The 111578-nt window shown below is 60.6% G+C and carries 114 protein-coding genes, 1 tRNA gene and 1 pseudogene (2 of these 116 cut by a window edge); 59 read left to right on the top strand and 57 right to left on the bottom strand.

The window, feature by feature from the left end:
- The 3 genes in view from ACLB1Z_RS07440 to ACLB1Z_RS07430 are tightly spaced (at most 4 nt apart) and all read right to left on the bottom strand, a layout consistent with a single transcriptional unit that may run on beyond the window.
- Positions 1–352 carry the 5' portion of a hypothetical protein gene (locus ACLB1Z_RS07440; protein ID WP_409562733.1) on the bottom strand. The gene continues 215 nt to the left of window position 1, outside the view, so 352 of the gene's 567 nt are visible here — the first part of the coding sequence; it begins with the start codon at positions 350–352; the stop codon falls past the left edge of the window.
- A 4-nt stretch (positions 353–356) separates the two neighbouring features.
- On the bottom strand, positions 357–914 hold the full coding sequence (locus ACLB1Z_RS07435) for a hypothetical protein (RefSeq protein WP_409562732.1): 558 nt from the start codon (positions 912–914) through the stop codon (positions 357–359).
- On the bottom strand, positions 911–1765 hold the full coding sequence (locus ACLB1Z_RS07430; protein WP_409562731.1) for a hypothetical protein: 855 nt from the start codon (positions 1763–1765) through the stop codon (positions 911–913). Before ACLB1Z_RS07430 ends, ACLB1Z_RS07435 begins: the two co-directional genes overlap by 4 nt.
- A gap of 289 nt (positions 1766–2054) precedes the next feature.
- Between ACLB1Z_RS07430 and ACLB1Z_RS07425 the strand changes: the two genes are divergently transcribed.
- Positions 2055–2423: a helix-turn-helix domain-containing protein gene (locus ACLB1Z_RS07425; RefSeq protein ID WP_409562730.1), complete on the top strand. Its 369-nt coding sequence runs from the start codon at positions 2055–2057 to the stop codon at positions 2421–2423.
- 23 nt (positions 2424–2446) lie between these two features.
- Here the strand turns inward: ACLB1Z_RS07425 and yghU are convergent, their stop codons facing one another.
- The 9 genes from yghU to ACLB1Z_RS07380 form a co-directional block, all read right to left on the bottom strand.
- Positions 2447–3316, bottom strand: coding sequence for a glutathione-dependent disulfide-bond oxidoreductase (yghU, locus tag ACLB1Z_RS07420; protein ID WP_409562729.1), 870 nt, complete (start codon positions 3314–3316; stop codon positions 2447–2449).
- A gap of 232 nt (positions 3317–3548) precedes the next feature.
- Positions 3549–4739 (bottom strand): saccharopine dehydrogenase family protein, encoded by a 1191-nt coding sequence (locus ACLB1Z_RS07415; RefSeq protein WP_409562728.1) that lies wholly within the window; start codon positions 4737–4739, stop codon positions 3549–3551.
- A 50-nt stretch (positions 4740–4789) separates the two neighbouring features.
- Complete coding sequence (locus tag ACLB1Z_RS07410) at positions 4790–6301, bottom strand: aldehyde dehydrogenase family protein (protein ID WP_409562727.1); 1512 nt, start codon at positions 6299–6301, stop codon at positions 4790–4792.
- Positions 6298–7332 (bottom strand): aminoglycoside phosphotransferase family protein, encoded by a 1035-nt coding sequence (locus tag ACLB1Z_RS07405; protein ID WP_409562726.1) that lies wholly within the window; start codon positions 7330–7332, stop codon positions 6298–6300. Before ACLB1Z_RS07405 ends, ACLB1Z_RS07410 begins: the two co-directional genes overlap by 4 nt.
- 20 nt (positions 7333–7352) lie before the next feature.
- Positions 7353–7697 carry a cupin domain-containing protein gene (locus ACLB1Z_RS07400; protein WP_409562725.1) on the bottom strand — a complete coding sequence of 115 codons (345 nt, stop codon included), beginning with the start codon at positions 7695–7697 and terminating at the stop codon, positions 7353–7355.
- Positions 7698–7750: 53 nt separating this feature from the next.
- On the bottom strand, positions 7751–8113 hold the full coding sequence (locus tag ACLB1Z_RS07395; protein ID WP_409562724.1) for a cupin domain-containing protein: 363 nt from the start codon (positions 8111–8113) through the stop codon (positions 7751–7753).
- Entirely contained in the window at positions 8106–9404 is a 1299-nt protein-coding gene (locus ACLB1Z_RS07390) for a glycosyltransferase (protein ID WP_409562723.1), read from the bottom strand. Before ACLB1Z_RS07390 ends, ACLB1Z_RS07395 begins: the two co-directional genes overlap by 8 nt.
- A 165-nt stretch (positions 9405–9569) precedes the next feature.
- Positions 9570–9911: a DMT family transporter gene (locus tag ACLB1Z_RS07385; protein WP_409562722.1), complete on the bottom strand. Its 342-nt coding sequence runs from the start codon at positions 9909–9911 to the stop codon at positions 9570–9572.
- Between the two features lie 78 nt (positions 9912–9989).
- A complete protein-coding gene (locus ACLB1Z_RS07380) occupies positions 9990–10268 on the bottom strand; it encodes a LuxR C-terminal-related transcriptional regulator (RefSeq protein WP_409563239.1) in 279 nt (92 codons plus the stop codon).
- Between ACLB1Z_RS07380 and ACLB1Z_RS07375 the strand changes: the two genes are divergently transcribed.
- Positions 10200–10703, top strand: coding sequence for a hypothetical protein (locus tag ACLB1Z_RS07375; protein ID WP_409563329.1), 504 nt, complete (start codon positions 10200–10202; stop codon positions 10701–10703). The two genes, ACLB1Z_RS07380 and ACLB1Z_RS07375, sit on opposite strands and share 69 nt — an antisense overlap.
- 452 nt (positions 10704–11155) lie before the next feature.
- Here ACLB1Z_RS07375 and ACLB1Z_RS07370 read toward each other — a convergent pair whose 3' ends face one another.
- The 5 genes from ACLB1Z_RS07370 to ACLB1Z_RS07350 are packed head-to-tail and all read right to left on the bottom strand — an operon-like array spanning position 11156 to position 15597.
- Positions 11156–11992 carry an ABC transporter permease gene (locus ACLB1Z_RS07370; protein WP_409562721.1) on the bottom strand — a complete coding sequence of 279 codons (837 nt, stop codon included), beginning with the start codon at positions 11990–11992 and terminating at the stop codon, positions 11156–11158.
- Positions 11985–12896 carry an ABC transporter permease gene (locus tag ACLB1Z_RS07365; protein WP_409562720.1) on the bottom strand — a complete coding sequence of 304 codons (912 nt, stop codon included), beginning with the start codon at positions 12894–12896 and terminating at the stop codon, positions 11985–11987. Before ACLB1Z_RS07365 ends, ACLB1Z_RS07370 begins: the two co-directional genes overlap by 8 nt.
- Positions 12880–13938 (bottom strand): ABC transporter ATP-binding protein, encoded by a 1059-nt coding sequence (locus ACLB1Z_RS07360; protein WP_409562719.1) that lies wholly within the window; start codon positions 13936–13938, stop codon positions 12880–12882. The genes ACLB1Z_RS07365 and ACLB1Z_RS07360 overlap by 17 nt, the downstream gene beginning before the upstream one ends.
- Before the next feature lie 19 nt (positions 13939–13957).
- Positions 13958–15127 carry a PotD/PotF family extracellular solute-binding protein gene (locus ACLB1Z_RS07355; RefSeq protein WP_409562718.1) on the bottom strand — a complete coding sequence of 390 codons (1170 nt, stop codon included), beginning with the start codon at positions 15125–15127 and terminating at the stop codon, positions 13958–13960.
- A gap of 5 nt (positions 15128–15132) precedes the next feature.
- Positions 15133–15597, bottom strand: coding sequence for a GFA family protein (locus tag ACLB1Z_RS07350; RefSeq protein WP_409562717.1), 465 nt, complete (start codon positions 15595–15597; stop codon positions 15133–15135).
- A gap of 1333 nt (positions 15598–16930) precedes the next feature.
- Between ACLB1Z_RS07350 and ACLB1Z_RS07345 the strand changes: the two genes are divergently transcribed.
- From ACLB1Z_RS07345 to ACLB1Z_RS07325, 5 genes are all read left to right on the top strand, one after another.
- Positions 16931–18166, top strand: coding sequence for a nucleotidyltransferase (locus ACLB1Z_RS07345; RefSeq protein WP_409562716.1), 1236 nt, complete (start codon positions 16931–16933; stop codon positions 18164–18166).
- Between the two features lie 466 nt (positions 18167–18632).
- Positions 18633–19691 carry a CBASS cGAMP-activated phospholipase gene (locus ACLB1Z_RS07340; RefSeq protein WP_409562715.1) on the top strand — a complete coding sequence of 353 codons (1059 nt, stop codon included), beginning with the start codon at positions 18633–18635 and terminating at the stop codon, positions 19689–19691.
- A gap of 231 nt (positions 19692–19922) precedes the next feature.
- Complete coding sequence (locus tag ACLB1Z_RS07335) at positions 19923–21329, top strand: IS1182 family transposase (protein ID WP_409562714.1); 1407 nt, start codon at positions 19923–19925, stop codon at positions 21327–21329.
- A 289-nt stretch (positions 21330–21618) separates the two neighbouring features.
- The gene (locus ACLB1Z_RS07330; protein WP_409562713.1) at positions 21619–23061 is read left to right on the top strand and encodes an IS1182 family transposase; all 1443 of its coding nucleotides are present in this window, start codon (positions 21619–21621) and stop codon (positions 23059–23061) included.
- A 418-nt stretch (positions 23062–23479) separates the two neighbouring features.
- The gene (locus ACLB1Z_RS07325) at positions 23480–23842 is read left to right on the top strand and encodes an aldo/keto reductase (protein WP_409562712.1); all 363 of its coding nucleotides are present in this window, start codon (positions 23480–23482) and stop codon (positions 23840–23842) included.
- Here the strand turns inward: ACLB1Z_RS07325 and ACLB1Z_RS07320 are convergent.
- The 7 genes and pseudogenes from ACLB1Z_RS07320 to ACLB1Z_RS07290 all read right to left on the bottom strand — a co-directional run bounded on the left by ACLB1Z_RS07320 (position 23754) and on the right by ACLB1Z_RS07290 (position 30337).
- Complete coding sequence (locus tag ACLB1Z_RS07320; RefSeq protein WP_409562711.1) at positions 23754–24434, bottom strand: aquaporin; 681 nt, start codon at positions 24432–24434, stop codon at positions 23754–23756. The genes ACLB1Z_RS07325 and ACLB1Z_RS07320 overlap by 89 nt on opposite strands.
- Before the next feature lie 4 nt (positions 24435–24438).
- Entirely contained in the window at positions 24439–24963 is a 525-nt protein-coding gene (locus ACLB1Z_RS07315; RefSeq protein WP_409562710.1) for an arsenate reductase ArsC, read from the bottom strand.
- Positions 24960–25307 carry an ArsR/SmtB family transcription factor gene (locus ACLB1Z_RS07310; protein WP_409562709.1) on the bottom strand — a complete coding sequence of 116 codons (348 nt, stop codon included), beginning with the start codon at positions 25305–25307 and terminating at the stop codon, positions 24960–24962. Before ACLB1Z_RS07310 ends, ACLB1Z_RS07315 begins: the two co-directional genes overlap by 4 nt.
- 62 nt (positions 25308–25369) lie before the next feature.
- Positions 25370–25696: a hypothetical protein gene (locus ACLB1Z_RS07305; protein ID WP_409562708.1), complete on the bottom strand. Its 327-nt coding sequence runs from the start codon at positions 25694–25696 to the stop codon at positions 25370–25372.
- Positions 25697–25861: 165 nt separating this feature from the next.
- Positions 25862–27733 carry a PAS domain S-box protein gene (locus ACLB1Z_RS07300; RefSeq protein WP_409562707.1) on the bottom strand — a complete coding sequence of 624 codons (1872 nt, stop codon included), beginning with the start codon at positions 27731–27733 and terminating at the stop codon, positions 25862–25864.
- Positions 27734–28078: 345 nt separating this feature from the next.
- Positions 28079–28990: pseudogene (locus ACLB1Z_RS07295) on the bottom strand (ATP-binding cassette domain-containing protein); the annotation flags it as partial.
- A gap of 342 nt (positions 28991–29332) precedes the next feature.
- The gene (locus ACLB1Z_RS07290; protein ID WP_409562706.1) at positions 29333–30337 is read right to left on the bottom strand and encodes an alpha/beta hydrolase; all 1005 of its coding nucleotides are present in this window, start codon (positions 30335–30337) and stop codon (positions 29333–29335) included.
- Between the two features lie 468 nt (positions 30338–30805).
- Between ACLB1Z_RS07290 and ACLB1Z_RS07285 the strand changes: the two genes are divergently transcribed.
- Complete coding sequence (locus tag ACLB1Z_RS07285) at positions 30806–31537, top strand: helix-turn-helix domain-containing protein (RefSeq protein ID WP_409562705.1); 732 nt, start codon at positions 30806–30808, stop codon at positions 31535–31537.
- A 197-nt stretch (positions 31538–31734) separates the two neighbouring features.
- Here the strand turns inward: ACLB1Z_RS07285 and ACLB1Z_RS07280 are convergent, their stop codons facing one another.
- A complete protein-coding gene (locus ACLB1Z_RS07280) occupies positions 31735–32139 on the bottom strand; it encodes a hypothetical protein (RefSeq protein ID WP_409562704.1) in 405 nt (134 codons plus the stop codon).
- 360 nt (positions 32140–32499) lie between these two features.
- On the opposite strand from ACLB1Z_RS07280, the gene ACLB1Z_RS07275 reads away from it, so the two are divergent.
- The 8 genes from ACLB1Z_RS07275 to ACLB1Z_RS07240 all read left to right on the top strand — a co-directional run bounded on the left by ACLB1Z_RS07275 (position 32500) and on the right by ACLB1Z_RS07240 (position 38381).
- Positions 32500–32775, top strand: a complete 276-nt coding sequence (locus ACLB1Z_RS07275) for a hypothetical protein (RefSeq protein ID WP_409562703.1) — start codon at positions 32500–32502, stop codon at positions 32773–32775.
- 170 nt (positions 32776–32945) lie between these two features.
- Positions 32946–33248: a hypothetical protein gene (locus ACLB1Z_RS07270; RefSeq protein ID WP_409562702.1), complete on the top strand. Its 303-nt coding sequence runs from the start codon at positions 32946–32948 to the stop codon at positions 33246–33248.
- 132 nt (positions 33249–33380) lie between these two features.
- Entirely contained in the window at positions 33381–34499 is a 1119-nt protein-coding gene (locus ACLB1Z_RS07265) for a Fic family protein (RefSeq protein WP_409562701.1), read from the top strand.
- Positions 34496–35581, top strand: coding sequence for a DUF3800 domain-containing protein (locus ACLB1Z_RS07260; RefSeq protein WP_409563238.1), 1086 nt, complete (start codon positions 34496–34498; stop codon positions 35579–35581). The genes ACLB1Z_RS07265 and ACLB1Z_RS07260 overlap by 4 nt, the downstream gene beginning before the upstream one ends.
- 101 nt (positions 35582–35682) lie before the next feature.
- Positions 35683–36102 (top strand): DUF3085 domain-containing protein, encoded by a 420-nt coding sequence (locus ACLB1Z_RS07255; protein ID WP_409562700.1) that lies wholly within the window; start codon positions 35683–35685, stop codon positions 36100–36102.
- A 69-nt stretch (positions 36103–36171) separates the two neighbouring features.
- Positions 36172–36837 carry an AAA family ATPase gene (locus tag ACLB1Z_RS07250; RefSeq protein ID WP_409562699.1) on the top strand — a complete coding sequence of 222 codons (666 nt, stop codon included), beginning with the start codon at positions 36172–36174 and terminating at the stop codon, positions 36835–36837.
- On the top strand, positions 36834–37136 hold the full coding sequence (locus tag ACLB1Z_RS07245; RefSeq protein ID WP_409562698.1) for a hypothetical protein: 303 nt from the start codon (positions 36834–36836) through the stop codon (positions 37134–37136). The genes ACLB1Z_RS07250 and ACLB1Z_RS07245 overlap by 4 nt, the downstream gene beginning before the upstream one ends.
- Before the next feature lie 6 nt (positions 37137–37142).
- Positions 37143–38381 (top strand): primase-like DNA-binding domain-containing protein, encoded by a 1239-nt coding sequence (locus tag ACLB1Z_RS07240; RefSeq protein WP_409562697.1) that lies wholly within the window; start codon positions 37143–37145, stop codon positions 38379–38381.
- 559 nt (positions 38382–38940) lie between these two features.
- Here ACLB1Z_RS07240 and ACLB1Z_RS07235 read toward each other — a convergent pair.
- Positions 38941–39738: an MEDS domain-containing protein gene (locus tag ACLB1Z_RS07235; RefSeq protein ID WP_409562696.1), complete on the bottom strand. Its 798-nt coding sequence runs from the start codon at positions 39736–39738 to the stop codon at positions 38941–38943.
- Positions 39739–40109: 371 nt separating this feature from the next.
- Here ACLB1Z_RS07235 and ACLB1Z_RS07230 point away from each other — a divergent pair, with 371 nt between their 5' ends.
- Entirely contained in the window at positions 40110–40976 is an 867-nt protein-coding gene (locus ACLB1Z_RS07230) for a glutathione S-transferase family protein (protein ID WP_409562695.1), read from the top strand.
- 217 nt (positions 40977–41193) lie between these two features.
- Positions 41194–42291: a CmcJ/NvfI family oxidoreductase gene (locus ACLB1Z_RS07225; protein WP_409562694.1), complete on the top strand. Its 1098-nt coding sequence runs from the start codon at positions 41194–41196 to the stop codon at positions 42289–42291.
- A gap of 257 nt (positions 42292–42548) precedes the next feature.
- Here ACLB1Z_RS07225 and ACLB1Z_RS07220 read toward each other — a convergent pair whose 3' ends face one another.
- Positions 42549–43457 (bottom strand): carbon-nitrogen hydrolase family protein, encoded by a 909-nt coding sequence (locus ACLB1Z_RS07220; protein WP_409562693.1) that lies wholly within the window; start codon positions 43455–43457, stop codon positions 42549–42551.
- A 1023-nt stretch (positions 43458–44480) separates the two neighbouring features.
- Here ACLB1Z_RS07220 and ACLB1Z_RS07215 point away from each other — a divergent pair.
- Genes ACLB1Z_RS07215 through ACLB1Z_RS07205 form a run of 3 tightly spaced genes read left to right on the top strand, consistent with a single transcriptional unit; the run spans position 44481 to position 46236 of the window.
- Complete coding sequence (locus ACLB1Z_RS07215; protein ID WP_409562692.1) at positions 44481–45386, top strand: transporter; 906 nt, start codon at positions 44481–44483, stop codon at positions 45384–45386.
- Positions 45387–45409: 23 nt separating this feature from the next.
- Positions 45410–45913, top strand: coding sequence for an HPP family protein (locus ACLB1Z_RS07210; protein WP_409562691.1), 504 nt, complete (start codon positions 45410–45412; stop codon positions 45911–45913).
- A gap of 41 nt (positions 45914–45954) precedes the next feature.
- Entirely contained in the window at positions 45955–46236 is a 282-nt protein-coding gene (locus ACLB1Z_RS07205) for a hypothetical protein (RefSeq protein ID WP_409562690.1), read from the top strand.
- A 71-nt stretch (positions 46237–46307) separates the two neighbouring features.
- Here the strand turns inward: ACLB1Z_RS07205 and ACLB1Z_RS07200 are convergent, their stop codons facing one another.
- Both ACLB1Z_RS07200 and ACLB1Z_RS07195 read right to left on the bottom strand, forming a co-directional pair.
- The gene (locus ACLB1Z_RS07200) at positions 46308–46505 is read right to left on the bottom strand and encodes a hypothetical protein (RefSeq protein ID WP_409562689.1); all 198 of its coding nucleotides are present in this window, start codon (positions 46503–46505) and stop codon (positions 46308–46310) included.
- 14 nt (positions 46506–46519) lie between these two features.
- The gene (locus ACLB1Z_RS07195) at positions 46520–46849 is read right to left on the bottom strand and encodes a hypothetical protein (RefSeq protein WP_409562688.1); all 330 of its coding nucleotides are present in this window, start codon (positions 46847–46849) and stop codon (positions 46520–46522) included.
- Positions 46850–47754: 905 nt separating this feature from the next.
- On the opposite strand from ACLB1Z_RS07195, the gene ACLB1Z_RS07190 reads away from it, so the two are divergent.
- Positions 47755–48138, top strand: coding sequence for a hypothetical protein (locus ACLB1Z_RS07190; protein ID WP_409562687.1), 384 nt, complete (start codon positions 47755–47757; stop codon positions 48136–48138).
- 10 nt (positions 48139–48148) lie between these two features.
- Here ACLB1Z_RS07190 and ACLB1Z_RS07185 read toward each other — a convergent pair whose 3' ends face one another.
- Entirely contained in the window at positions 48149–48520 is a 372-nt protein-coding gene (locus ACLB1Z_RS07185) for a ribbon-helix-helix domain-containing protein (protein WP_409562686.1), read from the bottom strand.
- A 207-nt stretch (positions 48521–48727) separates the two neighbouring features.
- On the opposite strand from ACLB1Z_RS07185, the gene ACLB1Z_RS07180 reads away from it, so the two are divergent.
- The 11 genes from ACLB1Z_RS07180 (at position 48728) to ACLB1Z_RS07130 (ending at position 57192) form a co-directional block, all read left to right on the top strand.
- Positions 48728–49126: a hypothetical protein gene (locus ACLB1Z_RS07180; RefSeq protein ID WP_409562685.1), complete on the top strand. Its 399-nt coding sequence runs from the start codon at positions 48728–48730 to the stop codon at positions 49124–49126.
- Positions 49127–49281: 155 nt separating this feature from the next.
- Positions 49282–49641 carry a DUF6878 family protein gene (locus ACLB1Z_RS07175; RefSeq protein ID WP_409562684.1) on the top strand — a complete coding sequence of 120 codons (360 nt, stop codon included), beginning with the start codon at positions 49282–49284 and terminating at the stop codon, positions 49639–49641.
- A gap of 2 nt (positions 49642–49643) precedes the next feature.
- Positions 49644–49994 (top strand): DUF6915 family protein, encoded by a 351-nt coding sequence (locus tag ACLB1Z_RS07170; RefSeq protein WP_409562683.1) that lies wholly within the window; start codon positions 49644–49646, stop codon positions 49992–49994.
- Positions 49995–50061: 67 nt separating this feature from the next.
- Positions 50062–50337 (top strand): DUF4326 domain-containing protein, encoded by a 276-nt coding sequence (locus ACLB1Z_RS07165; RefSeq protein ID WP_409562682.1) that lies wholly within the window; start codon positions 50062–50064, stop codon positions 50335–50337.
- A 117-nt stretch (positions 50338–50454) separates the two neighbouring features.
- Positions 50455–50682 (top strand): hypothetical protein, encoded by a 228-nt coding sequence (locus ACLB1Z_RS07160; RefSeq protein ID WP_409562681.1) that lies wholly within the window; start codon positions 50455–50457, stop codon positions 50680–50682.
- A gap of 326 nt (positions 50683–51008) precedes the next feature.
- Positions 51009–51314, top strand: coding sequence for a hypothetical protein (locus tag ACLB1Z_RS07155; RefSeq protein ID WP_409562680.1), 306 nt, complete (start codon positions 51009–51011; stop codon positions 51312–51314).
- Positions 51315–51935: 621 nt separating this feature from the next.
- A complete protein-coding gene (locus tag ACLB1Z_RS07150) occupies positions 51936–52241 on the top strand; it encodes a hypothetical protein (protein WP_409562679.1) in 306 nt (101 codons plus the stop codon).
- A 31-nt stretch (positions 52242–52272) separates the two neighbouring features.
- Positions 52273–52422 carry a hypothetical protein gene (locus ACLB1Z_RS07145; RefSeq protein WP_409562678.1) on the top strand — a complete coding sequence of 50 codons (150 nt, stop codon included), beginning with the start codon at positions 52273–52275 and terminating at the stop codon, positions 52420–52422.
- Positions 52423–52767: 345 nt separating this feature from the next.
- Positions 52768–53028 (top strand): hypothetical protein, encoded by a 261-nt coding sequence (locus tag ACLB1Z_RS07140; protein ID WP_409562677.1) that lies wholly within the window; start codon positions 52768–52770, stop codon positions 53026–53028.
- A complete protein-coding gene (locus tag ACLB1Z_RS07135) occupies positions 53025–56345 on the top strand; it encodes a beta strand repeat-containing protein (protein WP_409562676.1) in 3321 nt (1106 codons plus the stop codon). The genes ACLB1Z_RS07140 and ACLB1Z_RS07135 overlap by 4 nt, the downstream gene beginning before the upstream one ends.
- Before the next feature lie 535 nt (positions 56346–56880).
- Positions 56881–57192, top strand: coding sequence for a hypothetical protein (locus ACLB1Z_RS07130; protein WP_409562675.1), 312 nt, complete (start codon positions 56881–56883; stop codon positions 57190–57192).
- An 84-nt stretch (positions 57193–57276) separates the two neighbouring features.
- On the opposite strand, the gene ACLB1Z_RS07125 is transcribed toward ACLB1Z_RS07130, so the two are convergent.
- A complete protein-coding gene (locus ACLB1Z_RS07125) occupies positions 57277–57927 on the bottom strand; it encodes a hypothetical protein (protein WP_409562674.1) in 651 nt (216 codons plus the stop codon).
- A gap of 44 nt (positions 57928–57971) precedes the next feature.
- Positions 57972–59507, bottom strand: a complete 1536-nt coding sequence (locus ACLB1Z_RS07120; protein ID WP_409562673.1) for a type IV secretory system conjugative DNA transfer family protein — start codon at positions 59505–59507, stop codon at positions 57972–57974.
- 464 nt (positions 59508–59971) lie between these two features.
- Between ACLB1Z_RS07120 and ACLB1Z_RS07115 the strand changes: the two genes are divergently transcribed.
- Complete coding sequence (locus ACLB1Z_RS07115) at positions 59972–60319, top strand: plasmid mobilization protein (protein ID WP_409562672.1); 348 nt, start codon at positions 59972–59974, stop codon at positions 60317–60319.
- Positions 60297–62072, top strand: a complete 1776-nt coding sequence (locus tag ACLB1Z_RS07110; RefSeq protein WP_409562671.1) for a relaxase/mobilization nuclease domain-containing protein — start codon at positions 60297–60299, stop codon at positions 62070–62072. The genes ACLB1Z_RS07115 and ACLB1Z_RS07110 overlap by 23 nt, the downstream gene beginning before the upstream one ends.
- Positions 62073–62118: 46 nt before the next feature.
- On the opposite strand, the gene ACLB1Z_RS07105 is transcribed toward ACLB1Z_RS07110, so the two are convergent.
- Positions 62119–62796, bottom strand: a complete 678-nt coding sequence (locus tag ACLB1Z_RS07105) for a hypothetical protein (RefSeq protein WP_409562670.1) — start codon at positions 62794–62796, stop codon at positions 62119–62121.
- A gap of 336 nt (positions 62797–63132) precedes the next feature.
- Between ACLB1Z_RS07105 and ACLB1Z_RS07100 the strand changes: the two genes are divergently transcribed.
- The 10 genes from ACLB1Z_RS07100 (at position 63133) to ACLB1Z_RS07055 (ending at position 75525) form a co-directional block, all read left to right on the top strand.
- The gene (locus tag ACLB1Z_RS07100; RefSeq protein WP_409562669.1) at positions 63133–64557 is read left to right on the top strand and encodes a hypothetical protein; all 1425 of its coding nucleotides are present in this window, start codon (positions 63133–63135) and stop codon (positions 64555–64557) included.
- 165 nt (positions 64558–64722) lie between these two features.
- Positions 64723–69024, top strand: coding sequence for a strawberry notch-like NTP hydrolase domain-containing protein (locus tag ACLB1Z_RS07095; RefSeq protein ID WP_409562668.1), 4302 nt, complete (start codon positions 64723–64725; stop codon positions 69022–69024).
- 209 nt (positions 69025–69233) lie between these two features.
- Entirely contained in the window at positions 69234–70160 is a 927-nt protein-coding gene (locus tag ACLB1Z_RS07090) for a DUF2493 domain-containing protein (RefSeq protein WP_409562667.1), read from the top strand.
- 118 nt (positions 70161–70278) lie between these two features.
- Complete coding sequence (locus ACLB1Z_RS07085) at positions 70279–70692, top strand: hypothetical protein (RefSeq protein ID WP_409562666.1); 414 nt, start codon at positions 70279–70281, stop codon at positions 70690–70692.
- On the top strand, positions 70689–70928 hold the full coding sequence (locus tag ACLB1Z_RS07080) for a hypothetical protein (RefSeq protein WP_409562665.1): 240 nt from the start codon (positions 70689–70691) through the stop codon (positions 70926–70928). The genes ACLB1Z_RS07085 and ACLB1Z_RS07080 overlap by 4 nt, the downstream gene beginning before the upstream one ends.
- A 78-nt stretch (positions 70929–71006) precedes the next feature.
- Positions 71007–71510, top strand: coding sequence for a GcrA family cell cycle regulator (locus ACLB1Z_RS07075; RefSeq protein ID WP_409562664.1), 504 nt, complete (start codon positions 71007–71009; stop codon positions 71508–71510).
- Positions 71488–71883, top strand: coding sequence for a hypothetical protein (locus ACLB1Z_RS07070; RefSeq protein WP_409562663.1), 396 nt, complete (start codon positions 71488–71490; stop codon positions 71881–71883). Before ACLB1Z_RS07075 ends, ACLB1Z_RS07070 begins: the two co-directional genes overlap by 23 nt.
- 35 nt (positions 71884–71918) lie before the next feature.
- Positions 71919–72377, top strand: coding sequence for a hypothetical protein (locus tag ACLB1Z_RS07065; RefSeq protein ID WP_409562662.1), 459 nt, complete (start codon positions 71919–71921; stop codon positions 72375–72377).
- Between the two features lie 106 nt (positions 72378–72483).
- Complete coding sequence (locus ACLB1Z_RS07060; protein WP_409562661.1) at positions 72484–74610, top strand: ParB/RepB/Spo0J family partition protein; 2127 nt, start codon at positions 72484–72486, stop codon at positions 74608–74610.
- A 153-nt stretch (positions 74611–74763) separates the two neighbouring features.
- Positions 74764–75525, top strand: a complete 762-nt coding sequence (locus ACLB1Z_RS07055) for a hypothetical protein (protein ID WP_409562660.1) — start codon at positions 74764–74766, stop codon at positions 75523–75525.
- Positions 75526–75530: 5 nt separating this feature from the next.
- Here the strand turns inward: ACLB1Z_RS07055 and ACLB1Z_RS07050 are convergent, their stop codons facing one another.
- Complete coding sequence (locus ACLB1Z_RS07050; protein WP_409562659.1) at positions 75531–75851, bottom strand: hypothetical protein; 321 nt, start codon at positions 75849–75851, stop codon at positions 75531–75533.
- A gap of 447 nt (positions 75852–76298) precedes the next feature.
- On the opposite strand from ACLB1Z_RS07050, the gene ACLB1Z_RS07045 reads away from it, so the two are divergent.
- On the top strand, positions 76299–77213 hold the full coding sequence (locus tag ACLB1Z_RS07045) for an ArdC family protein (protein ID WP_409562658.1): 915 nt from the start codon (positions 76299–76301) through the stop codon (positions 77211–77213).
- A gap of 610 nt (positions 77214–77823) precedes the next feature.
- Here the strand turns inward: ACLB1Z_RS07045 and ACLB1Z_RS07040 are convergent.
- Entirely contained in the window at positions 77824–78018 is a 195-nt protein-coding gene (locus ACLB1Z_RS07040) for a hypothetical protein (protein ID WP_409562657.1), read from the bottom strand.
- Positions 78019–78410: 392 nt separating this feature from the next.
- On the opposite strand from ACLB1Z_RS07040, the gene ACLB1Z_RS07035 reads away from it, so the two are divergent.
- Both ACLB1Z_RS07035 and ACLB1Z_RS07030 read left to right on the top strand, forming a co-directional pair.
- Positions 78411–78848 (top strand): hypothetical protein, encoded by a 438-nt coding sequence (locus ACLB1Z_RS07035; RefSeq protein ID WP_409562656.1) that lies wholly within the window; start codon positions 78411–78413, stop codon positions 78846–78848.
- Positions 78849–78996: 148 nt separating this feature from the next.
- Positions 78997–79470: a hypothetical protein gene (locus ACLB1Z_RS07030; protein ID WP_409562655.1), complete on the top strand. Its 474-nt coding sequence runs from the start codon at positions 78997–78999 to the stop codon at positions 79468–79470.
- Between the two features lie 13 nt (positions 79471–79483).
- Here the strand turns inward: ACLB1Z_RS07030 and ACLB1Z_RS07025 are convergent, their stop codons facing one another.
- Entirely contained in the window at positions 79484–79735 is a 252-nt protein-coding gene (locus ACLB1Z_RS07025) for a hypothetical protein (RefSeq protein WP_409562654.1), read from the bottom strand.
- Positions 79736–79911: 176 nt separating this feature from the next.
- On the opposite strand from ACLB1Z_RS07025, the gene ACLB1Z_RS07020 reads away from it, so the two are divergent.
- Positions 79912–80286 (top strand): DUF6876 family protein, encoded by a 375-nt coding sequence (locus ACLB1Z_RS07020; protein ID WP_409562653.1) that lies wholly within the window; start codon positions 79912–79914, stop codon positions 80284–80286.
- 89 nt (positions 80287–80375) lie between these two features.
- The gene (locus tag ACLB1Z_RS07015) at positions 80376–80678 is read left to right on the top strand and encodes a hypothetical protein (RefSeq protein WP_409562652.1); all 303 of its coding nucleotides are present in this window, start codon (positions 80376–80378) and stop codon (positions 80676–80678) included.
- A gap of 36 nt (positions 80679–80714) precedes the next feature.
- Here ACLB1Z_RS07015 and ACLB1Z_RS07010 read toward each other — a convergent pair whose 3' ends face one another.
- From ACLB1Z_RS07010 to ACLB1Z_RS06955, 12 genes are all read right to left on the bottom strand, one after another.
- On the bottom strand, positions 80715–81029 hold the full coding sequence (locus ACLB1Z_RS07010) for an ankyrin repeat domain-containing protein (RefSeq protein ID WP_409562651.1): 315 nt from the start codon (positions 81027–81029) through the stop codon (positions 80715–80717).
- Positions 81026–81796, bottom strand: a complete 771-nt coding sequence (locus tag ACLB1Z_RS07005) for a hypothetical protein (RefSeq protein WP_409562650.1) — start codon at positions 81794–81796, stop codon at positions 81026–81028. The genes ACLB1Z_RS07010 and ACLB1Z_RS07005 overlap by 4 nt, the downstream gene beginning before the upstream one ends.
- Positions 81797–81966: 170 nt before the next feature.
- Positions 81967–83718 carry a LamG-like jellyroll fold domain-containing protein gene (locus tag ACLB1Z_RS07000; protein ID WP_409562649.1) on the bottom strand — a complete coding sequence of 584 codons (1752 nt, stop codon included), beginning with the start codon at positions 83716–83718 and terminating at the stop codon, positions 81967–81969.
- Positions 83715–83999: a hypothetical protein gene (locus tag ACLB1Z_RS06995; RefSeq protein ID WP_409562648.1), complete on the bottom strand. Its 285-nt coding sequence runs from the start codon at positions 83997–83999 to the stop codon at positions 83715–83717. The genes ACLB1Z_RS07000 and ACLB1Z_RS06995 overlap by 4 nt, the downstream gene beginning before the upstream one ends.
- An 88-nt stretch (positions 84000–84087) precedes the next feature.
- A complete protein-coding gene (locus ACLB1Z_RS06990) occupies positions 84088–86031 on the bottom strand; it encodes a hypothetical protein (RefSeq protein WP_409562647.1) in 1944 nt (647 codons plus the stop codon).
- Entirely contained in the window at positions 86028–86318 is a 291-nt protein-coding gene (locus tag ACLB1Z_RS06985) for a hypothetical protein (RefSeq protein WP_409562646.1), read from the bottom strand. The genes ACLB1Z_RS06990 and ACLB1Z_RS06985 overlap by 4 nt, the downstream gene beginning before the upstream one ends.
- Before the next feature lie 187 nt (positions 86319–86505).
- Positions 86506–88722, bottom strand: coding sequence for a hypothetical protein (locus ACLB1Z_RS06980; protein WP_409562645.1), 2217 nt, complete (start codon positions 88720–88722; stop codon positions 86506–86508).
- Positions 88719–89000: a hypothetical protein gene (locus ACLB1Z_RS06975; RefSeq protein WP_409562644.1), complete on the bottom strand. Its 282-nt coding sequence runs from the start codon at positions 88998–89000 to the stop codon at positions 88719–88721. The genes ACLB1Z_RS06980 and ACLB1Z_RS06975 overlap by 4 nt, the downstream gene beginning before the upstream one ends.
- Positions 89001–89212: 212 nt before the next feature.
- Complete coding sequence (locus ACLB1Z_RS06970; RefSeq protein WP_409562643.1) at positions 89213–91462, bottom strand: hypothetical protein; 2250 nt, start codon at positions 91460–91462, stop codon at positions 89213–89215.
- Positions 91463–91555: 93 nt separating this feature from the next.
- The gene (locus tag ACLB1Z_RS06965; protein ID WP_409562642.1) at positions 91556–92920 is read right to left on the bottom strand and encodes a DUF1566 domain-containing protein; all 1365 of its coding nucleotides are present in this window, start codon (positions 92918–92920) and stop codon (positions 91556–91558) included.
- Between the two features lie 285 nt (positions 92921–93205).
- The gene (locus tag ACLB1Z_RS06960; RefSeq protein WP_409562641.1) at positions 93206–94750 is read right to left on the bottom strand and encodes a hypothetical protein; all 1545 of its coding nucleotides are present in this window, start codon (positions 94748–94750) and stop codon (positions 93206–93208) included.
- 159 nt (positions 94751–94909) lie between these two features.
- A complete protein-coding gene (locus ACLB1Z_RS06955; protein ID WP_409562640.1) occupies positions 94910–97420 on the bottom strand; it encodes an RCC1 domain-containing protein in 2511 nt (836 codons plus the stop codon).
- A 453-nt stretch (positions 97421–97873) separates the two neighbouring features.
- Here ACLB1Z_RS06955 and ACLB1Z_RS06950 point away from each other — a divergent pair, with 453 nt between their 5' ends.
- Together ACLB1Z_RS06950 and ACLB1Z_RS06945 are read left to right on the top strand one after the other, a co-directional pair.
- Positions 97874–98818, top strand: a complete 945-nt coding sequence (locus ACLB1Z_RS06950; protein ID WP_409562639.1) for a hypothetical protein — start codon at positions 97874–97876, stop codon at positions 98816–98818.
- Between the two features lie 566 nt (positions 98819–99384).
- Positions 99385–99696, top strand: coding sequence for a hypothetical protein (locus tag ACLB1Z_RS06945; RefSeq protein ID WP_409562638.1), 312 nt, complete (start codon positions 99385–99387; stop codon positions 99694–99696).
- Here ACLB1Z_RS06945 and ACLB1Z_RS06940 read toward each other — a convergent pair.
- Together ACLB1Z_RS06940 and ACLB1Z_RS06935 are read right to left on the bottom strand one after the other, a co-directional pair.
- Positions 99693–101024 carry a tyrosine-type recombinase/integrase gene (locus tag ACLB1Z_RS06940; RefSeq protein ID WP_409562637.1) on the bottom strand — a complete coding sequence of 444 codons (1332 nt, stop codon included), beginning with the start codon at positions 101022–101024 and terminating at the stop codon, positions 99693–99695. The genes ACLB1Z_RS06945 and ACLB1Z_RS06940 overlap by 4 nt on opposite strands.
- A gap of 133 nt (positions 101025–101157) precedes the next feature.
- A tRNA-Ser gene (locus tag ACLB1Z_RS06935) sits at positions 101158–101250 on the bottom strand.
- A 158-nt stretch (positions 101251–101408) separates the two neighbouring features.
- On the opposite strand from ACLB1Z_RS06935, the gene ACLB1Z_RS06930 reads away from it, so the two are divergent.
- Positions 101409–102047 carry a hypothetical protein gene (locus tag ACLB1Z_RS06930; protein WP_409562636.1) on the top strand — a complete coding sequence of 213 codons (639 nt, stop codon included), beginning with the start codon at positions 101409–101411 and terminating at the stop codon, positions 102045–102047.
- A 41-nt stretch (positions 102048–102088) separates the two neighbouring features.
- Here the strand turns inward: ACLB1Z_RS06930 and ACLB1Z_RS06925 are convergent, their stop codons facing one another.
- Positions 102089–102361 (bottom strand): sel1 repeat family protein, encoded by a 273-nt coding sequence (locus tag ACLB1Z_RS06925; RefSeq protein ID WP_013946786.1) that lies wholly within the window; start codon positions 102359–102361, stop codon positions 102089–102091.
- Between the two features lie 423 nt (positions 102362–102784).
- Between ACLB1Z_RS06925 and ACLB1Z_RS06920 the strand changes: the two genes are divergently transcribed.
- On the top strand, positions 102785–103057 hold the full coding sequence (locus ACLB1Z_RS06920) for a hypothetical protein (protein WP_409562635.1): 273 nt from the start codon (positions 102785–102787) through the stop codon (positions 103055–103057).
- A 37-nt stretch (positions 103058–103094) separates the two neighbouring features.
- Here ACLB1Z_RS06920 and ACLB1Z_RS06915 read toward each other — a convergent pair whose 3' ends face one another.
- Both ACLB1Z_RS06915 and ACLB1Z_RS06910 read right to left on the bottom strand, forming a co-directional pair.
- Positions 103095–103739, bottom strand: a complete 645-nt coding sequence (locus tag ACLB1Z_RS06915; protein ID WP_409562634.1) for a glutathione S-transferase N-terminal domain-containing protein — start codon at positions 103737–103739, stop codon at positions 103095–103097.
- A gap of 8 nt (positions 103740–103747) precedes the next feature.
- Positions 103748–104716: a quinone oxidoreductase family protein gene (locus tag ACLB1Z_RS06910; protein WP_409562633.1), complete on the bottom strand. Its 969-nt coding sequence runs from the start codon at positions 104714–104716 to the stop codon at positions 103748–103750.
- Positions 104717–104891: 175 nt separating this feature from the next.
- On the opposite strand from ACLB1Z_RS06910, the gene ACLB1Z_RS06905 reads away from it, so the two are divergent.
- From ACLB1Z_RS06905 to ACLB1Z_RS06885, 5 genes are all read left to right on the top strand, one after another.
- Entirely contained in the window at positions 104892–105332 is a 441-nt protein-coding gene (locus ACLB1Z_RS06905) for a hypothetical protein (RefSeq protein ID WP_409562632.1), read from the top strand.
- 96 nt (positions 105333–105428) lie between these two features.
- Complete coding sequence (locus ACLB1Z_RS06900) at positions 105429–105983, top strand: DedA family protein (RefSeq protein ID WP_409562631.1); 555 nt, start codon at positions 105429–105431, stop codon at positions 105981–105983.
- A gap of 111 nt (positions 105984–106094) precedes the next feature.
- The gene (locus tag ACLB1Z_RS06895) at positions 106095–106259 is read left to right on the top strand and encodes a hypothetical protein (RefSeq protein WP_013946780.1); all 165 of its coding nucleotides are present in this window, start codon (positions 106095–106097) and stop codon (positions 106257–106259) included.
- A 70-nt stretch (positions 106260–106329) separates the two neighbouring features.
- Positions 106330–107694: a cytochrome P450 gene (locus ACLB1Z_RS06890; RefSeq protein WP_409562630.1), complete on the top strand. Its 1365-nt coding sequence runs from the start codon at positions 106330–106332 to the stop codon at positions 107692–107694.
- A gap of 161 nt (positions 107695–107855) precedes the next feature.
- Positions 107856–108014, top strand: a complete 159-nt coding sequence (locus ACLB1Z_RS06885) for a hypothetical protein (protein ID WP_409562629.1) — start codon at positions 107856–107858, stop codon at positions 108012–108014.
- Here ACLB1Z_RS06885 and gatB read toward each other — a convergent pair.
- The 4 genes in view from gatB to gatA are tightly spaced (at most 4 nt apart) and all read right to left on the bottom strand, a layout consistent with a single transcriptional unit that may run on beyond the window.
- On the bottom strand, positions 108011–109492 hold the full coding sequence (gatB, locus tag ACLB1Z_RS06880; protein WP_409562628.1) for an Asp-tRNA(Asn)/Glu-tRNA(Gln) amidotransferase subunit GatB: 1482 nt from the start codon (positions 109490–109492) through the stop codon (positions 108011–108013). The two genes, ACLB1Z_RS06885 and gatB, sit on opposite strands and share 4 nt — an antisense overlap.
- Positions 109489–109800 (bottom strand): hypothetical protein, encoded by a 312-nt coding sequence (locus ACLB1Z_RS06875; RefSeq protein WP_409562627.1) that lies wholly within the window; start codon positions 109798–109800, stop codon positions 109489–109491. The genes gatB and ACLB1Z_RS06875 overlap by 4 nt, the downstream gene beginning before the upstream one ends.
- Positions 109790–110140: a chorismate mutase gene (locus ACLB1Z_RS06870; RefSeq protein WP_409562626.1), complete on the bottom strand. Its 351-nt coding sequence runs from the start codon at positions 110138–110140 to the stop codon at positions 109790–109792. Before ACLB1Z_RS06870 ends, ACLB1Z_RS06875 begins: the two co-directional genes overlap by 11 nt.
- A 4-nt stretch (positions 110141–110144) precedes the next feature.
- Positions 110145–111578, bottom strand: the 3' portion of a protein-coding gene (gene gatA / locus ACLB1Z_RS06865) for an Asp-tRNA(Asn)/Glu-tRNA(Gln) amidotransferase subunit GatA (protein ID WP_409562625.1). 66 nt of this gene lie beyond the right edge of the window; the window shows 1434 of its 1500 coding nt (coding positions 67–1500); the start codon falls outside the window, past its right edge — the gene reads right to left on this strand; its stop codon occupies positions 110145–110147.

Genomic DNA, 111578 nt, shown 5'->3' with positions numbered 1-111578 from the left:
GGAACGCCATCGGCACGCGCCGGTCATAGCTTTTGCGGAAGAGGCCGCGCCGGATCTCGACGCGCTCCGGCCATACCCTGATATCGACCAGCTTTCCGAGGACGTTCGTAATCGAGCCTTTCCACAGCACGCCGTAAAGAAGCGTCATCGCCACGCCCCAGACGAGGGCGGCAACCAGGTTCCCGGTTCCCGCGAGCACCATGAAGCTGAACGCCAGCACCAGCGCCCCGTACAGCAGCGGGGACAATGCCGCGAGCCACGGCTGGACGTAGCTGCCGCTGATCCGCGTCCCGCCGCCCGCGATGGTGCGGGTGCGCGGCCAGCTCGCTTTCGCGTTTTCATAATGCGTCATCGCATCATCTCCTTTGGCCGGGTTTGGGAAGGGCAGGGCCCGCAGGCGGGGCTTTAAGCGCCTTCACCCCGCGCCCCGGCGCCTCCGCCCAGACCTGTTTCGCGTCGACGAGGTACGCCGCCTCGCCGCAGCAATCGTGGCAGCGGAAATACTCCGCCCCGCCCGCAAGCTTGATCGTCCGGCCCGTGCAGATGTTATCGCCGCACCGGCATTTGACGACCCACGAGTCGACGCTGCAATAAGGGCAGCGCCAGCCGCTGTGATCGAAATCGCCCGACTGATAAGCCTGCTGCGCACAGGCGCCTTGCGATCCCGCATCCTGGCCTCGCGCCGCGTCGGTTTCGACGGCCGCGATACGGAACCGCTCCTCCGCCGCGCCGCGCTTGTACACGACCGCGAATTTTCGCCCCGTGACGGCGCAGGCAAAGCGCATCACGCGCCGCTCTTCCTTCGCAGCCGCCAGCTCCTTCCGCATGCCGTCGAGCTGCTTTGCCACCTCGCTCTTGCGCGAAACGGCGAGCGCGCGCTGCACGGCGTCCTGCAATTGCCTGTTCTCGCTCATGACCAACCCTTTCGTTTCCTGATCAGCATGCTTGCCGCATTCACCTCCGCCGCACGGTCGTTCGGACCCGCGACGTCCGGATGCAAATCCTTCATTAGCGCGCGATAGCGCGCCTTGAAGACCGCCTCGCTGAACGCACCGTCCGCCGGCAGGCCCATCGCTTCGCAGGCCGCCGCGAACGCCTCGCGCGGCGCAGGCGCGCTCTCCTGCGACCCCTGGTCGCCAGCGTACATCCGTGCCGCCAGCGCCGCCTTGAACTCACGGTAGCTCGCGAAAGCCTCGCGGAACTCAGCGCGGTAAACCCGCCAGAGAGTCCAGTCTTCGCGCCAGGCCCGCCACAGCGCCACCGCATACCGGGCCGCACCGGCCACCCGCCGCCACGCCCCGGCCACCGGCGAAAAATCAAGTTCCCGCGCCCATGCGATCGCCGCACGAACACCGCGCGTTATCCGCGACACCGGCGCCGCCAGCGGCAGCAGGGCCAGTCGCAATCCCATCCAATAAGGGGCCGCGATCCGCCCGATCACCGCCATCACCGGCATCATCATCGCCGCGATCGCGCGCCACGCGATCCCGGCGGCCGCCAGCGCGAAAGCCGCCAACCTCTTGCCCAGCCACGGAACCACAGCGCGAAGCAGGCGCGGCAGGCGCAGGCAAACCAGCAGCGCCGCGCCCCACAGCAAGGCGCTCACCGCAAGCCGTTGCCAGAACGGCAACCCCGCGATGAAATCCCGCACCACGCCGAGACCGGCCAGCTCCAGCGCCATCGCGATGGCCGCGATGGCGGCCAGCAGCCCGGCGGGCGGGGCGAGCCCAAGAACCGACTTCCCGATGGCGCTGATCTTGCTCATGGCCCGGACTATGAGGACGATCCGCCCCGATGTCTTGGCCACAAGCTGGCCACACGGGCGAAGAGGGGGCCGCCGCGTCCCACGCCATCATCCGCCTCAGCCCGCCCCGGCGCGCTGACGAGCTGGGGGGGGTTCGGCCTGTATCTCATCACATGGTTCGATCTCGGTGCGCGCTGGCTTGGCTCGGCCGGCGAAATATTCGGTGAGATCGCAGCGATCGACAGCGCGCCGCCCAAGCATCTAAGCGCGCGCGCACTGTTGCGTAACTTCGATGCCCGGGGCGACTTTTTTGCAGACGCTCGAATCAGAACCTCTCGTGGCGCTGCATGTCCTGAAACATTTGGCCGTCAAGATCCGGGAGCTGACGCAGCGCGCCTACGAATTCAGCAGTCTCGACGTCGCTAGCAGGACGCGTGCCGAGCTACTGCGGTTGGCACGGTTCTCACCGCGCCTCGGAAAGAGGGTCAGCATTGCACCTGTTCCGACCCATGCGGAAATCGCGAGCCGTATCAGTACACACCGCGAAGCGGTAACGCGCGAGATAAGCCGGCTTTCGAAGCTCGGCATAGTACAGTGCGAAGGCAGCGCGCTTGTTGGCAATCGCTTCGATTACGTCGCTGGTCATCTCCTCCCGGGTTGCGTGTGGCATCATCGCTAAACCGATGCGCTTACCATAGATCTTCATGCACGTTCCCCAGTGATTTGACGTTGTGTTTTAAAGTGGAAGTCACTGGCGTCGTGACGTTCGCGGAGCTGCTCGGAAGGGTCTCCGCTCGTGCGATTGACCATGCACCCCCGCTCAACGGCGGGGCGCGCGAGTATGGCGTCGGCCCAGCGTTGGACGTTCTTATAATCCTGCACGGACAGAAATTCGGCGGCGCCATAGTGCGCACCCTTGGCAAGGCTGCCGTACCAAGGAAAGATCGCAATATCGGCGATCGTGTAGTTGCCCCCGGCAATGTATTCGCGCTCGGCTAGGCAACGATCCAAAACGTCTAGCTGACGCTTCATCTCCATCGCGAAGCGGTTTATCGCGTATTCGATTTTGATTGGAGCATAGGCATAAAAATGGCCGAAGCCGCCGCCGAGATAAGGAGCGCTTCCCACCTGCCAGAAGAGCCAATTCAGTGTTTCCGTCCGACCCACGGCATCATTGGAAAGAAAGGCACCAAACTTCTCCGCTAGATACAGCAAGATCGAGCCGGATTCGAATATGCGAATCGCCTTCTGTTCGCTGCGATCCAACAAGGCTGGGATCTTCGAGTTCGGGTTCACCCCAACGAAGCCACTGCCGAATTGATCGCCGGCGCCGATGTCGATTAGCCATGCATCATACTCGGCTCCCCCATGGCCGAGCGCCAACAACTCCTCTAGCATGATGGTAATCTTCTGGCCGTTCGGGGTGCCCTGCGAGTAGAGCTGCAGTGGATGACGGCCGAACGGTAGTTCCTTCTCATGCGTCGGGCCAGCGATCGGCCGGTTGAGGCTGCCAGACGCGCCACTCGGCTTGGTCCATATTTTCGGGGGTATGTATGCAAGGGAACCCGTCATTTTCGTCTCCACAGCTGTTTGCGACCCGATTGCGCCACTTGAAAAAGACTGAACGTGGACAACGCGCCTTCGGTCTCTTCGTCGTTGGACTGTTTGAATGGATGGTCCTGCCGACGTCACGTGCGCCAATATTCGGTCGCGCATTGACTGTCTTGCAAAGTCCTTATTTTATTGCAGGGCGCCGATTACGATGACTTGGCCAAACCTCTCGGCGCAGGCTCCGAAACATCCCTCAACAACAAGCGGTTTTTGATACCAGGAACTCTCGCTTCTGGAGTTCGTTGAAGTATTTCGGAACATCGAAGTATTCCTCGGGCGCCCACACGCCGGGCTTCATGGGAGCCGAAAGAATGAGCTGGGCAGCGATGGATGCGTTCATCGATGTGCAGGCGTCAACGTAGGGAGCGTACATGGCGTTCGGCTTGACGACCACTTCCGCTTTCAGTGCTTTCTCAACGCCGTCCTTGCGCCCGGTGCCGATTGCAAAGTGGACGTCATAGCTGTTCCGCACTGGAATCCGATTGGCGTTTTTCTTGATGTTGCGATCGATGACCTTGTTCAAAACATCGAGGGGCCTAACTATCGCACCGTTGATCTCTACCGTGTCGTTGAAATCACCGAAGCCCGCCTTTACCAGGCCAACCCAAATCTCATGTTCCCGATGAGGCAAGTGCAGTTTCCACGAAAATTCCTTGATACCCTTCTCCTTAAAACCGTCCGCGAGCGGCACAGTGAGCTGTTCCGAGTGAGACGAGTGCATGAACTCGCATCGACCCCACGGTTCAGGCAGTTCAAGGATCTCGCGGCCGCTCATCGGTGCGCAGGTTACGTGCTGGCCATTGTAGAATTGCGTGCTCTCGTGTGCGTATTCAGCCAACACGGTCGATACACTATAGGGCGGTATTAGAACCGGAGATTCCTCGCCGAGAAATTCCGCGGCCCAATAGAGTTTGATCGAGTCGATTTCATCGAATTCGTCGGCCACGGCGCGGCAAAGGACATTCGACATCCCTGGATCAGCACCGACGCCGATGACCGCAGTGACGCCCGCAGCCTTAAAGCGCTCATGCTCTGCTAACTGCTTGACCGTGTAGGTTCCAAGGCCGCCGAGATCTATGTAAGGAACTTTAGCAGCAAGTGCAGCCTCGAATATGGTCATCTGAAAGCCGAGCAGCGTCGGCACACAATTTATGCACATGTCCGAACCCGAAATCGCCGCCTTTAGCCCTTCAGCATCGGCTGCATCGAGATCGACCAACGAAATGCGCACATCTTTGAGGTCGTCTGACAGTTGCTCCATTCGCTCACGCGCGGAATCGCAAATCCTAATAGCCGCGATATCTATGATCGCGCGATCCGAGAGCAAGTCGCGTACGATGCCGGCGCCCATCAATCCAGCGCCACCCAAAAGCGTGATAATCATTCGGACTGTCCTGTTTTGCTGCCTAACGGTCTGAGGCGCCTTGAATGCGCTCAAGCATGCTTTCGTCCGCCGGCGTCGTAGAACCAATCGTCGGGGTAGGGATACCACCAATCCTGGCGTACCGGCTCGTGATCGATAATCACCATTTTGGATCGACGGAATGCGTCGAGACCGAAGCGCGAGAGCTCACGGCCGATGCCGGATCTTTTCCAGCCGCCGAAAGGGAGCGCGTCATTGTCGATCAGAGGATTGTTGATCCAAACCATGCCCGCCTCAAGCATTTCAGCAGCTCGCATGGCTTCGTCCAGGGAAGTGGTGAAAACCGAAGCGCCAAGGCCGAACTCGCTATCGTTCGCCATGGTGATTGCCTCGTCGAAGTCCTTCACGCGGCGAACGGCGGCAACCGGACCAAAACATTCCTCCTGCATGACAGCCATTTCAAGCGTGCAGCGCGTAAGAATGGTTGGCTCATAGAACCAACCGACCGGCGTGCTATCGGGGATTTTGCCGCCTAGCACCGCGACCGCGCCTTTGGCTTTGGCATCCTCGACCAGGCGGATGACTTTGTCGCGCGCTGATTTTGAGACAAGCGGCCCGATCTCCGCCTTCGAGAGACCGGTTCCGATTCTGAGCTTTCTCGTCTCTGAGACGAACTGCTCGATGAAGCGATCATGGACGGAATCGACGACGAATATGCGCTCCGCCGAGGTGCAGACCTGTCCCGACATGTGAAAGGCCGCAGTTGCGGCGCCTGCGGCTGCCACCGAAATCGGAGCATGTTCCGAAATAATCATGGGATCGGAACCGCCAGCCTCGATGACCGCAGGCTTCATCTGGGCGGCCGCGGCGACGGCGACGGCTTTCCCGGCCTCAACGGATCCTGTGAAAGCCACCGCATGGGTTTTCGGCGACTGAATGAGCTCTCGCGCTGTAGCCGCTCCGCCCGGCAGACACGCGATCAATCCGTCAGGCAGGTCCGCAAAGACCTCCATGAAAATGAGCGTTGAAAGCGTCGTCTCGAGCGCTGGCTTGATGATGCAGCCGTTGCCGCTCGCGAGTGATGCCGCCACCGTCCAGCACATCAGAAGGATCGGAAAATTGAACGGCATGATATGGACGGAAACTCCAAGCGGCTCGTAGCGGACATACTGGAAGGAGCCGCGCTGCGTCGTCCCAGCCACCTTTCCTGCTTCATCCCGCGCCATTTCGGCAAAGTAGCGAAACGCCCCCGCGCAGTTGGCCAATTCGCCGATTGCTTCAGGATATGGTTTTCCCATCTCTCGCGACATGGTTTCGGCGCATCGGCGCATATCGGTCGTTTCGATGCGGCCTGCGATGCGATGAAGAATTTTCGATCGCGACTTTGCGTCGAGTTTCGCCCAGACTTTCTGCGCACTGATCGCCATGTCCAGCACGCTCTCTCGTTCCTGTGCCGTCGTCTCAGCAGCCGCGCCGACGTCTTGCAATGTGGCGGGATCAATGATTTTGCGGACTGCGCCGGCAGCGTCACGGTAGGCGCCGCCGGCGAAATACACCGGATGGTACATATCGAACTGTTTCATCTCGTGGCTTCTTTCCGAACATTCGCACTGCCCCCAAGCGGGCGCGGACGGTGCGTCGACCAACCAGGAAGATATTTGTCCATGAGGCTGCGGATTTCGCGAAGCTCTGCCTGATCGAGCGCATCGACGAGTTGGTGTTGAACTCGAGGGATATACGCGAGATATCCGTGCTTTCCGTCGCGCTTCGATAAACGTTCGAAGTTTCCGAGTATTTTCGTATGACGATGAGCGGCAAGCAGCCGGTAATCGGCCAGCCAATTTGCTCGATCGTGATTCGGCCGTTTGCTGAGGTAGCGATCGATCAAAGCGTCTTCGAGACCCGGTGCTAAGTCTCTTCGCGCGTCTTGCGTCAGCGACACGAGATCGTAGGCTGTAGAGCCGATGAGAGCGTCTTGGAAATCGAGTAGGCCGCACGCGGCAACGCCCGATCTGCCGTTTATCACCATCAGATTATCGACGTGAAAATCACGCAATACGAGCGTGTCGCGCCGGGCCGAGACCTGTTGCAATACCCGCCGCCATTCCGAGAGAAAAGCACACTCAAAGTCTTCGTTGTTGTCGATGTTTGTGTGACATTGCGGCGCATACCAGCGAGTGAACATCTGCAATTCTTCAGAAAGCGGCCCCCAATCGTAAGAGGGCAAATCCGGGCAGCGGGGATCTACACTTTCGTGCAAGTGCGCAAGGGCATCGACCGCAAGTGCGTAGAGCCGATCTTCGGCATGCCCTTCGGCAATAAGCCGCGTGAAAGTCTGAACGCCAAAATCCTCAACGAGCGCCAAACCATCGTCGAAGCTGCTTACCCGAACGTGCGGTGCCGAAAGACCGATTGCTCTCAGATAACAGCTAATTTCGGTGAACCGCTGGAGGTTGGGACTGCCTGGAACCTCTTCCATCAGCAGGAGCCCATGATCCGCCAGGCGCCAATAGCGTCGGCTCGAAGCGTCGCCGGCCAGAGGTCGCGCGACATCCGGGTTATAACTGTGCCTCAACAGAAAAGAGGTGCGCCGGTGAACCGTCGTGTCGGTCATGGAAGGATCGAACGACGCCATCAGCGGATCATGTAGACCTTGCGTACCGCCTCGTGGACGGTGCAGACGCCCTTCCAGTCCTGCGGGAAGAAAGCGGCCGTGTCCGGCTCGATCTCAATCACCTCGCCGGTCTCGTGCACGTAGGTGCAGCGCCCGGCCAGGAAGTGACAGAACTCGTCGCGGGTGACGTGGCACTCCCACATCCCCGGCGTGCAGGTCCAGATGCCGCATTCCGAGCGGCCTTCCGGGCCCTTGTGCAGCAGCTTGCCGGCTGTCCGCGACTCTCCCTCGATCATGGTCGGGATGACGCCCCAGTCGACGAGGCCGGTCACGTCGAGGGATTTGCGGATAACTGGAGTGGTCATTGCGTGTTGTCCTTTTTGTCTTCTTTGTCTTCTTTGTCTTCTTCGCTCTCCGGTCAGGAGAGCATGTAGACGTTGCGCATGGTTTCGAGGACAGTGCATTCGCCGGTCCATCCGGCCGGGAACAGCACCACGGTGCCGGGCTCGATCTGGATCGTCTCGCCGGCCTCGCTGAGGTAGGTCGCGCGACCGGCGACGAAGTGGCAAAGCTCGTCACGCGGGATCGAGAGCCGCCAGCGTCCCGGCGTGCACACCCAGATGCCGCATTCGGGCCGATTGTCCGGCCCCTTGTGAAAGAGCCGTCCGCTCGAACGCGATGTGCCTTCGAGCGCGTCCGGCTGGACACCCCAGTCGACGAGATCGGTGCGCGTCGACGCCTGGTAGAGGCGCGGCGCCGACTGCGAATTCGCCTCAGGCATCGTAACGGCCCTTCTCCAGTAAGGTGTTGAGGATGCCGGCGGCCTTCTCAGGCCCGTTGCGCGCCTGCATGTGCGCGCTGGTCGCCACGAGCTTCGCCTTGATCGCCGGATCGTTGATGCAGGCATCGAGCTTCGCCGCGAGATCGGAATCCGACCAGTCGTAGCGTGGCATCTTGAAGCCGTGCCCCGTCTCCTCGATGCGCGTCGCGTTGTCGTGCCCGTCCCACACGTAGGGCATGATGATCGCCGGCTTGCCGAAATAGAGGCACTCCGTGAACGAGTTATTGCCCCCGTGATGGATGACGGCATCGACCTGCGGAATGACCGAGGGTTGTGGGAACCACGGCTCGATGATGACGTTCGGCGGGGCGTCCGAATACTGCTCCTTGTAGCCGCCGACGTTGACGAGCGCCTTATAGGGCAGCTTCGCCACCGTCGCGATGATGCGCTTCAGGAGATCGGTGTCGCCGGCGCCAAGGCTGCCGAATGAGACGTAAAGCAGCGGCTTGTCGTTGTTGGCGGCGAACGTCGGCACCTCGTACGGTTTCTCTTTGCGCACGCACCCTTCGAGATACTGGAACAGGCTCGGTGAGAGCGGGTGGGCACGGTTGAACTTCGCCGGCTCTGGATAGAGCAGGAGGTTCATATAGGGCGAGGCCTCGAAGAACTGGCCGATCGGATAAGGCGCCTCGCCGGCTGTGGCGAGGAACGCATTGAAGTCGTCGTGAATCGGCTTGATCACTTCGTTGAAGCGGTCGCGGAAACGCGCATGACAGGCGGTGTCAATCTCCCCGCAGCCGGAGAGATGCGGCGGAATGGCCGAATCCTCGATCTCGTTCTCCGAGCACGAGATGATGCGTACCCAGGGCTTGCCGAGCTGCTTGATGGCCGGAAAGAGAATGACGTTATCGACGCAGATGAGATCGGGCTGAATCTTGCCAAGAACTACGGGCAGATCCTGTTGCGCCCACTTGGCGCTGTCCACGATCGCCGTCCAGCAATCTTTCACGTAGTTGTCGATCTGATCGTAGGGCGACTTCCTGAAGTTCGGGATGTGCCCGTTGATGAAGTCCTCCCAGAACTTAGCCATCTGCTCGGGCGGCATAGGCTGGGAAAGGTTCACCGGATGCGCCTCGAAGCCATACTCCTGGTAGACCTCGACGAAGCCGGGATCGGACAGAAACACGGCCTTGTGCCCGAGCGCCTCGACGGCCTGTGCGATGCCGACCGAGTTCAACGCGGGGCCGTAGGCCGCTTCAGGAAAGAAGGCTATCGTCTTCGACATTTCCATTCCCTCGTATCTTCGACCGCGCGTTGCTCTCAACGGTAGCGGTCATGCGCATGGAGCCGATGAGCGCCGCGAACGAGGCCTCCCAACAGCAGGGCGACCTCAGTTCCGCGCCACACTCCGGTTTGATCGCCTTTTTTGCGCGGCGCCTTGCGCGAATTCGGACATTCACTGCCCCGTGGAATTGGAAAAGACGTTCACCGTTATGACACCAGCTGCGATGAGAGCGATCCCGATCATCGCCGGAAAATCCAGGCGTTGACCAAACCAAAGCCAACCTATCGCGGATATCAAAACGACACCGATGCCGGCCCACAGTGCATATGCGATGCCGACCGGCACCGTACGCATCGTTACCGAGAGAAGATAGAATGCGATTGCGTAGCCAAAGAGCGAAATGACGCTTGGCAGCAACCGTGTCATCGAATTCGAAGCCTTCAACGCGGACGTTGCTACGACCTCGATTGCCACCGCAAGCAACAGCACAGCGTAAGTCTGCAAGGTAGACATGTTCATGCACTCTCACGACTGCCACGGCTGTCCCCCGCGGTGTCTCGCAAAAGGGGGACTGAGTTAGGCATCGCATCGTCACCGATCTTTTGAAGATCCTTGAGCGCCATCGGCGCTCCGCCTCCGGGCAACCCTCGGAGGGTACGGGACGACGTTTGACAAAGCACTTTCGGCTGTCTCACTCTGCCGAATGGCAATGTGGTCGGTGCTTTCAAGAAGCGATTCTAGAAACATCGTAAAAAGCTCGCGTTCGGTCGTAATGTCGAGCTTGAAGTAAAGCCTTTTTCGATGGTTTTTTACGGTCCCCGTACCGATGCCAAGCCGCTTTGCCACCGCCTCGTTGGTAAATCCAGCCATAATCAATTTGAAGATCTGCGACTCCCGTTTCGTCAGCCGACCCGCGCAGAATTTATCCACCGCGACATCGAACCTCTGGCGGACCGGATCGAGGCCTCCTTGCTCAATGGTAAAGAGCGTGCCTGCCGGCGCGAGCGGAAAGTCGACCGGAAGTATGTCCGCCTGAAGAATTGTCCCGGCGCCGAGCGAGACTTGCTGCCGTCGACCGCTCTCAATTTCGGCAAACGCATTCTTCAATTCGTGATGGCTCGTTTCGAACCGCTTCCAGGCTTCCGTTTCGTATACGCGCCGGCCGGAGCGATCGACCAACAGCAGACAGGGCGCGAGCTTAACGCGGTCGAGACCTCCGTCTTGCATCCCAAGCGAAGCAAACACCTGTGCGACGTGAGCTCGATGAAGGCCGGCCAACACGGGGTAGACCGATTGAATCACTGAGAGTTCCTTCTCGGTGAAGCGACCGCGCGCTCGTTCCACGAACAGAGCTATGGAAGAGCGGCCAACGGCGGGCAGAAAAACGGCGATTTCGTCTGCGATTCGCGCTTGCCGGAGGAAGAATTGCCAAAATGCACCGCTGCGTCGCGCGAAGGGATTGCAAGCTTCCAGAGTGCAGACGCCAACCTGTTCGCGCTCCCGCCAATAACCATAGAACGGGTCGAACCGGTAGTAACCGGAAAGCCAAAGTTCTATAACGGCGTCCGAGTAGTTGCGGTAGGTTAGGCACTGTGGGGCTGAGTAGCGCGAATACCGCACCACCATGCACTTGTCGTTAGAGACGACACCGGCGACGACGTCTAGCAGCCGCTCGTAAAACTGATCCGTGCCGACCGCCGAGGTCGCGCTACCGATATCATTGATCCATTGCGGATTCCCAAATCGATTTATTGCGCTCACGACGCCTGTCTCCTTTTAAGAACTTGACACAGCAACAGCACGAGAAGAGAAGCGATAACGCACGAGACCAGAACAATCGCAGCTACTGCGATGAGCGGCGTGCCCGCCGATCGAAGCGACAACCACATGAGCACCGGCAGAGTTTGTGTGTCACGCGTCGTCAGAAATAACGCCATGACGAATTCGTTGAGAGAAATCACGAATGCGAACACCGTGCTCGACGCGAGGCCGGTCGCTACCAATGGGAGAGTCATTTCGAAGAACGTTCTTATCGGCGAAGCGCCAAGATCGGCAGAAGCTTCTAAGATGCGCCGGTCCAACATCTGGAACACTGACTCCATAACCAAGAACACCAGTGGTGTGCCCCACAACGAGTGGGCCAGAATCAGCAAGAGCCGTGACCCGTGCAATCTGAACCCCAGAAGTTCAACCTGCCCGACACTGATGGCAATCCCCAGAGCTAGCACTACACCCGGCATGAACAGCGGCAGCAACAACAGCATGTACCAAATTCGCGCCGGCCTTATCAGCACGAAGGCATAGGCCACCAAGGTCCCTGAGATCGTCGATACGATCGCAGCCCCGCACGCAATCAGCAGGCTGTTGACGAGTGCCTGCGTCCAGGCCGGACTATCCAAGAATTCAGCAAACCACCGAACCGAAAACGCTTCGATCGGAAAGCTCAAAAAGTCTCCGTCGTTGAACCCCATGATGACGGTCAGAACGACTGGGATCGCAATGAAGATAACGACCGTCGCCACGACGGCAGCGTTCAGGCTGCCGAGCGGTTCAGCCTGCCATCTAGCGAAAGCCGTCCATTGAGTGTTACGCATGGTATTTTCCCTGCCGCGGGCCGGCCACGCGAAGCAGCAGCATGATTGCAGTAATCGAAGACGCCAGCAGGAATGTCAGGGCGGAAGCGAAAGGCCAGTTTTGCCATGAGTTCATCTGACGATATGTTTCGAGGCCGATAGTCCACAACCAATCCGGGCCAAGCGCGCTCGGCGTCGCGTAAGTCCCCATCGCCCAAATGAAGGCTTGCGCGAAGGCAACGAGGATGCCTCCCTTGGTAAGAGGCAACAATACTTCGCGAAATGTCATTGCAGGCGGGGCGCCGAGATCTGCACTGGCTTCGATGAGCCGCCGATCGAGACGGTCGAGCGTACTGACCAGGATCCAGATGGCAAATGGAAGAGTGATGTAGGTCACTCCGAGTACGGCGGCCGTGAAAGTGAACATCAAGCTGAATCGGCCTTGCGCGATGCCGAGGCCGCTCAAGAGGGCCGACAGAAAGCCGCTTCGGGGAAAGAATAGCTGCCAGCCGACAATTGTCGAGACTTCGGATATCAGTAGCGGCAGAAGCGCCAGGCCCATCAGCAATACGCGCCGCGTCGAGCCACTACGCCAAATACAAAGGCTGTATGGATAGGCCAGGACAACCGTAACGACTGCGACCGTGGCCGCAAGAACGCTCGTGTAAGCGATCGACGAGACGTAGAAGGGATCGGAGATCAGCCGGACGTAATTTGCAAGTGTCCAATCCGGAATATAGATCCGTCCGTCGGCGTGGCGATTGAAGCTCATACGCAGCATGACGAGCGCTGGCATAGCAAAGAATACACCTATGATGGACGCCGCCGGTGCCGCGAGCATGAGGGGCCCAATGTTTGGGGATTGGATCTTCAGCCGCGTGCGAACTTCGTCGGCACTTGAAGGTGAGCTAGTAGATTCGAGCATCTTCGCACCTCCAGCCGATAGTGACTTCGGCGCCGATGGGGTAATCGAAGTCGTCATGGACGTCTGCGAACAAGCGCTGTCCGGCGACATCGAGGTGCGCCCTGCGGTGCTCCCCTAAGAACTCGACCTCCGCCAGACGCCCTGCAATGCGGTTGCTACAGCACTGCCCATCCTCGCCGACGCGAAGCTTGCTGGGACGAAGGTAGATGCAGAAGGATTGCTTTCCTGGAGGCCTGGAAAGCTCGACCGCAACGGCCTGACCCTCGGGCCCGACGTAGCCGCCAGAATGCCCGTTCAGAGTCAAACAGCATGCTTCGCCCAGAGACCTGAAGACGAACGCGCTGGCGGGCGATCGAAATAGCGATTCGGGTGTATCGATCTGCTCGACAGCTCCTTTATTCAGAACCGCGATGCGATCCGACAAGGCCATCGCCTCGCTTTGATCGTGAGTGACAAAGACCGCTGTAAATCCGAGTTCTTTGTGCAGTCTCTTGATCTCGGTACGCAACTGCAGCCTGAGACTCAGATCCAGAGCGCTTAATGGTTCGTCGAACAGCAGCACCGCTGGTTCGATCACAAGCGCGCGGGCCAGCGCTATCCGCTGCTTTTGACCGCCTGAAAGTTCATGCGGATAGCGGTTTTGAAGGTTATCCAGGCTGACGAGCGAAAGAGCTTTAGCGATACGAGCTTCTATCTCGGACTTGGCAACACCTCGGACACGCATGCCATAGGCAAGATTTCCGGCTACGGTCTTGTGCGGAAATAATGCGCCGGTCTGAAAGACCGTAGCCGTATCGCGCATGTAAGCCGGTACAAGATTGACGACATGGCCATCGATCTTGATCAGGCCTCTCTCCGGTACTTCAAACCCTCCGATCAAGCGCTGGAGCGTGGTCTTACCCGAACCGCTTGGCCCGAGAAGCGTGAGGAACTCTCCCTTTTTTACGTCCAGCGTGACATTATCGACGGCGGTGAAACTCCCAAACCGCTTGGTCACATTGAGAAGTGAAAGGCAGGGAGGAGTATCTACGACCATTGCCATTGCCAGCACGCGTTTGGAATTACCGACTTTGGGATGTTCTAATCACCGTTTCCTTGAAACGCCGATCAAGGGCTTCCCAATTCGCCAAAAGCTTGTCCCATCCACCGATGGTCAGCAACTTGATCTTACGATTGAAATCGTCGGACGTGTGCGGATAGTCGTTCCAGTGCTGTGGAACAGTGACGTCTGGACGTGAGACAAACTGAAGGGATCCCTGAAGGAACCGGTTTTGCACTTCAACCGAGAGAATATAGTTCAAGAAGAGATCGGCGAGATCTGCGTGGTGCGTACCTCTGACCTTGAAGAACCAGTCAGTCCAGCCCGGAGCCCCCTCTTTCGCGGCCGTCAGCGAAAAGCGGTTTCCGGCTTTATTGACTAAAGCCAACGCATCCGTCGTGTAGACCATCGCCATGAGCGCCTCTTCCTCAAGCATGAGGTAGGTCTGCTCGGCGCCGTCTTTATACCACTTTGCCACTTTCAGGTGATCGAGGTCCTCAAACAGCGCTTCGGATTGCGTCGGATCGTACAATTCCTGCACGTCCGCGCGCTTGTCCGACACCATTGCAGCAATCGCCAGCGTGAACCACCAACCGGCCGAATCGAGGGTAATTTTCCGCTGCACCTCTGGCCGCCAGAAATCGCGCCAGCTCGCGGGCTCTAATCCAAGCGACTTATTCGTCAGAATGGCAAGGTTGCCCCCACCGAAGGGCACCCCAAACGGCTTCGCATGCGGAGTGCGCTGTTCGTAAAACCAGGGATGGACGCGTTCGAGATTGGGCAATTTCTCGTGGTGGGCTTCAAGGTAGATCTTCTCGGCTAACCCCTGTGCGGACAGCGCTTCCTCGGCGATGACGACGTCGAACGGAGGATTATCGGCTGGCGCCGCAACGATTTGCGAAACCGATTGATCCCAAATCCCCACCGTATCTAGCTTTGTCCCGTATTGCGCGTTGAAGGGTTTGATGATCGCTTCACGGAACAAGCGGTCGTAGTTGCCTGACCAGGTCGCCACGATCATGGATTCCCCGGTAAAGCTGGTTTGAGCCGTCGCTGGAGATGCAGCACCCATGATGCGAGGCATGACCGCTAAGGCCGCACCCCCGATGACGGCCTTTCCGGCGCCTTGCAGCACGCGGCGACGGTCTTGATTAGGACAAGCCTCCGATTTGTCGGCCTTCTTGCTGGTCATGAGGTTCATCCTTTCGCGCGTGAGGGCGGTTGATCAGCGAGCACCTGCGAGGCACAAACCTGCGGATCGGAAAATCGAAACCAAGACACGCGCGATTCGAGGAAGACGTGCCGTTCGACGCTTTCTGAATGACCTGGATGTCCCCCGTCCAATGTACCCACCGAGTACCAAGTAAACTGAGGGGTACGATCATCTTCAATCAGCAAGTGACTGCCGCAAGTACGGCAGAAGTAGCGGCGCACATCCCGCGAACTCGCAAATTCCGTCAGAAACTCGCGTCCGGCCGTTATGTCGACAGCATCCCGTGGCACAGATGCGAAGGACGCGAACACCGCGCCGTGGATGCGGCGGCAGATGGTGCAATGACAATGCAGGATTTCACGCGCCGGCATCGCAATGGAGTAGCGGATGCTGCCACAAGCGCAGCGTCCGTTGAGAGTGCAATCCATGAGATGAGAAGTAATCGTCATTCATAGAATGAAATCACGAGGCGCAGGTCTCGACAATGGTCCCTAAAGAGACCATTGCTCAGTCAGCAGATGTGCAGCTTTTTGTGGTCGGCCTTAGTGCACAAATCCGAGGTGCGCACGCTGAGCCAGGTGTCCGCCGTCAGGGTATGTGGGACAGTTGAGGGTTTAATCCAAGAGAGTTTTCGGCTCATCAGGTTGAAGGTTATGCTGCTGCGTTGAAGTGCTGTCGGCGTCTCTGTTTGATGGTGCGCCGCTTGATGTCGTCACGTCGTTTGAGGATGCGAGGTCCTCGTCCGAAGTAGACGTCAGTCGGGGTCAGATTGTCCGGTCGCGGATGTGCGTGTGGTTGCGGTGAGCGCGGGAAGAATTATTTTAGAAGGCGCACCCGCCCCGCGTTTCTACAATCCCTTGGGAACCATCCATGGGTGTGGCTCGCAGCGCTCCTCGACACCACAACGGCTTACGCCGTCCAGGCTCGTTGATGACGCATTTGGCACGTAGTCAACGTTGCCACGGAGGCGGGTTCGTCCCATTAGCTGCCGTATGGTTCTGATCGGGCGACACGTTGAGCGCCGCCGCCCACGTCCGATATCGGTGGTAGAGCGTCAGTCGCTCAGATATCGATCTTCTCAGCGATTTCGATCGCGTCGTCGGCCCGAGATACCTGACCGTGCTTTCAATCTTGGAATGCCCAAGCGGGAGTTGGACCGCACGGAGATTTCCTGTTCGCCGGTAGTTGAGCACGCCTTCGTTCGCCGCAGCGAATGCGGGCAAAATTTTGCCAGATCGAGACCAATGCTCGCGACCCCCTTCAGTACCAGCCGCGCGTACTGTCGCGTTGTCAGCCCGCCTCTGTCGCCACGCCCGGCGAAGAGGAACTCGCCCGGCTTGCCCTCCGTCAGACGCATATACTCGATAGTCTGTCGAGTCTGATCGGTCAGCTCGAAGCGAACTGGCCGCTCTGTCTTCCTCTGGCGGATGGTTGCTCGATCCATCGAGTAGGGAATAGGACCGCTTTTGGAGCATGCCGTCGATGATGGTGGTGATCTGAATACGCTCAACGGAATCCAGGCTTTATCAAGATTGAGATCTCGGCCGCTAAGGGGACGGCAAAAAGCTCAGATGTGCTCGTCCCTTGGAGGGACGACTCCTGCGGTAGTGAGGTCTCGCGGATCGATCATGCAAAAGAATATCGGGACCGCATGCGAATCTAACAAACGCGCGAATCAGATATTCTCCCTCGTCGCGATCACCACAAAAGTTATTCAAAAATTCAAAAAAACAATTTTTGCGTGCCACAACATTGTCTTGTGGACGCCAAAGGATGCTTGCAATGAATGCTCCTTTCACCGAGGAAATATCAAGATACAGCCCGCTCGATGTTCTACTGACGGACATTGCAGTTCGCGTGCAGCTGAGCCCAACAGAATATCTGACAGCCGTCGAGCATTACCGGGTCATGAGCGAGTGGATTGATCGGGTCGACAGTCCGTTGCACGGATATGTAGATGAGTTCTACCCGCAGGGCGGATTTTCAACCGGCTCGACTGTCGCAGGTCATTCTGGAAAGTCAGACTTCGATCTTGATGCAATGGCTTGTATCCGCTGGCCGCGATCCATAGATCCTGAAACAGCCCTTGCGACGTTACATAGGGCGATCGCGGGAGAGGACGGAAGCCGTTATCACGACAAATCCGAGCGCATGACCCGTTGTACTCAAATCACTTACGATGGCATGCACCTCGATGTGACGCCTTCCATCCGTCTCGCCGAATTCGGCCCCAAAACGAGTCTCATCTTCCATTCGAAGCCGAGCGATCCCTCGGTCGCGAAGAGAAGCCTGCTGGCCAATCCTCACGGTTTGGCGACGTGGTTCAATGGACGCGTCCAGTCCGACGATGCTTTCGGCCAGTTCTTCGAAAAGCGTTCGCTTGATTACGATAGAGGTCTGCCCCGTTTGAAAGCGGACTCGGCTCCGGTCCCTGAGCAGCTCCCGATATACCGAAAGTCAAGGCAGGTAATTTGCCTCCAACTCATCAAACGTTGGCGCAATGTTGCCTACGACAGACGACATAAGTCGTTACGTTTGCCGCCGTCGGTCTTGATGACTTTTTTTATTGGGCTTCACACAGGCCACCGCCGCAGCCTGACTGACGAACTCATTTATCAGATTGACGCCATTGTTTCGCGACTTGAAAATGTCGCCGCTGCGAAACAACTCATTCACGAAGTAAATCCAACGTGCGAGAACGACATTCTAACAGACCGATGGCCCGGCAATCTCGGAAATCAGCAAGTTTTCATTTACGAATTGCGGGAATTTGCTCGCGAACTCTCTCAGCTTAAATCTGGACTGCCATTGGCAGAAATGCGCGGTGTACTAGAGAAGCTGTTCGGCGAGAAACCAGCCAGTGACGCGATAACGGCATATGTGGACCGTTTCCGCCAGGACGGTCTCGAGAATAAGGCGTCTTACCTCCCCGGCACAGGCACAGTCCCAGCATTGGGCACTTTGGCGACACCGGCCATCGCACGAGCGATTCCCAAGAGCACGCCCTATGGGGACTGACCGTGGCCTATTTGAGCGTTAGGGACCAAGACGAGCGCATGAAGCTCGTCTTCCCTGCCTTTAGATTGATATTTGATCTGGGCTGGTGGGCGGTTTGGGAAGGGCCGCTTACGCCAATCTGCCAAACCTATCGCATCCGTATTCAACTGGTAACGCGCAAATACTTCGACAATTTTATGCTCGGACACCGCTACGATGAAATTACGGTCCAAAATCCGGCGATTGGTTCTGATCCGCGCGGAACGGGCGAGCCGCCTCAGCATGTATATCGTTGGGGGCATCCCGAAGCTTTTCCAAGGCTATGCGTATACGATCCGTTTCAAGATGAATGGACGCCCGAACTTTCGATCGCCGATGTCTTGATTCCGATGATCATCAAATGGCTCATCTATCATGAAGATTGGGTAGATGGAGGAATCTGGCGCGGCGGCGGCAGACATCCACAACCACCTGAGGGGGAGACCCAATGCAAACAGGTGAGCTCAAACCCGGAGGACCTCGCTCTGCAGGCTCGATCCCACAACGCCGCATTCCACAGCCTTGGCCGAGCACTCGGCGTTTTCGGATCTTATCTCTGGATGGCGGAGGGATTAGAGGCATTTTTCCCGCAACCATCTTGGCAGAGCTTGAGCGTCGCTTCGGACAGGGCTACCGATTGGCGCAATACTTCGACCTCATCGCCGGAACGTCAACCGGGGGAATCCTGGCGCTTGGGCTGGGCGCAGGGCTGTCCGCTGACGATCTTAGGCGGCTCTACGTCGAAAAAGGATCGGAGATTTTCCCAGCGCGAGATCAATCTCTGGCCGGCCGGATACGGTCTCTCGGACGCAGCACGCGTCACTGGTTTGCATATCTCTACGACAGAGAAGCACTAGAAAGTCTTTTGTCTGCACGGTTGGGGGAAAAGCTTTTTGGGGACTCCCAATCCCGTCTTTGCATCCCAGCGTTTGACGGAAAGCACAGCGAAGTCTTCGTATACAAGACACCCCATCATAGGGATTATAAGTATGATCGCTTCGAAAGGATGGTGGTCGTTGGTCTAGCGACTTCTGCCGCCCCGACCTATTTCCAGCCCTTTCGTCATGGTGGCTACCAGCTAGTGGACGGGGGAGTTTGGGCAAACAATCCAATCATGCTCGCCGTCATTGAAGTGCTGACATGCTTCACAGTCACCACCGAACAAATCGATGTGCTCAGTATCAGTTGCGGGGAAGACCCATACATCGTCTCCACACGCCATATTTTCGGTGGCAAGCTGGCGTGGGCAGATTCAATTTTTGCGGCGATGCGTCTTCAATCACTAGCCGCCACGAACCAAGCTCGATTGTTGCTTGGACCGCCGGCCGTAACTCGTCTGCAGCCAAGACAATATCAACCGCCAATTCCGCTGGACGACTTTTCCCGGGCCATATTCGAATTGCCTAAGGATGCCATCGAGGTTGTTGATTCACATGCAGATGCCGTGAGAGCTAAGTTCTTTGGCGAGATCGCCAACCCGTACGTGCCTGTACCCCTTGAGGCGTGAGGTCAGAAGCTCATCAGACACGGTACTAAACGATATGTTACCCATCAATGCGTCCTTGTAGGAGCGTCTTTCCATACGCGACAGCCCATACCTCATCGCGAACTCGCTTCTGCCTCAAAGGGCAAAGCACCAAGGTCCGTTTATCTTAGGAATGTGTTGCAGAACTCCCGTTGAGATCGCTGGCGAACCGTGATTCCGTTGTCCACTCAGCAGTATCGGCGGGGGCATGCGATGATGGGGCGAGGCAAGTCCGGGCAAGGCCAGTTCTTCTACGCGTTCAATCTCGACGGCGTGGTGCCGCCGGACCACCTCGTGCGCAAGATCGACGCCTTGCTCGACCTCGGCTGGATCCGTAAAGAACTGGCGCCGTATTACTCGCACACGGGTCGCCCATCGCTCGATCCCGAGCTGATGATGCGGATGCTCATCGTGGGCTACGTGTTCGCCATTCGGTCCGAGCGCATGCTCTGTCGCGAGGTGCAGGTGAACCTCGCCTACCGCTGGTATTGCAGGCTGGGCATCGAGGACAAGATACCCGATCATTCTGCCTTCTCACGCGCCAGGCATGAGCGCTTCCGCCAGAGCGATGCCCTGCGCCGCGTGTTCGAGCGGGTGGTGACGATCTGCATCGTGGCGGGCCTCGTCGGCGGCGAGGCGTTCTCGATCGACGCCAGCCTCATCAAGGCCGACGTCGACAAGCACAAGCGGCTTCCTGGAGACCAGCCGATCAACTGGCCGGCGCCGGAAGAAGCCTCCCGCGCGGTGCGTGCGTATCTGGCGGCCCTCGATGCTGCAAATAGCGATGATGAGGGGAATGGTGGAGATGGCGGCGGCTCGAGCGGTGGCAGCAGAGCCAAACTGCCGAAGGAAGTATCGCTGACTGATCCGCAGGCGGCATGGGTATCGCGCAAGGGCGTGGATCCGCTCTTCGCCTACGACGCGAACTATCTCATCGACAACAAGCTCGGCATCATCGTCGACGCCGAGGGAACTCGCGCCAACCGCTCGGACGAGATCGCCGTCACCGAGACCATGATCGATCGCGTCGAGCGCCGCTTCGGCCTGGTGCCTCGGCGACTCGCCGGCGACACCGCCTATGGCGCGGCAAAGCTTCTGAAGTGGCTTTGGGATCGCGGCATCGCTCCGCACGTGCCCGTCTGGGACAAGTCCAAGCAGACCGGCGGCCGCTTCACGAAGGAGGAGTTCGTGTTCGAACGCGAAAGGAATGTCTACATCTGTCCGGCCGGCGCCGAGCTGACGCATTCAGGCATCGTCGATCAAGGGCGCATTCTCCCCTACCGGGCGAGCAAGAACGATTGCTCCTTCTGTGAGCTCAAGCCCCAATGTACGACGGCTGTCGCCCGCAAGGTCTCTCGCGACATCGACGAGGATGTGCGCGACCAGGTCCGCGCGCTGGCCAACACCGAAGCCTTCGAGGTCTCGCGCCGGGAGCGCAAAAAGGTCGAGATGCGGTTCGCCCACATGAAGCGCATCCACCGGCTCGATCGGCTGCGTCTGCGGGGGCTGTCGGGTGCGAAGGACGAGGTGCTGCTCACGGCGACAGCACAGAACCTGAGGCGGCTCACGAAGCTGCTCTGCCGATCTCCGCCGCATGCCGCTGGAGCGTGTACAGCGTAGCGTCGGGTAGCGTCGGGTAGCGTCAGGGCGTCGGCGCCGCTGCGTTGAAGCTGCCCCCCGAAATGAGGGGCACACCAGAACGGTCGATCAAAAATCAACGTGCAGAGGTTGGGTCTAGGCCACGCGGGTTTTGCAACACATTCCTTAGAACTCCGGACGTGGTCGCCTGGCAAGTGAGCTAGCGTTTGAGTGGCCCTGCCGACTTCCGCTTTCTCGGGAGGCTGTGTGAAAACGCGCCTATTCTGACGAACCGATGTACGATTCTCGCGAGCTAGAGCGGGAGGGACGAATGGGGAGGTTCATTGAGGGTGCGGATCGCACGCAGGCGACGCTTCTGCCGGATACGATCGACGACTACGTCAACGAAGACAATCCAGTTCGCGTGGTCGACGCTTTCGTCGATGCGCTCGATCTCGCAGCACTCGGCTTCGATGGTATTGTTCCGGAAGAGACGGGCCGACCGAGCTACCATCCGGCGACGATCCTCAAGATCTATATATACGGCTACCTCAACCAGGTGCAGTCCTCACGCGGCCTCGAGCGCGAGTGCCGGAGGAACCTGGAGCTGATCTGGCTTACGGGTCGTCTGGCGCCCGATTTCAAGACCATCGCCGACTTCCGGCGCGACAATGGTCAAGCCATCCGCCAGGTATGCCAACAGTTCGTTGCCCTTTGCCGGGGCCTCGATCTTTTGGACGCCAGCATCGTCGCGATCGATGGGAGCAAGTTCAAAGCCGTCAATGCGAAAACCAGGAACTTCACGCGGGAAAAGCTCAGGCGGCGCCTTGGCGAGATAGACGTGCTCATCGACAGGTATCTCGTCGAACTCGACCGTGCCGACGAAGTGGCGAGCAAGACCGGAATGTCGATTCCCGAAGCTCGCCTCGCTCGCGCAGTCAAGAAGTTGGCTTACTGCCGGCGAGAGTCTAATGCCTTGAAGGCGATCGAACGGCGCATGGACGTCAGCGGCGAGACGCAGGTCTCGCTGACCGATTCCGATGCGCGTGCGATGGCGACTACGAGCAGAAAGCCCCGCGTGGTTGGCTACAATGTGCAAACTGCCGTCGAGACGAAGCATCACCTTATCGTCGCGCATGAAGTGACGAACCTCGGCTACGATCGCGACGCCCTGGCGATGATGGCACGGGCAGCGCGTGAACAGATGTCCAGCGATGAAATCGAAGCGATTGCAGACAAGGGCTATTACAAAGGTGAGGAGATCGTTGCGTGCGAAGAGGCCGGTATCCCGGTCACCGTACCCAAGCCGCACACCTCCAATGCCGCAGCCCATGGGCGCTTCGATCGTGCCGACTTCACTTACATGGCTCGCGAGAATGCCTATGTCTGCCCGGCCGGCGAGCGACTGACGTACCGATTCACGAACGCCGAGGCCGGAAAAACGCTGCACTCGTACTGGACTGATGCCTGCGGAAGCTGCCCCATCAAAGGCCGCTGCACCCCCAGCAAGGAACGCCGCGTCCGTCGCTGGGAGCACGAAGGCATCATCGAGCGCGTCCAACAGCGGCTCGACGATGATCCCAACAGAATGTCGTTACGGTGCCAGACCGTCGAGCACCCGTTCGGGACGATCAAGGCGTGGATGGGTGCCACACACTTCAAAATGAAGACACTGAAGCACGTTGCCACCGAGATGGCATTGCACGTCCTGGCATATAATCTGAAGCGGGTGATGGCGATTGTCGGTGTGCCGATGCTGCTCGATGAAATGTGAAACAGGTGACTGGGACGGACTTCTTATAAGATAGCTGGCCGCTTCTTCGTTCTCACACAGCCTCTCGGCCTAGCGGACCATCTGTACAATGACAACTTTAGTACAATCGGATGTTCATACGGCAATCCCTTGATGAAATCCCGCACCACGCCGAGACCGGACAGCTCCAGCGCCATCGCGCTGCCCGCCGTCGCGGCCAGCAGCCCGGCGAGTGGGGGCGAGCCCAAGAACCGATTTTCCCCGATTGCGCTGATCTTGTTCATGGCCCGGACTATGAGGACGATCCGCCCCCGATGTCCTGGCCACACGGGCGACCAGGGGGCCGCGGCGTCCCGCGCCATCATCCGCCTCAGCCCGCCCCGGCTCGCGACGGCGAGCTGACGAGCTGGGGGAGTTCGGCCTGTATACCTCTCATCACATGGTTCGATCTCGGTGCGCGCTGGCGTGGCTCCAGTCAAAGCCCGTTGCGACCTCGGTCATTGTCGGCGCCAAGCGTCTGAACCAACTCGCGGACAATATCTCGGCGATCGACGTCAGGCTGAGCGGGGAAGAGATTCGCAAACTCGATGAGGTCAGCGAACCGCCTCCGGAATATCCCGGCTCTATGCTCGCGACTCACAGCGCGACAGTTTGGGTCCTGTCTATCTGTGGAGTGACAATATCTTCTCGTCCTAATCCCACATCAAAAATGCCTAGCACGAAGGCGTTGCCGGCGCGCGCCGAAATAGGCCGGCGGCCACCAGCATCGCGAACGCCGCCCCGGAAAACTGCGCGACGATGAAAGGCGCGACATCCGCAGGGCGAATGCCCGCAAACGTGTCGGAGAACGCGCGCGCGATGGTGACGGCTGGATTTGCGAACGAGGTTGAGGCGGTGAACCAATAGGCAGCCGCGATGTAGAGCCCAACGTTCGCTGCTACGGCCGCAGGACTCACCTGCAGCGTACCGAGAATCGTCAGCAAAAGCCCGAACGTGGCGACGCCTTCCGCGAGCCATTGCCCGGTGCCGGACCTTACCTTGCTCCCCAGTTGTACTAACGGCATGTCGAACATCGCATGTGCGGCGACCACGCCAGCCAGGGCACCAAACAGTTGCGCGAAGACGTAGACTAGCGCGACGCGTGAGGCGATCTCTCCACGCAGCCAGAACACGCCGGATACTGCCGGATTGAGGTGCGCACCGGAAACAGGGCCAAAGACCATGATCAGCACCACGAGCATGGCGCCGGTCGACAGCGTGTTACCGAGCAGCGCCAGCGCCTCGTTTCCGGCCGAGAGCCTGGCGCCCATGATGCCGGACCCGATGACGGCGGCGAGCAGAAGCGCCGTGCCCAAGAATTCAGCCGCCACGCGTCGGGACGTCGAATAGGCCACCGGATCACGCCTTCTCGCGCGTGACATCGCTCCTTGACCGCCCGATGTCGTCGAGATGGGTTTGCAAGCTCAGCTTGTCCAACGACGAGAGCGGGAGGCTCGTGAAAGTGCTGATGCGGTTGTTGAGCATGCGATAAGTATCGGCGAAGGCAAGGGCTCTCTCGACTTCCGAGCCCTCGACTGCCACGGGGTCTGGCAGGCCCCAATGGGCGGTCATCGGCTGTCCCGGCCAGACCGGGCATGCCTCATTGGCAGCGTTGTCGCAAACCGTGAACACGAAATCCAACGCCGGCGCAGCGGGCGCGGCGAACTCTTCCCACGACTTCGAGCGCAGCGCGCTGGTGTCGTAGTTGAGCTTCTTCAGCAGGTTGATGGTCATCGGGTGGACGTCACCCTTCGGCATGCTGCCGGCGCTGTAGCCTTTGAAACTACCGGCGCCGACGCGATTTATGATGGCCTCGCCCATGATGGAGCGGGCGGAATTGCCGGTGCAGAGAAAGAGGACGTTGAAGAGGCGCTCTCCGGTCATTTTGTCTCTCCCTTACACAACTTTCGCGCTTTGGTAATTGTCGAGCCGCAAAGCTCCGGCCGCCCTCGACAGCAGTCTTCGGTGAGGAAGTTCAGCAGCTGCCGCATGCCCTCGAAATGCGCCGCATAGCGAATGTACCGTCCGGCTCGCGTGGCATGGATCAGTCCCGCGCGGTCCAATTCCTTGAGGTGGAAGGAAGCGCCTGTCGGCGTCGCACCGACCGCCTCGGCAATCTCGCCGGCGGGCAAGCCCGAAGGGCCTACGCGCACCAACAGTCGAAAGATGGCGAGGCGCTGATCATGCGCCAGCGCTGCAAGTCGGGTCACGGCATCTTTATTATTCATGCCGCGATACTACAATAATTCTTGTACTAATCAAGTGGAGCACGCTGGTCTTCTGGTAGGGGTCACTCTCTGGGTACTCCGTGCCGGTCGTGCTTGATGGAGTACGGCTCGGGCCAGACGTAGCAAATACGGTGCATGCACGTCGTGCAGCGCAGTTGCCGGGCAAGCGTCAGCAGCGGGGTTTCCATCGGCACACCGTGCTCGTGAGCATAGACGGCCGGCCAGACGACCTTCTCGCGCCGGCAGCCGTGGCAGGCGATGATCAGCCGGAGATCCTGTTCGAGAAGATGGGAAAGCGTCACCTGCTTCCAGGCGTCGTCTTTCGGCCGCCGATGGTAGAAGCGATCGATGTCGGCTTCGGTTTTGAAGTGCTCAGGAATGAACGGCATGGGCAGGCCTCTCGCAAGATGGCTGCCGTTCCCTTGTCCCCGGCGCCCCGTCTACACGAGGTGGCTGACCTGGTTCCAGTCACGAATGGTTTCGATCGGCACGGGCGCCGGCGACATGGTCCGGTTCCGGGGGCGCTTGTTGTGCGTCGCCGACGGTCGAAGATTTCAAGTTTCGGGGGCGAGAAAACTTAGTGCGATACGAACGCCATCAGTCTCGACATCGCGCGTGAATTGGCCTTTGAGTTGGGCGTCCACGACAAGGCCGATGAGGCGAGACCCAAACCCTCCGTCCTGCCCGGTGTTGGCAGGGGCAGTGGCGGCAATCTTCTCCTTCCAAACGACCTGAAATGTGTCATTCGATCGAAAGCAACGAACCTTTAGAATTCCATCGGGCGCACTTAGCGCACCGTATTTCGCGGCGTTCGTTGCCAGTTCATGGAACACCAAGGCAAAAGGCGTCACTTTGTCCGATTCGAGGAGAATATCGTCTCCCTCGACCACGATGCGTTCGGCCGCCGTGGCGTTGTCATAGGGAGCAACTAACTTCCTGATCAAATTTTGCAGCGAATGCCTGCCCGGCGTGCCGGCCACCTTATTAGCTGTCCGGACCAGGCCGTGCGACTCATGCAGGGCGGCCAGTCGGCCCCTCAGTCGATCGGCGAATGCCGCCACACTAAGGTTTTCGCGAGCGGTTATGGTGACGAGACTCTGGGCCAGTGCGAAAAAATTCTTGAGGCGATGATCGAGTTCTTGGGAAACTAGTTCGCGTTCGGCCTCCAACTGCTTGGCTTCATGGATATCGGTCAATGTGCCGATCCAAGACGTGAGGAGCCCATACGTGTTGTGTATCGGAACAGCGATGGCGCGCATCCATCGATAGTCGCCTGACCGGGATTGGACTCGGACGCTGGTGTCGAATTTTGCCTGCCTTACTATTGCATGGCGCAAATTTGCTAGTGCGATGGTTTTGTCATCCGGGTGAACATAGCCTTCCCAAGCCAAGGCGAGCGGATCATCCTCATCACGTCCTGTGATCTCGTACCACCTTTGATTCGCATACGTCGGGTTGCCTTCCCGGTCCCAGCTGAAAATGACATGGGGCAGGGTTTCCGCATATGCTCGGAACCGCTTCTCGCTAAGTGACAAAGCGGCTGCGGTTTCGATTTGCTCTGTCACGTCGACAGCGGTCCCGATAAAGGAACGGGCCGTGCCGTCGGTTTCATAGCGGAAGCGTCCTGAACAAATAATCCAGCGGATACCCTCGGGACCAACGACCCGATGCTGGCAACGGTATGTCCCGTCGATCATTCCCTGCTGAAAGGCGCTTTTCACGAAAGCGGCATCATCCGGGTGGATGCCCGCTGTGAAAAGTGCATCGTCGGCACCGCTCTTGGCGAGCTCTGGGTCCACCCCATGGAGCCGTGCAAAGCGCTCATCCGAATGGACGATGTCCGTCGCGAGGTCGAGGTCCCAGGCACCCACGATACCTCCGGACTCGAGCGCAAGCTCAAGCCTTTCTCGGGCGTTTCGTAGATCAATGAGGGCCTGGACACGTGCAGTGGTTTCTATGCTGACCAGCAGGACGCCGAGCACCTGCCGGTTAACGTCTACAATCGGCGTAAGGTCGAGATCGAACCAAGCTTTGTGCTGCTCGCCCCCTCGCTGAAGGTTAAGCGGAACGTCGTGAAAGCTCGACGAGCGACCGGCAAAGCTGCTTGCCAGTGCCTCTACGTAGAATCTGGCAGCTTGGGGAAGGGCTTCGACGACCGGCTTGCCCAGAGCAGATTCGAACGTATGTCCGAAAATCCCGCGCACCGCGTCGTTAAAAAGGCAAACGCCGTCGCGTCCCAACAGCACCGACATTGGTGTTGAAGAAAGCAAGACTGTGCGGCAGAGACTGCGCAATTCTTCCGGCCAGTTCTCGATGGCTCCGACAGATGTGGAAGCCCAGTCGAAGCTCACAACTCGTTGTAGCATTAAGTTGGTGGCCGCAACCATCTTACCATCGTCATCGCCGCGGAAAAGCTCGACTGGCATTGGGTCTTCCCGAATAAGGCAATCAGTAATTCTGCGTCCTTCCTGGCAATACAGGAAAGTCAGTAGGCTGCATATGTCACGAAACCTGATAGGGTTTATGGCGTCAACTCCGTCCGCTCGTCTTACCGCTCGTCGATTGACTTTGTTCCCTCCATGATGCGAGCACGTCATTTTAGCTCGAGCAGGAAGTGGCGATCGCCCGCGGACGCCCCCGGCGTTCATCTCGAGCGGCTACAAATTCTGCTTGGCCAGCACCACAGAAACACCAATAAAACTGCCGATGCTATGCAATTCCGACCCGTCGTTCCGCCTCGGAATGCACGCGGAACATCCCGAGCTTTGGTTCGCCGTAGCTCGCTGGCGCTCGGCCATTCTGGCGCCCGCGCCTCGGCTCGCTTGAGCCTCGCTCTTCCGGTTTCCCATGAGTATGCGGGGTAGATCGCCTCGCACTTTCTTTCGCGCTCCCGCCGCATCGCGACGGTCCTTCCGTTCTGCCGCCGTCTGCGCCTTACGTTGAACATCTGCAACGGTCTTCTCCGCGTGAGCCAGATCGTGCCGGGCCGCCTCCAACTCGACGGCTTTGCGCGCGCGATATGTGCTCCAATTGCCACCATAACGCGTAGCGCCGAGCGACGTCAGCTCCACGATGGCATCCATGTGCTCGAGGAGTTCGCGGTCATGGCTGACGACGACCGCGCCGGCGCGCCAATGGGAAAGGAGCTCAATTATCGCCTCGCGCCCGGCTCGATCGAGATTATTCGTGGGCTCGTCCAGCAATAGGAAATCCGGATTCGCGAAGGCCGCTGCTGCGAGGCGGGCGCGTGTACCTTGACCGCCGGAAAGCTCCACCAAGCGTGTCTCTGGCTGGGCGTCGAGGTCGACCCGCGCGAGCGCTGCCACGATACGCTCTTCGATCGCCCAGTCAGCATCAACGAGCTGCTCGGCCGTCGCCTCTCCCGCTTCCGCGCGGCGCAGGAGTGCCAGCGCGTCCGTAACACCGAATAAATCGGCGATCGTTTCGTTCGGCGTGACCAGGGGGTTCTGGCGCACGACACCGAGAGCGCCGCCGATTGCGATCGTGCCGGACTGCGGGGCAAGCTCGCCTGAGATCAGCCTCAGGAGTGTCGTCTTGCCGACACCGTTGCGGCCGATGAGCCCCGTACGCTCCGGCGCGAAGCTCAGGTCCAGGTTGGAAAGAAACGCACGACCGTCAGGCGCGGACAATCTGACATTGGACAGGACGATTGATGCAGGCATGATAACGGATCTCCCCGATGACAACGAAGACAGGTGTTGCTGTCGTTGAGAGATCCATGGCTGCGCACATTCCCGCTCGGATTGACGATTTCCCTATCTAAGCTCGCGCGACTGTTCGATCAAGCGGCAAGGGCGTGACAGACGATCATGGTGAGCGACGTCTTAGATGCGGGCTAAGCACTGGGTGGAGTTAGCTTAAAGTTGCCAATAGCCTTGCGGCGAAACTGAGGTCTGACGTGCAGGCCGTGGTTGATCGGTGGCGACGTCGACTATGGGACATTTGCCGACCAATGCTGCCAAGGCGACGAGGCGGCACGCACCGCCGCGTCACATTTTGCTCGTTCACATCGCCGCCGTACCGAGATGCCGGCGAAGCCCATGGTTGATCTGCTCCAGCGCCGCTTCGGTGGAGGGCACGCGGCGCAGGGCATTGAGCAGTACGAAATCATGAATCGTTCCATTGTACCGGACTGCCGCGACCTCCACGCCGGCCTCTTTCAGCTTCCGCGCATAGGCCTCGCCCTCGTCGCGCAGCGGATCGTTCTCGGCGGTGACAACGAGCGCCGGCGGAAGTCCCTTCAGCTCCTCACTGCTCGCCCGAAGCGGCGACACATAGGGGTTGTCACGCGTCTTCGCATCGGGAGCGTAAAGGTCCCAGCCATACTTCATGAAGGCGCGCGCTAGGAAACGGCCCGTTCCGAACTCGCGGTAGGATTCCGTATCGACGCTTGCATCGGTCGCCGGGATCATCAGCACTTGGTAACTGATCTTCGGTCCCTTGCGATCTTTTGCCATGAGCGTCAGCGCCGCCGTCATGTTGCCGCCGACTGAGTTGCCTGCGATCGCAATTCTGCTGCCGTCGGCGCCGAAGTCGCCAGCGTGCTCCGCCACCCACTTTAGCGCTGCATAGGACTCTTCTAGCTGCGTCGGAAATTTTGCAGCTGGCAAAGAAGTATATTCGACGAACACGCCGAGCTGCCCTGATCCGACGACTAGATCACGCAACAGGCGCTGATGGTTCTGGAAGTTGCCCACGATCCAGACGCCGCCGTGAATGAAAAGCAGCACACCCGGCTTTCCGCTCACGCGCTCGGGCTTCATGATGTACAGCTTTACGCTGTGCCCATCTTGCGTGATGGTCCGCTCGGTCGTCGTGACGCCTGACATGTCGACGTCGGTTTTTGACTGAAGCCCCGTGAGAATGTCCTGCGGTTTCGGCTGGGGCAGCTCCCAGAATGCGCTGCTGTCCTTGTTAATTTCAGCCAAAAACGACCGGACTTGAGGATCAATCCGAGGGTCGGTGGCGGCGCCTTCCGCCGCTGCTGCAATTTTGGGCATCTGAGTCATCAGGCTTGCTCCAATAATAATGAGGGTTACCAGTTTAAGGGGGAGTGTCATGGGGATGGTCCATCTCCTGGTTGCGAAATGAGCCTTGACCGCAGCCGACGGCAGCCGCGGACGCCGAAAGCCTTCCCTACCTTTCCATTGACAGCGGATGCCGTTCCGAACGACCGTACGTGTGCAGATCTTCCGATTTTAATGCGCGTTCGAACGCACCCTTAGTGTTCGCAACCGATCGGTGATCGAATGGCCGTGGTTGACCCCCCAGGCAAGTTAGCCCGACGCGCCCTGCCCGCGGGACGCTGCGTCCTTCACGGGGTCGAAGTCGTGCGCGAAGGGCGGGTCGAGCCATTCGTGCACGCGCACCCAACGCTAACGAGTGCTGCAGCGGATTGGGCGGGGCTTGCTTTGGAGGGTTATTCTATCCCGTCGTGCGTGATACCGCGGCACGAACATGTCGAGCACTTTGTTCATGTGGTACTGCACGGCTCGGTCAAATATGAAGTGCTGACCCGAGGCAAGACGCTTCAATTCACGGCAACCCCCGGCACGACATTCCTCCTGCCGCGGGGCACAATCGACGAGGTGAGATGGATGGGCGCGACGCACCGCGTCGCTGCGGCCATTCACCCGAGCCTGTTCGTCAATGCTCTCGATGAAACCTCTTGCGACACCGATATAGAACTAACCGAACACTGGAATTTGATGGATTCGCATATTTTGGCTGTGATGCGCGCCATGGCGACGGATTTGACCGAAGGCTCTCCTGCGGGGCGGCTCTATGGTGAGACGTTGGCAAACGCGCTGGCTATCTATCTGCTCAAAAGATTTGCGGTCCGGCGCCGCACACCGGTCGCCTACAAAGGAGGCCTCCCTGGGTATCGCCTCAGGAGCGTGCTCGACTATATCGGAGACAATTTAGCAGACGACCTCAGGCTCTCGGAGCTCGCCGGTGTCGCCGGCATGAGCCCACACTATTTCTGCGAGCTATTCCGGAAGAGTACGGGTCACTCCCCCCATCGTTACGTGCTGCTTCAGAGAATTGAGCACGCCAAGCAAAGCCTCTGCGAGCGCGAGACCAGCGTCATCGAAGCGGCGTTGGCCGCCGGTTTTGAGAACCCGAGTCATTTTGCCCGCGTCTTTCGAAAATTCGTAGGCACAAGCCCGTCAAGATTTCAGTCCGAGATGGCGCGCGGCAGGCGATGAAGCCGCCCTTATGATACTGAAGCCATCGCGCAGGACCCGCGCCCAGCACCGTCCAGCTCGTCCATGATCGCCTGGACGAATTTCGGGCGCAGGACCCGCGCCCAGCACCGTCCAGCTCGTCCATGATCGCCTGGACGAATTTCGCCTCATCTGTCGTCAAGAAATCCCAATAACCCAGCTCTGACTCCCTCATCCCGTCACCGGCGCTCCACGCCGAACATGCTGAGTTCATCGAGCATGCGCGCGAGAGACGCGTACTGCCACAGCAGCGAATCCGTATCGTCGTAGAACCTGTATTGCCCGGACCCGCAATCCCGCACGACGCGCTGCAAATCGTGATGCACATGGCCGACAACGTGACAGGGCTCCAGATTCGCCGCTTTCCGCTCCTTGATCGTCGCGCCTACCAGAGAGAATGCCTCCGCGCGCGAGCCCAACGGATAGAGCAGGAGCCGGTTGCACGACACGCCGTTCGCGCCCTTCAGCAGTACGGCATAATCCGAAGGCAACGCCGCGCAGCCATGCGCCGCCAGCTCCGCATTCGCGCGCTCGATTGCGCCGCCGCCTGGCGGTTTTGCCAACGCGCCGCCGCGCAGGATCAAATTCTTCAGAGCCAGCCGCAGTCCCGCATTCATCGCTAAACCCTTCCCAACCGCACCGCGGCTGTAGAATAGCCTACCATACCACACCGGCGGCCTTACGCGCCCGGCAGCCGTTGCTCCCATGGGGCCATGCCCCCATGCGAACATCGAAATCCCTGCGATACCTTGATAGCGCACAACTTAAAATTGACAGCATGCGGACGGATTCCGTAAAGTAAGTATAGGGAATTCAACAGGGGAACCGCCGGGTAAAGACCAAAGACACCCGAAGCACGCGCTTCCGAGCGTCTTGACCGCGTCCCGCCGCTCACAGACACTCACCACGCAAACTTCATTGCATTTCCGCATTGGAGACCAACCATGAAACTCATGCCCCTCACATGCTTCGCGCTTTTCGCCGCCATCGCTCCGGCCTGCGCCCAGGACCCCACGCCATCCGCCGAAGAGTGCGCGGCTCTTGCGGCCGCCCGCGTCCACAAAGATCCTAACGCCATCGCCGATCCCCGCGACAGCGCCTGCATGAAGGCGCGTCTCGATGCTGCCCGCCAAGCAGCCGCCGACAGGCTTGCCAAATCGCAGGCCGAACTCGAAGCCATGAAACAGAATGCCGCGCGGCTTCCTCCCGCCACGGATTAGCGCGAAGCTCCCGTCTCCAGAATTCATCGACGCTTGCGTGCCCACTCAACCGCGCGCAAGTGAACCGCGCCCCCGCTGACATCCCTGATAGCGCCTGCCCTCTGAAAAACGAAAGAATCTTTCGCCGCAATTTCTCGCATTCGTCAGCCTACGGATGTTATGAATTGCAGATGACAAGCAACACCGATGATACTTCACCGTTCCAAAGACGCTCGCGGGCCCAATCCGTAGCCGACAGGCACCGTCTCGCAAGCGATCCGGCCGCGCTTCTCGACCGCGCCGCCGCGCTCTATCAAGCTTTCGAGAACGCCCGCGACCAAGCCGCAAAATCCGCGACCAGATCCGACCGCGCCCGCGCCCGCAGCGCCCTCATGGAATTTCAGCAGTTCCGCCGCGACCTCACCGACGACATCCTCTTCCCGGAACTCTCCCGCCGCCACGCCAGCGGCAGGCCAGCGCCGGCAGCGAAGTAGGGCGGCCTCACTCTTTTCCCTGCCGCCGCAGCTTGCGGCGATTGACGGCCCTAATCTCCGCATTTCATGCGGCGAATATTCTTGCCTTTGCGGCGAATAACCGGCATAATCTCCGCAGGAGATGCGGAGATTATGCCCACTTACATCCATCAACTGCCCGGTTGGCCCAAATTCACCTGGGATCACAAGGCCCTAGAGGAGCCGCTCGCCGCCGTGCGTCACCGCCAGGGCCGCCTGTTCGGGCGCATGGAAGGGCTCGGCCTGCCGCTTCGCAGCGAAGCCGTGCTCCAGACCCTCACCGAGGACGTCATCAAGTCGAGCGAGATCGAAGGCGAGCGCCTCAACCGCGACCAGGTCCGCTCCTCGCTCGCCCGCCGCCTTGGCATGAACATCGGCGCGCTCGCACCCGCCGACCGCAACGTCGAGGGCGTCGTCGAGATGATGCTCGACGCCACCCAGACCTATAACGAACCGCTGACCGCCGAGCGCCTGTTCGGCTGGCACGCCGCCCTGTTTCCGACGGGGCACAGCGGCATCCACAAGGTCATCACCGTCGGCTGGCGCGACGACCGCGACGGCCCGATGCAGGTCGTCTCCGGCCCGGTCGGCCGGGAGCATGTGCATTTCGAGGCGGTGACGGCTGCGAAGATCGACGAGCACATGAAAGCGTTCCTCGCCTGGTTCAACTCCGCCCCCGACACCGATCCGGTGCTCAAGGCCGCCATCGCTCACCTGTGGTTCGTCACCATCCACCCGTTCGAGGATGGCAACGGCCGCATCGCACGCGCCATCGCCGACATGGCGCTCGCGCGTTCGGAAGGCAGCCCGCAGCGCTTCTACAGCATGTCGGCGCAGATCCGCCTCGAGCGCGGCGCCTACTACGACATCCTCGAAGCGACGCAGAAGGGCGATCTCGACATCACCGCCTGGCTGACCTGGTTCCTTGCCTGCCTCGGCCGCGCCTTCGGCGGCGCCGAAGATACCCTCTCCGGCGTGCTCAGAAGCGCGCGCTTCTGGGAGCAGCATGCCGGCGCCGCCTTCAACGAGCGCCAGCGCGACATGCTGAACCGCCTGCTCGGCAACTTCGACGGCAAGCTCACCTCATCCAAGTGGGCCAAGATCGAGAAGTGCTCGCCGGACACCGCCCTGCGCGATATCAGGGACCTCGTCGATCGCGGCATCCTGAAAAACGACGAAGGGGGCGGGCGCAGTACCAGCTACACGCTCGCCGCGCCGGACCAAAGCCCATGACCCCGCGCACCATCTACTTCGATGAGTCGGGTTTCACCGGCTCCAACCTGCTCGACCCGGCACAGCCGGTTTTCGCCATCGCGAGCGCGGCGATCGAAGAGCAGCGCGCCGCCGACATCCTTGCCGAGGCCTTCCCGAATTATCAGGGCCCTGAATACAAGTTCGCAAACATCTGGAACGGAACACAGCGCAGCGGACTGCTTCGCTTGGCTGCACACCTCTGCGCGTTCGAACATCTCGCCTTCATCTACGCCATCGACAAGCGCTTCGCCGTGCTCACAAAGATCGCCGACTTCCTGATCGAACCCTGCTTCACAGACGCCGGCTACGATTTCTACGACGAAGGATTCTGCTGGAAATATACCAACTACATCCACTTCGGGCTCACCACGTTCGCGCCACCCACACTGCTGACCACGCTGGTCGCGAACTATCAGCGCTTCAGCCGGAACCCTTCCGAACAGACGCTCGCGGCGCTCGCCGACCAGCTCGGGCTCATGCGGCGAAGCGTTGAAAAGGAGCTCACGATCTTCTTCGAGCAGATGGAGCTCGGTGCCCGCCTGTTCACCAAATACAACGACCTCGCCACATTCAAACAATCGAACGAGCTGCAAAGCACGACGATGGCCGCGATCATCGCGCACTGGCGCCAGCGTTTCTCTGAAGATTTCGCCGTCGTGCACGACGCGTCCTCCAACTTCCTGCGCGGCAAAGACATCTGGGACCGCATCACCAACAGCAATGTGCCAAAGCAGATGCACCGCCTCGGCGACGGCAGCTATGTTGAATTCCCGCTGCGCGTCGTCTCGACGACGCCGATGAATTCGCTCGACAGCCGCGCCGTCCAGTTCTGCGATATCCTTGCCGGCGTCGGCGCCAAATACTTCGACCCGCGCACCGCCGCGAACGATAGGGAGTTCATGAACAGCCTGATCGAGGCGGGCATCAGCAACATCCCGTACAACGGCATCCGCCCGCAGCCGGTCTTTCCCGACCGTATTCCGCCGAAGCGCCTGACGGGCCCCGATACCGTCGACCAAATGACCCGCATCATCTTCGGTCGCCACAACGACAAGCGCTGAACGAGTGCGTACGCCTAGGCCTCAGGGGTGGTCCTGATGTCGCGCACCTTCGCGCGTGCCCCGTCTCGCGGCGAGGGTCAACGCGACGAAGGAGGCAACCCATGGACCTGCATTTCAACTGGACCGCCCTGCAGCGCGCGTTCGAGGAACTCGACACCGCTCAAACCGCGCGCCCGCTTTACGACCGCGACACCGGCAAGGGCCTCTGGCTCGTCGGCGATCACGGCGTTTACCTGATGCCCAACACCGTCGACGGCTGCCACCATGCCTCGGCCGGCGGCCGCGTCGTCGTCTATGCCGACGAATGCAATCCGTCCGCGCTCGATTTCGATACCTGGTGGACAAACAAGCGCGCCAGCTTCGGCGGCGACGACGGCTGCGAATTCATCGACATCGCGCCCATCCGCGCGCTCGCGGCAAACCCGCCCAAGCCTCGCTTCGCCGTCGCTCACCTCATCATCGCGCTGAGCCCGGCCGATCTCGCGCTTTCCCTCGCATGGCACCCGCCCGCGCGGTCCTGACCGCATGCTGTCCTGGACACCGCCTGTGAGGCGCGCTAGCAACAGCTAGCAAGCGGCACAGGCAGCGCCATGCGGACCATCGTTCTTGCCGCCTCCAAAGGCGGCGTCGGCAAGACCACCCTCACGGCGGCGCTCGCCGCCGTCGCCGCCCAGAGCGAGAAGGTCGCCGTCATCGACCTCGACCCGCAGCAATCGCTCGCCCGCTGGATCGAGCTGCGCCAACACTATCCCGGCAAGGCCAAGTCGCCCGTCCTGTTCAAGGACTTCGAAGACCTCGCCGCCGCCGTCGAGAAAATCCGCGCCCAGGGTTACGACTGGCTTTTCATCGACACGCCGCCGGCGCTGATGACCCACATCCTTCCGGCGATCCGTACCGCCGACCTCGTCCTCATCCCCGCCACGCCGTCGCCGCTCGACGTCGAAGCCGTCGAGCCCATCATCGAGATGTGCCGCGACTACAAGAAAAACTTCGAATTCATCCTCAACATGGTGGCCGGGCAGGGCGCCGTTGCCGCCGGCGCGATCAAGTATCTGCGCCATGAAGGCAAGGTCCTCGCCGACCTCATCGCCAGCCGCCAGATTTATTCGACCGCGATGAGCAGGGGCCGCACCGCCCCCGAAGCCGACAGGACCGGAAAGGCCACCGACGAAATCAAGAAGCTGTGGAAGACGGTGAAGGCCGACGCGAGGCGCGCCAAAGACACCGTCCTCGCCAAGACGCGGAAACGGGCATGAAAGACGACGATTTCGACGAGGCCGACCTCGAGGCGCTGCGCTCCATCAAGCGCCAGGCCCGCGGCGCGTCCTACACCGAACGCATGGAAGACGAAAAGCGCGCCCTCGAGAAATTCGACGGCCGGCGGCTGCGGAGCGGGGCGCCCGGACAGCCGCCCCGCGCCTACCAGATGAACGTGCGCGTGCGTCAGGAAGTTAAGGAAATGGCGCACCAGATCGCGCGCAAGCACCGCTATACGATTACAGAAGTCATCGAGCTTTCCATCGAACAGTTCCACGCCAAAACCATGAAGGCGTGAGCCGCCGTGAAATACCTCGTCACCTTCATCGGCGTCCTCGTCGCCCTTGCCTTCATGGCGCTCTCCGCCGCCATCAACTGGCGCTACGGCTCCAGCATGGGCCGCGACCCGACCGACCAGCTCATCTATGCTTCCGTCAGCCTTGCCGCCGATCTCGCCAAAGCGATCACGCCGTTCTTTTTCTGGTTCGCCCTCAAACACCGCAACTGGGGCCCGGCCGTTGCGTCGGCCTTGTTCTGGCTCGCCTGCACCGGCTATTCGCTCGCCTCGGCCGCAGGCTTTGCGGAACTGAGCCGCTCCGCCCAGACCGGCACGCTCACCACCAAGAAGGCGAGCTATCACGATCTCAAGGCCGAACTCGAGCGCAAGCAAACCCAGCTCGCCGCCCTTGGCGCCTACCAGCCGCCGACCGTCATCGCCGGGCGCATCGACGCGCTCAAGCAAAATCCTCGTTACAGTTCCTCCCGCCAGTGCACCGACACCACCACCTCGCAGAGCAGGGCGCTGTGCGCCGACATCGCAACGCTGGAATCCGAACGCCAGAAAGGCCTCAACGCCGCGCGCCTTGAAACCGAGATCGACGCGCTCCGCACGCGTGTTCTCGAGCTTGCGCCTGCATCCGGCATCGAAGGCGGGGACCCGCGCGCCGGCTTCCTCACCCGCATTTTCGGTTGGGACATCCTCAAAGTGCAGACGGGTTTTGCCTTGCTCTTCATCGCCGTGCTCGAACTCGGCTCCGGCCTCGGGCTTTTCATCGCCCTCGCGCACGGCGAGCTCGCCAGCGCCATCAAGACCGGCCATCTGCCCGCCGAACAGCCCGCAGCCCCGCGCGCAAAATCAAAGCGCGAACCTTTCTGGAAGCGCGCGCCCAAAGCGCCCGCGCCGCCGCCCGAACCGATCGCGCGGCCGCCGCCGCAGCAAAGCGCAGCGCCCGCACCTGCAGAACCGTTCGCAGCACCAACCGCGCCCGTTCCCGCCGCGCCGGGCAGGGCTGCGCCTGACCCTCGCCCCGCCGGCAACATCGCGAAATTCGCCCGCGCGCGCCTGACCGCCGAAGACGGCGCGAAAGTCTCCTTCGCCGATCTTTATGCCGCCTACGAAACCTGGTGCGCCGCCGAGACCGTCCGGGCGCTACCGCGCCCCGACTTCGTCGCCGGCTTCACCAAACTGTGCGATCAGGTCGGCTTCCAGTACGAAGCCACCGGCTGCGACGGCCACTGCCTGCATGTCAAGATTGCAGCCTGAGCCGTCTATCCGCACACTGAGTGATAATGTTCATTACGGAAAACAAGCTGCCTCCCGCAGGCCGATTTCCTTGCTTCGTTCTCGCCCATTCAGAAAGCGTTATGCCCAATTGCCCGGGAGCAGCGCGCAAGCGTGTTCACGCATCTCCGCGAGTTCATCACGCCGCCTGCAACCACTGTTGATTGCTCTATAGGAACGCCGGAAGGCTTCGCCGGCTCGGTGCACAACGCGAGCATCACCGCCAGTTCGCTAGACAGCTCGATAGCGAAGCCGGCGGCGGACGGAGAAAGGATAGCTTTTTCAACGAGACTCCGCGCTATTTCGGAGGCTTCACGATGATTTCTTCCTGCTTGAAGGAGCCTTCAACCTCTTAGTTCTCCTCGAGGATAGAATCCATATTTCGAGTCGAACCACCTCAGCGGCAGTCGATCACAAGACAGTCTTCTCCGGCAGCTCGACTGTGCCAGGACGCCGCCACCAATAAGTGGGTCGCCTCTTCACACGGAGAGCGGCATCGGCCCTGTCTACCGATCCTTGGTTGGGATTTCCAAGCTTTAAACTAGAAACAGCAATCCCTCAGCTGATACTTGTAGGTATCTTCATGACTTTTGAGGGCATCAAGTATTCCCTTACTAGAAAATACTCTCACGTCATACTGGCAGAGACTCATTATTGGGAAACGATGACCAAGAGTGTTATTATATTCCAACTCGAACTCATATATTTGCTGTTCACTCCAGTCGACGGATAACGCCCATTCCATATCACCGACGAGCCGCAACTTGTTTTTACCAGAGTATGTCGACTTAAGAAACATATCTTCCAGTTGATCGAGCATTTCTGCCTTATTTCTTTTGAGCTCTGGAAAAACTAGCTGGCCCTCTTTAATAGCTTCGCTCACGCCGGGATAGACTTCGCGCAATACTTTAAGAATATGAACTTTGGAACGCTGGGTGGCATTCAGAAAGCATATGTCCCCCGCCATTAGACCCTCTCTGAACAGTGGCACAGAGAGCTTAAGCCGGCCGGCAGACCGGCCATAAATCGCACAAATATGATCGTGGTATTCTAGGTCCATTCCTGAGAGTCGAGTTTTCGTCGCGTTCTTAACAGAGTCCGGTCGATCCATGCCCGATGATGAGCTGGCGCCCTCCCGAGGCAAGCTGATGAAGGCGACAAGATCTTCGCGCCGAAACCGCCGCGCCCGCTGAGCCCCGACACGATAGCAAGGCAGCGTTCCCGAATCCGTCCACCGTCGAAGTGACGCCTCGCTTACGTTGAGAAGACTCGCGGACTGTTTGATGTCCAACAGCTCGCTTTCGTTAGGCTCGGTGGCAGGTAATTTTTCTTTGCTCATCCGCTTCTTCCTCGCAACCCCTTCTGGGCCCGACGCCGAGCCGTCGAGACTATTATATTTAGGTCATTCATCAGAATAGCGCAACGCTGCGCAACACCACCATGACAGAAGCGCGGCACACGGCGATCGCCGACGTGTGGAGTCAAAACGGTTGTTTTTGCTGCCCTGTTGAGGGGCAGGCCAGTCTACAGAAGAGACAATCCGATTCCCGTGAATGACAACTAATTAGTACCATACATATGCAAAGCTACAACAGCGCTTGACAGATATGAGTAGCTTTGTATAGAGGAATGGCCGCCGACATCTGGATCGCGACAATCCGTCAAGCCAAGTACCCGATGCGGTGAGCCAACTCAGTAAGGGAGGATTACATGAATCCGAATCCAACAAACATTCACATCGGGAAGACGTTACGCCTACTTTATCATCCTGGGTCCCAGCCATGCCGCGCGGCACATCAATTCATGTTTGAGCTTAATGTTCCTTTCGAGGAAGAGATCGTGGACATCTCCACGGATATTAATGAGAGGCAAGAGTTCAGGGATAAATACAACCCGACAGGGCAGGTCCCGATTCTCGTCGATGGTGAGTTCACCGTTTGGGAGAATGTAGCTATTGCGCGCTATGTGAACGAAAAGTTCGCCGGTACCGGAAACTGGTTCGGACGCGACGCGCAAGAGAGGGCACACATCAACCAGTTTCTGCAATGGTATGCTTATACTCTGCGCCTTGGAGGCGGGGCGTTCCACTGGAACATCTTCGGTTGTTTGATCTATGGCGAGAAGCCGTACAGCCCGAAATTTAGTGCGGAGCAAAATAAAGGGCGCGCCCTTTTGTACGAATCCATGGGGACGCTTGAGAATTACTGGCTGCGGGACCGCGAATATGTTTGCGGTGACGAAATCAGTTATGCGGATTTGGCCGCTTTCCATGAGTTCGTGTCGCATGACGCCGGCAAAATCATTCCGGACCAAGTCTGGCAGGGATTCCCTAAAATTGCGGCATGGTTCAAGAAACTATCTGCCCGGCCTCACGCGAAGACGGTGAGTGCGTGGCAGTACCAGAACGTCGCCAAAATAATTCGCGGTGAGCTAACGGCGAGCATGTTCAAGCGCAAGACGGCTGTGTTGAAGGGGACGGAGGTCTTCAGCGGACACAACCATGGAATTCCTTACAACAACGAGAAGATAGAGGATTACCTCAAGCAAGTTGAGAAAGAGGGCGCAAAAGTCGCGTAGCTCGGCTCCGTTTGCCCGTGTACGCGCTTTGCCCGTTTGCGCGCTTGCACTCCTGAGCGTCGGCAAGCGATCGGAGCAAAATCCGATCCTTGCCGGCGATCCGGAAATCAGAGTGCTTCTATGCGTTTTGGCATCGCATTCCTTCGATAAACCCGAGAAGGCCGGGTCACCTACTCCACGACCAGCTCGCCCTATCTTCGAAATCTGTAGACTGTAGATGCTGTTTCGCGACGGCAAGGTCTCTACTCGCCGTCATCATAGCGATAACAACGCGCGCATCGTGCTCAAGCTTGAACCCGCTCCAAAGGCCAAGTGGTATTGCAAAATGGCGTCGAATGGCTCGCCCAGCAGTGGGCAACTTACTTACCTTGCGACGTCCGTAGTGTCCTCGCTCTATCGCAACGGCAAGGTCTTTACGCGACGCGACCCCGCCGGCAACGATGATGGGTACCATGGGGCCGTAATGGAACATCGGCAGGTCGTCATCAATGACGCACGACAGCACGACCTCGATCAATCTAGGCAACAGCTCAATGTACGCGGTTTCGAACTGCTCTATCGGCCACTGCAGCGACCTGAAACTCCGTTCTTTGACAGCCGAAAGGTCGTTGAAGAGTACTACCCTGAGTGTGCGGACATTGTAAAGCAGACCACGAATGCGGCACAGGTATTCGCCTTTGATCACAATGTTCGCTTGGCCCAAGAAATAAAAGGCACGAAGCAAATTGCCGGTGGCCAGGGGATACAGAAACCGATCCACGTCGTGCATGGCGATTACACCCTCACGAGTGCATCGCAGCGCCTTCGTGATCTAGCCCGCCCGCCAGGCGTCAACGACACGCTGCGGGTCATGCTCGGTAAGGGTCAATCGCTGCTGAACCAGGAAATCGTGTCTCGCACTTTGGACGAGGGCAAGCGGTTTGCCTTGATCAACGTTTGGCGCAGCATTGATCTGTCGCCCGTCACGAGCGATCCCTTAGCGCTATGCGATGGGCGCAACGTTGATCCCAATGACCTGGTAGTTTTCGAAATTCTCTATCACGACCGCATCGGTGAGAATTATTTCGCGAAGTTCGGGCCGCAACATGACTGGTGGTATTATCCGCTCATGACCCGGGACGAAGTAATATTGATCAAACAATGGGATTCTGCTGGGAGATTTGCTCAATCAAATGGTTTGCACGCTGATTCCGATGCGGTCGATGGTGATGCCCCCTGCACGTTCAGTCTTCACTCGGCGTTCAGCGATCCCAGTACCCCGGCTGACGCGCCCAAAAGGCAAAGCATCGAAGTAAGGTGTGTGGCCTTTTTTTAACTGATGTCGAGATCGAGAATAGGCCCATGAGACTCAGAAGGTAACTCAACGGCAAACGCGCTTCATAATGCTAGGCGTAGCTGCTGCAGTCCTCTGTTCCTCCCCTGTCGCGGGTGGGTTGCTGCTTGGCCAATTCCTAGGGGATTGGGATGCGGAGGTTAGGTTATCGAGTCGAAAGGCTTGGTGTCGAACGATAGGCCCTTCGCCAAGCGCCACGAGCTTGCCGATCCACCCATAAGGCCGCTCGCGCTGATCGCTTAATTATATCGATCACGGTTGACTGTCAGACGAAGGACGTCGTTTCGGGCGTAGTGACCTGCAGGATCGAGCTTGAGGTGTTCGCCCATGACAATTTCCACGTCGACGTCAGCATACAAGATCTTTTCCTCTCCGATAACCGGTCCAGCGACTATCAAGCCGTCGGGTGCAACAATCATCGAGCCGCCGTCGTTTATTATGAGTCGATCTGCTACAATATGTTCCCTGAGTGGAAACGCCTCGGGTATGTCGGTAGCGCGCAGCAGGCCTGAGGCCGAGACTACATAGACTCGACCCTCCATTGCTATAAACTGCGAGATGTTTTGAACCACAGCTAGATCTCCAGGCCAGACAGCGACATGGAGTTGCTCGCCTTGGGCGTAGAAGGCTTGGCGCGCAAGTGGCAACCAGTTCTCGTAACAGTTTAGAGCGCCAGTCTTCAGTCCTTTGAAGTCGTGCACCTCGAGCCCACGACCATCGCCGTCGCTCCAGATCAAACGCTCATGGAATGTAGGTTTGAGTTTGCGGTGCACCCCAACAATTCCTTTGTCGGGGTGGATAGCAGCTAGGGAGGCGTATACCGAGCCGCCAGAGGCCGTCTTTTCAACGAAACCGATGTACACAAAGACACCGTGCTTTGCGGCCTCGCTCCAGATCGCCGCCAGCTCAGGTCCGTTAGCGGCGATGGCGCTGCGCAGATAGGCGATGTGGCCGACCTTCAGCAGCTCGTCATTCGTAGCGATCGCCGGGATCCGTAGCCAGAAAGGATATCCGGCAATGAACACCTCCGGAAAGGCGATCAACTCCGCACCGCCACGTGCAGCTTGATTCAAAAATTTCAAAACTTTGTCCGTCGTCGCGGCCGCGTCAAGAAACACTGGCGCCGCCTGGATTGCCGCAACTCTCATTCTGTTCCTCGCCTCTGCGTAAGTGATCTACCCTCGCCGCAAGAGACCCCTACTCGTTCATGGGTGACGACCAATCGAGATTGATCGGCGTCTGTCATCCTTAACGGCGGCCGATCGGTTTTGGGGCAAGGTGCGGGAGCGTTTGTTAAACAGTTAGGGGTGAGTGCTCGCGTTTACCGTCTTGGTAAAACTTGGCCTCGTAAAAAGATCGAGGACTGTGGTTCGCCCGTTTGGCCAGTACATTGGCCACTCTTTGATCCTGCCTTCCCCCCATGACCGGTTTCTTCAAGTGGGCCTGTCCTTCTCCGCAGATTAGCCTACCTAACTTGGCTAGCGTGCCGGACGAGGACCCAACGCCCATGCATAGGCGTTGACATCACAACGCTCCCGATATGTACAAATTTTTACAGCAATGTGAAGCGGTTTGAAGGCGATCGTCCGGATTTCGGTTTGCAACATTGTCCGTAGCCGCCGAAAGCTCCCGCGAGAGAAATCCGCTCTGCTGGTGACTTTCTTTGCCGCAATCAAAGTAGCTCTCACACATCCGCGAAGGCGCACGATTATCGAGAAGGCGATCTTTGTTCCAGCCGGAACGGTTCTCAACCTCAATCGCCACGAATTAATCCTCACAAAGGCTTTGAGTTTAATGGTCTGGCTCAGATGGGCCGGAGCTATCTCGCTATGTATCTCGACCTTCATGGAGGCTCGCGGGTCCCCGAACTGTCGCAAGACGGAACGTCATTCGGCCCGCCGAGGATTTCACTGTGACCAACTGAAAATGACTTGTGGGCCACACCCAAAAACATTTGCAAGTGCGGCGTGTTGACATTCTTTGTTGAGCTATGCCTAATGTTGATCATATAAGCATATCCAAATATAGATTTTGTTTTCAGCGTTCGAACAAACTTTATAACCGCGGGTGGTAGCCGCAGTCCGCCTGGCTGGCCCGGCTCCTCACCTAACGGGGACCCGGTCAGCTTGGGCTAGGTCAAACAACTCATAACAATATCGTGGGGGACGAAAATGTCAGGACAAATCAGTTTGCGAGGAGTTGAAAGTCGGGTCGCTTTGTCAGTGATTGGGGCGACGATGCTACTTGGAGCCGGCACAGGCGTTGCCGATCCTGTAAGCCCTGCCGGATGGACTTCGAATATTCAACTTGGATTTCCGCTGCCGGAGGGCGTGTACTTTATCGATACCGCCTATTACATGAAGCGATCAGGATCGACCCTTGCGCCAGGGCTAAAGGAGATTGACGGGATTGTGAATATTCCGACCGTCGCTTGGTCAACGCCCGCTACTGTTCTGGGAGGGCGGCTCGAGTTCATTGGCTTTGCTGCACAGGCTGGGGTCGGAATCAACCCAGGTTCAGTTGATGGATCTTCCAGCTGGCATAGAGATTTCTACAATCCGGCGCTGCTCGGAGGACTTGTTTGGGACTTGGGTGATGGTTGGAGTGTCGGAGAATTTGTAGGCGGCTTCGCACCGGTCGATACTGATATCGGAAACAACCTTGGCCTGGGTGGCAATTTCTGGACCTTCGCCAACGTTTTCGGCGTTGCCTACAATAAGGACGGGTGGAGCCTCAGTGCCAATCTTATTTATTTGAACAGTGGCGACGATCTCGATACCGGTGTGAACGTCCAGCCCGATACGGTCGACGTTGATTTTGCAGCCGTCAAACACATTAACAAGTCGGAAATCGGGTTAGTTGGTAGCGCGTCTGCAGACGTTAGCGACGCCCTTCGCAACAATTGGGGCGACAAGGAGTTCAGTCAGTTTTCGCTAGGCGGCTTGGTTGGGCACAGCTTCGGATCCGTGACCGCGGAAATTTTTGCGACCAGGAGTCTTGTGGCCAACAACCAGGTTGGTGGCGGGAAAGACACGCGGCTGTGGACCCGAATCCTCATTCCCCTGTCGGCCCAATAATAAGCTGAACCGCAATACCGGCGTTGCATATTGAAGTCTCAATGTTCCACTGGAGCCAACTTTTTGCAATTCTCGCCGGGGCGGCCGGCGGGGCGATCGCCATAGCGAGTATGGCAATGTTCGCGGCCAGCGCAGCATTCCCGTTGGCCGCGATTCCGTTTGCGACCTCGATCGTCGCGGTATTTGGCTCTCCTAAGTCAGACCCAGCGCAGCCGCGTGCGCTGGTCGGTGGCCATGTGGTGGCCACGCTCGTGGGCCTGGTAATTGTTAAGCTGTGCGGACCAACGGCCTGGGCCGCCGCAGTGGCGGTCGGTCTAGCGATGGTCGCAATGCATCTAACCAAGACGTTTCACCCACCCGCCGGAATTGATCCGTTGCTGGTCGTGGTCAATGATATGTCGTGGAGTTTTCTCATTGCACCAATCGCCGTCGGTTGCCTCTTGCTCGTAACGTTTGCATTTGCCTGGCATAATCTCGTCGCAAGGGGACCTAATCGAGGGGACACCTGGCCAGTGCGCTGGTGGTGAACGCAGCGCCGAACTGCTTCCAGTTTGGGTCATAAGCACAAATGTCTCGGCGGCTGCGCGTCCGCGATAAATTCACCTCCGGGGAAGAGCGCGAGAAAGACTTACCGATCAAGTTCGGCTACCTCGAATTCCGCAACAGGCTGGCGGCGGGCGATCCTGCGCTCGAAGCCAAAGCCACCCGCACCTCTCTCGAACATCTCTTTCAGCAAATTCCTGCGATCGTCCATTACCAGGATGCGTTCGCCGTCGAAACCAGCCTGACAGGCATAGCCTGCTCGACAACCCGCGCGCGGTCAGAACCGGGGAAATCCTCGTCGCGCTGACGGCGCGAGCCGCGCCAGGAACGCGCGATCATCTGCTGTTCCGCGCCAAAACTGTCGTCGACCGCAAACTATTAAGCACCGAACTCGCCAAACGCGAACAATCCGAAAGCCGCGAGCTGCCCGCGCGCGTCGACCGCGTCAGCGCATAGCTGCGCCAGGCGCGCTTTGCCAAGAAAATTGAAGCCGAAGAACACGGTAACCGCCGTACCAAGGACCACGACAAGAGCCGATAACCATACACCGAGGACCGGAGATCGCCGGCGCGCCATCTGTCCGGACCCAATCACCCCGGTCCGCCGGGATAAGGATTCGCCGGCACCGATTTCTCTTTTCTCCGCGCGCCAGTCTCGCGCCGCGGATAGCGCTCGAGCGCCTCGCGCAGCATCTTCAGGTCCGCGCTCGAATAGCCGCTCTCGACCGCCGCGACCGGATCGCTCAGCACCTTATAGATGTCCTCGCGCGTTAAAACCGTATCCGTCAATCGCCGCAGCTCCGTCTGCCCGTTCGCCCCCGGCCAGACCTGCGTGATCCGCGGCTTTGAAATCTCCATCCGGAGAAATGTTTCCGAGCCCCATTTCTCCCATCCTTTCGCTTCTTTAAAATAATCTTCCATCGCAATACCCCCCGATTTGCGAATACACAAACAATGACTATTGTTTGAGTTTTACACGCAACTCGTAAACGCGAAATGAAGACATACCCCCGCGCGATGGCGCGCTATCTCCAAGAAAAAAAGCTGGGGCACCCCGTAAGGCCGCCCCAGCTTTTCTTAGTGGCGCACCTTCCCACAGCAAGCTGCGCGCCGTTACTCCAACCGAAGACGACTCTTAAATAGAAAATCGCCTGAGCAATATCCCTGTTCTTGAAAGTCGATTTCGAAATCGAATGCCCAATTCGGGCCTCGAAATCGTTTTTCGATAATAATTCACACACCTCTCATAATGCCAGAATTAAAAATAGGATCATATTCCTTCAAGCGACTGCACCCGAAGCGCGCCCTGACCGCGCCCGCACAGCCGCGACGGCGCGCCCCGCGCCGATATCAAAGTGAAGAGTCTCCGCAGCCGCCTTACGGCGGCTGCGCCTCAGATCCGGGGCTGGACGCCGTCCGCGATCTCGCTCCCGGCCCTGGCGGATTCCTTCCGGTCCTTTTCAGTGCCTCGGCTGCCGGGCGAGGCGCTTCAAGGCCCGCTTTCGCGGCGCAGCCGCAAGGGTCCGCCGCCTGACCTGGCGTATGGGCACCGTCCGAGCACAGCTCTACCGGCTGCGCCGCCCGCGCCGCTGCGCGTCGCGCTTGGCACCCTCACTCAGATACACAGCAAAATCCAGATACACATTCGGGCGTCTCCGGCTTGCGCCGGCCGGGCTCTAGGCAAGCCCCGAGCTCCCTGCCGGGATCTCGTCCGCACGCGGTCACGATCCCTGACGCGGCAGGCGGCTGTCGCGCCCGCCACACCCACACGCGCTGGCTTTGCGCCGCGTGCAAGACTAAGCTTTCCAAGTTGGAGGTCTGCTCCCGTGAGTGAACATTGGACCGAAGAAGAACAGGCGATTTTCGATACCGTCGCCGCGTGGCCGCAAGTCGCCACCATCCTTCAGATCCTCGCCGACGAACACGGTTACGACCGGCAGGCCACCGAACAGGCAAAGCGCATCCTCGTCGCCTGCTTCGCAGGACTTCTCGCCGACCCCGAGCACGACGACGCAACACCTCACCCCAATACCATCCGCCATTACCTCTCCGATCTTACACCTGGCTATGGCTGCTGGCTCGATGAAATCCGCGCTGCGATCGACAACGCCGCCATCCCCGACGAAGAACGCGCCTTCTTGCAGGGTGCCCTCTACATGGCGGCCAAATTCGTCTACGCCCTGCACCGGGACAAAAACGGCTACGCTTAAAAAGTCCCGCTCAGCTCATGCGCGGCGTAAATTTTCTCGCCTCACCCGCCGCCACCTTCGCGTCCTCACGGTGCGCGCGCCGCACCATCCCCGCGAAACTCCCGTGTCCAGCCTTGGCGTGACCTTCTTCCGTCGCCGCCGCGCGGAAATACAAAATCACGAACACGCGGATCGCCGCCGTCAAAGCCATTTCCGGCTTTTTCTTTTCATCGACCAGCGAACAGATATCGTGGATCCCGCAGCCTTCGCGCTTCGCGATCTCCTTCAGGCTCCCCCACATCGCCGGCTCCAGCCGCACCGATGTCCTGCGCCCGCGCACCCTGACATTGCGATTGATCAGCGTGCTCCTGCTTCTTCCCGGCTCTTCTTCAACGTCACTCATGCTTCCTGATTGCACCCCCTCATACGCCAGCAACCCGTCCGTACGCGCATCATCATATAGCCGATGCCCGAATACAACTTTTAGGTGCGCGCCGCATACGCGCGCATGACCACGCCGGAAGCCGCCACGCCCGCGCGTGTTTTGGGCGCTTTTTTCTTCCCTTCGGCGACGCCGCCGTGAGACGATTCTAATTAGGAGGTATGCACCATGTCAGACGACGAACAGCCTAAACAGAACGCTTCAAGACGTACACGCTATCCCAGACCGAAAGGCGCGGGACCTGCAGGACGGCCCCAACGGACCGCTGCACCTCAGTCCGAACACGAGACCGAACGCCCGGCCAAACCGGATACGAGCGGCGGCATCAAGGTCAAGCTCCGCGGCGGAACCGAAGAAGGCGGCCTTCTCTCCGCAGCCGAACTCCGCCAGGAGCTCAACGAGCTTGCCGACAGGATCGACCAGTACCCGCAAGGTACGCTCTTCAAGTGGGCGACGTTCTACGCAACGCCCGTCGATCAGGCCGGCAACAGCATCAAGCTCGACGGCGTGCCCAAGAACCAGACGATCACGCCGTACAAATCAGCGGCCGACGAGTTCAAGTTCTAGACCGTCCACGCTCATCCCAAGCAACGCGCCCCCCGCACACAGGGGGCGCGTTTTCTTTTGCGCGCGCATTCCCTGAATGGCCGGCGCCGATCAGGGTTTTCCTTTCAAAGGGGTCCGGGTGCTCGCGCAACCCCTTTGAAAGGAGAAAACCCCCAATGACCAATCCAGCTACCGGCCCGGCCCAGAAAGCCGCCACCCGCAAAGCAACGCTGCTCGCCGCGCTCGCCGCCGCCGGCATCGCCCGCGCTGAAATCGACTATGACGGCGAAGGCGACGAAGGCCAGATCAACTGCATCACCGCTTTCGACGCGAACAACACCGCAGTCGTTATCACCGCCGCCCATCGCAACGTCATCGAAACCATCGCCTGGGATTTTCTTACCGACCTTCATGGCGGCTTTCAGGACAACGACGGCGCCTACGGCACGATCTACATCGATGTCGCCGCCGCGACGATCGCGCTCGACCACTACGCCCGCTTCACCGACGCCTTCCACACCCGCACGGAGATCTGATCATGGCGCACCCTTATCACCACGCGCTCTCGAGCGTCCGCAAATGGGGCGGCACGCCTGAAGACTATCTGCGCCTGCACGCCTGGTTCGATGAATCAAAGCAGATCATCGCCGACTACCGCCACCGCGCCCTGCGCCACCACGCCGAGGGCATCTTCATGCTCGAGACGATCTTCGGCCCCACCATCACGCTCTCGACCGGCCGCATTATCCCGACAAGATGGGTCGGCGAGCAGCACGTGCGCGAAGATCTCGGCCGTATCCCGTCATTCGCCGACTGGGTGCGCGCCATCCGCCCCGAGCCGTGGATGGGCCGCGCCGAAAAGCTGAGCCTCGAAGACCCGCCGCCGTGAGCTGCCGCACCGCATCGCCTCCTCCTTCAAAGGGCTACGTTCTGCAAACCCTTTGAAGGAGGAAACAATGCCAAAAGTGCTCAATCAGCAGCTCCACGGCCGGCCCCGCGGCGCCGTTTATATCGGACGGCCGAGCAAATGGGGCAATCCGTTCGTGATCGGCCGCGACGGCACGCGCGCGCAGGTGATCGCGAAATACCGCGCTCACCTTCTGGCAAGCCCCACGCTGATGGCGGCGCTGCCCGAACTGAGCGGCAGGAATCTCGTGTGCTGGTGCGCGCCGTGCCCCTGCCACGGCGACGTTCTCGTCGCGCTCGCCAATGACCAAACCGTCCGCGCATAATGCACTGCGCGCTCCGCGCCCGGTCGCGCGTTTTTTGATAATCATATTTTATAGTATAATACATCAACACGCACTGCTCCGAGCGATTCTCTCGCCTTAGCAAACAGGATGGCCCGCATGACCGCATTCAAGCTAAAAAGCTTCTCCGCCCCCTCGCTCCAAGGCGCGTGCGAAAAGGCCTTGGCATTCACGATCGCGAACAACATCGATTTCCTTGACGGCACCGCTTTCATTGTCCAGGTCCGTCACCCGACCAAAACGCGCACCGCCGCCATCACGATCTGCTACCACACCGCGCTTGCCGCCGCCGCGCCCTCCGACCAAGCACTGCTCAAAATCTCCTGATCCCGCCTCCTTTCAATCGGGTCCGAGACTTCGCGAAACCCGATTGAAAGGAGTCTCCTATGCCCGACACGACCTCATGCCCTGCCGCCGAACGCCAGCGCCGCCGCGCGTCAAATGACGGCGCCGGCGCAACACGCCCGCACCCTCGCTAAATATTCCGTATACGGATCGCCGCAACACCCTTTTTCCGGACTTTCATCGTGCGTCCGCAGCCGCGCGTCCTTCCAGCCCGTTTCTCCATGCCCGCCGCGCCGTCGGCGCACGACACTTCCTTCTCAAAAACGGGTCCGACCGGGCGAAACCCGTTTTTGAGAAGGAAGCCATAAATGCCCTGCTACACCACACGCGCCCGCGCCAGCTACACCTACGAGATCGCGGACGGCGTTCTCGCGCTCACCGACTGCAACGGCCCGCGCAGCCTGACCAACGACGTCGAAAACGTCCTCGCCGACCTTCGCGACACGCTCGGCCTCCCGCTGCCCGCCACCATCGTTTACCGCGACACTCAGGGCGCCTGGGACGGCATAGCCCATGTCGACGGTATATTTAGCGGCTTCTATTTCCTCGGCACACGCGACCGCGATACCGCCATCGCTAAAGCAAAATCACCGACTCCCGAGCGCGCAATATGATACGCACCGCCAACGCCCAGCACCTTGAATGCTGCTCGCGCGGCCGCAGGCGCCCATCGCGCCTTTGCCGCCTGCCTCGCCGTCTGTCGACTGCGTGACTTGATTGCCTTCGCTCCAATCCTCTTCTCCACGAAAGCAGCAGCGGCGCATTACGCCTGTGCCCTGTTTCCTCCTCTGTTCCTGTTCGGCTCCCGCCGCCTGCGCCTGCCCTCGTACCGCTCGTCGCGCGGGCCGGCTTCGCCGCCCGTACAGCTTGCCGGGCGCGCGCTCCGAGAAGCGCCGTTGCGGACAGCCCTCCGTGCAGCACCGCTGTTCGAGAACGACGATAAAACACCCTCGTCTCATTGCTGCAGATCAGAGGCGGCCCGGAATTCCGCAGAGCCTTTTACAGGACCTATCTCGCGTTTCCTTTCCCGTCGCCATCGACATTACACCTCCTTTTCACAAGCGGTCGTTTCAATGTGATCGCCAAACCTGATCGAGCGCGCATCCCAGTCAAAACCGAACAGGGGCCCCTGCCCCATTACGGCAAGGGGGCTAGCGCCCCTTTGTGACAGGCACGCTTCTCCGCCCGATCTTTCGGGTGGCGTTCGAAACAACCATGCAAAAGGAGAAAATGTCATGGCCACTAAGAAGAAGAAGAAAGAAAACGCAGGCCCCGTCGAGAGGCTCCGCAGCTTTCCGCTGCAGGCCGCCATCTGGCGCAACGAGACCGAGAACCGGGTGTTCCATTCGGTTACGTTCTCGCGGTCCTACAAGGAGGGCAAAGAGTACCGCAACGTCGACAGCTTCTCGGGCGCGCAGCTCCTGCAGCTCGCACATCTGGCCCAGCAGGCCTACGATCGCTGCGACGAGCTCGATAACGAGGCCAACGGCTTCGGCGAGTCGGAAGCCGATCAGGACGAAACAGAGGAGGAGGGCGCGTAAGCGCCCTTTTTCCTTTCAAGGAGAAACGATCATGATACGCATCTATGCCGATCACATCGACTTCGATCCTGACGCCGACGCGCAGCGCGAGGTCCTCGACCTTCTCGCGGACCGCTGCGACCCGGCCTTCTGGCTCGACGCCTACTTCGACACCTTCGAAGAAAGCGAACCGCGTTCCTAAACCGTCGCGCCGCCCCGGCTCACCGCCGGGGCGGCGCTTTTATTTCACCGCATCGTTTCTTCGCTCTCGGCCGGTCCAGCCGAGAGCCCGCCGAACGCCGCCACAAGCGCCTCGAGCGACGACATCATCCACGTCGCTTCGCCTGAAGAAGCGCGGCGCCAATTCTATGCAAACTCCGCATTGTGCCAATCAATTCGCCGAATGCAAATCGCTTAAACCTTCCCGGCGATTTGCATATATCTGCTAAGTCCCTGATATATCCAGATTTAATATTAATTTATATCTTAACCTGCTAGAATTGCATGAATGGCGTCGATATTATTACGCCGGAAAGAAAAGGATTTGATGCGGCACGTATTTCTTCTAGCTCTTTTCTATTTTGTTGCGGCCCCGCAAACGGCGCGGGCGCAGGATCCTAAGCCGGTAATCGCGGCTCCCGATCGGGTTCAGGTCATTGAAGATGACGAGGCCGGAAAGCTTCGCATCGTCATCGACGGCAAGGAGGTCGGGTGGTTCGACGCAGACGGCTTGAGACTTTCGGGCACTGTTAAGACAAACGACGTCGACGTGGGCGCGGCTGCTGCCTCGGAAGAGAGCGGGCGATGATGCGCTCGATCGGCGGCATAAGGCATTTCGCTATCGCGTTTGTATTGACGGTATTGCTGTCGGGTTTGGCGTGGGCGCAGCCTGTGGAGATGGGGGTGGCAGGCACGGCTGGCATTAAGATCGGCGAGGCGGCCGTACCGTGTACGCCCGGCATAAAAGGTGCGATTCGCTTCGTCGACGCGGATGATCGTATCGAGCTGTGCGGTGACAGTTCGTGGGTTGCCGTCGGCGGCGACGCCACCAGCATCGCCACCTGTTCGCTGACACCTTGGACGCCGGCGTCGTCAGTGCCAGCGTCGGGTTGGCGGGCGATAGCTTACGGCGCCAACAAGTTTGTGACCTTGTCCTCCGGCGCCCCGCGTGTTGCAACCTCGCCAGACGGCGACGTCTGGACATCATATACCGGCCCCTCAATAACCGCCTCGTGGGATAGCATCGCATACGGCAACGGCACCTTCGTCGCCGTTGCCTCCTCTTCGGATGCACAGCAGGTCATGACCTCGCTCGACGGCATCACCTGGACACCCCGAAACGCGGCCGTCAACAGCTACTGGCTATCCGTCACTTACGGCAACGGGCTCTTCGTCGCCGTCGCACAAAGCGGCGCCGGCAACCGCATCATGACTTCCCCCGACGGCATCGCCTGGACGGGCCGCACGGTTTCCGAAGCCAATGCCTGGATGTCCGTCACTTACGGCGACGGGCTCTTCGTCGCCGTCGCGCGCACCGGCACCAACCGCATCATGACGTCGCCCGACGGGATCAACTGGACCGTCCGGGCGGCGCCCGAGGCAAACGGCTGGTACGCGGTTACGTACGCGGACGGGAAATTCGTAGCGGTAGCAGGTGAAGGCAACGCCAACCGGGCCATGACCTCTCCGAACGGCATCAACTGGACCGCGCATGCCGTGCCGGAGCTCAATGACTGGAGAGCCGTTGCATACGGCAACGGCATGTTCGTGACCGTGTCCACACAAGTCACCGCCGAAGGCCCAAACCGCATGATGACCTCACCCGACGGCGCAACATGGACGATTGCGCCGGGTATGACAGGCAACGGCTGGTCCAGGGCCATATTCGCGCGCGACACCTTCATCGTGGGCGGCGCCGCACCCTATTTCACCAGATCTTCCTGCCCCGCCACCAGCGACAACCTCGGCAATCACACCGCCGTAAAGGCCCTTGTCATGGACGGCTACGACATCATCGGCGCCGGCCATGTTTCCTCGGTCGGCTTTTCAGGCGCGGGCGCCGGATTGACCGCCCTGAACGCCAGCAATCTTGCGACCGGAACGGTGACGAGCGCGCGCCTTGGAACGGGCACGGCGGATAACACGACGTTCCTGCGCGGCGACGGCACGTGGGCAGCGCCCGCTGCCGCGGAGACCGACCCGCAGGTCGGCACGACGACGGCGAATAACTTCTGCCGCGCGAATGCAGGCGGCACCGGCATCGATTGTGCGACCGCGACGGTGGATCTCGCCGCGCAGGTCAGCGGCAACCTCGCCGTCGCGCGCCTTAACGGCGGCACCGGCGCATCCGGCACGACCTTCTGGCGCGGCGACGGCACTTGGGCAGCGCCCACTGCCGCAGAGACCGACCCACAGGTCGGCACGACAACGGCGAATAACTTCTGCCGTGCGAATGCAGGCGGCACCGGCATCGATTGTGCAACCGCGACGGTGGATCTCGCCGCACAGGTCAGCGGCAACCTCGGCGTCGCGAGCCTCAACGGCGGCACCGGCGCATCCGGCACCACCTTCTGGCGCGGCGACGGCACGTGGGCGGCGCCTGCTGCCGAGGCCGACCCGCAGGTCGGCACGACGACCGCGAATAACTTCTGCCGTGCGAATGCAGGCGGCACCGGCATCGACTGTGCGACGGCGACGGTGGATCTCGCCGCGCAGGTCAGCGGCAACCTTGGCGTCGCACGCCTTAACAGCGGCATCGGCGCATCCGGCACGACCTTCTGGCGCGGCGACGGCACCTGGGCGAGCGTCGCCGCCGACAATCTCGGCAACCACACTGCGACGCAAGCCCTCAACATGGGGCAGTTCGCGATCAACAGCGCGGCTTCTCTCGCACTTAATCCGGCCGCTGCGGGATCCGCCTCGATCGAGGCCGGCGCCGGCGCGACGGCGAACAAATTCGCGTATCTCGATCTTGTCGGCGATACGACCTACACGGACTACGGCCTGCGCCTGATCCGTAACAACACCGGCGCGAACGCGACCAACCAGCTGATGGCGCGCGGCACGAGCGGGCTTGACCTGATTGCACAGGACGCCGGCCCGATCACGCTACGCACTTCGAATACGACGCGCGTGACGATCGACAGCACCGGCGACGTAACGGCGACAGGCGAGGTAACCGCGGCCTCCTTTGCAGGCGTCGGCACATCCCTGACGGCGCTCAACGCGGCGAATATCACGAGCGGCAACCTTGCTGTTACACGGCTCAACGGCGGCACCGGCGCATCCGGCACAACCTTCTGGCGTGGTGATGGCACGTGGGCGAGCGTCGCCGGCGATAATCTTGGCAACCACACGGCAACGACGGCGCTCAACCTCAATAGCCAGCAGTTGCAGAACGCCGCGTATCTTTACTTGAACGCCCAGGATGGAACGAACGAGGGCGGCGAACTCCAGTTGAAAGGCGCGGGATCGTACGGAAACATCCAGATCGACAATTATCAGGGCAACGCCCGCATTCACACCCTCGCGGCCGGTAAAACTTTACAACTGGTCGGCGGCGGCTTCACGGTAGCCGGCGTTCCCGTCGTCGACGGCACCGGCCGCGTCCAGACCGGCGCGCTTGGCTCCGGCACCGCCAACAACGCGACAATCTTGCGCGGCGATAACACATGGTCCGCTGAAGCCGATCCGCAAGTCGGGGCCATGACCAACGCCAGATGGTGCCGCTCCGACGGCACGCAGATCATTTGCGACCAGCTGCCCCCAACGGGCGCGGGCGGCGATGACATGAAAGCAACCTCGGCCACGCGCAACGGTCTTTTTTCTAACATCGCCGGCGCCGTCACGGGCTACCATGGCATGCAGCTTTTCATCGAAGCCAACGGCTGCGCCGGCTACCGCGTATGCACCGATGCGGATGTCCAGCACTGGTATCGTACAGGCCACTCTTCTCCGGTCGCCAACGCCGGCTATTACTGGGTTCTCGGCGGCGGCGGCAACGATACATGCGTTGGCTGGACCTCTAATGCCAGCGGTAACGACGGCTCCAGCTGGTACGACGCGTTGAAGCAAACGGTCACTTCCACCTGCAGCACCGCACGCGCCGTTATGTGCTGCAGATAGCTCGGCCCAACCAGCTTAATCCCTGTGCCGCGTCCTCCTTCCGAAAAGAACAAGCGTCGCGTTACGCCTGAGCCCCTATTTCCTCCTCTGGTCCTGCCCGGCTCCCGCCGCCTGCGCCTGCCCTCGTACCGCTCGTCGCGCGGGCCGGCTTCGCCGCCCGTACAGCTTGCCGGGCGCGCGCTCCGAGAAGCGCCGTTGCGGACAGCCCTCCGCATAGCACCGCAATTCGAGAACGACGATAAAACACCCTCGTCTCATTGCTGCAGATCAGAGGCGGCCCCGGAATTCCGCAGAGCCTTTTACAGGACCTATCTCGCGTTCTCTTTCCCGTCGCCATCGACATTACACCTCCTTTTCGCAAGCGGTCGTTTCAATGTGATCGCCAAACCTGATCGAGCGCGCATCCCAGTCAAAACCGAACAGGGGCCCCTGCCCCATTACGGCAAGGGGGCTAGCGCCCCTTTGTGACAGGCACGCTTCTCCGCCCGATCTTTCGGGTGGCGTTCGAAACAACCATGCAAAAGGAGAAAATGTCATGGCCACTAAGAAGAAGAAGAAAGAAAACGCAGGCCCCGTCGAGAGGCTCCGCAGCTTTCCGCTGCAGGCCGCCATCTGGCGCAACGAGACCGAGAACCGGGTGTTCCATTCGGTTACGTTCTCGCGGTCCTACAAGGAGGGCAAAGAGTACCGCAACGTCGACAGCTTCTCGGGCGCGCAGCTCCTGCAGCTCGCCCACCTGGCCCAGCAGGCCTACGATCGCTGCGACGAGCTCGATAACGAAGCCAACGGCTTCGGCGAGACGGAACCCAAACAGGAAAAAACAGAGGAGGACGAAATCCCCTTCTAAACTAGGGCGCATACGCGCCCTTTCTTTTTTCGACTAGAAACGGTCCGCGCCCGCCCCGGCCATGCCAGGGCGGGCGCTTTATTTTTACCGCATCGTTTCTTCGGTCTCGGCCGGTCCGGCCGAGACCCCGCCGAACGCCGCCGCAAGCGCCTCGAATTTGAACACCACGACCTGAAGCCGCAGCGTCAGCGCCGTCGCTTTTTCGATCTCGCGCGGCGCCATCGCCGCCACAACAGCGCGCTGATCGACGTAGCGAATGACCACTTCCGACGCCCCTCTGTAATGCGCGCCGTTCGTCACCTTGACGCCGCGCTCGAACAGCTGCCCTTTTTGATGCTGCTCCCTCAGGATCTCGAGTCCGTCGCTACGCGGCAACGTCTGCTTGCGCCATCGCCGCTCGACGACCACGTTCTTCTTCGTGACGACAACCCGCACCGTTCCGCCGTGCAGCCATTTCATCAAAGGCTTCCACGCCGCGAAATAAAACACCGTCAAGACTGCCGCCTCGACGCCCAGCCAAAACCACGGCACGACCATCATCCCCCTTGTGTCCGGCCACAGTATCGCCGTCCAGAAGAATACGTTTCCGGCGAGCATTATGAACCAAGCCGGGTGCAGCTCGTACGACCCCGCCGGCTCATACAGTCCCGTAATCAAGAACTCTTCCTTTTCAGCATCGAACTGCGTACGCGGCCATTCCGCCCAGCCCGATAAACTGACATCGACCGCCGCCATCTACGCCGCTCCGGCCGCCGCGAACCGCGCCCGGATCTCCTTGTTCACCGCTTGTCCCATTTACCCGCGAACATTTCGTGCCGGTCGTATTTCACGCGCTGCACGACCATCGGCCGCCCGCCGCTGCGGATGACCAGCGCCCGCTGCTGTCGGTCATCCCGACCGAAGAACCGGCTCGCCTCCTCCGCCGTAAGCACCTCGCGCACCTCGAGCGACCATGACCGCCCGAGATTTCCGCTCTCGACCATCGCCTTGACCGTTGCCTCGCTCTTGCGTTCGACGATCAGCGATGTCTGGCCGCACCGCTTGCTGATGAACTCAAGCGTCGTCAGATCGCTATTCCCAAAAAAGACCAGTATCCCGGCGTTGCCAAGGAACGTCTCCCACCCTTCCTTGTAGTGGCGCTTGAGCTGCGTAAGATCCTGCAAGACCACAAGCAGCTTCATCCCGAAGCCCGCCACCAGGCCCGCCGCGACCTCGAGCTGGCGCATGGTGCCAAGAACATGAAACTCTTCCAGCACCGCCAGCACAGGAATCTTCGGCTTGCTCGGCTCGCGCTCCATCGCCTCGAGCGCGAGGTTCACGAACAGCCGGAACCAGCGCGCGCATGTCGCCATCCGCCCGGCCGGCAGGCATAGATAGATCGTAAGCCCCTTCGGCGCTGTCTTAAGATCAGTCAGCTCAAACCCGTGCGACGACAGCGACGCCCGGATCGGCGGATAGTCCAGAAACTTTGTATGCCGCCGCGCCGTCGATAACACCGACCCGCGCTCGTTGACCGGCCGGTCGAAGAAATCGTTCGCCGCCCCGTCAACCGCCTCGGCAAGATCAGGGCGAGACCCAGCGAGAATGTCCCCGTTCGCCGAGAGCTCCATATGCAGCCCTTCCATGCCTTCGAGCCGCTTGCCGCCATATTCGTGGACCACGCCGCGCATCAGCAAGTCGCGCAGCGTCGCGAGGTTGCGCCGCTTTTCGTAACCTGGCCACGTCGCAATATGCAGGAGCAGCCCCTCGATCAGCGTCCGGGCGGAATCATCCCAGTGCGGATCGCGGCCTTCGCCCGGAACGAAGGCATCCGCGATCAGCCCCGCGTCCTCGATAAGCGTTGCGCTGTCGGTCTTAAGGAGCGTGAGCGGATTAAAGCCCGCGCGCAGCTTTTCGAGACGCTTTGCGGTGATTCCGAACGGATCGACGATGCACACGCGCTGGCCCATCTCGCCGCGCCGGCGGGCGGTAATGTCGGCAAGCTCCCCTTTGGGATCGAGCGCCAGTACCGACCCGCCCCACTCGAGCAGCGTCGGCACGATGCAGCTGCGACCCTTGCCCGCGCGCGACCCGGCGCATACGACCGCATGCCGGTCATCGCCGATCCCGACCGCGCTGCCGCCGGTGACGTAATGCTCCTTGCCGCTGTCGTGCACTTTGCCGTCCAGCACGCCCAGCAGGATTTTCCCACCGTCAAACCGGTACGCCGCCGCCTTCACCACCTGCGCCGGGTCAGCAAAGGCCGACGACGGCATCTGGTGCTGGTCTATCTCCCGGGATGACACTCCGCGGGGCAGGTCATCGAGCACGCCCATGGCATCCGTTCCGGTCTGCTAGCTCTAGCTAGAAGAAGCGGTAGATCCTCACCGCCTGCTACGTGCTGCTAGATGCAGCTAGCGCCAGGCGGCAGATCCGCACACACCGCACAGAGATAGCATGCCCCCGCGTGCTCCCGTCTTCCTTTTTCATTATTTGAGAAAATGCCGGTGCCGCAAGGCACCGTCCTAACGACACACGACGCACCCCCGGACAACCGACAGGTTGTACACCGAACATTAACCCTAAGGAGGTGATCATAGGGGGTAGGAAGTGTGGCGTAGCAAGATATGTTTTTTTGCCATAAAAACCCCTGCGGGGTTGGCAAAAGAAACAGATCTTGCCAGCGTCATGTCGCTGGACCTCGTGGGCCTGTGCTTGGCGTTTCCAACGCCGGCGCAAACGGCCCAAGCAAGTCCCGCCTGCCAAAGAAGGCACGCGGGCAAAGAAAGGAGCCCTGTCCATGGCCCGCCCTAAAAAAGCGGACACCGAACGCCACAGCCACACGCTCCGCTTTACCGTCCGCCCATCAGAATACGTCCGTATTCATCACGGGGCTATTCGTTCCGGCCTCACCATCTCGCAATATCTGCGAGATGTCGTGCTCGGCCGGCCGATCACCATCACCCAAACCCGAGGCTTGGACCCGGACCTGTTTGAAGAATTACGCCGAGTCGGCGTCAACCTCAACCAGGCCGTCAAATACATGCACACGCATGAAACCGTCCCCCCCGAACTTCTGAGCGCTGCCGCCGCGATCGAACGCTTCCTCAAGGAGAACCTCGACCATGGTGCCGAAGGTCGCGGGTAAAGGCTCCAGCTTCAAGGGCGCCGCTCTTTATTACCTCCACGACAAGGGCGCGCTGTCGAAAGATCGAATCGCTTTCGCGATCACCGAAAACCTCCCGACCAACGACCCCGAATTCGCGGTGGCGCTGATGATCCGCACCGCCGAGAACCAACAGAAGATCAAACAGCGCGCCGGCACCAGCGCCCGCGGCCGCAAGCTCCAGCACCCCGTCTATACCTACAGCCTCTCCTGGGCCCCCGACGAGCAGCCCACACGCGAACAGATGCTCACGGCCGCCCGCGACAGCCTTGCCGCCCTCGGCCTGCAGGGCCACGAAACCCTGCTCATCGCCCACAACGACGAACCTCACCCCCACATCCATATCATCGTCAACCGTGTCCATCCCGAGACCGGCATCGCCGCCAAGCTCGACAACGACCACCTGAAGCTTTCGACATGGGCCGAGGCCTACGAAAAAGCCCAGGGCCAAATCCGCTGCGAGCAACGCGTCGAGAACAACAAGCGCCGCCGCAACGAATACGTGAAAGACCAGAGCAACGACAACAGCGCCGCATTCCACGACTGGCGACGCGACCGCGTACGCGAGCAATTCACGCGCCAGCAAGACGATCAAAAAGCCTTGTCCGCCGCCCACCGCGCGCAGCGCCAAGCGCTTTTCGCCGCCAAGGAGCAGCGGATCCGGCTCGCGCGCAACCAGATCCGCGCCGATCACAAGCACCTCTGGGTCGCACATTTCCAGACTGAAAAGGCGCAGCGCACGCACTACGAATTCGACCGGCGCCAGTCCGCCGCCCAGCTCCGTCAATTCCTCAAAACCAGCGGCAAGGGCTTCTTCCACGCCGAACGCCAAGAACGCTCCGGCCATCTCTCGCAAGCCTTCGGCGATATCGTCCGCGCTCCCGAGCGCAAAGCCGCCCTCGACGCCGCCCACCGCAAAAACCGCACCGCCCTTGCGGCGAAGGTCGCGCGCAAACAGCGCGACGCCTTCAAGACAATCAACGACCAGTACCGCAAGGATCTCGACGAGCTGAAAGACCGTCAGCGCACCGAGCAGCGCGATTTCTCACTCCGACAGTCTGAGCGAAGCCAACAAGCCGCAAGAGACATCAAGACCAACGCCGACCTTCCGCTGTTCCGCCAAGCTCAATCGGCGAAACGCTACGCCGACATTGCCGAGAACGCCCGCGACATTACGGCCGACCGCACGCGCACCGCGCGAACCTTCGCCAAGTCAGCCAGGGACCGCAAACGCGCCGGCCGCGAATTCGAAAAGACAGCAGGCACCGCCAAGGCCGCGCAGGCTCCTGCCACCCGTCAAAGCCTCACCGCCGCCCGCTACGAACAGATCGCCGAGACCAAGCGCGAGATCACCCGCGCTCGGCCACGCGCCGCGAAAGCCTTCGGCGACGCCGCCAAGGACCGGCCGCGCGCCGCGCACGATTTCGCCAAAGCGGCCGGCTCAGCCAACAGCACGCAGGCCTCCGCCAAAGAATCCCGCGACACCGCCACCCAACGCGACTCCGCCACGCGGCGCAAACGCACTGCGGACCGCTATCAACATATCGCGGAAAACAAACAGGACATCACCGCCGAGAAGGAAGCCTCGTCCTCCAGACGCTCCACGCGTCAAGACCGTGCCCTACGCCTGCACGACCAGTTCCGCGAACAGGCCGAAGAGATCACCCGTGACACCCGCGGCCGCGGCCGCGAGCTTACCTTGCCGCGCAAGCCCGATGATCCCAAACCCCGCTGACCGCTGCCTGCTGACGCGCCATGCCGTCGATGCTGCTATCCGCGTTTCATCGCTCGCGCCCCTTGTCCAGATCGGGCCCTCGGTCCCTTTCCTCTCTCAGACGTGCAGCGAGCCGCTCGCGCCGCGACATCCCCCCGCCCTCTTTGCGCTCGCTTTCTTCCTGAGCGATTTCACGCGACAGCCTCACTATCTCGACGTGCTGCCGCCCTTTCAGATTTTCGAGCTCACACGACTGCAGCGCTCTCACCCCTTCGGTCGTCGCCTCGTCGTGATAACCAGACCAATCCTCGTGCTCTCTCATCACCAGATCAAAACTATGCTTGGCCAGCAACTCGGCATCTTCTTTCATATGCACGGCCGCGACGCGCTCCGCGACCGCCGCATCTTCGTGCAGCCGCGGCCCAAGCGCAGCGATTTCCTCCTTCAGGAAAACCTTTTCAAGATCGGCCACCCGCTGCCTGACGTGCAGATCCAAATTGTACCGCATCTCCGTGCGTTGCCAATCGAGCTCCCGGCGCAACTCCGCCCTGTCAAGGGGATCGGCTTCCTCAAGCTCGCTTCGATCGCAAGCGGCCATGTCCTTTTCGATCTCGTCGTGCTCCTTCTTGAAATACTCTTCGACCTCCCGCCGGATGACGGCGTGCGGCGTCAATCCCTCCCTATTCGCCTGATCCCAGATGTGAGACCACAGCTCCTTGTCGCTCGGCTTGCGCTCTTCCGCCATGTTGCGCTCCTCGCCCCGCAAGCTATCGCCCCTGGCGCCCTCGTCAACCCCGCTGCCCCTCAAACCCGTCCTTCCCGACGGGAAGCGCCTGAACCCGCGATTTTCCGTACCGATATAGCATTTGCGCCATTAATCGCGAGAAAAGCCGCAACCACAACAAAAACCCATATAAGCCAAAATATTCAATGGATTACACAATATCTATTCGCCATGGACCTAATCCAATTATTCGATATTAAATTCCAATTAATTATTGCTCATATATAATTTGAATAACGCCTATTTAATTCCTTTATTTCTTCGGCCAATTATAAAAAACAAATTGCGGGGACGACAGTGAATCATGAAATACGCTTTATCTCATCGTTATTCGTAACAACTGTCTTCCTTGGCGCCACTAGCCTATCTGCGCCAACGATAGCGCGCGCCGACAACTGCATCGGCATGCACGGCGATTGCCTCGTGACCGGCTATCCAGCTCCTTACGAGCCCCCGCCCCGAATTAAAGCCCTGCAAAACAAAACCAACGCCGGAAACCCGCCGCGCCCCGCAAAAGCCGCGTCCCCTCCAAAAAGCAAACCGCCGTACCAAAAATCCATCCCGATCATTCCCGATCGCACACAAGATCCCATACAAAGATCAATCCCGATCATCCCCGATCAGACCACCACAGGCAGTATCGGCGAGGAAGACTACACCCACGACAAGAATCTTATAGAAAAAGGTCAGGACGGCCTAATCTGCGATGCAGACGACGACGCGGAAAAAGACGCCACAAAGAAAATCAAGACCGAAAAGGGCAAAGATGGAAAGCCGCAAGACAGCCCGCAAGAATGGAATACTGAAAGAGCCCTCGCGGAGCAATTGACAGTCCGCGATACCGCGACGCTCGACCAGCTCGAACAACAACAAAAAGCCCTCAGCGAGTTCTGGGATAAGCAGATCCAGGCCAACCCCGAAGTTGCGACGCCAGCTGATAAGCAAAGAGCTCTGAACGATCTCGCCCAGAAAAAGGCCGACTACCAAAAGAACGCCGCCGCGCTGCAGGACGGAAAAGCCAAGCAGCCCGACGCCCAAAAAGCCCTCGCCAAGGTCGAAGACCAGAAGAAACAACTGCTCAATAACAAAGCTCTCAAGGACGCTTTGCTCGCGCAGGGGATCGATCTCGACAAAAAACTAAACGCACACTGCCCTCTCCTTGGCATGGGCTCGGCAATGCACGGCGCCGAAGGTGAAATGACCAACGCGCTGTCTCAGCTCGCCAAAGCCACGACACCGCAAGAAGTCGAGGATATCGCCAAGCAGCTCGAAAAAGGCAACAAGCACGCGCGCGATGGCGCATGCGCCGTTTACGGCCTGATCAATAAAGTGCCCGCATGGTGCAAAGGCAAAACCAACAGTGTCGCTTCCACCGGCGGCGAAAATAACAGCCCCGCGCAACAGCTCGCTTCCGGAATGGTGCCTGGCGGCGCCTATACCGGCAATGAAACCACCGGTCCCGTACAGCACGGTCAGCTCGGTTCGCTCCTCGACGGATCTCCGCTCGGTTCCCTCTTTAGCGGTGATCAAGGCAGCGGCCGCGAACAAGCCGGCTGGCCCTTTGCCGGACATCCCATCTGGAAAGGACCCGATCCGATATCCGCGGGTTTCAAGCCGGACCCGCTTGTCGGCTATTACATGCAGCAGATCGGCGGCAAACCTCTCAGCGGCTGGTACACCGACGCACAGGGTAACAGCGTTTACGTCGAAGTAACGCAATAAAATCTGCCCTTCCAGGGCGGCCCGTCCGAAACAGTCACTTCCACGGCACCTTTCCGCGCGCTGTCTCGCAAGAGAAAGAGACAGGCTGCGGCGCCAAGCGCCGCAACACGCGTTCGCGAGAGCGAGTCTTTGCGGCGTCCAGCAACAACGACAAAGGATGCCACCGTGACCATTACGCCTTCGCTTGCCCCCCAGCGCCCCGCTCCCGACCAGAGCCACGCCGCCCGCCTCATCGCCGCGGCAACCAGCCTTCTCGCCCACCTCGAGCATGGCCAGAGCCTCGACGCCCGCATCCTTCGCGAGGCCATGACCGCCGCGTTTGAAGCCAGCGATGCCGAAGGCGCCTGGCTTTGGAAAGACGCCTATGAAGCCTGCGAAGCAGCGCAGATTCTTTTCCTGCAGCGCCACCTCGGCGCCATGCGCGCAAGCGCCGCCGAAAGCGCCGACCTTCTCGCGATGCTCACGCGGCTCGCCGAACTCATGCCCACACACACCAAGCGTTCCGAGCAAAGCCAGCAGCTCCAACAATTCTCGACCCCGCTCGCCCTCGCTTACGTCGCCGTTCAGGCCGCCGCGCTTGCACCCGGCGACCTGCTCCTTGAGCCTTCCGCTGGAACCGGCCAGCTCGCCATCCATGCCGCCGCCATCGTCTCCCGCGTCGCCCTCAACGAAATCGCTCCCGTTCGCGCCGAGCTTCTCTCGGCACTCTTTCCCGGCGCCGTCATCTCGCGATTCAACGCCGAGCAAATACACGACTACCTCCCGCCTGATATTATTCCCACCGCGGTTCTGATGAATCCGCCGTTCTCCGCCTCGCCCCATGTCAAAGGCGCGCTCGCCGGCACCGACCTGCGCCATCTGCGCTCTGCCCTCGCCCGCCTCGCACCCGGCGGACGTCTTGTCGCCATCACAAGCGCTGCCCTTACACCCGCAACGCCGAAATACGCTTCCGCCTTCGCCGACATCGCGCAAACCGCGCGCCTTGTCTTCACAGCTTCCCTCGACGGCGATCTCTACCGCCGTCACGGCACCACCATTGAAACGCGCCTCTCCGTCATCGACAAAATCCCGGCTGAAAATCACGATAAAGCCCCTTCGTTCCATGCAACTTCGCCCGAACAACTCCTCGCACTGATCGAAGCTCACGTTCCGCCCCGCCCGGCCGCCGACATCCCGCACTCTGCGCCCTCGCAACTGTCGCTATTCGCCGGCAGGTCTGTCACGGCACCCAAGGGCGCGCCGCCCGAAGTCCAGGCGCCGCCGCCGCCGGAACCCGCTCTCGAGCTTTCCTATTCCACCGTCGACGAAGCCATCACGCCCGCCGCGCAAATCTCGGATTCACTTTACGAACCCTACCGCGCCGAAACCATCCGCATCCCCAGCGCCCAGCCGCATCCGACAACGCTCGTTCAGTCCGCCGCCATGGCATCGGTGCGGCCACCCAAACCGGCATACAGACCGCATCTTCCGCCGCGCATCATCTCCGAAGGCATCCTCTCCGACGCCCAGCTTGAAACCGTCATCTATGCCGGTGAAGCACACGCCGGGTTTCTCTCCGGATCCTGGACGGTCAATGAAAGCCGTGACGTTATCTCACGAGCCCCCGACGACGCTCTACATTCCGTATCCTTCCGCCGCGGCTATTTCCTCGGCGACGGCACCGGCGCCGGCAAGGGCCGCCAGGTCGCGGGCATCATCCTCGACAACTGGCTCAAAGGCCGCCGCCGCGCCCTCTGGATCTCAAAATCCGACAAGCTCATCGAAGACGCGCAGCGCGACTGGTCCGCGCTCGGCCGCGAAAAACTCCAGATCGTATCCCAGGGCCGCTTCCGTCAGGGAAAGCCGATCCCGCTCGAAGAAGCGATCCTGTTCACAACATACGCGACGCTGCGCTCCGCTGAGCGCGAAGGCAAAGCCTCGCGCCTTCAGCAGATCATCGACTGGGTCGGCCACGATTTCGACGGCGTCATCGTCTTCGACGAAGCGCACGCCATGGCCAACGCCGCCCCCGGCAAGACCGATCGCGGCAAGGTTGCCGGTTCCCAGCAAGGTGTCGCTGGCCTGCGCCTGCAACACGCCCTCCCGCGCGCCCGCGTCGTTTACGTCTCCGCCACCGGCGCTACCACTGTTGAAAATCTCGCCTATACCCAGCGCCTCGGCCTGTGGGGCGGTGAAGATTTCCCGTTCGACACCCGCTCCGATTTTGTCGCCGCCATCCAGCAGGGCGGCATCGCAGCGATGGAAGTCCTCGCGCGCGATCTCAAGGCCCTTGGCCTCTACGCCTCGCGCTCACTTTCCTACGAAGGTGTCGAAGTCGACATCCTCGAACACACGCTCTCGCCCGCGCAAATCGCCATATACAATGAATATGCGCGCGCCTTTCAGATCATCCATCGCAATCTTGACGCTGCGCTCAAGGCCGCGAACATCACCTCGGAAACCGGCACCCTCAATGCCCAGGCCAAGGCCGCCGCCCGCAGCGCCTTTGAATCCAACAAGCAGCGCTTCTTCAACCACCTCATCACGGCGATGAAAACCCCGACGCTCCTCGCCTCCATCGCCGCCGACGTCGCGCGCGGCGATGCCCCGATCGTCCAGCTCGTCTCGACCTCGGAAGCCCTGATGGAGCGCCGCCTCGCCGAAATTCCCACGACCGAATGGGGCGATCTCTCCGTCGACATAACCCCGCGCGAATACGTCCTCGACTATCTCGCGCACGGCTTCCCCACGCAGCTTTTCGAAACCTACACCGACGATGAAGGCAAACTGCAATCGCGCCCCGCCATGCTTGACGGTTCCCCCGTCCATTCGCGCGAAGCCCAGGAGCGCCGCGACGCCATGATCGAGCACCTCGCAGCCTTGCCGCCCGTGCAAAGCGCCCTCGACCAGCTGATCCAGCATTTCGGAACCGACTCCGTCGCCGAAATCACCGGCCGCTCGCGCCGCATCGTCCGCAAGACCCGGCCCGGCGGCTCCGTTCTCGCCGCTGAAAACCGCCCGGCCTCCGCATCCATCGGCGACACCCAGGCCTTTATGGACGACCGCAAACAAATCCTCGTCTTCTCCGACGCTGGCGGCACCGGCCGCAGCTACCACGCCGATCTCGCCGCCCGCAACCAGCGCCGCCGCGTCCATTATCTTCTTGAAGCGGGCTGGAAAGCCGACACTGCGATCCAGGGCCTCGGCCGCTCCAACCGCACCAATCAGAAGCAGCCGCCGCTCTTCCGCCCGGTCGCCACCGACGTTCGCGGCGAAAAGCGCTTCCTTTCGACGATCGCCCGCCGCCTCGACACCCTGGGCGCCATCACACGCGGCCAACGCCAGACCGGCGGCCAAGGCATGTTCCGGCCAGAAGATAATCTTGAAAGCAACTACGCGAGAGCCGCTTTGCGCGCTCTCTACCACAAGCTCGTCCGCGGCGAGATCCCTGAATGCAGCCTGCGCCGCTTCGAGGACGCGACCGGTCTCTCGCTTCTCGACGAAGACGGCACGTTACGCGAAGACCTGCCGCAGATCAGCACGTTTCTCAACCGCGTCCTAGCGCTCGAAATCCAACTGCAGAACGAGCTTTTCGCGCACTTCGACGCGATCCTGTCCGCCAATATCGAGGGCGCCATCGCCGCCGGCACCTACGAAATCGGTCTTGAAACCATCCGCGCCGAAAGTCTCGCCATTCTTGCGCGGCACGTTATCGCCACGCACCCGGCGACCGGCGCGCAAACCCTGCTGTTCGAGGTGCAGCGCAAGGACCGCAACTCGCCGCTCATTCTTGAAGATGCCCTATCCCTGGCTTCCGAAAACCCGAAAGCCGCCCTCGTCCTTAACGAGCAATCCCAGCGCGTCGCCATCCGTCTTCCCGCACCTGCACTCACTCTTGAAGACGGCACGCCGGTCCGCCGCATAAAACTCGTCCGCCCCGCCGACAGCTTCTCATTCAGCGACGCTGACTTCGAACACACAAGCTGGACCGTCACCGACCGCGAAACATTCTCCGGCCTCTGGAGCAAAGAATGCGCGGCGATCCCCGAATTCGCAACCCGCCGCTTTTACGTCGCGACAGGCCTGCTGCTGCCGATCTGGCGCCTGCTTCCCGACGACAGCCCGCGCGTCTATCGCTTCCAGACGGACGACGGCGAACGCGTCATCGGCCGCCTTGTCCCCGCGGAATATCTATCCGCGCTCGGCGCACGCCCGGCGCAGCCGCAGTCGCCGGATGACATCCTCGCGCTCCTCGACTCCGGAAATCCCGTTGCGCTGACCGGCGGCATGCTCCTGACCCGCCGCATGGTCATGCACGCCCCACGCTACGAGCTCACAGGCTTCGCCGCTTCCGCAGTGCCTAATCTCAAAGCTATGGGGATCACATCGGAAATCATGAGCTACAAGCTGCGCCTCTTCGTCCCGACGGGTGAAACTGCAGCCGAAATCCTAGCACGCCTCACAGAGCGATATCCCGTTTCTGCGTGACATTCGCAAAGACATTCTCCTGATCCGTGCCGCGCGCACGGCCTTTCAGAGGGCGATGAGGCCAGATCCGCCGGCCTTGGAGGCGCAAGCCCTAACGGGCTCCTCCGCTCACGCTACGGCCTCCGGTGCGCCCGGCCGCCGGGCTCTGGCAGGGTCGCCACGAAAGGCCGCGAACGGCGCGGCCCACAACAACAATCAGGAGAACCTTCATGTCTGCAAGAACATCCCACCGCCACAGCGTTCCGTCGCAAACCGCGCGCGTTATCGAAGCCCTGCAACTTTACGGCTTCCATCCGCACGACGACGAGCCCGATCCCCGGCCGCTCCCTGAAGCTGAAGCCATCGAAACCGCCATCACCGCGCTGTTCGACACGCTCGCGACAGCCTTCGAGAACACACGTCTCGAACCGGACCTTTCCGATATCCTTTGGTCCGCGACCGACCTCTTTCACCGCAAGGCTGAACGCGTCCAGCGCGCGCTCGACGAGAACGAGCTCCGCCAACGCGATTCGCAGAACGACCAGGACGGCTCGGAAGTCCGCGACGTCGAGCTTCAGCGTCTCGTCGCTCAAGGCCAAACCATCCTTGAACGCCGCTCCGTCTTCGAAATGATGCGCGATCTCGCGGCCGAGCATTTCGAGGCTCGCACCGGCTCCGCATGGCGTCCGCGCGCCGGATCGATGGTCAATCACCGCAAGATGACGGCAACGCTCATCGAAAGCCGTGATTTCCTCGCCGCCAAACGCATCGCCGAAACCGAAGTCCTGCTGCCACCCGGCACCCGCATCCTCTTTTCCGGCGGCGTCGATTTCACCGATCACAAGCTGATCTGGGACAAGCTCGATCTGCTCCACAAGCGCTATCCCGACATGGTTCTCATCCACGGCGGCACCACGCGCGGCGCTGAGAAAATCGCCGCCTGCTGGGCAGACGCTCGCAAGGTGACGCAAATCCGCTTCAAGCCCGACTTCGCCAACGACGGTAAAGCCGCTCCGTTCAAGCGCAACGACCGCATGATCGAGACCGACCCCGCCGGTCTCATCGTCTTCAAGGGCGCGGGCGTCACCGACAACCTCACCGACAAGGCCCGCAAAGCCGGCATCCCCGTCTCCGACTACCGCAAGAGCGGCGCGTAAGCGCCGCTTCTCTTCTCGGTTCCAAAGAGAAAGAGGCCAGCGGCCTCTTATCTCGAACCCGACGGGTTCGAGAGAGAGCGCTGTGCTCTCTTCTCTCTCATCCATCAAAGGAGCCGCCATGCTGACCGCCCGGTCCACATCCACTGCCGTCTCAACACGTCCGAAATACTTTCCCTGGACGAACCCGTGCGCCTACGACGACGGCCAAAAGGCTGCCTTCCACCGCGAAGCTGCAAAGCGCCTGCGCCAGCTCGCCAAAATAATGGCGCTGGATAAGGCCGATTACGCCATCCGCAGCAACAAGGCAGGCCCCGCCGTCTCTGGCGAAATCACGCTCCACCACGAACGCATCTATATCCAGATCTCCCAGTTCGGCCATGCCGACGGCATCCTCTACCGCTCCTGCCGCGGCCGCGCCGATTTCGCCGGCGGCGCGAATAACTTTGCCGCCCTTCCACTGCTGGACGATCTCCCGTCCCTTGCCCGCCGCATCGCCCCGCTTCTCAACACCACCATCGCGGAGTCGCCATGACCAGTCTCATCCCCTCGCGCGCCGAAACGCTCGGCGTCAAACCCAAGGTCATCCTCGCGCTGACAAAAAAGCAGCTCGCCTTCCATCGCGAACGCCTTACCAGCCTCGCCGCTCCTTACGCCGACGTCGACAATTCCGTCCACGGCGCTCTCGCCGAACTCCTGCACGCCTTCGATGAATTCGAAGCCCATGTCACCGACACAGCAGCATGGCTTTACCGCGAACCGGGCACTTAATCCGCCCGATCGCCACGCCGTAACCCCAACCCAAGGCCCGCCCCTCCGCGGGCCTTTTGCCTTTCAAGGAGACCGCACATGACCTGGAACCCGCAACGCATAACGATCCTTCAAAGCCTCTGGGCCGAAGGCCGCTCCGCATCGGAAATCGCCGCATCTCTCGGCGGCGTCACACGCAATGCCGTCATCGGCAAGATCTACCGCCTTCGCCTGCCGCCCAAACTGCGCGTCCGCCGCAGGCGCCGGCGCTCCGCGTTCCCTTCGCCGCGCCGCGCGCCCAGCCTCTGCACGCAAGCGCGCATTCCCGACCTCGCGCCGCCGCCGCCAGTCCACCCGCTCCTGCGCGATCTCAACGCGCTCCACTGCCGCTGGCCCGAAGGCGATCCGAAAACGGACACCTTTCATTTCTGCGGCCGCCCCCCGCTCGCGGGCAAACCCTATTGCCCGCACCACCAGGCGCGCGCGTTCACGCCGCCGCCGCGCCGCAAACGGCGCACGGCCGCGCAGCCTCAAACCCCCGACCTGCCGTCTTCGTCAAACCCGATTCAAGGAGATCACCATGCAACCGCCTGTCTTCGATGATCGCGACCAAGAGATCAAAAATTTCCTGCTCGCCTACTGGAACTCCATCCTCGGCCCGCGCGTCGGCGACTTCGTCCAAACCGAGGACGGCACGCTGCACCGCTTTACCCAGGACTGGGACGACCGACTCCAGATCACCTCTTCGCTCGATCCCGCAGGCGGCAGCTTTTACTTCGCGCTCGGCTACTGCAGCTATTCCGGCGGACTCGATCCCTCCATTCCCAAAAGCCGCCTGTACGACACCGGCGCTGTGAAAGACGGCAACGTCTGGTTCTTCCACCACGACATCGCGCGCGCCCACAACGGCGTCACCACCGCCATTCCCTGCCGCGTCTACCGCGTCCTGCCGGCGCAGACGGCCACGGCAAACTGATTTTTTCCATCACCCCAACCCTAAAGGAGACTCTCATGACCGACACAAACCGCCTCACCGCACAAGACATCTACGACCGCGTCCCCCTCGGCGCACGCCTCGCTTATTCCGACGGCGAGCCCGAGCCGCCCAAACGCTTCACCCGCAAGCACGCCGACTGGCGCCGCAACAACGGCACCGGCATGCTTATTTCCAAAGCCCCGCCGCAAACGATGCCTTCCTATCATCTCCCCGGACGCTTCACGCTCCACGAAGGCAACTTCGGCGGCACCTCCGGGCCGCTCATCGTCCTCCACCGCACGTATCTGTTCACCACGTCTCTCCACTTCCACATCATTTCCAACCCGCCCGCCGGGTCCGTACAGATCCTGCAGCCGCTCGGCGACACCCCCGAACTTCTCCACCTCGCCACCAACGAGAACGAAGCACGGGCATGGCTCGCGGCTAACCGTTACAGCGACGCCTACACCGTTCAGGTCCCCGAAGCGGCCTGACGGCCGCAGAGCAAGAGCCTGCGCGGCCCCCGGGCGAAGCCGGGGCCGGCACGAAAGACGAGTGCTTCCCCGATCACAACACCGACCATCACAAGGAGAACCGACTATGACCAAAGCAAAAGCAAAATCTACCCGCAAACAACCCGCCGAACAGATCGCCATCGCGAGCGCCATCATGATCCCGCTCGACAAGCTCGATTTGTCCGACGACAACGTCCGCCAGATCAAAGCCGGAGTATCGATCGACACCCTTGCCGACGACATCGCCTCGCGCGGTCTGCTCCAATCGCTGAGTGTGCGCCCCCAGCTCGACGATAATGGCGAGCCGACCGGCCGCTACGCCGTGCAAGCCGGTGGCCGACGCCTCCGCGCCCTCCAGCTCAACGTCAAGAAGAAGCGCCTTGCGCCTGACGCGCTCATCCCTTGCATCCCAAAACTGACCGGCCTTGCCACCGACGACAGCCTCGCAGAAAATACATTCCGCGAATCCCTTCACCCGCTCGACCAGTTCCGCGCCTTCGCCGCGCTGCGCGCGCAGAACAAGAGCGACGCGGACATCGCCGCCACCTACCACGTCACGCCTGCCGTCGTTCGCGCGCGCCTGAAGCTCGCCGCCGCAAGCCCGGTTCTTCTTGACGCTTACGCCAAAGACGAAATCAACCTCGACGTCCTTATGGCCTTCTGCGTCACAGGCGATCACATCCGCCAGCAGCAAGTCTACGATGCGCTCGTCAACGGTCACGAAATCACCGCCTGGCAGGTTCGCCGCATGCTCACCGAAACCTCCATCGAAGCTTCCGATCCGCGCGCCCTGTTCGTCGGCCTTGAAACCTACAAGGCCGCCGGCGGCCCTATCATGGAGGACCTCTTCAAGGAAGACAGCGGCCCCTGGCTCGAAAACCCCGACCTTCTTTACAAACTCGCCGACGAAAGGCTCCAGACCGTCCGCGCCGACCTTCTCGCCAAAGGCTACAAGTGGGCGCAAATCTCTCTTGACGACAACCTCTACGATCTGAAGCGCAACCTGCGCCGGCTGGATACGCCCTCCGCCCTCACCAAAGACGACAAGCACCTCTACGACAAGCTCTCGACCGAATGCGAAGAACTCGTCGAAAAACGCGAATATGGCTCCGAAGAAGATCCCTTCACCGACGCCGACCGCGCGCGCCTCGATGAAATCGAAACCGCTATCGCCGATCTCGACAACCGCGCCCCGCGTCTCGCCAAAAAGAATATCGCGCGCTCCGGCGTTCTCATCAGCCTGTCCGACTCCGGCAAACTCTGTCTCGAATACGGCTTCCTGAAACCCGAAGACTGCAAACCCGACAAAGACGCAGACGCAGACGCCCCCGCAACCTTCGGCTCCGATGACGAAGACTTCGGCGATGACGATGGCGGCTATGTCGACCCCGACAACGCCGGCGCAATCATTGCCGACAAACCCCTATCCGACAGCCTGGTGCGCGATCTCTCGTCCTACCGCACCGTCGCCCTGCAGAACGCGCTCGCGCAGGACTTCAACACTGCGTTTCTCGCAGCCCTCCACGCCATGTGCTGCCGCCTCTTCCCCCGCGGCGCTAATGATTCCTGCATCGAGCTCTCGCCCTCCCGCCAGTATTTCCGCGGCGTCGCGGGCCTTGAGGACAGCAAACCTTACAAGGCGATCGAAGCGCGGCACGATGACTGGGAACAGCGCCTGCCGCGGGAACGCCATGCCCTCTGGGCCGCGCTCAACGCCCTCTCGATGCAGGACCGCGCCGACCTGTTCGCCCACTGCGTCAGCCTTACCCTCGATGCCGTGCACGGCAACCAGAGCCGCGGCAATGCCGCCACGCACACCGACCAGCTCGCCTGCGCTCTCTCCCTCGACATGAAAACCGCAGGCTGGACCTCCACGGCCGACAACTACTTCGGACGCATCAGCAAACCGCAGATCATCGAGGCCGTTAAGGAAGCCAAAGGCGCCCACACCGCCGCGCTGATCGACCACCTGAAGAAGCCCGTGATGGCCAAGGAAGCACAGCGCATCATCGCCGACACTGACTGGCTCCCGCCGCTCCTGCGCTACCCGGCCGGCGCGGCCGAGCCGACGCAAGCCGCCGAACCAGCTTCGAAAAAGCCTGCTACTTCCCTACCGAAATTCCTTGCCGGCCCTCGCAGCGATGCAAAGCCGGCCGCGCCAGCAAACGACGCCGCGTCCTCTCCTGGCGCAGCGCCACAAGCCGCCGAATAGCCACGGCCGCTTTACCTCGGCCGCACCCCCAAATGGGTGCGGCCGCCTTTTCCTATATAAATCCTATCCCGCCTTCAGCCCCCGTGACCAACCTGCTAAACTGTCCCGCAAACCTATTCAGCTCCGCCCTGCCGCCAAACAGACGGACAACCAATGCCTGCCGCCCGCGACCAGCCACACTATTTCTGGCGCCAGACCGATGATCCCTTCGAGGCCAATCTATACCGCGGCGACTCCCTCATCGCCGAAACCAACTTTTTGACAAACACCGCTAAGCTCATCAATCGCCCTGCAGAGCAGTCTTCCGCTCATAACCTTCCTGAGAGACTCACCGCCCCACACTCCCAAACGATCTTCCACGCCGTCGAACAGCACCTACGTATCGATCGTGTCGACGACATGCGTTTCTCCGACAACGAACCTGATTTCCTCAACACACGCATGGAGCAAGAACAGAGGGCCGCGGAATTCGCCCGACAGCACCCCGGCGACCACGAGCCGCTTCACTACATTCGTGAGACGCTAAACTCGATAGATTCTGCCGAATACTACAACAGAACACTTTTTCGCCTGCCGATAAGCGCCCACCTCATCAATGCCCGCGACGAACTCCAGCGAACCCTCCGTGAGTTTACCACCCACCATCAATGGACTCCTGCCGCAAAAGACAGTCTTCTCCGCGCTATCAAATCCACCACCGCATCCAAGGAAGCCGCCAAGGATCACGAGAAAAGTTTCGAACACGACACCAGCTTTTACCTTAACTGCGAAAAAGCCGCCGCTTGCATTGGTCTAGATTATCACCAATCTCTCCAATCCACTCAAACCGCAACCTCCTCGCGCGTCTCGCGCCTTCAGCGCCTCTATGACACCCGCGACAATCAAAAAGACAACGACCGCGAACGCGACCGCTGACCTCTCTATTGCCCCCTTGACCCTAAGACCTTTTCAATTTCGCCCACCGATCGCTCCACAACATCCGCGATCTGGTAGCTGTTCTTGCCCTCGCGCTGCAGCCGCCTGACCATCGCCTTTTCCTTTTTCGACCACGGACGCCCCTCACGCAGCGGCCGCCCGTTCGCCAGCCGCTCCACATAATCGAGACGCCGCCCGAACCGTAACTCATCGCGCGCGCGGTCCTTCACATCGGCGCGCGCTTCATACCCCGCGAAAGCCTGCGCGTTCGCCAGTGTCGCGCCCCGGCACAGGAACAACTCGATCCAGAAAACTTCCGCCATCATCGCGGCGCGTTTGCCGTCGCACTTTTCCAGCCTGATGAAAACCGGCTCGCCGCCCGCCGCAGCGATCTGCCGAACCCGCAGACCCGCAATCGTCTCACCGCCCTTCGCATGCTGCGCGCATCGCAAATCAAATCGCGATGTATGCCCGATATAGAAAATCCCCGCGTCACGCGGATCCATAATTCCGTAAACGACAAACTCCACCCGCCGATTCTAGCGCGCCCCCGCCGCCCTCGCCAGCCGCATACGATCGCAACCACGTCGTGCCTCTCGCTTCCGCTTGCTCTCCTTTGCCGCTGTCCGCTCATCCCGGCCGCTTGTAGCCGGGCGCGCCTTGCCGTCAACGGCTTCGCCTTACCACCGGCCTCAAGGCCGGGGACGGCGGCGGCTTGCTCGCCCGGCTCGACTTCGCGGCGCGCGGACAACCATCAGCAAAGGAGAACCATCATGCCTGCCAACGAAAACCGCCCCGACGTGTACACCCGCATCACCGACAAGATCGTCACCGCCCTCGAACAAGGCGCGCGCCCCTGGACACAGCCCTGGAACGCCGAACACCTCGCCGGGCGCATCACGCGCCCGCGGCGCGCGACCGGCGAAGCCTATCGCGGTATCAACGTCATCATGCTCTGGATGGAAGCCTACGAGCGCGGATATGCCGCTCCGGTCTGGATGACCTTCCGTCAAGCACTCGCGCTCGAAGCCCATGTCCGCAAGGGCGAGAAAGGCTCCCTTGTCGTCTACGCCAACAAAATCACGCGCACCGAACAGGACGCCAACGGCGATGATTACGAACTCGAAATCCCGTTCCTCAAGGGCTACACCGTTTTCAATGTCGAGCAGATCGAAGGCCTGCCCGCTCATTACTACGCAAAGCAGGAGCCCGCCGCGCCCATCACCGCCGTCGACCGCGTCGCTCATGCGGACACTTTCCTCGAGTCGACCGGCGCCAGCGTCGTCCACGGCGGTAACGTAGCGTCCTATAACGTCGGCACCGACCTGATCCGCATGCCGCCGATCGACACCTTCCGCGACGCGCCGAGCTACTACGCCGTCCGCGCCCACGAAACGATCCACTGGACTCGTCACAAATCGCGACTTGACCGCTCCTTCGGCCGCGAGAAATGGGGCGACGAAGGCTACGCCCGCGAAGAGCTCGTCGCCGAGCTCGGCTCCGCCTTCATCTGCGCCGACCTTGATCTCACGCCTGAAATCCGTGACGACCACGCCGCCTATATCGCCTCCTGGATCAAGGTCCTGCAGAATGACAAGCGCGCCGTCTTCCAGGCCGCCGCCCACGCTCAGCGCGCGGCCGATTACCTGCACAACCTGCAGCCCGGCGCCGCCGCAAAAGCCGCCTAGCCGTTCTCCCGCGACCTTCAGGCGGGATAATTCCCGCCTTAGCCCTGCGATAATCACGATGACTGCTAGATTCAGGCAATGCAGCCGCCGCCTTGCTGTCGCGCAGCGCGCCATATCAGTGACTAAGCCAATTTCCTTTGCAAATTGTGCACCCCCCTCTATAATAAATTTGTAGCTGAAGGGCAGGGTATCTCAACTCCCTATCCCTCGCCACAAACACGGAAAGGCTCCTGGCTAAGCACAGGCCTTCCGCATTTCTTAGGGACACGGAAGGCTCCTGGCTAAGCGCAGGCCTTCCGTGTTTATTTTTCCCTGCCGCCCGTTCAAAATACCCCCGCTTCCGCCGTGCTGCGCCCGATGCCCGCGCACGGCCGCACCCTCCTGCTCTTAAGCGTCGCCAACCAGCGGACGAATGCCGCGCCCACAGCGCCAACTCTCGCGCCGTAATCTTATGACGGCATAATTCCCAACCTTATCCACTAGCGCCATCCTATATACGCCGAGTCCTCGAAGTCATCCGGCCTTTACGTGGACTCCCTGCAACCGGCTGCGCGCGCCGTCGCCGCGTAAGCGCGCAGCACCGCCGCCCTTGCGGGGCGGCGGTGCGGATTCACCAGGGATTGCGCGTGAACTTTTCAAGGCGCTCCCGGCGCTCGTTCTGGACCGCGTCGATGCAGGCCATCACTCTGCACCAGTCCGCGCTGAACGGCTTGGTGCGTAACAACGCCTTGTTGAACAGGTCGTGCAGCACACCGAGTTCGGTTGAGCTGCGGCGAACAAGATCTCCGCGTGACAGTGTTTTCATTGGTTTCCTCCTCTTTTTTGCGAGGCACGGACCATCCGGGCCTTCATGCCCGAAACACCGCACGATCACAGGGCGAAGGACCCGGTGGCCGTGCCACCATGGAAAAAAGAGGACCGATGAAATCACCTGGCGCGCGAGATCCGCCGCGCGAGACCAGACACTCCCGTGTGACGACCTGTTTTCTCAACAAGCAAAGCCGTTCACGCCGGCAGTGTGCACCCTGCAGCGTCCTACTCCTGTCGCGGTCAGCGAGCGCCATTCCCTCCAGCGCCCACAAGCAATCCCGCCCGCACCGCCAATCGCCCCGCGCAAACCAAGGCGGCGGCGACTCTGGCCTTCGGTTCAGGTTCCCTCTCCGTGCGAAGGAAACCCGAACCGAAGGAGATTCTGAAATGTCGCTTATCGACCACGCCATCCGCGCCCGGCGCATCGCGCTTAATGCGCGTTCTGCCCTTGCAGCCCTCGCAAGACGATATGCCCCCACGACGCGCGCGAGCCGCGCCTCCTTCACGCTCGACGAAACCGTTACCGCCTTGTGCATCTGGGAATATGTCGATCATGCCAGCGTGACAGAGCCGCGCCATCCGCTGCTGACGAGCCTGCGTCAAAACATCGGCACCTGCGCCCTGCGCGAGCAATGCGCTCTCATCGCCCCCTATTGCGAGCGCGTCTTCGCTCTATTGCCGCCGCATACCGCTGACGATCATCCCTACGACTGGGAGATCGTGCCGCTCATCGTCGACCAGCTGTCCTGGGACGATGCGCCCCTGCCGCCCGAAGCCGCCACGGCCGCATCCGTCGCCGCGATCCTCGCCGGCAGGCCTTCATAAACCCCCGCGCATACATCCGTATGACATCGCCCGCGCGCTTGACGCCGCGCGCGGCGAACCGATACCATTACGGTATCCAACGCAACGACTCTGTCTTGATTTTACACCCGGCCGCGCGCCGGGTTTTTCATTTTGAAAGGCAACTCTTATGACATTTACGAAAGTGACGGACCGCCTCTCCTATGGCGGCCTTGATACCTGCTGCCGCAAAGCAGCCCACGACCGCGCCATCATCCACGCCTGCAAGGAACCATGCCACCGCGCCGCCCTCGGCTACGCGCAAAAGAGCCTGCCGCGCACTCATGCCGCCTATCTCGCGCATGAAACGCCCGGGCATCTCTATCTCAATATGATCGACCCGCCGCTGCCGCTCTTCCAGCTCGATAGCTTCCGCCGCGTCCTCGCCTTCTACGACAGCCTGCAGCCGGACCAGCCCTTACACATCCACTGCAACCAGGGCCGCTCGCGCGCCCCCTCTCTCGCCCTGCTCATCATGGCAAAGCGCCTCGGCCTTCTCCCAGCCGAAAGCTACCGCGCGGCGCGCGCCGCCTTCCCGCACCCTTACGCGCCGGGCGAAGGCATCGCGCAGTTCCTCACACTCAATTGGACTGATATTTCTTAAAGTGCGGCCGCGCTCACTCGTTCACCGAAACGCGCTGCTTCTGCGGCTTGCGCTCTTGCGCGCTGGCGCTGCGTTCCTCGACCCAGGCATAGCACCCTTCCCGGAACGACTGCGATTTACCGCCGCAATCTTCGCGGACAGCGATCTCTTTCTTTATCGCCCATTCATACCCCGCCTTGTGCCCCGAACAATCCTTCCTGCACGGATACCCGCGAAACTCATCCGCGGCCGCCCCGCCGCCCATCAGCCAAACGGCCAAACCCATTATGATCGCATAACGCCCAGACATCCGTTTTCCCATTTCTCCATGCCCGTCAATCCCTTCCTCAATAGCAAATATTCCGTATACAGATCAATAGGCGAACGCTTGCCGTTCACATGAGTCCCTTCGATCGGGTTCCGCAGCCTCGGTGTCGAAACCCGAACGAAGGAGACTCCTACATGCACTCAGGACCGAAAACGCTCTGCGCCGACGATCTCGCTCACTTCACCGGCACCGAACACTGGTATCGACACCCGCTCGTCCCCTCCGTCACCTATACCGACGGCGCCCGTTACGTCGCCCAGGCCGGCGGCGCTTACTGGCTTCTCGACGAGATCGCCTTCGCACAGCGCTTCAACAAGCTTGTCGCCGCCGCGCCGTTCCAGCTCTGGCGTCTTACGGTCGATCTCGACCGGCAATCCGCTGTCCTCATCTGCGAGGACGGCAACAACCGGCCCATCGCCGCCAAGGAAATCACCTTTACCGACTTCCCGCTCGCGGAGATCCGCTTCTACGTCACCGACAACGTCATCCTGCTGCCGAGCGAATATTGACGCGCCTTCAGGCCCGCGGCCGACCGACACTTTCTCCATTGCAAGTGGGTCCAAAGCTTCGCGAAACCCACTTGCAATGGAGAAACCAAATGGCTGCACAAGACCTCGAATCCACCCCGCATCACCGTCTGCTTTACATCGAGGACGCCGCCCACGGCTGGCTCCAAGTGCCGCGCACACTTCTCGGCAGCCTAGGCATTGCCGACGGCATCACATCCTACAGCTATCAGCGCGACGGCATGGTCTACCTCGAAGAAGATCTCGACATGACAACTTTCTGGAACGCCTACGAAGCACACTACGGCATCGCTCCCGTCTTCGAACGCTACTACGTCCCGCGCTGGCCGGGCCGCCATTACGACACCTACAAGCCTGCGCCCGGTATCCCCTGAAATCGCCATCGAGCCCCGCTCCGGAAGCCCGCGGCCTTAAACAGCCGCGGCTTCTTTCGCGAGAATATAGTCTGCCAACTCTTCGCTCACACGGCACTGCGCTGCCACCACCGTCGGCAGACGACCGAAGCCGTCTGCCACGAACGCCGCACCGGCCTCCTCGACCAGGTACTTCGCCATCGGCAAATCGTTCATCGCCACCGCAAGGTGCAGCGCCGTCAGACCTTCGGCCTGCCGCGCCGCGATATCAGCGCCCGCCTCGATGGCCGTTCGCACCGCCGCGATATCCCCGCCCGCCGCCCCGGCCAGCAAACGCGTATCCAGTTTTTCCCTGTCCGCGACATCGCTCACGGCACGCCGGCTCCCGAATACTCAAAATGAAGCCGCTCACTCAGCAGCAACTCGCCCTCCGCTCCTGTCACCGGCGCACACTGACACTCGCTCCATAACACCGACTCGTGCCGCGCAAAGAAATGCACGCGCGGTTTTCGTGTCGCCGTGCTCCGCATCACCCCAACCTCGAAACTATCAAACCTCACCAGAACCCCCTCGAACGCTTCGCCGCGCTCCTTATGATCATAAGGCAGTCCTGGCCGTGCCGACGGCGGCAGCGGCGGCGCGAGCCTGCGCTCCGCCATATGCGTCCGCGCCGCCGTCGTCGTCACCGTCAGAAAGCCCGCCGCAATCCGGCTGAACAGATCCTTCTCGTGTGCCGGCGGCGACCCCGCATAAGCCTGATACGCGCCGTCACACATCGCCGCGCTCTGACGCGGCGCCACCGTCGCAGAACCTTCGTTGAAGAACCTCGAAAGCCCGGCCGCAAGCTCCGCCAACTCATCCTTCCCTGGCGGCAAGCCGAGCGCGAACTCGTAAAATACACGCACGGAAGCGTCGTTGGTCCGCGTATCATTGGCAAGAAACCGCTGCACCGTTTTCTGAGGGATGTACTGCGCTTCGCGCTTCACCGCCTTGGCCATATGAACGATCAACGTCGGCACGCCGATCCGGTGCTCTTCCATATAGCGAAACAGCGCCGCTCTGATCCGCTCGCGCTCCAGCTCGTCGAAACCGCTCTTCCGCGACGGCTCACCGCCCGAACTCTGTTCCTGTGCGATCATTAAACCGGCCTCTGGCCAGATGCGCCGATACCCCTGCTTCCCGCCGGGCATATGACGCCGCACTCTCGCATCGATCGCGCCGGACTGTCTACGTCCCGATCTCCGTCCGGACCCCTGCAACGATCTCGCCGCGCAATCTCACGGCCTAAATCCTCGCACGAACCTCACGCTCAACCCGCGCACCCGGCTCCGCCGTTATACAGCTGCCCGATCTCGCCGTCTGACAACGCGCGGCTATAGACGCGTGTATCGTCAATCGAACCATGGAAATAAGCTTCCTCACCCCCGGCGCAACCGCCGTCGGCCCCGATCAATGTCGGGCACGATCCGAAATTCATGGCCCCCGCATAGGTCCCCGTGCTGTTCGCATTCAACACGCCGTTAATGAGAAGCTGCACGGTACTCCCGCTGCGCCGCACTGCAAGATGCGTCCACGTATTGAGCGGAATCAGCGCCCCTGTCGTGAACAGAACTTCCTCGATCCACACATAACCCTTATTCCCGTCCGCTATATACAGCTCGAAATGATCGCCGCTGTTTCCCGCATTACAGATTACGCAATCCCAGCCCACACCTGCGCTCGTCCGCACCCATGTCGAATACGTGAAATCCCCGGTCGGAAGTCCCGGGTTGTCAACGCGCACATGATCATTGTTGCCGTCGAAGTCGAGCGCACCGCCGAGCTTGCCCGCCACCCAATCGGAAGCCGGCGTCATGTTTACGAGCGTCCCTGTTTGGCCGCTGCCCGACGCATCCGTCGCCACCGTCGAACCGCTCGCTTCATCGAACCTATAGTACGCCCCGAGTCCCGACGTAGAAACACCGCACGCGTCTACGCCGCCGCCTCCTCCGCCCGGACCGCCGCTCGGCGTCTGACACACCGAAGTATAGATCTTCCCAATTGCACCGTTACCGCTCGAAACCGCCACAGCCTTTTTGCCGTTCGCGCTGAGCGCTATTTTGTTCCACGGCACATTCATACCGCGCGCCTGCCAGCTCTCGCCGCTGTCCGACGACACATAAATGGGCCCCCCGTAAACAGTTGCGGCCAAACGCGTTCCGTCCGCCGATGACGCAACCGCGACCCACGGCGCCTCTACGTCATGCGCCGTCCAGCTTGTTCCGCTATCCCTCGACATCAATATCCTGTTGCCGACATTAGTCGCCGCCAACGTGCTGCCGTCCGCTGACGAAGCCACGCCGTACGCCTCCGTGCCCGCCCGGATTGACCACGCAACCCCACTATTCGTCGAAATGTAAACCGCCCCGCCGTCCGTTGCCCCGATCAGCTTCGTCCCATCGGCCGAAGAGGCAACATCCGTCCACAATCTGTTTGCGCTATCGCGCTGCGTCCACGCCCCGCCATTCTCCGAAGTAAAAACCCGGCCATTGTAAACTGTACCAACAAGCTTCAGCCCATCCGCTGACGATGCAACCGCCGTCCAATTGCGATTTCCGCTATCCTGCTGCGCCCACGTCTCCCCGCTATCGGTCGAAACATACGGTCTCCCGTTCGCCACGACAGCCACGAGCTTTGTGCCGTCAGCGGAAGACGCCACATCGACCCAGGCCCGGCTGCTCGCGCGCTGCGTCCACGTGGCTCCGCTATCGCTCGATGTATAAATGAAACCGTTATTAACACTCGCGACCAGTTTGGTCCCGTCATCCGACGATGCTAACCCACTCCAGTCGCGATCATTCTCGTGGGCCTCCCACTCGCCGAAACAACCTTCGCCGCCAAAAGACAACAAGCGCCACTCCGTGCCGTCGCAATACTGCAGCACCCCGTAATCCGTATTCTTGATGATCGCACCGTTCGGCCGGCTCCCGCTTGGCTCCAGAGCGCAGTCAGCACGCGCCCCACTCGCACCGAGCCCTAGCACCAGGCCCAAACCCATCACTAAAGCGCCGATCCTCATCATGGCGCCCCCACTTTCGCTGTCGGCGACGCCGGCAACCCCTGTCCGTGTACATTTTCGGTAACAATACCCCGCTTGCCCTCGACCAAGCCCTCCATGTGAAGACCATCGGCATCGATATGCCCGACCTCTTTGCCGTCGATCACAAACCGGATGATGCCCGCCGCATCGTCCTCGACGATACGCACGCGGCCCTCACCCCCATCAATCGACGCTCGCTCTTCAGCCCGCGCCGCTACCGCGATCAAACAAAAACAACCTACGAGAAAAATCGCATTACGCATCAACTCCCCTTCTTTCCGTCGTCAAAAAAATCTCGTCTCCAATACTAAAATCCATATCCATCTTTCAGGCCATTCCCGCTAAACCCAATTACGGATCGACGAAGCACAAAAGATGAAAGTCGTCGTCGCATGTTCCGGTTGCTACCGCCCATCGGGTGTTCCCGCCATCCGATGTGTTGGCGCGGCCGGTCATCCCGCTTTGACCGCCTGCGGACGAGGCCCAAGCGTTGCAACGGGACGCATGTGATGTCGAAGGCCAGAGCGTGGTGCCGGTTTGAGCGCGGCCACTCCAATAAGAGGGGATCTCATCACCACCGGTTAACCGCGTCGCTTGCCCCCAGAGGTCGCTGTTATTGGGGCCTTGGCCGGAGGCGTTGGTCGTAAAGGAATCGCCGCCGCCGATGGCATCTAAAGCGGTGGCAAAAAAATACTTGGTATTGGGTTGGCCGTTTTGACAAGTCGTGCCGTCGCAGAGAAATGCGCGGACTTTGCCTGATACGAGCTGGCCGTTGGCAGAAGCGACAGCTTTGTTTTTCCACGCCGTCGCCGTGAGAGCCGAAAGGCACTTTGCGTTGGCGCCGCTGAGTCCGCCGAGATTGCCGTTCCAGAAGTTACTGGTAAGAACAAAGTAGCCGTCGGCTGCGGTGGGAACCGCAGGAGCAACCAGCGATCCCGTCACCCCAAGAATATTCACGCCGCTGGCGATATTCGCGGCAACCAGCTGCGGATCGCCGCTGTCGCGGTCGGCGTCGAGCGTACACGTTGCCGTAGCGTCGTTCGTGCAGTCCGGTGCGCCGCCCGTCAGCATACCGGTCACGCCAAGAATATTCACCCCGCTCGCGACGTTCGCAGCAATGAATTCCGGATCGCCGATACCGCGGTCGGCGTCGAGCATGCACCTCGAAGTAGAGTCGTTCGCGCAATCCGGCACTCCGCCGCTGCTCACGCCGTTACAGAACGAGGTGTAAATCTTCCCTGTTTCCCCGTTGCCGCTTGAAACAGCCACCGCCTTCTTACCGTCGGCGCTCATCGCTATATCGCGCCACGCCACATTCATACCGCGCGCCTGCCAGTTCGCGCCGCCGTCCAACGAAACATAAACAGGCCCCTTCCTGGCGCCGTCCCACTCGTAATCAATCGCTACCAGACGTGTCCCATCCGCCGATGACGCAATGCCCGCCCACGCCGCCTCTACGTCGCGAAGCGTCCAGCTCGTCCCGCTGTCCGCCGACACCACGATCCTGCTACTGAAGTTGACTCCCGCCAATACGCTGCCGTCAGCCGACGACGCCACCTCAAACGCGATGGTGCCCGCGCGCGGAACCCACGTGACCCCGCTGTCAGAGGATGTGTAAATCACGCCGCCATCCGTCCCGCCAACCAGCTTCACCCCATCCGCGGAAGACGCGACATCCGACCATGCACGGTCTGCGCTATCCTGTTGTTGCCAAGTCCCGCCGCCGTTTGCCGACGTGTAAACGCGCCCACTGCCAACGACACCGACAAGCTTCATACCGTCGGCCGACGATGCCACCGCCCTCCAGTTGCGGTTCACCGTGTCCTGTTGCACCCACGTAGCGCCGCTGTCGGTCGACGCATACGGTCTGCCGTTCGCCACGACGGCGACGAGTTTCGTGCCATCCGCCGAGGACGCAACATCCACCCAGTTCCGGCTGCTCGCGCGCTCCGCCCACGTTGCGCCGCCGTCCGCCGATACATAGATAAAGCCGTTAGCCACCGTCGCGACCAGCTTCATCCCGTCGTCCGACGATGCTACCCCGCTCCAGTTGCGATCACTCTCGCGCGCCTCCCACTCGCCGAAGCAGCCTTCGCCGCCCAAATTCCAGGCGATCGCCTTCCATGCAGTGCCGTCACAATATTGCAAAACGTTGTGATCGCTATTGAATACGATAGCCCCTTTCGGCCGCGTCCCGCTCGGCTCGATCTCGCACCCCTGCGGCGCTGCGAGTGCCGGCGCGCCGCTCACGAAGAAAGCCAAGCATACCAAGATGACGGTGAGCCGCTTCATCATCGCCCACCGCCACTTTCAGGCGCCGGCTGTCCTGCAACCGCGGGCAAAATTTCCGCTTTCGACGAAAGCGCTTCGCACACAAACTTCTCCTCGACGCTTCCACAACGCGCCACCTTCAACCCGCCGAGAAAGACGAGCAGCACCCCTTTGCCGTCATCCTCTACGATGATAACTTCACCCAGATCCCGTAACGCGACGGCCTCTCGCTTTTCTGCTTCCAAAGCATGCGCGAGCCCCGCCCCAATCAAGACAAAAACACTTATTACGAGAAAAAGCACATACCGCATCAAATCCTTTTCTTTCCGCCGCAATAAACACGGCCGCATTTCCACAATAATTTAATAGTTTAATACCGCGATTATCTCGCTTGCCAACAACCTTTCACTTCTCAATTCGCGCGACCGACACAGCTACCAAATAAAACTTATTGCCTCCCGCGAAAAAAAGCTCGATCGAAGTCATATTCCCGCGTCTTCAATCCAGCCACGTAACCCGCACGCGTCCATCGCCGCCGACATTCGCGCAGTTCGCGCCCGCAGCGCCCGCGCCGGCCGTGAAGCCGCCGCCGGTTGCGCCCGCGCCGCCCGCGCCCGCCGTGCCGCTGGTGCCGTTCGTGACCGTGCCGCCAAAACCGGTGCCGCGCACGCCGACTGCGCCGTTGTTCGAAGCGCCCGTGCCGCCGCCCGCACCGCCGGACGTCGACGTGCCGCCTGCGCCGGAACCCGCGTTGCCGCCGCCGCCGCCATAGGTGGACGAACCGCCGTTGCCGTTGACCGCGCCACCGCCGCCGCCGAAACCCGGCGCGGCAACGTTTGCCGCGGCGACACCGACAGCAGCGCCTGCCGTGCCGTTATACGCGCCGCCCGCGCCGTTCGCCCCGGCGCTGCAGCTGCTCTGGCCGCCCGCGCCGACATAGATATTCAGCGACTCGCCGCTCGTTACAGCGACATTGTTTGCGATCACATAGCCGCCGCCGCCGCCGCCGTTATCCGTGCCGGCCGCCGCGCCCGATCCGCCGCCGCCGCCGCCGCCCGCCGCGAGAACCGTTCCGCCGCGCGCAACGCCCGAACCGCCGCCGCCGCCGCCGGAACGGCGATCGGTGATAGCCGTCGCGCCGAACCCGCCGCCGCCGCCCGCGCCCCATGCCTCGATCGTCGCTTTGGTGCAGCCGCTCGGAACGCTCGTCGTCGTCGTGCCGGTGGCAATAAAGTTATCGGCGGGCGCCGTGCAGGGAATATCGGTTCTGACCGTCCATACGTCGCTCGCCGTCCCGACCGTGATGCTGGCGCTGACATCAGTATCCATGCTCGACGAGCTGGTAAGGCGGAGCTGGAGATACTGGTTGCCGAGCATCGGCGTCGGCAGCGACGTCCAGTCCTGGACGACCGATGAGCACGAGATGTTCGAGCACACGCGGTATTGTGGGTTGCCGCTGCCGGTGATCGAGACGTTGGCGACGGAAAGGCTGCTGATCTTCAGGATGCTCGATGCCGTGACTGTCGACGTATTTGGCGTCTGCGCCGTGGTGAAATCGAAGCTTGCGGGAATATTGTCGCCATACCCCGACGACGAGCAGAGAGCAAAGCCCTTCGGGCTATCGTCTTGGCCCCCCGTGAATACATATCCGTTCTTGATAAAATAACTTCCGGTGTACTGGCCCCCTGTTGGCAGGTTGCCTTTATAAATGAAACTGGAACCGTCAAAGGTGTAAATAAGGGTTCTGCCCCAGCTCGCAGCGTAAAGATAGCCGCCGCTGCCGGCCAGGCTGCCGACACCGTCCCGTATTACCTGGTCCCGTAAGGCAATCCGGCTGAAACTGGAGCCGTCGTACGAGAGCGCGGAGAGGCCGCCGCCGAGCGTATAGATGTACGTTCCGTCGCCGTATATTCCATAGACGCCGCCGGAGCCCGGGACCGGAAAGCTGATCCCGGCAGTCAAACTGCTGCCGTCGAAAGTCGCGGTTCTGATCCTCCCGGGCGAGCCCGTTTCGCCGAAAAACAGCGTGCTGCCATTGCCCCATACATACTTGACCTGCCGTCCCGAAGTGGCGGCGAGCGTGGATACCAGGGTCCAGTTCGGATCGCTGAATGTCAGGGCGCGCAATCCGTTTGCATTGCCCGCGACGAAAATCGGGGTGCCGCTTGTGCCGTTGCTCCAGATCGATGAGCCGCCCCCGATATCGAGGCTGCCCTTCACCGCGAAGCTTGTGCCGTCGAATGTCAGCGCCCGGATGAAATTGCCGTCCAGCACATAGATATACGAATTGTCGCCCCAGACATAATTGACGTTCGATACCCCAACAGCGCTCGTATCCGCGAGGGTACCGTTCGCGTTGGTATCCCAGTTGACCCAATCCCAGTTTCCCGCGTTGAGGGCGGTGCCTGAGGCCGCAAAAACATAAGTGCCGTCGCTCCAGATCGTCCCGCTGCTCCAACCGGCTGTGGTAGGCCCGTAATCGATCAGCGGGCATTCCGGCCCGATACCGGAATTGCCGCCGCCGCTTTTCAGCACCATCACCTTCCACTCCGTGCCCGCGCAGTACTGCACGACGTTATGATTGGCGTTGAAAACGATTGCGCCTGGCGGCCGCGTTTCACCGATCGACAGCAGATCGCAGTCCGCAAACGCGGGGCCTCCTGCCAGCACGACCGCGAGAACCATTCCCGCTATCAGCCGGCGCGCGCCCTTCACGGCGCGCCTTTCCCCGGCTTAACCGGCACGATTGCGGGGTCACGAATGACGGGAAGCACAAAAGAATTCTCCGACGATACCTTGCCGGGAACGTGAAATCCCTCCGCATCCAAACGCGCGGCCAACTTCCCATCGATAAGAAACCGAATTTCACCAGCCTCGTCGTCCTCGACGATCTGCACCCGATCAACTGCAGCCGCGCGCCGCCCGGTTTCCTCTGCTTCCACCCTCGGAACCAAGCCGATACAAAGCGCCACTACCAAAAAAACATAACGCATAAAACCCTTCTTTCCAGCGCAATAGAATTCCAATCACCAATCATTAACAATTCTAAGGCGCAAATCCCTAATAATCCATTATTTTGTTGTTTTTCATATGCTTATATCCCCGCACGGATCGCCGCTTTATCCCCGTTTTATCGACCTTAATTCCGCTCGGCAATTATTGCCTCCCGCAAAAAAAGCTCGATCGAAGTCATATTCCCACGTCTTCAATCCAGCCACGTAACCCGCACGCGTCCATCGCCGCCGACGTTTGCACAATTCGCGCCCGCAGCGCCCGCGCCGGCCGTGAAGCCGCCGCCGGTTGCGCCCGCGCCGCCTGCGCCCGCCGTGCCGTTGACGCCGTTCGTGACCGTGCCGCCAAAACCGGTGCCGCGCACGCCGACTGCGCCGTTGTTCGAAGCGCCCGTGCCGCCGCCCGCACCGCCGGACGTCGACGTGCCGCCCGCGCCGGAACCCGCGTTGCCGCCGCCGCCGCCATAGGTTGAATTGCCGCCGTTGCCGTTGACCGCGCCGCCGCCGCCGCCGAAACCCGGCGCGGCAACGTTTGCCGCGGCGACACCGACAGCAGCGCCTGCCGTGCCGTTATACGCGCCGCCCGCGCCGTTCGCCCCGGCGCTGCAGCTGCTCTGGCCGCCCGCGCCGACATAGATATTCAGCGACTCGCCGCTCGTTACAGCGACATTGTTTGCGATCACATAGCCGCCGCCGCCGCCGCCGTTATCCGTGCCGGCCGCCGCGCCCGATCCGCCGCCGCCGCCGCCGCCCGCCGCGAGAACCGTTCCGCCGCGCGCAACGCCCGAACCGCCGCCGCCGCCGCCGGAACGGCGATCGGTGATAGCCGTCGCGCCGAACCCGCCGCCGCCGCCCGCGCCCCATGCCTCGATCGTCGCCTTCGCGCAGCCCGACGGAACGCTTGTCGTCGTTGTGCCGACCGAAATAAAGTTATCGGCGGGCGCCGTGCACGGCTCGTCCGTCGTCACCGTCCACCCGGCATTGACGGTGCCGACGCTAACGGTGGCGGCCGTGCCGACGCCGTAGGAAGCCGCGCTCGTGACGCGCAGCTGAAGATACTGGTTGATGAATATATTCGAAGCCGAACCGCTCCAGTCGCGCAGCACCGCATTGCAGCCGGGGTCCAGGCAGATACGAAATTGCGGACTGCCGCTTCCGCTTATCGACACGGCGGTCGCGCCGCTGACCCCAGTGATCTGCACGATGGCGCTCGAGACAGCAGCCGAAAGCGAACCCGTCGTCTGGTTGGGAAATACCGGCGTCGCCGGGGTATTGTCGGTGCTCCCTGTCCCGCAAAACGGAAAGGCCTGCACCGCACCGAAGCCTTGAATGGCGTATAGATAATTGCCGTCGGATGTGATCCCCTCGACGCCGTTCCCGCCGCCGGGATACATGCCGACGATGCTCGCCACACCGTTCGCATATTCGTAAACGCGGATATCATTGTCCGAAATGTAAATATAATCGCCGGATACAACCGCTCTCACGCCACTATACGACAAAGACGCCGGGGTCAGATTCGTGAAACTCGTACCGTTGAAGGACAGAAGATAGCTCGGCGTCCAGTCTCCCAGCGCGGCAATTCTGCTGCCGTCCGCGTTTGAAGCTATGCGGACAGTCGGATTACTAAAAGTCGCCAGAGAGCTCCAGGCCGTGCCGTTGAAATTAAGCGCCCGCACCCCTGAAGCACCGTCAGCAACGAACACGTTCGTTCCGTCGCCCGCGAGCGCGTTCGCGACCCCCGGCGTATTGTACGTGTCCGCCGCGACCGGCACGCTCCACGCCGTCCCGTTGAACGTCATCGCGCGGACGCCGGTGGTGCCAAGCGCGAGATAGATGTACCCGCCCTGGGCCAAAATACCGCTGACCGTTACTCCGGCATTGTAAGCCGCGATACTCGTAAATGACGTGCCGTTGAAGCTCAGAGCGTAGACGCGCGTTCCCTCATCGGCGAGGTAGAGGTATGTGCCGTCGCTCCCGACGGTCCCTCCTGTTTGCGATCCCCCGGCGGGCAACATGAACTCCGCAGGACGATCGAGATCCGTTCCATCGAAAGTGAACGCGTAAATATCCGGTTCGCTCGTCGTCGTTTGCCCGCGCACGCCAAAAATAAAAGGGCCCGCCGGCAACGTAACCGCCAGGATATCCCAGCCGGCGGTGTTCTCGATGTCGTTCACCCCGATGGGATGCGAAGGGCGTAGACAGGTCGGGACTGAGAATGTCGACGGATCGGCCGCGGCCGGCTCCGCCGGCCCCGTCACCAGCACCTTCCACTGCGTATCGTCGCAGTAGAGCACATGGCCTGTTACCATCTCGCGAACCACCGCCCCCGGCGGCCGCAGCTCGCCGTTTTGGGTGAGCGTGCAGTCGGCGCGTGCCGCACTGAAGGTCGCCGCGAGCGCCGCCACGAAACAGAAAAATGCTAGAAAATACCCATGACGCATTAAAACCTTTCTTTCCACCGCAATCAAATCGTAAACGCAATAATCAAAACTCGAACCACCAACCGCAAACATTCGAAATACAGCCAGTACGCCTCACCGTCTCATACACCTCACCCGCAACGGTGCAGTCTTACCATTGCCGCTCTGGCCCCCACTGGCGAAATCCTGGATCGACGAAACGTTATTGTTATTTTCCGAAGACGACCAGTAAGAGAAGTCCTGAAAATTAGTTATGTTGCCTCCTGCTTCGATCATTTCATGCACACCCCACAAATAATACATCTCAAAACGCCCGGGCAGATACCAGTCGCTATGACCGCCCGTTCCTAAATCCTTGCAGAGTTTAAACGCCGGGAACGCCGTACTGTTCGGCACCTGATTGCTGTTCGCCCACCCGTCATAGGTTGAATCAGTGGCGATATCGTTCGTGCCGGCCGATGTTTTCCATGTGCTTGTCGTGCCTTGATCGGTGGTGGGAATAAACAACTGTTCCTGCGTAACCGGATGAAAGCCCGCAAACACCGTGCCGTCCGCGCAAAGCGCTCCGATAGTCGCACACCCCGCCGGCCCCGACAGCCCCCCCGCCAGCGTCCCGGTGACCCCTAAAATATTCACGCCGTCCGCTATATTCCCAGCAACGAGTTGAGGATCGCCACTGTCGCGATCCGCGTCCAGCGTACACGTCGCCGTAGCATCGTCTGTGCAGTCGGGCGCGCCGCCGCTGCCGAATCCTGCGGGCGTATAGACGATGACGATTCCGCCGGATCCCCCCATGCCCCCGTTTGCAGCGCCGCCGCCGCCGCCGCCGCCAAAAGACCCGCCGGCCCCTCCGACGGGCGCGCCTCCGAGCCCGCCGCCTCCGGCGCCATACAGCCCGCCGATTTCCGTTCCGTTTGTGCCGGGAGCAGATGCGTCAGCACCTGGTGAACCACTCGCACCCGCACCATTCGGGCCGCCCGCCCCACCGCCTTTGCCCCAATCGTTATTGCCGCCGCTCCCGCCGGGTATGCTGCCTGCGCCGCCTGTGCCACCGGCACCTCCGGCACCCCCATCACCATAGTTAAATGCGCGCTTGCCACCGATGGCGATCACGGCGTTTGAATTGAATGTTGTGTTGCCGCCGTCGGTCGCATCAGATGTGCCGCTAATTCCCCCGATGCCGCCAGCCCCGATGGAGTATGAAATATTGTCCCCGGGCGTTACGCTAAAATTGATAAGCTTGCGATATTCGCCACCGCCGCCACCGGCGCCGGCGTCACGCTCTCCGCCGCCACCGGCCCCAAAGATGTGAATCGTGTTGTTGGCGGAGTTCCAGTCAGCAGGCACGGTCCATGTCGTGCCGGTAGTAAGGACGCTGATCTGTTCTGCGGCTACACCGCTCGCCCCGCCATACCCCATCGCGATCCAGTCGTCGCCGTCGCAATATTGAAGAACGTGATAATCGTAGTTATAGACCATCACGCTTTCCGGCGCCGTCGGGCTCGAGCAACCCGCGCCGCCCGCGCCGGGATTCAGCTCGCCGATCGCGATCCAGTCCGAACCGTTGCAATACTGGAAAACATTCTCGTCCTGATTATAGACCATCACCGCTTCCGGCGCCGGCGGGTCAACACAATCCGCCGCGAAAGCGCCCGCGGACCAAATCGCCGCGAGACAACAAAACCAGACAATCCAAAAACGCCTTACGCTCATAACAATTATTCTTCTTCCGCTTTCACCAAACTAACCCAATACCTGAACTCCTCATCGCCTCATGCACCTCAGCCGAATAGCAGCGTTCTTCGCAGAGACGTGGTTGCCGTCGGGGAATCCCTGATACCGTACGGCGCCATTATCCTGCTCCGTAGACGTCCAATAATAATTCCCGTCCAGAAAATCGGTGACCTTGCCGCCCGCCACAAGCGCCGCTCGCGTAACCATTAAATGATACATCTCTAGCTGGCTCGGCACGTACCAATCGCTATGCCCGCCGGCCCTTAGATCCTTACATAATTTGAAAGCAGGGAACGTCGCGCTGTTCGCCACCTGATCGCTATTCACGCGCCCGTCGGTGACCGAATCCGTCGCGATATCGTTTGCGCCGGCTGACGTCTTCCACTGCATCGTCGTCCCTTGATTGGTCGACGGAATGAAAAGTTGAACCTGCGTGTGTGGATGCCGCCCCGCATACACCGTGCCGTCCCGGCACACACTCCCGATCGTCGTGCACCCGGCCTGTCCCGTCCCGGCGTCGCCGACATTTGCCGCAACGTCCTGCGGGCCACCGCTATCGCGCTCCGCATCGACACCGCACGCCCCGCCATTATCCTCCGTACAGCGAGCCGCGCCGCTACCCGCGCACTGCGATGTATAAAGCTGCCCACCGCTCGCTACCGCCGCGACCGTCCCTCCGTCCGCGGACACGACAATATCCGTCCAGACTCGGTCGAATTCTCTCGCAGACCAGGCCGACCCGCCGTCCCTCGAAAAATAAAGCTGCCCTGCCTGCCTTCCATCCACGGCTCCAACGCCTGCGACGATTGTCCCGCCGTCATCCGAAACGGCAATGCCGTTCCAATAGCGCGCGCCGCCTCCTGTCCGTGCCGTCCAGCTCACACCGCTATCGACTGAAGTATAAATGAACCCTCCATGATCCGTTGCAGCCAGCTTCGTGCCATCCGCTGAAGACGCAACGTACCGCCAATTCCGCTCACTCTCGGCCGCCCGCCATGTCACCCCGCTGTCTGACGATGTGTAAAGCCGTCCCCCGAAAACAGCCGCCGCGAGTTTTGTACCGTCAGCTGAAGACGTGACCGCGGCCCACTCGCGATTGCTCGCGCGCGCCTTCCAGGTAACACCGCTGTCGGCCGAGGTATAAAGCCGCCCGCTGTTAGCCACCGCCGCGACAAGCTTCGTCCCATCAGCGGACGAAGCAATGTCTGCCCATTTCCGCTTCGCGGCGCGCGCCGTCCATGTTGCACCGCTGTCTCCCGAGATATAGATCCGGCCTCCGTCATCAATCGCCGCGAGCTTCACCCCGTCTGAGGACGACGCAACATTCACCCACTGCCGGTTACTCTCGCGCGCCGACCAGCTCGCCCCGCTGTCCGCCGACGTATATATCCGTCCGCCGAAAGCCGCTGCAGCGAGCTTCCTGCCATCTGCCGATGACCCAAGCCCGCGCCAATCGCGTACGCTTTGGGTTGCCGTCCAGTTCTTAAAGCACGTCCCTCCCGACGCGAAAACGCGTCCGGGCGCGATAGCCGCCAAACAACAAAACAGGACAATATAAAAACGGCTTGCGCGCATCAAAAGTTTATTCCATTTGTGATATAAATGGGAAATTACCCAACAATTAATATTTTAATGCCACAATTAATAACAATCCATTACTTTATTGTTTTACATAGGCTTAGCGACCGTATTCGATATATTGCAACAATAAGATGCGCTTAGGCTCCGGCCATTTCACTGCCCCGCGTGAACCCATGCTCCGCCATTGCAATATTGAAGAACGTGAATATCGCCATTATAAAAAAGCGCTCCCGGCCCTCCGGCGGGGCCGCTGCACCAGACAGAAACAGGCTCTTCGCTTTGCTGCGCTCCACTGCCGAGCTGCCCCCGGGTTTTATGTCCCCAGCACCACGCCGCTCCCTCGTCGTCGAGACCGCAAGTGAATCCTTCCCGGCCTCCGCCCGCCGCCGAAACCGCAACGAAACTATGATCACCTGTAACCTCAACCGGCACATTGCTGCTCGTCGTCGTTCCATCGCCAAGCTGGCCATAGACATTGTCACCCCAACACCACATAGACTCGTCCGCGCGTAGCCCGCAGCCGTGCGCTCCGAGCGAGCTGTGCCCGACGATGCTGACATCCGTCCAGTCGCTGAACAGCGTCCCGGTTCCAGCCGTGCCGACACGCACAGGGATCGCGCTCGTCGCCGTCGCGCCGTTCCCAAGCGCCCCGAAAGCGCCATATCCCCAGCACCAAAGCGCGCTGTCCGTGGCGACCCCGCATACCGCGCTCCCGCCGCCGGACAACTTGCTAAATTGATGACCGCCGCTGACCGCCGCCGGCGCGCTGCTGTTCACCCCGATATTGTTGTTGCCGAGCTGGCCGTAGTTATTTTGCCCCCAGCACCAGGCGCTCCCATCGCTTTCAAGTCCGCAAACGGCCGTGCCTGACCCGGCGAGCGATGTGAACACATGCCCGCCCGTAACCGCGACATAGGCCCCAGTACTGTCGACCGTCGTACCGTCGCCGAGCTGGCCTGCCCCGTTCGTGCCTAGGCACCACGCGCTCCCGTCTGCCTTGAGACCGCACGACGGCTTATCGCTTCCCTCACCCCCCGCGATCGACGTGAAAGTTTGCCCGTATGAACGGTCGGCCGGCACCCATCCCCAGCACCAGGTCTTGCCCGTATTGTCCAGCCCGCAGCCGCGCCGCATACCCGGGTTCGCGTCGAGAGCCGTAAAAACATGACCTCCCACCACCTGCGCCGGGCTGTAGAACGCGCTACCGTCTGACTGCCCCGCGCCACCTACGGCATTGTCACCCCAGCACCACGCTTCCCCGTTTATCTTCAGAGCGCATGTCGTATAGGTCTGCGACACGAGGCTCGTGAACACATGACCGCCGGCAACAGCCACAGGTTCGATTTCCCAACCCACGGCATTCGTACCGAGCTGCCCGGCCTCATTAGCGCCCCAGCAGCGCACGGCACCTTTATCCGTCACACCGCACACGAAGTTACCGTCGGTATCGACGTCCGTGAAATTGCTCCCCGCCTGCGCCAGCACGGGAGCATTCGCATTGATGGTCGTACCGTCTCCGAGCTGGCCGTAGCCGTTATCTCCCCAGCACCAGACTTCACCGCCGCTGTCGAGCCCGCAACCGCCGTTCCATCCGGCACTTACTGCGGCGAACACATGGCTACCTGATACCGCGAGCGGCAAATTCCCACCCGGAGCCGGACCGTTGCCGACTTTCCCGGAAGCATCGTAACCCCAGCAATAGCCTGCGCCCGTGGTGGTAACACCGCAGGTATGCTGCTGGCCGGACTTCAGCGCTTGCCAACTCTGCCCGATCCCCGCGGCCACCGGCACGCTGCTATTCGTATTCGTTCCGTCGCCGAAATTGCCGTCATTGCCGCGTCCCCAGCACCACGCGCTGCCGTCGGCTTTAATCCCGCAATTTGCCGCCCAATACATCGCATGCTGGGCAAGACTGACAAATACATGCCCCCCGGAAACCGCCACGGGCACGGCGCTGTTCGTGCCCGGTCCGGACGTGCCATTGCCGAGCTGTCCGTAGTCATTTGCTCCCCAGCACCAAGCGGCCCCGGCGCTGTCAAGCAGACAACTCCCCGTCACGATATCGATCACCGTGTGGTCGCCCGCTACAGCGGTCGGCGTATTGCGGACGTTGTTTGTGGTGCCATCACCGACTTGCCCGTGCCCGTTCGCACCCCAGCACCAGCCTTTGCCCGCATCGTCAATCGCGCAAGCGCCTTCATGCGAAACAGAAAGCTTCACGAATATGTGGTCGCCGGAGACTTTCACCGGCACCGGATTGTCGGTAGCAGGCCCGGATGAGCCGTTGCCAAGCTGCCCCGCATTGTTCTTGCCCCAGCACCACGCCTCGCCCGTAGCGTTCAGCGCGCACGCAAAACTCTCCCCGAGATCGACGCTGACAAAGTTGCCGCCCTCCACACCCTCTCGGCCCATCGCAACCCAGTTCTCGCCATCGCAATACTGCGGAACGCGAACATCTCCATTATATATCACGCGCCCGGCGATGCCGGGCGGATCAACGCAGCCGCCATCACCCGCTCCCGGATTCGATGGCCCGAGCGCAACCCAATCTGTTCCCGTGCACACCTGCAGAACGTTATAGTCCGCGTTAAAAACGATAGCGCCTTCCAAAAGATCGGGATCCGTGCAATCCGCTCGCACAACCGGCGCGGCGCACAATGTCACGAAAAAAACAACGACTCTCAGAACCCTGTAAATGCCTACGCCGAAATGCACAAATTCCCCTATTCACTTCCAACGAAAAAATCCCATATCAAAATACCATGAATTATAATTCCGCAATCAACAGCGGTACATTGCTTTCTTGTTTTACATAGCAATACAAAACTTATCCGACAGAACGCCGATCCTCCCCTCCATTTTGCGCGCGCCATCGAATAACCGAATCCTGCTTGCGGATAACTTTTCAGCTTTCAATTGACCGATCATCCGCCGCTCGGGCACGATTCAGATATGACGAATCTCCCGGATAAAATCATAACCGCGCGCCTTCCCGCGCAGCGTTTGCCGCCCGCGCCCGCAAAGACCGCGCAATATGATTTATTCGCGACGTTTTTCGGAAATCCCCGCGATCTTTCCAATACGATCGAGCTATGGGATGCCATTCCCAAATATTCCGTGACGCCGCGTATTCAATCGCAAATGCGCGATAAAAGCGGACGCCTTCCCGTCTATAAGCGCGTCTTTGAATATCACCCCGCGCCGAAAGCCGATAACCCGACCTTCTCCTGCACGATCAAGCTGCAGCCCGCCAGCATCGAAACCGAATCCGGCTATGTCGACTTCTACCCCAGCGCCGACGAGGAAATCGTCGAGGAAGTCATCAAGAAAATCTTCTCCGATCATGCCTACGGCATCCACGACGCCGCCAAGGGCGAGAGCTGGGTCAGGTTCACCCTGCACGCCATCCGCAAGGAGCTCGCGAGCCGCGGCAAGACGCGCTCGATACCCGAAATCAAACGCTCGCTCGAAATCCTCTCCAAGACCGTTCTCGACGTGTCGATCGAAGGCAACAACCGCCGCAAGACCGTCTACACCAACCCGATCCTCAACGATCTCACGCGCGTTACCCGTTCCGATTATCTCGACGACCCGAACGCCATGTGGGCCGCGCGCCTGCCGGGCCTGGTCAGCGTCAGCGTCAACAACCTCTCCTACCGCCAGTTCAACTACGGCGTCCTCATGTCCTTATCCTCGCAGCTCGCCCGCTGGCTGCATAAGCGCATGAGCCACGAATACACCAACGCTTCTCTTATGCACCCCTACAAGATGCTCTTCTCGACCATCCAGCGCGACAGCGGCCTCCTCCACCACGCACGCCCTTCCTCCAATATCGACACAGTCCAGCGCGCGCTCGACGAGCTCGCCGAGTCCAAGGTTCTTCTCAGCTATACCGCCGACAAGCGCCACAACGGCCGCGCCATCGCCGACGTCCTCTACACCCTCACCCCTCATCCCGATTTCGTCACCGGCATCAAAGCCGCCAATGCCCGCGCCAGCGACGCGCGCGGCAAGCTCGCCGCCCCCGCCCCGCTGCTCGAGCGCGCCGACACGCCCCGGTAGGCAGACGGTGCAATACCCCGGTATTCACCTGAATGCGATGGTAGGCGGGCGATGCAATACCCCCGATTCTCAAGGAGGCGCACGGTGCTCAAACAGGTAGGCGCACGCTGCAGATACCGTTTTCGCCGCCTGCGATACCCCCCGTCTCCCCTGTCAAGCCCGGTAGGCGGACGGTGCAGCGCTTCGCTTTTGCAGTAGGCGCGCGGTGCAACCGCGCTATTTGCCCCGCCTACAGCTGCCATCACCCGGTAGGCGCACGCTGCAATAGGGGCCGACCTGGTAGGCGCAAGCTGCAACGCACTCGCCGCGACTCGCCGCATTCAGGCGATTCCCGCCGTTTTTGCCCTCCCCTATCCTTTTCCTTCTTTCATCCTTTCTTCCTTCCCTTTTTTTGTTTTCCCGATTCCAGCCGCAGACTCTTGCCGAGCCGTTACCGCTTGCCTTCACCTGCCAAAGGGGCTTGCCGGGGCGCGCCTGTGGCTGCCGCTGCGCCTAGGCCGCACGCATGGCGCTTCTGGCCAGACAATGACCAGCACAAACGCCTGCGCCTGCGCCATATCATCCGTATGAAACGCCCGGCCGCACATCCTGTCATTATCCCTGCACCCCGCGACCGCGCCCGCGAGGAGCACATCGCCCGCATCGAGCGGGCCCTCGTCCTCGCGGCTTACATCGTTCTGCGCCACGGCGACGTCTACGCCCCCTACATCAACCGCCTCGAAAAAGAACTCGCTGCCGCGCGCGCCGACGATCCCGCCGCGCGCGCCCGCCGCATTCTCGAAGATCATGCGAAACCCATCGCCGCAGCGCCGCCGCAGCGCGGCTCCGGAACAGCCCGTCCGGCGCTTGCGCCGCCCCGCCAGGGCCCCCGCGCCTAAATCCTGCGCGGCGCCTTGAACGCGATCTTCAAAAGCCATTCCCGCTTCTGCGCCAGCGAAGGTCCCTCGCCATAGAGCGGACGATACCATTTATGCCCCATCAGCGACGCCGTCACCTTCTCCGGCGCTTCCACCGCCGTCAGCCGGTCCTCGAACGTGTGCCGCAGCGAATAAAGCGACTGCCCGTCCTCGCCGCGAAGCCCTCTTGCCGTCATCGCCTGGTTCACCAGCGCCGATAGCGAATCCGCCTTGTCCCGATAGCGCGGGAACCCGTCCGGCTGCGCCCGCATGGCCTTGAGCGCCACGCCCACCAGCGGAATATCCCGCTCCGACTGCTCCGTCTTCATCTCCCGCTCGTCGGCGCGCACCCGGACGTGCGGCACCGGATCATTCAGCCTGATCGTCTTCGCATTCAGATTGCACGCTTCCGACAGCCGCAGCCCGGTCTCGACCACGAGATAAATGACCCGGCGCGCTTCCTCGTTCAGCTCATCGAACATCCCCTCAGCGAGGACCCGCTTCTGCACGAGCGCCGGCGCGAACGCCACACGCCGCTTCTTCACGCCGCCGGGGATTCGCAGCCTTGCAAATATCGGCGGCAGGTCCAGCTGCAGGTAATCGCTGATCGTCCGGTACATGCTGCTCACCCGGCCGATATATTTGTTCGCCGTCTCGATCTCGATTCCCCCGGCGAGGATCTTGCCTTCCCAGAACGACCGCAACGTCAGCGCGTCGGCGCGCGTCAACTCCGCCAGCACCTTGTCCTCTCCCAGCGCCTCGATAAAGCGCGCCTGCGCGCTCTGCCGCTCGACCGTCCACTTCTTCCGCTGCCGTTCCGATTTCTTCTTGATCGAGACCGCCATGATGCGCTCGAACTCCGCCGCCATGCCGCTCACCATCAGCTTTGGCTTCTTCACGCCGCCCAGCACCGCCGCGACATGGTCCGCATCGTCCGCCTTGTCCTTGCGCCGCAGCGTCTCGAACCGCTTCAGCACGTTATCCAGCGGCAGCTGGCTTCCCGCCTCCTCCGCCTCCACGTATAAAAACCCCATACCCTGCGCCGCCGCCCGCACCCGCGCATAGCGCTCTTCGACGGCCACGTTCCGCCCCGCCTTGCTCAGCTCCCAAAAACGCTGCAGCTCGGCATCGAGCTTTTCAACAACGCCGCGCGCCCGGTGACCGCGCGGATCGTCCGCGAGCCTGATCCCCGTCGCGACATACACCGTGCCCCGCTTGTCGACCGCCTCGAACTCAAGCGGCACCCGCCGCGACAGATACCAGTACCCCCTCCTGCGGAGCGGTCTTGCGTCCTCGCGTCGACGCCCCATGGCGGAACTCCTTCAGCTTGCCAGCGCCCGATATGTCAGACCATTCGTCAGACACCAAAGCCTATCACGAACCCTTGTTTGCACAAGAATTATCGCAATTGCTGGGCTTTCGGAGCGTTTATTTTGCGAGCGTTGGCGGAGACGGAGGGATTCGAACCCTCGATACGCCTTTAAAGCGTATGACGATTTAGCAAACCGTTGCCTTCAGCCACTCGGCCACGTCTCCCCAAATCAATGGGCAATGGCCCCCTATAGAGGGCACGCCACGGCAATGCAAGACGCGTTGGATGAAGCAGCAAAAGGATACGGCCTTGTCTGGCTACTGCCGCAAAGTCGTCCTAGTCTCTTGGGAGCAATATTGCTCCATCGAAACGGGTACTGGCTGTGAATTATCGGCCATATTTTCTGACGGGCATGGCCCTCCTGGCGCTTTCAGCCGCAGCATCGGCGGGGGCGACGGAACTCTGCGTCAAATGCACCGGCCCCGACGCGAACTACGCTTGCGTTGTAGGCAACACTTCGAACCCGACACTCGACACCGTATCGAAATTCTATTGCATCACGAGCCTCGCTAAAGCTGGCTCGCATGCAAGTTGCGCGATCGATCGTAACGTGACTGCGCCCTGCCCTGGCGAGCGCCGGAACTTGCCGATTCCGGCTTTCCTCAATGGCGGCGACGATGGCGCTCCACCGGGCGACGTTCCCGCAGCGAAGCAGGATCACTCCAGCTTACAGACCCAAGACGCAGCCGCTACCCCGCCGGTCGCCCCGGATGGCGCCGCAGGCGTACCGCCCAAGCCGCCTGTAGAGGAAGCGCCCGCCCAGGAAGCGCCGCCGAAGACGGTGCAGGAAATGGTGGAAAAAAGCGGCCTGTCGGCGAGCAACGGCCTCAGCCAGACACAAAAAACTGCTGGCGAAGCCGCAAAATCCGCAAGCACGGCGCTCGAAAAAGCTGGCTCTGCCGTCGGCGGCGCCGCCAAGAGCTCGTGGAAATGCCTCTCGTCGTTTTTCTCAAAGTGCTGAAGCCGATCATAGTGGCTGCGCACGGCGCCCGTGAAATGGCCTCAGTGCACTGAAGCCAACCACTCGCGCGCCAACCGCTGCGCCCGCATGATCTCGGCCTTGCTCATGTCGCCAGCAAGTTCCGACCGATAGCGCTTTGCATCGTCGTTGCCGCGGATCGCTGCGATGTTGAACCACTTATGAGCCTGAACGAGATCGATCACTCCGTCACGTCCCGAGCAATAGCTGAGACCGAGTTCGAAAAGAGCGTCCGACTGCTCACCTTGAGCGGCGTACTCCGCAGTCTGGCGGAACAACACGTCCACACGTGCCATAACTGAATACTCCTAAACCTGACCGCCCAAACGGACTTGATGTCGAAGCACGGCCTGTTACGTGCGCCTTCAAATCGCTGACATAAGGCGCAATCGAACAATCTCAGTCCTTGGATGAAATCTCGTAAAAACCCGCACAAAATTACTGTAAATGCCGGGTAAACTTGCTTTATTTCGAGTTATGCGCCGTCACGCGGTGACCCATTTTTTCCACAACATTACGGTCGGTGACAGGGCGTTAAGCCGGGTTGCCATCATTTGCTAACCATGCTTGAAAAAAGCCCTCTGACGGCCGGTTACGCGAACGGGGCGCAACGGCGTTCAGATGGGGTTCAGCGAAATGCTGGTAACCATAATAACCGGGCCGTAACCGTGCCCGGACAGCAGGAGGGTTCAAGCTGCCAGGCGGCTTGATGAGGGATAATGGATCACGCGATGGTCTGCCGCGTGCTGGCGGCGACAGCATTGTTGGCGCTCGCGGGTTGCGCCCAGGAAGGCGCGCGCCCGTCTTATCTCGGCCTGTCGGATCTTGCCGGGAACAGCCCTACTTTGAAGCAGCCGTCGCCCTCGACCGGCGACGTGCCGGATATCCTTCGTCACGTTCAATCGAACAAAGTCCTCGGGGCCATGGCGTTCCAACGCATGACGGGCCGGACAGTCGATCCTGACAGCCTCGTCCGCGGCGACAGCGAGTAAAAAGCTCGCAGTAACAGGCCATCTGAACTGACGAGATTTAGGGCTTCTTGACTGCAAGACCTTTGATCACCGCCGGCCGTGCCTCGATATCGGCGATCCACCGCGCAAGGTTCGCAAACTTGCTGATGTCCTGGTCGAGTGTCTTCCAGTTGTGCATCCATGGAAAACACGCGATGTCGGCGATCGAATACTCGCCCGCGAGATACGGCCTATCGGCGAGCCGTTTGTTCATCACCGAAAACAGCCGCTCGACCTCTTTCTGATAGCGATTGATCGCGTAAGGAATTTTCTCCGGGGCGTAGTGGGCAAAGTGATTGTATTGTCCCGCCATCGGACTAAGACCGCCAACCTGCCAGAACAGCCATTCGTCCACGTCCGCCTTGACGCGCTCGTTCGCGGGATAAAACGCATCGAACTTGCGCGCGAGGTGACGCAGGATGGCGCCCGATTCAAAAATCGCGAGCGGATTGCCGTCCGGTCCATCGGGATCGACGATGGCCGGAATCTTGTTGTTCGGCGAAATAGCGAGAAACCCCGGCTCGAACTGCTCGCCCTTGGTCAGATCGACAAACCGCACGTCATACGGCACGCCGAGTTCTTCGAGCATAATCGAAATTTTATATCCATTCGGCGTCGTCCAGAAATAGAGAATGATCGGCTCGTCTTCGAGATCGTCCAGCATCTTCCTCCTCAGGGAACGAGAATGACCGAGCCCGTCGTTCTTCGAGCCTCAAGATCGCGATGAGCATCGGCAGCACGAGCGAGCGGATATCGATGGTTGATCGAGATCCGAATTTTTCCGCTCAGCACCATCTCGAATACGTCTGCGGCGTTTTCTTCCAAATCCTGAGTTGTCGCCGTATAGGCTAAAATCGACGGTCGCGTGGCGAACAGCGAACCTTTAAGCGCCGTGAGCTCAAAAGGGGGTACCGGTCCCGACGCATTGCCGAACGAGGCCCACAAGCCTCTCGGCCTGAGGCAATCGAGTGATCGCGGGAACGTATCCTTGCCGATGGAATCGTAAACGACGTCGCATCCCTTTCCCGCCGTTAACTCTCGAACGCGCTCGACGAAGTCTTCGCGGGCGGTGTTGATCACGTGCGTACAGCCGTTTTCGCGGGCCAGTTCCGCTTTCTCATCGCTGCCCACCGTGCCGATCATCGTCGCGCCGAGCGATCGAACCCATTGGCAGGCGATGAGGCCGACGCCTCCTGCCGCAGCGTGAAACAACAGTGTCGTGCTTGCATCGACCCGATAGACGTCGCGCAGCAGGCAACGTACCGTCATCCCTCGAAGCAGCATCCCCGCTGCCGTCTCGTAGTCGATCCCGTCCGGAATTTTGACGAGGCGGTCGGCCCGCACGGTGCGCACCTCCGCGTAGCCGCCGATCGCCCCCGCATAGGCGACACGATCGCCGACCTTCAATCGCGCCACTTCGGGCCCCAAGGCGATCACCTCGCCCGCGCCTTCCGAGCCGATCGTCATCGGATATTCAGGAAGCTTGTAGAGACCACTCCGATGATAGATATCGATGAAATTGACGCCGATGGCGTGCTGACGAAGAAGCACCTCGCCTCGTCCCGGGACCGGCATTGCGACTTCTTCGTAAACAAGAGCCTCGGGACCTCCGATAGAATGCACGCGGACCGAATGTGGCATCGAATGTTCCTTCCGATCGAACTTGTGGACCAAGTGATGCCGTTTCACAGCGAATCCCGCTAGTGGCTTGGCAAGGGTCACATCTTAGACTGCCCTCTGCCACGAGCCTGCCACGCTGACTTTCTACCCGCAGGGGGCAACGACAACGGAATATATCTTGCGAAGCCCGCCGACTGTGCAGCGCCCCGAAAAGCCGCGTACCGCCTTGATGCTCGTCTTGGCGTCGTTGGCCGTTGGCGGCTGCGCGGGCAACCAGGCCGCTCTCGGCGATCCGGCGCGCGGCCTGAAATGTGTTGATGACAGCCACGTCTGCATCAGCCAACGCAAGATGGTCTACGATTCCTACATGGCGGATTCGACCCGCTCTTGGATCAATCAGCCCGCAGGTCCCCACGAATACGCATCCGGCGTACGCCTCATGGCCCTCAGCAAGAAGCGCAAGGAACTCTCCTGCGCCGAGTTGCAACACGGCAAAGAAGAGGCAGACCGTGGGCCAACCGTGTTGACGGGAGGCGCCTATGTCGGGATTACGTCAACTCAGGTCGCGCGCGGCGCGATGCTGTCCCGTGAAGTCTCGAAAGAACTCGCGAAGGAAATTGCGCGCCGATGCAGGTGAGGCTTGACGCGGCGCGTCGGCTCCCCATTTTGCCGTGATGGCGTTTTCGCCGTGCACGCCGACAAACAATAATAACACCAGCGCGAAAGCTTCAGAATGAGCGTGCATGACTTCGTCGATGCAATCGTCACTTTCGTAAGAGCGAACGAAAACTGGGCCGTGCCCGTCGCGTTCGCCGTAGCCTTTCTCGAAAGCTTCTGCTTTCTGTCCATTCTCTGGCCCGGCACCGCAATTCTCGTTGGAATTTCCGCGCTGCTCGCCAAAAGCGGTGTGGAATTAAGCGTGCTTTGGCCGGCCATCGTGGCAGCAGCAGTGGGCGGATCGTTTGGCTACGCGCTCTCCTATTGGATTGGCCTCTATTTCAAAGATGGCATCCGCGAGATGTGGCCCTTCAATCGCAACCCCGCGATGGTCGAGAGCGGACAGGCGTTCTTCGATAAGTGGGGTGCGCTAAGCGTGTTCTTCGGCCACTTCTTCGGGCCGATCCGGGCGGTCATTCCTGTCGTGGCCGGCATGTACGCTTTGCCGCAGTGGCAATTTCAACTCGCCAATATTGTATCAGCGTTCATTTGGGCGGCCGGCATTATTGCCCCATCCTATTTCGGCTTTGGCTATCTTCTAGGCACAGAATCCCCGCCCCCGGCCCCATAACGCAGCCCGAGCTTGCGCGACGCAGCGCGATCCCTTAGAGGAACGCCCAATGCTGCGCTTCGATGCGCGGCCTTCTCATCCACCCCTTTCCTGGCATCGAGGCCGTTTTTCATGTCTAAGACGTCGTTGAAGAATATTCAGAAGCAGAAGAAGAAAGCCCGCCGCACCATCGACCGTCCGGCTCAGTCGCGGATCCAGGGCAACACGGCCGCCGCTCGCAAGCGCCTCAAGAAGCTTTCCGGCATCGCCCGCGCGAAAAAGGCAGTGGCCGCCTAGACATCGGGCCGCCACTACCTAGCTATTACTCCGTCAACGCCGGCGCATCGTGACGACGTGAGCAAGCCTTATGACACCTGCGCTCTATCCGCCGACGGTGACACCGCCGGCGCAGCCTTTGCCGCTGCTTCCTTTCCTGAGGCGTTTCATCCGCAACCCGCTGCGGGCGATTCCTCAGGCGGTCTATGAAGAGCCGGTCGTTACCTATGGCAAGAAGCGTCCGCTGCTTGCCTGGGTGACAAACCCGGCGCTCATCGAAAACATTCTCGTCAAAAACGCCGAGCAGTTCCCCAAGACGCGCCTCGATCTGCGCGTCCTGCGGCCCATCGTCGGCGACGGCCTGCTGACCGCCCAGAACGAGAGCTGGCGCTGGCAGCGTAAGATTGCGAGCCCGCCGTTCCGTCACGCCGAGCTTTTGACGTATGTGCCGACGATGGTCGACGCGGCCGACGAATGCATCGCGCAATGGCGTCAGCGCGGTTCTGCGCCGTTCACGACCGACGTCGAAGCCGCCATGACCGATGCGACGTTCGCCGTCGTAGCGCGCACCGTCCTCGCCGGCATCAACACCGCCGAGGGCGATCGCATCAAGGCTTCGAGCCGTTCCTATCTCGATCCGATATCGTGGGAAGTTGCCGCGTCGATGCTGCAATATCCCGAAACCTATTGGCATCCCGGCAAAGCCCGCATGCGTCGTTCCGCAGACGAGCTGAGGGCAATCATGCGCCGCCTCGTCGCGCATCGCCGTAGTGGCGGAGCATCAGGCAACGATCTTGTCGCCCGCATGCTGGCTGCAAAAGATCCCGACACCGGCCAACCGATGTCCGACGACATGCTCGCCGACAATCTGGCAACCTTCCTGTTTGCCGGCCATGAGACGACCGCGAAGGCCCTCACCTGGACCCTCTATCTTCTCGCCCGTGCAACGGAATGGCAGGACCGTCTGCGCGACGAAATTTCAGCCATCGCAGGTTCGGCGCCGATCACGCCCGAAACCGTCACCAAATTGCTGACGGTGTCGCGCGTGCTGAAAGAGGCGATGCGCCTCTATCCGCCGGCTCCCGTCATGACGCGCGTCACGGCAGCGGAGATGGATATTGGCGGCAAGACGCTGCCGAAATCGACACTGATCGTCATGCCGATCTTTATCATCCATCGCCATCACGCATTGTGGGAAGACCCCAATCGCTTCGATCCGGATCGCTTTCTTCCCGAGAAGGAAGCTCGGTACGCGCGCACCCAATTCATGCCCTTTGGCTATGGCCAGCGCATTTGCATCGGCTCGTCGTTCGCCATCCTCGAAGCGACCGCCATCCTGGCAACGCTTCTACGCCACGCCCGTTTCGAATGGGACGGCAGGCTCGCGCCGGAACCCGTCAGCCGCGTAACGCTCCGGCCGAAAGGCGGCATGCCGCTGACCGTCCGCCCACTGTGAAGTTGCTCCACGCGCGCACCGGCGACGTTAGGAAAGCATTTACGCCGCGTTAGCGAAGTCCAAATTTTACTGTCGCAATTGCAGGCTTGGCGTGAGCGCGGCTGAAAACAGTCAGTGCTATGATTTGTCGCATCATAAGAACCGCCTCCAAGGAGAGGCCAATGACGATGACAAAAATAGCCTACCTGATCGCAGCAATCGCACCGGGCGGACTGATCCTACTGGCGTGCCTCGGCATCGCTCACGTCGCAATGACCGGCCTGAAAGACAGAAGGGCCAGACTGGCCCTTCAAAGGGTGCCGGTCAAAGCCGGACGTTAAATCCCGAGCTTGCCTTTCAGGATCTCGTTGACAGCGGCCGGGTTCGCCTTGCCGCCAGTCGACTTCATCACCTGACCGACGAACCAGCCGAGCATCGAGGGCTTTGCCTTCGCCTGCTCAACCTTGTCGGGGTTGGCTGCAATGATGGCATCGACGGCCTTCTCGATGGCGCCCGTGTCCGTCACCTGCTTCATGCCACGCTTTTCGACGATCTCCGCCGGATCGCCACCCTCGGTCCATACGATCTCGAACAAATCCTTCGCGATCTTGCCCGAGATGGCGTTGGAGCCGATCAAATCGACGATGCCGCCGAGTTGCGCCGCCGAAACGGGGCTTTCCTCGATCGGCTTGCCTTCCTTGTTCAAGCGCCCGAACAACTCATTGATAACCCAGTTGGCAGCGAGCTTGCCGTCGCGGCCCTTGGCAACCGTCTCGAAGTAATCGGCCGATGACCGCTCGGCGACGAGCACGTCCGCGTCGTAGCCCGACAATCCGAAGCTCTTCATGAAGCGCGTACGCTTCTCATCCGGAAGCTCCGGCAGCCCCGACTTCAAATCGTCGACGAAGCCCTGCGTCAGTTCAAGCGGCAGAAGATCGGGATCGGGGAAGTAGCGATAGTCGTGTGCTTCTTCCTTCGAACGCATCGACCGCGTTTCACCTTTGCCGGAATCGAACAGCCGAGTCTCCTGGTCGATCTTACCGCCATCTTCGATGATGTCGATCTGACGGCGCGCTTCGTACTCGATCGCCTGTCCGATGAAGCGGATCGAGTTGACGTTCTTGATCTCGCAGCGTGTGCCGAGTACGTCGCCCGGCTTCCTTACCGACACGTTGACGTCGGCGCGCAGGTTGCCCTTCTCCATGTCGCCGTCGGACGTGCCGAGGTAACGCAGAATGGTACGCAGCTTCGTGATGTAAGCCTGCGCCTGCTTCGACGAACGAAGATCTGGCCGCGAGACGATCTCCATCAGCGCGACGCCTGAGCGGTTGAGATCGACGTAGGAATAATCCGGATGCTGGTCGTGCAGCGACTTGCCCGCATCCTGTTCGAGATGCAGACGCTCAACTCCGATCTTCAGCATCTCGCCATCCACTTCGATCTCGATCTCTCCTTCGCCAACGATCGGCTGCTTGAACTGCGAGATCTGATAGCCCTGCGGCAAATCCGGATAGAAGTAGTTCTTGCGGTCGAACACGCTCTTCAGATTGATCTGAGCCTTGAGACCCAATCCCGTGCGGATCGCCTGCGCCACGCATTCGCGATTGATGACCGGCAGCATGCCGGGCATCGCCGCATCGACGAGCGACACATGGCTGTTCGGATCCGCGCCGAAGCCGGTCGAAGCGCCAGAAAACAGTTTCGACTTTGAGGCGACCTGGGCGTGGACTTCCATGCCGATCACCACTTCCCAGTCGCCGGTCGCGCCTGCGATGAAGTTTTTCGCCTTCGGCTTTTCAGCGACCTTCTGAGAACTCATTTTCCGCCTCCAGTCCGGGCCTTCATGGCGTAGCCGATAGCTGCATAGATAAAGCCGAAAATAAGGGACACGATGAACACACCCGCCGCAGCCCGGCCCAGGTTTGGCGCGTCCCAGATGCGCAGCAACGTCACGATGTAAAGCAGTGCCGCGCCGGCCGCCGCGCCGCCAAATCCGGCGATCAAAATCTTGGATTTATCATCAGCGCGCTGGCCGAGCATATACGCCACGATGATCGTTGCCGGATTGAAGATGCCGTAAAGCAGAACCTCTGTCAGCGGCACGTCCGGCTGAAAGTCAGGCCCCACCGTTTGCCCCCGGCTTGTCACTGCTGTCTTGCACCTGACGAAGCTTCTCTTCCTCGTACTGCACGAACCAACCGATCATGTTGCGCCACTGGGCGCCGACCATCTCGATCATCTCAGGCGGCATCCCCTTTTCGGCGGCCCGCGCTTTGACCCGATCGATGACCTGTTGAATGCGCCACTGAACGACGGCGCCTTCCCGCGTCGACATCTTGAGTTGCCACGCCCTGTCGACGTAGCCGTAGCGCTCGGTGATCAGATCGACGAGCGCATTATCGATCCGATCAATCTCGCTGCGCACCTGGGACATGTCTGCGCATTCCCACGGACGTTTTGGGTCCATGATCTTAGCCCTTCATCCACCATGCGTCCGGCACGGCAAACCGTCCGGCAGCGTCTTCAATAACCTGTGCGGTCCGAAAAAGCGTTTCCTCGTCGAACGGCTTGCCGATGAGCTGCAGCCCAAGCGGCGTGCCCTGCGAGGAAAGTCCGCCCGGAATGGACATGCCCGGCAGACCGGCCATGTTCACCGTCACAGTAAATATGTCCTCTAGATACATCGCCAAGGGATCGCCAGACTTTTCGCCGAATGCGAACGCGGGCGACGGCGTCGTCGGCGTCAGCACGACATCGACCGAATTCCAAGCGTCGTCGAAGTCCTTCTTGATGAGAGTGCGGACCTTCTGCGCCTTGAGATAATAGGCGTCGTAATAGCCCGCAGAGAGCACATACGTGCCGATCAGGATGCGACGGCGCACTTCCTTGCCGAAACCGGCAGCGCGCGTCTTCTCGTACGTGTCGATCAGATTGTCGCCGCTAACGCGCAGGCCGTACCGCATGCCGTCATAGCGCGCGAGGTTCGACGAACATTCCGCAGGCGCTACGATGTAATATGCGGGAAGCGCATATTTCGTGTGCGGCAGCGAGATGTCATGGATCGTCGCTCCGGCCGATTTCAGCCACGCGATGCCATCGTCCCAGAGCTTCTGAATTTCGGCCGACATGCCATCGACGCGATACTCTTTCGGAATGCCGACGCGCAGGCCTTTGACGCCCTTGCCAAGCGCCGCCTCGTAATCGGGAACCGGCGCATCGACCGACGTCGTATCCTTCGGATCGTGGCTCGCCATGGCTTTTAGCATCATAGCACTGTCGCGAACTGTCTTTGCGATCGGCCCGGCCTGATCGAGCGACGAGGCAAACGCCACGATGCCCCAGCGCGAGCAGCGGCCGTACGTCGGCTTGATACCCACCGTACCCGTCAGCGCTGCGGGCTGGCGGATCGAGCCGCCCGTATCCGTTGCCGTCGCCGCCAGGCAAAGGTTGGCCGCAACCGCCGACGACGAACCGCCCGACGAGCCGCCGGGAACAAGTTTGTCGGCCGACGTTTTGCCGTCCGAGCCTTTGCGCCGCCACGGGTTGACGACGTTGCCGAACGCGCTCGTCTCGTTCGACGATCCCATCGCGAACTCGTCGTTGTTGAGCTTGCCGAGCATGACCGCACCGGCGTCCCACAAATTCTGCCCGACCGTCGACTCATACGTCGGCTTGAAATCGTCGAGGATCTTCGAGCACGCCGTGGTGCGGATGCCGTTCGTGCAGAACAGATCCTTGTTGCCGATCGGCAAGCCTTCAAGCGGACGCGCATTGCCTGCTGCGATCCGCTTGTCGCTTTCTTTCGCCTGTGCGCGCGCGTGTTCCGGCGTCGGCAAGACGTAAGCATTCAGGGCGCCATTACCCTTGTCGATTGCCGACAGAAAGGCGTCCGTCAGCTCAAGTGC

The sequence above is a fragment of the Hyphomicrobium sp. MC8b genome (genome assembly GCF_905067615.1).
Lineage (GTDB): Bacteria > Pseudomonadota > Alphaproteobacteria > Rhizobiales > Hyphomicrobiaceae > Hyphomicrobium_B.
Note: the sequence above shows the minus strand (reverse complement) of the source record. Positions and strands in the feature narration are given on the sequence as shown.

Excerpts from the sequence above, each read along its gene's own strand:
- ACLB1Z_RS07435 (WP_409562732.1), bottom strand. The coding sequence starts at position 914 with ATGAGCGAGAACAGGCAATTGCAGGACGCCGTGCAGCGCGCGCTCGCC.
- ACLB1Z_RS07430 (WP_409562731.1), bottom strand. The coding sequence starts at position 1,765 with ATGAGCAAGATCAGCGCCATCGGGAAGTCGGTTCTTGGGCTCGCCCCG.
- yghU (WP_409562729.1), bottom strand. The coding sequence starts at position 3,316 with ATGACGGGTTCCCTTGCATACATACCCCCGAAAATATGGACCAAGCCG.
- ACLB1Z_RS07415 (WP_409562728.1), bottom strand. The coding sequence starts at position 4,739 with ATGATTATCACGCTTTTGGGTGGCGCTGGATTGATGGGCGCCGGCATC.
- ACLB1Z_RS07410 (WP_409562727.1), bottom strand. The coding sequence starts at position 6,301 with ATGAAACAGTTCGATATGTACCATCCGGTGTATTTCGCCGGCGGCGCC.
- ACLB1Z_RS07405 (WP_409562726.1), bottom strand. The coding sequence starts at position 7,332 with ATGACCGACACGACGGTTCACCGGCGCACCTCTTTTCTGTTGAGGCAC.
- ACLB1Z_RS07400 (WP_409562725.1), bottom strand. The coding sequence starts at position 7,697 with ATGACCACTCCAGTTATCCGCAAATCCCTCGACGTGACCGGCCTCGTC.
- ACLB1Z_RS07395 (WP_409562724.1), bottom strand. The coding sequence starts at position 8,113 with ATGCCTGAGGCGAATTCGCAGTCGGCGCCGCGCCTCTACCAGGCGTCG.
- ACLB1Z_RS07390 (WP_409562723.1), bottom strand. The coding sequence starts at position 9,404 with ATGGAAATGTCGAAGACGATAGCCTTCTTTCCTGAAGCGGCCTACGGC.
- ACLB1Z_RS07385 (WP_409562722.1), bottom strand. The coding sequence starts at position 9,911 with ATGTCTACCTTGCAGACTTACGCTGTGCTGTTGCTTGCGGTGGCAATC.
- ACLB1Z_RS07375 (WP_409563329.1), top strand. The coding sequence starts at position 10,200 with ATGGTTTTTTACGGTCCCCGTACCGATGCCAAGCCGCTTTGCCACCGC.
- ACLB1Z_RS07380 (WP_409563239.1), bottom strand. The coding sequence starts at position 10,268 with ATGGCTGGATTTACCAACGAGGCGGTGGCAAAGCGGCTTGGCATCGGT.
- ACLB1Z_RS07370 (WP_409562721.1), bottom strand. The coding sequence starts at position 11,992 with ATGCGTAACACTCAATGGACGGCTTTCGCTAGATGGCAGGCTGAACCG.
- ACLB1Z_RS07365 (WP_409562720.1), bottom strand. The coding sequence starts at position 12,896 with ATGCTCGAATCTACTAGCTCACCTTCAAGTGCCGACGAAGTTCGCACG.
- ACLB1Z_RS07360 (WP_409562719.1), bottom strand. The coding sequence starts at position 13,938 with ATGGCAATGGTCGTAGATACTCCTCCCTGCCTTTCACTTCTCAATGTG.
- ACLB1Z_RS07355 (WP_409562718.1), bottom strand. The coding sequence starts at position 15,127 with ATGACCAGCAAGAAGGCCGACAAATCGGAGGCTTGTCCTAATCAAGAC.
- ACLB1Z_RS07350 (WP_409562717.1), bottom strand. The coding sequence starts at position 15,597 with ATGACGATTACTTCTCATCTCATGGATTGCACTCTCAACGGACGCTGC.
- ACLB1Z_RS07345 (WP_409562716.1), top strand. The coding sequence starts at position 16,931 with ATGAATGCTCCTTTCACCGAGGAAATATCAAGATACAGCCCGCTCGAT.
- ACLB1Z_RS07340 (WP_409562715.1), top strand. The coding sequence starts at position 18,633 with ATGCAAACAGGTGAGCTCAAACCCGGAGGACCTCGCTCTGCAGGCTCG.
- ACLB1Z_RS07335 (WP_409562714.1), top strand. The coding sequence starts at position 19,923 with ATGATGGGGCGAGGCAAGTCCGGGCAAGGCCAGTTCTTCTACGCGTTC.
- ACLB1Z_RS07330 (WP_409562713.1), top strand. The coding sequence starts at position 21,619 with ATGGGGAGGTTCATTGAGGGTGCGGATCGCACGCAGGCGACGCTTCTG.
- ACLB1Z_RS07325 (WP_409562712.1), top strand. The coding sequence starts at position 23,480 with ATGGTTCGATCTCGGTGCGCGCTGGCGTGGCTCCAGTCAAAGCCCGTT.
- ACLB1Z_RS07315 (WP_409562710.1), bottom strand. The coding sequence starts at position 24,963 with ATGACCGGAGAGCGCCTCTTCAACGTCCTCTTTCTCTGCACCGGCAAT.
- ACLB1Z_RS07310 (WP_409562709.1), bottom strand. The coding sequence starts at position 25,307 with ATGAATAATAAAGATGCCGTGACCCGACTTGCAGCGCTGGCGCATGAT.
- ACLB1Z_RS07305 (WP_409562708.1), bottom strand. The coding sequence starts at position 25,696 with ATGCCGTTCATTCCTGAGCACTTCAAAACCGAAGCCGACATCGATCGC.
- ACLB1Z_RS07300 (WP_409562707.1), bottom strand. The coding sequence starts at position 27,733 with ATGCCAGTCGAGCTTTTCCGCGGCGATGACGATGGTAAGATGGTTGCG.
- ACLB1Z_RS07290 (WP_409562706.1), bottom strand. The coding sequence starts at position 30,337 with ATGACTCAGATGCCCAAAATTGCAGCAGCGGCGGAAGGCGCCGCCACC.
- ACLB1Z_RS07275 (WP_409562703.1), top strand. The coding sequence starts at position 32,500 with ATGAAACTCATGCCCCTCACATGCTTCGCGCTTTTCGCCGCCATCGCT.
- ACLB1Z_RS07270 (WP_409562702.1), top strand. The coding sequence starts at position 32,946 with ATGACAAGCAACACCGATGATACTTCACCGTTCCAAAGACGCTCGCGG.
- ACLB1Z_RS07265 (WP_409562701.1), top strand. The coding sequence starts at position 33,381 with ATGCCCACTTACATCCATCAACTGCCCGGTTGGCCCAAATTCACCTGG.
- ACLB1Z_RS07260 (WP_409563238.1), top strand. The coding sequence starts at position 34,496 with ATGACCCCGCGCACCATCTACTTCGATGAGTCGGGTTTCACCGGCTCC.
- ACLB1Z_RS07255 (WP_409562700.1), top strand. The coding sequence starts at position 35,683 with ATGGACCTGCATTTCAACTGGACCGCCCTGCAGCGCGCGTTCGAGGAA.
- ACLB1Z_RS07250 (WP_409562699.1), top strand. The coding sequence starts at position 36,172 with ATGCGGACCATCGTTCTTGCCGCCTCCAAAGGCGGCGTCGGCAAGACC.
- ACLB1Z_RS07245 (WP_409562698.1), top strand. The coding sequence starts at position 36,834 with ATGAAAGACGACGATTTCGACGAGGCCGACCTCGAGGCGCTGCGCTCC.
- ACLB1Z_RS07235 (WP_409562696.1), bottom strand. The coding sequence starts at position 39,738 with ATGAGCAAAGAAAAATTACCTGCCACCGAGCCTAACGAAAGCGAGCTG.
- ACLB1Z_RS07230 (WP_409562695.1), top strand. The coding sequence starts at position 40,110 with ATGAATCCGAATCCAACAAACATTCACATCGGGAAGACGTTACGCCTA.
- ACLB1Z_RS07225 (WP_409562694.1), top strand. The coding sequence starts at position 41,194 with ATGCTGTTTCGCGACGGCAAGGTCTCTACTCGCCGTCATCATAGCGAT.
- ACLB1Z_RS07220 (WP_409562693.1), bottom strand. The coding sequence starts at position 43,457 with ATGAGAGTTGCGGCAATCCAGGCGGCGCCAGTGTTTCTTGACGCGGCC.
- ACLB1Z_RS07215 (WP_409562692.1), top strand. The coding sequence starts at position 44,481 with ATGTCAGGACAAATCAGTTTGCGAGGAGTTGAAAGTCGGGTCGCTTTG.
- ACLB1Z_RS07205 (WP_409562690.1), top strand. The coding sequence starts at position 45,955 with ATGTCTCGGCGGCTGCGCGTCCGCGATAAATTCACCTCCGGGGAAGAG.
- ACLB1Z_RS07200 (WP_409562689.1), bottom strand. The coding sequence starts at position 46,505 with ATGGCGCGCCGGCGATCTCCGGTCCTCGGTGTATGGTTATCGGCTCTT.
- ACLB1Z_RS07195 (WP_409562688.1), bottom strand. The coding sequence starts at position 46,849 with ATGGAAGATTATTTTAAAGAAGCGAAAGGATGGGAGAAATGGGGCTCG.
- ACLB1Z_RS07185 (WP_409562686.1), bottom strand. The coding sequence starts at position 48,520 with ATGAGTGACGTTGAAGAAGAGCCGGGAAGAAGCAGGAGCACGCTGATC.
- ACLB1Z_RS07180 (WP_409562685.1), top strand. The coding sequence starts at position 48,728 with ATGTCAGACGACGAACAGCCTAAACAGAACGCTTCAAGACGTACACGC.
- ACLB1Z_RS07175 (WP_409562684.1), top strand. The coding sequence starts at position 49,282 with ATGACCAATCCAGCTACCGGCCCGGCCCAGAAAGCCGCCACCCGCAAA.
- ACLB1Z_RS07170 (WP_409562683.1), top strand. The coding sequence starts at position 49,644 with ATGGCGCACCCTTATCACCACGCGCTCTCGAGCGTCCGCAAATGGGGC.
- ACLB1Z_RS07165 (WP_409562682.1), top strand. The coding sequence starts at position 50,062 with ATGCCAAAAGTGCTCAATCAGCAGCTCCACGGCCGGCCCCGCGGCGCC.
- ACLB1Z_RS07160 (WP_409562681.1), top strand. The coding sequence starts at position 50,455 with ATGACCGCATTCAAGCTAAAAAGCTTCTCCGCCCCCTCGCTCCAAGGC.
- ACLB1Z_RS07155 (WP_409562680.1), top strand. The coding sequence starts at position 51,009 with ATGCCCTGCTACACCACACGCGCCCGCGCCAGCTACACCTACGAGATC.
- ACLB1Z_RS07150 (WP_409562679.1), top strand. The coding sequence starts at position 51,936 with ATGGCCACTAAGAAGAAGAAGAAAGAAAACGCAGGCCCCGTCGAGAGG.
- ACLB1Z_RS07145 (WP_409562678.1), top strand. The coding sequence starts at position 52,273 with ATGATACGCATCTATGCCGATCACATCGACTTCGATCCTGACGCCGAC.
- ACLB1Z_RS07140 (WP_409562677.1), top strand. The coding sequence starts at position 52,768 with ATGCGGCACGTATTTCTTCTAGCTCTTTTCTATTTTGTTGCGGCCCCG.
- ACLB1Z_RS07135 (WP_409562676.1), top strand. The coding sequence starts at position 53,025 with ATGATGCGCTCGATCGGCGGCATAAGGCATTTCGCTATCGCGTTTGTA.
- ACLB1Z_RS07130 (WP_409562675.1), top strand. The coding sequence starts at position 56,881 with ATGGCCACTAAGAAGAAGAAGAAAGAAAACGCAGGCCCCGTCGAGAGG.
- ACLB1Z_RS07125 (WP_409562674.1), bottom strand. The coding sequence starts at position 57,927 with ATGGCGGCGGTCGATGTCAGTTTATCGGGCTGGGCGGAATGGCCGCGT.
- ACLB1Z_RS07120 (WP_409562673.1), bottom strand. The coding sequence starts at position 59,507 with ATGGGCGTGCTCGATGACCTGCCCCGCGGAGTGTCATCCCGGGAGATA.
- ACLB1Z_RS07115 (WP_409562672.1), top strand. The coding sequence starts at position 59,972 with ATGGCCCGCCCTAAAAAAGCGGACACCGAACGCCACAGCCACACGCTC.
- ACLB1Z_RS07110 (WP_409562671.1), top strand. The coding sequence starts at position 60,297 with ATGGTGCCGAAGGTCGCGGGTAAAGGCTCCAGCTTCAAGGGCGCCGCT.
- ACLB1Z_RS07105 (WP_409562670.1), bottom strand. The coding sequence starts at position 62,796 with ATGGCGGAAGAGCGCAAGCCGAGCGACAAGGAGCTGTGGTCTCACATC.
- ACLB1Z_RS07090 (WP_409562667.1), top strand. The coding sequence starts at position 69,234 with ATGTCTGCAAGAACATCCCACCGCCACAGCGTTCCGTCGCAAACCGCG.
- ACLB1Z_RS07085 (WP_409562666.1), top strand. The coding sequence starts at position 70,279 with ATGCTGACCGCCCGGTCCACATCCACTGCCGTCTCAACACGTCCGAAA.
- ACLB1Z_RS07080 (WP_409562665.1), top strand. The coding sequence starts at position 70,689 with ATGACCAGTCTCATCCCCTCGCGCGCCGAAACGCTCGGCGTCAAACCC.
- ACLB1Z_RS07075 (WP_409562664.1), top strand. The coding sequence starts at position 71,007 with ATGACCTGGAACCCGCAACGCATAACGATCCTTCAAAGCCTCTGGGCC.
- ACLB1Z_RS07070 (WP_409562663.1), top strand. The coding sequence starts at position 71,488 with ATGCAACCGCCTGTCTTCGATGATCGCGACCAAGAGATCAAAAATTTC.
- ACLB1Z_RS07065 (WP_409562662.1), top strand. The coding sequence starts at position 71,919 with ATGACCGACACAAACCGCCTCACCGCACAAGACATCTACGACCGCGTC.
- ACLB1Z_RS07060 (WP_409562661.1), top strand. The coding sequence starts at position 72,484 with ATGACCAAAGCAAAAGCAAAATCTACCCGCAAACAACCCGCCGAACAG.
- ACLB1Z_RS07055 (WP_409562660.1), top strand. The coding sequence starts at position 74,764 with ATGCCTGCCGCCCGCGACCAGCCACACTATTTCTGGCGCCAGACCGAT.
- ACLB1Z_RS07050 (WP_409562659.1), bottom strand. The coding sequence starts at position 75,851 with ATGATGGCGGAAGTTTTCTGGATCGAGTTGTTCCTGTGCCGGGGCGCG.
- ACLB1Z_RS07045 (WP_409562658.1), top strand. The coding sequence starts at position 76,299 with ATGCCTGCCAACGAAAACCGCCCCGACGTGTACACCCGCATCACCGAC.
- ACLB1Z_RS07040 (WP_409562657.1), bottom strand. The coding sequence starts at position 78,018 with ATGAAAACACTGTCACGCGGAGATCTTGTTCGCCGCAGCTCAACCGAA.
- ACLB1Z_RS07035 (WP_409562656.1), top strand. The coding sequence starts at position 78,411 with ATGTCGCTTATCGACCACGCCATCCGCGCCCGGCGCATCGCGCTTAAT.
- ACLB1Z_RS07030 (WP_409562655.1), top strand. The coding sequence starts at position 78,997 with ATGACATTTACGAAAGTGACGGACCGCCTCTCCTATGGCGGCCTTGAT.
- ACLB1Z_RS07025 (WP_409562654.1), bottom strand. The coding sequence starts at position 79,735 with ATGGGTTTGGCCGTTTGGCTGATGGGCGGCGGGGCGGCCGCGGATGAG.
- ACLB1Z_RS07020 (WP_409562653.1), top strand. The coding sequence starts at position 79,912 with ATGCACTCAGGACCGAAAACGCTCTGCGCCGACGATCTCGCTCACTTC.
- ACLB1Z_RS07015 (WP_409562652.1), top strand. The coding sequence starts at position 80,376 with ATGGCTGCACAAGACCTCGAATCCACCCCGCATCACCGTCTGCTTTAC.
- ACLB1Z_RS07005 (WP_409562650.1), bottom strand. The coding sequence starts at position 81,796 with ATGATCGCACAGGAACAGAGTTCGGGCGGTGAGCCGTCGCGGAAGAGC.
- ACLB1Z_RS07000 (WP_409562649.1), bottom strand. The coding sequence starts at position 83,718 with ATGATGAGGATCGGCGCTTTAGTGATGGGTTTGGGCCTGGTGCTAGGG.
- ACLB1Z_RS06995 (WP_409562648.1), bottom strand. The coding sequence starts at position 83,999 with ATGCGTAATGCGATTTTTCTCGTAGGTTGTTTTTGTTTGATCGCGGTA.
- ACLB1Z_RS06990 (WP_409562647.1), bottom strand. The coding sequence starts at position 86,031 with ATGATGAAGCGGCTCACCGTCATCTTGGTATGCTTGGCTTTCTTCGTG.
- ACLB1Z_RS06985 (WP_409562646.1), bottom strand. The coding sequence starts at position 86,318 with ATGCGGTATGTGCTTTTTCTCGTAATAAGTGTTTTTGTCTTGATTGGG.
- ACLB1Z_RS06975 (WP_409562644.1), bottom strand. The coding sequence starts at position 89,000 with ATGCGTTATGTTTTTTTGGTAGTGGCGCTTTGTATCGGCTTGGTTCCG.
- ACLB1Z_RS06970 (WP_409562643.1), bottom strand. The coding sequence starts at position 91,462 with ATGCGTCATGGGTATTTTCTAGCATTTTTCTGTTTCGTGGCGGCGCTC.
- ACLB1Z_RS06965 (WP_409562642.1), bottom strand. The coding sequence starts at position 92,920 with ATGGTCTATAACTACGATTATCACGTTCTTCAATATTGCGACGGCGAC.
- ACLB1Z_RS06960 (WP_409562641.1), bottom strand. The coding sequence starts at position 94,750 with ATGCGCGCAAGCCGTTTTTATATTGTCCTGTTTTGTTGTTTGGCGGCT.
- ACLB1Z_RS06945 (WP_409562638.1), top strand. The coding sequence starts at position 99,385 with ATGAAACGCCCGGCCGCACATCCTGTCATTATCCCTGCACCCCGCGAC.
- ACLB1Z_RS06940 (WP_409562637.1), bottom strand. The coding sequence starts at position 101,024 with ATGGGGCGTCGACGCGAGGACGCAAGACCGCTCCGCAGGAGGGGGTAC.
- ACLB1Z_RS06925 (WP_013946786.1), bottom strand. The coding sequence starts at position 102,361 with ATGGCACGTGTGGACGTGTTGTTCCGCCAGACTGCGGAGTACGCCGCT.
- ACLB1Z_RS06920 (WP_409562635.1), top strand. The coding sequence starts at position 102,785 with ATGGATCACGCGATGGTCTGCCGCGTGCTGGCGGCGACAGCATTGTTG.
- ACLB1Z_RS06915 (WP_409562634.1), bottom strand. The coding sequence starts at position 103,739 with ATGCTGGACGATCTCGAAGACGAGCCGATCATTCTCTATTTCTGGACG.
- ACLB1Z_RS06910 (WP_409562633.1), bottom strand. The coding sequence starts at position 104,716 with ATGCCACATTCGGTCCGCGTGCATTCTATCGGAGGTCCCGAGGCTCTT.
- ACLB1Z_RS06900 (WP_409562631.1), top strand. The coding sequence starts at position 105,429 with ATGAGCGTGCATGACTTCGTCGATGCAATCGTCACTTTCGTAAGAGCG.
- ACLB1Z_RS06895 (WP_013946780.1), top strand. The coding sequence starts at position 106,095 with ATGTCTAAGACGTCGTTGAAGAATATTCAGAAGCAGAAGAAGAAAGCC.
- ACLB1Z_RS06890 (WP_409562630.1), top strand. The coding sequence starts at position 106,330 with ATGACACCTGCGCTCTATCCGCCGACGGTGACACCGCCGGCGCAGCCT.
- ACLB1Z_RS06885 (WP_409562629.1), top strand. The coding sequence starts at position 107,856 with ATGACGATGACAAAAATAGCCTACCTGATCGCAGCAATCGCACCGGGC.
- gatB (WP_409562628.1), bottom strand. The coding sequence starts at position 109,492 with ATGAGTTCTCAGAAGGTCGCTGAAAAGCCGAAGGCGAAAAACTTCATC.
- ACLB1Z_RS06870 (WP_409562626.1), bottom strand. The coding sequence starts at position 110,140 with ATGGACCCAAAACGTCCGTGGGAATGCGCAGACATGTCCCAGGTGCGC.